This window comes from Streptomyces sp. JN8, assembly GCF_055808075.1.
In genome coordinates this window covers 5280527-5395869 of record NZ_CM147852.1, presented here as the reverse complement: position 1 = coordinate 5395869, position 115343 = coordinate 5280527, and the positions used below count along the sequence as shown (strand labels likewise).

Here is a 115343-nt window from a genome sequence, read left to right as displayed (position 1 = left end):
ACCACTCCGTGGGCCGCTCCGTGAGCAGGACCATGAGGACGCCGAGCACGGCGCAGCCCGCCACGTTGACCGTGAGCGTGGTCCAGGGGAAGGCGCCTTCGGGGGTGGGCGCGAGGAGTTCCGCGCCGTAGCGGGCGGATGCGCCGAGGGCGCCGCCGGCGGCCACCACCCCGACGACCGGCAGTTCCGCGCGCAGGCCCATGGCGGCAAGCCTACGGCGGCGGATCAAGGCGAGGCGCACAGGCACGGCCCCCGGCCTGGGGCATTAACCGGGGTCCGGCCCGTGCAGCCTCGCTCTGCGATGGTCCGGCCACGCCCTGCGACGGGTCAAAGCGGGGCCGGAGAGTCTGTCAGATCCCCCACGGGGTATCCCGGAGGGCCGGCCGAGGGTCCGGTGGAGGCTCGGCGGGGCCCCCGGAGAACCGGCCGGCGGCGCCTCCGACCTGCGACGACACGACGAGGGGTGGTCCGGCCACCATCCGGCGGCCGATTCGGGTGCCGGGTACACCTCGTCGCGGGGGCCGGTCCCGGGCGACGGTGGTGGAGCAGCGGGAGGGAGCTGCGCAACCTTCGGGCAGGAGTGTCGTGAGTACATCCGTCGCAACCAAGCGCAGGGCCGTCACCGGTGCTGTTCCGCCGGCCGTTCCCCTGGACGTCGTCAGGCCCGCCGGCCCGGCCGGCTCGCGCGAGGACGTCTACGCCGAGCTGTGTGCCGCGCTGTTCTCCGGATTCCCGCGCCGGGACCAGCGGCTGAAGGCCGAGCAGTACCTGCACGGTCTGCTCACGGCGCAGGGCCGCAAGTCGATCCGGAACATCGCCGCGCAGATCGGCGGGCCCGCCGCCGAGCAGAGCCTGCACCACTTCGTGTCCAGCTCCACCTGGGACTGGCAGCCGATGCGGGCGGCCCTCGCCCGGCACCTGGAGCGGAACAGCTGCCCGCAGGCCTGGGTGGTGCGGCCGATGCCGATACCGAAGGCCGGGGAGCACTCGGTCGGGGTGGACCGGCGGTTCGACCCGGAGCGCGGGCAGGTCTTCCACGGCCAGCAGGCGTTCGGCGTGTGGTTCGCGAGCGACGAGCTGAGCGTGCCCGTCAACTGGCGTCTGTTCCTGCCGGATCCGTGGGTGAACGACCGGACGCGGCGGGACCGCGCGGAGGTTCCGCAGGAGGCGGGCGAGGAGACCCTGGAGGAGTGCGCCGTCGCGGCCGCGCTCGACACGGCCCGCTGGCCGGACGTGACCCGCAAGCCGGTGCTGCTCGACATCCGGGGCGGCGCGGGGCGGGCGGCCCTCACCCGGCTCGCCGGGGCGGGGGTGCCGGTGGTGGCGCGGATCGGTCCGGGTTCCCGGCTGGCGATCGCCGACCGGGCGCTGCCGGGCTTCGGTGCCGGTCCGCTGTCGGCCCTGCAGATCCTGGAGTCGCTCAAGGGGCTGCGCCGGCCGGTGAGCTGGGTGGACACGGTGGCCGGTGCGCGGACCTCGCGGACCTCGCTGGCCACGGCGGTCCGGGTGGCGCTGCCCGCGCCGGGCGGCGAGCGGATGCGTCCGCTGGTGCTGCTGGGCGAGTGGGACGACCCGCGGCGGCCCCCGGCCCGGGTGTGGATCAGCGATCTGACCGGTTCGCCGGTCGGCTCCCTGCTGCGGCTGACGAAGCTGGCCCGCCGGGTGGAGCGGGACTTCGTGGAGGTCGGCGAGGGGGCCGGACTGCGGGACTTCGTGGGCCGGTCGTTCCGGGGCTGGCACCGGCACATCACGCTGGCGTCGGCGGCCCACGCGGCGACGGTGATGGCGGCCACCGACTGGGAGGGGTCCTACCGCTCCGGCTACGGATCGGGACGTACGGCGCGGACCGCGAGCTGAGCGGCCCGCGGCGGGGCGTCAGCCGGTGCGCTCCGGCGGGCCGGGCTGCCGGGTCGGGTCCGCCGGCCCGCGGCTCTTGGCCAGCACCTCCCGGGTGCGCTGGAGGCGCAGCGCCAGCTGGACCTCCAGGACCTGTCCGGGCTTCTGCCACTCGGGGCCGAGGAGTTCGCCGATCCGCTCCAGCCGGCGCGAGACCGTGTTGGGGTGGACGTGGAGCGCCTCGGCGGCGTTGGTCGGGCTGCCGCCGGAGGCGAAGTACGCCTCCAGGGTGTGGGTGAGGTCGGTGAACCGCTCGGCGTCGTAGTCGAGGACGGGTCCGATCGCCGCCTCGACGAAGCCGTCGACGTCGTTGTCGTCGGAGAGGAGCAGTCCGAGGAAGCCCAGGTCCTGCACGGACGCCGCCGATCCGGTGCCGCCGAGGGCGCTCATCGCGTCCAGGCAGCGGCCGGCCTCCTGGTGCATCCGGGCGACGCCGTCCGGGCTCTCGCCGGGTCCGGCGGCGGCGACGGAGACGGGGTGGCCGAGCAGCGGGGACAGTTCGTCGGCGACGGCCCGGGCGGCGGCGGACGCGTCGATGCCCGGGAGCAGCAGCACGATGCAGCCGCCCTGCACGGTCTTCAGCCCGCTGAGCCGGTACGCGTACGAGGACGCCCACACCACGGCCCTGCCCTGTTCGCCGCCCTCCGGGCGGGCGAGCACGAGGACGTGCGGTCTGCGCAGGTCGACGCCGAGGCGGCGGGCCCGCTGGGCGATCTGCTGGGGGGCGTGCGGCGGGTCGGCGATGAGGTCGTCGAGGAGTTCGTCGCGTACCGGTCCCTCGGCGACGGCGGTGGAGCGGCGCATGAGGAGGAGGAAGGCGACGGACTGGGCGGCGAGTTCGAGGAGCCGCTCGTCCTCTCCGGTGAGGCCGCCGGCGGCGCGGATGACGAGGCCGCCGAGGTCCTCGGAGCCGGCGATGACGGGGGCGACCCAGGTGTCGTCGTCGGCGAGGACCGGGCGGCGGCGGGCGTGCGCGTCGAGGGAGGCCTTGGCGACGGCCTCCTCGACGAGTCCGGGCAGGTCGCCGGCGGTGGCGAGGCAGCGGCCGCCCTGGTCGCGGATCATCACGGTGGCGTCGAGGGCGTCGGCGGCGGCCTTGGCCACGCTGCCCAGGTCGCCGCCGGCGAGGACGAGGTTCATGATCCGGCCGTGGGCCTCGCTGACGTGCCGCATCCGGGTGAGGCTGGTGCGGATCCGGGAGCTGTCCCGTTCGAGTTCGGAGACCTCGGCCCGCGTCCGGTCCAGGAGTCCGGCCTTCTCCACGGCGAGGGCGGCGAGGTCGGCGAGGGCGGTGAGGAGCCCGATCTCCTCGGCGGTGTGCTGACGGACCCGCCGGTCGGCGCCGTGCAGGGCGCCGATCACCGTGTCGCCGCTGCGCAGCGGCGCGGCCATGATCGCGTGCAGGCCCTCGGCGCGGAGGGCCGCTTCGGCGGCCTCGTCGAAGGCGGGGGCGGGGATCCCGGTGTCGAGGAAGCCGGAGAGGGCGAACCGCTCGTCGGCGAGGTAGTCGGCCGTCCAGACGGCCTCGCCGCGGGACTGGACGGCTCCGTCGAGTCCGTGGCCCTCTGCGATCCGCAGTCCGGGGGCGATCCGCGGTCCGCCGGTCTGGCCGGTGCGGGAGCCCTCGGTGGTGTGGACGTAGCAGGATCCGTGCGGGCCGCGGAGGGTGACGTACGCGAGGTCGAGGCCGAGGAGGCGGCGGGCGCGGCGGGTGATCACGCGCAGCAGGCTGTCGAGGTCGTACGAGAGGGTGAGGTCGCGTGCGGTGTCGGTGAGGGTGGCGAGTTCGGCCTCGCGGCGCTCCTCCTGCTCGCGGCCGGTGTCGATCTCGGCGGCGAGGGCGACGGCCCGTTCGAGGCGGTCGAGGTCCGCTCCGGCGAGTCCGGTGAGCCTGGCCTCGTCGAGGAGGCCGGTGAAGCGGGCGGGCGGGGCCTTCAGGGCCAGCAGTTCGAGGACGGAGAGCAGTGCGTCGGCACCGCCGGTTCCGTCCGCGCGGTCCAACGTCATGGCCTCGTCCCCCGTAGTCCAGCGAAATCGGGCACCTGGGAGGAAACCCGCACTGCTCGCCGAAACGTAATTCGGCTCCGGGAAGCGGTCAACGACGGGTTGCCGCGGTTGGTTCCCGGTGAAGGCTCCGGGGAGGCGTCCGGGTGGTCGGGCCGGTCGTCCTCCGGGAGCTGTCGTGTCGGTGGCGCGGCCGCGTCGGGGGCCGCGCCGCGCGGTCAGCCCACGGATCCCGCCGGTACGAGCCGGGGCCGGGCGGGGCCGAACCGGGCCGGGACGCGGGGCGCGTAGAGGGGGCGGACCGCGGTGTCGCGGACGGCGAGGACGGAGCGCTGGAGCCGGCGCAGCCGGGCCGAGGGCTCCATGCCGCTCTCCCCCTTGAGGGCGGCGCGCAGTCGCTCGTACACGGTGAGGGCCTCGTCGTACTGGCCGCAGCGCAGCAGGGCCACCATGTAGTGGGCGTGGAGGGGCTCGTTGGTGCGGTAGCGGGCGACGAGCCCGGAGAGTTCGGAGACGAGTTCGGCGTGCCGGCCGAGTCCCAGCTGGGCCTCCACCCACTGGTCGAGGACGCTGAGGCGGGACGTCTCCAGGCGTTCGATCTCCCGGCGGAGGCGGGGGCCGGCGGCGACGCCCGCGTAGGGTTCGCCGCGCCACAGGGCGAGTGCCTCGCCGAGGCGGAGGGCGGCGCGGGAGAGGTCGCCGGCCTCCATGGCGCGGTATCCGGCGCCGGCCGCGCGCTCGAACTGCCGGACGTCGTTGGTGCCGCCACCGGTGTCGAGCCGGTAGCCGCCGGGCTGGGAGACGAGGATCGCGTCGGCGGTGCGCCGGTCGGACCAGCCGGGGCCGGGCTCCGCCGGGGCGGCCCCGCGCAGCGCGGCCGTGATGAGGGTGCGCAACTCGGCTATGTGGGACTGCAGTTCGGTCCGGGCGCCGCGCGGGGCGCCGGACGGCCACAGTTCCTCGGTGAGCACCGTCACGGGGACGACCTGGTCGGCGCTGGCCGTGAGCAGGGCGAGGAGCTGCCGGGGCGCGGCGGCTGTCGGGGTGATCGACACCCCGTGCTCACGTACCGACAGTCCCCCCAGAATCCGGACGTCCACCTTGCCCCCTCCATGCCTGTGCGGTGTCAGCGCGCGGGATGACTCTCGATGATTAGAAAAGACCCCCGTAGGCATGTCAATAAGAAACCGGAGGGTACGGAAAGCCAACCCGGGATATCGGGGTGATTCACCCCCTTTGGGGTGGTATAAGGCCGTAAGATTTTCGTCACTGGCGCAGACCGACACACCCTCGAAGGCTGTTTCCGGACTCGGGGGTACGCTTTCGCGGGATCCTTGCGGATGTCGAAGAGGCCCACACGCACGAGTTCGCGCCAGAAACCGTCCACCGGGTACGGTTCCGCGGCCGCGCCGTCGCGGGGCGGGCCGCCGGACCCGGCCGTGAGGGCCGCCCGGCGGGCGCGGAAGGGACTCCGAGGGGTCTCCTAGACGACGGCCGCGGCGGTCAGCAGGCCGAACGCGACGGTGATCAGGAGCGTGCGGACGCGGTGGAGGCCGTTCCAGCGCCGCTCGAACGCGGCCCGCACGGCGGACGGTTCGTCGCCCGTCGCCTCCGAGGCGGCCAGCGCGTTGTTCAGCGGGACGTTGCCGCCGACGGTGACCGCGTGGTTGAGGGCCGCGCACACCAGCCCTCCGAGCACCAGCCACCTCTGGGTGTCCGTCCGCCCGTCGACCGGGACGAGGAAGGCGGCGACGGGGAAGGCGAGCACCCCGAGGAAGACGGTCATGAAGACGGCCCGCGGGACGGCTTCGTTGATCCGGCGCATCGCCGTCACGAACTCGGCGTCCGTCAGACGGGCGAGCGCGGGCATGATCCCGGTCTGGAAGATCAGCATGAAACCGGCGTAGAGGCCGGTGCATCCGACGGCGAGGGCGAGCAGCAGGGAGGCCATGCGGCCATTCTCACCCGCCGCCCGCCCCGGGTGTCAGCTGTACGGGTCACCCGCCTTCAACTCTCCCTCGCCGGAAGGCTCTTCGCCCGGTCCGCGCAGGCCGTTCGCCTGTCGGACGGCCGCGGCCAGCTCGCGCACCACCGCCGACCCCGACCTGCCGGCGATCGACTCGGCGCGCTCCGCGAGCGCCGCGAGACCCGGGGCGCCCGGCAGCTCCCCGCCGCGCAGCGCGTCCGCGAAGTAGGCGGTGATCGCCGTCAGTTGCAGGCTGTCGTGGCCGCCTCCCCAGATGTCGCCGGTGAGGGCGGCCGTACCGACCGAGCCGGAGCGCTCGTGGGGCGCGCGCGTGGCCGGGTCGAGCCACCGGACGGTGGCGGTGGCCACCGGGCCGGTCGCCCCGGGCCGCGTCCGCACCGCGTACAGGGCGGTGACCGTGTGCCCGGCGCCGACCTCGCCGCCGTCGACCCGGTCGTCGCGGAAGTCCTCGTCCGCGACCGCCCGGTTCTCGTAGCCGATCAGCCGGAACCGCTCCACGGTCCGCCGGTCGAAGGCGACCTGCGCCTTGGCGTCCCGGGCGCGCAGCTCCACATGGGCGGGCAGCTGGTCGACGAAGACCTTGCGGGCCTGTGCCGTGTCGGAGACGTACGTCGTCTGGCCGTCGCCGCGGTCGGCGAGCTGCTCCATGAACGCGTCGCCGTAGTCGCTGCCCACGCCGACGCCGAAGAGGGTGATCCCGTACCGCTTCCGCTCCGCCTCGATGCGCTCCAGGATCGTGCCGGCCTCGGTGGCCCCGGTGTTGGCGAGGGCGTCGGAGAGCAGCACGACCCGGTTGGTGGCACCCTCGCGGTGACCCGCGACGGCCACGTCGTAGCCGGTGCGGACCCCCGCCTCGACATTGGTGGAGGAGCTCGTCGCGAGGGCGTCCACCGCGTCGCGGATGCGCCCGCGGGCGTCGCCCACCCGGGTCAGCGGCAGCCGGGTCTCGGCCTCGTCGCTGAAGGCGACGAGGCCGATCGAGTCGTCGTCGCGGAGCTCGTCGGCGAGCAGCCCCAGCGACTCCTTGACCAGGTCGAGCCGGCCCGGCTCGGCCATCGAGCCGGAGACGTCGACGACGAAGGTGAGGGCGGCGGGCGGGCGTTCGCCGCGCCGGTCCGCCGCGCGCGTGGCGAGGCCGACCCGGACGAGCGACCAGCCGTCCTGCCCGGCGCGCGCGCCGTCGAGGGTCACGCTGAACCCGTTGTCCTCCGGACGGGGGTAGTCGGGGCGGAAGCTGTTGACGAACTCCTCGGGGCGCACGGTCGCCGGGTCAGGCAGCCGCCCCTCGGCGAGGGTGCGGCGGGCGTAGCCGTACGAGGCGGTGTCCACGTCCAGGGCGAACGTGGACAGGTAGTCGGGGGCGGGCGCGGCGGAGGGGCGTCCGTCCCGCGCGGACCCCTCGGCGCCCTCGGGGTTCGCCGTGCCCGCTCCCCCGCCCGGGGCGGTGGGCGCGGCCGGTGCGGTCCGCGCCTTCTCGCCCGTCGCGTGGTCGGCGCTGCTCCGCTCGCCGCCGGCGCCGCAGCCGCCGGCGGCGAGCCCGGCCGCGAGCAGAGCGGCGACGGTGGCCGAGAACCGGGCCCCGCCGCGGCCGGCCGACGTCTTGCCCTGTCGTTCCATGTCATCTCCCCCTCTTGGTGGACCACTTGTGAATGTGACGAACGCCGGGCCCGCTGGGAGCCGTCGAAGGAGTTGCGGATGTATCTCGATGCGGCAACGGCGTACGCCGGGGCAACCTGTGGCATGGATTCGCCATCCTTCTCAACAGGGGTTGTCACCGTGTGCAGTCACATGCGTACATGGAGTGGACATCGATCGGGCGGGGGTGGTCAGCGGTGGCAGAGAGCAGCGCGGGCTCCGTGATGCTCGCCCGCTCGGCGATGAACCGGGCCGCGACCGAGGGACAGCGGCCCGCGGGGCGCCCGGTCCGGGGTGCGCGGCGCATCAGCGCGGCGCTCGCCGGGCTGGCCGCCTCCACCCGGTACGAGTTGCTCACCTTCGACGACCCGGTCGCCTCCGCGGGCTGCGCGATCCCCGAGCCGTTCCTGGAGCTGGCGGGCGCGTGCATGCGGGCGGCGGCGGAGCGGGCGGCCGAGGTGCGGCGGATCGTGCCGCGGCACGCGCGGCCGTGCATCGAGGGCGAGCTGCGGATCCCCGGGCGGGCCCGCCTCGCGGAGACCATCCCGTTCAAGATGATCGTCGTCGACCGCACGGTGGCCGCGATCCCGCTCGACCTGGAGCTGCTCTACAACGGACTGCTGCTGATCCGCGATCCGGTGGTGGTGCAGGCGCTGGCGCGGGCGCACCACCACTGCTGGAACACGGCCGAGGAGCTGACGTACGCGCCGCCGCCCCCGCGGCGGCCGTGCGGCGACCTGCCCCCTCAGCTGCGGCCGGTCCTGGACGCCCTGCTGTCGGGGGTGACGGACGAGACGGCGGCGACCCGGCTCGGCATGTCCGCGCGGACCTACAGCCGGCGGGTGGGCGAGCTGATGGCGGCCCTGGGCACGACGAGCCGCTTCCGCGCGGGTGCGGAAGCGGCTCGAAGGGGGTGGCTGTGAGGAGACCCCCGGGCCCCGGCCGGGACGACCGGCGGGGGCCTACGACACGATGTCCTTGCGGGCGAAGCCGCGGAAGGCCAGGGCGAAGAGGACGAGGGCGTACGTCAAGGAGATCGCCGTCCCCTTGATCATGCCGCCCCACTCCAGCTGCGGCTGGAGCGCGTCGATCCAGGCGAACTGCCAGTGCGCGGGCAGGTAGTCGCGCCAGTCGCCGAGTGCCGTGACGGCGTCCAGGACGTTGCCGACGATGGTCAGGCCGACGGCTCCGCCGACCGCGCCGAGCGGGGCGTCGGTGCGGGTGGAGAGCCAGAAGGCGAGTCCCGCGGTGACCAGTTGGGAGGCGAAGACGAAGGCGACCGCGATCCCGAGGCGGAGCACCGCGTCCCCGGCGGGCACCGCGCCGCCGGTGGGCAGCTGGAGCGGCCCCCAGCCGTAGGCGACGGTGCCCACGGCCAGGGCGACGAGCGGCAGGAGGACCATCGCGGCCGCGCTGTAGGCGAGGGCGACCGCCAGCTTGGAGGCCAGGAGCCGGGACCGGGGCACCGGCGCGGCCAGCAGGTACCGCAGGGAGGACCAGCTCGCCTCGGAGGCGACGGTGTCCCCGCAGAACAGCGCCACGGGGATGACGAGGAGGAATCCGGCCGAGACGAAGAGGCTGGTCGCCGCGAAGTTGGCGCCGGAGGCGGTCGCCGTGTCCATCAGGGTGATGCGGCCGCTGCCGCCGCGGTCCTGGTCGCCGCCGATCGCGAAGGCGATCAGCAGGACGAACGGCAGGGCGACCAGGATGCCGCCCATGATCATGGTGCGGCGGCGCTTCCACTGGCGCAGGGCCTCGACGCGCAGCGGCAGGGTGCGTCCGGCGCGGTAGCCGGGGGCGGCGGCGTCCACCGGTGCGGCGGGGGCGGCGGGAGCCGTGGTGGTGTCGGGCAGCGGGCTCATGCGGCTCCTCCTCCGATCAGGGTCAGGAACGCGTCCTCGAGGCGCCGGTGCGGTCCGACACCGGTCAGCGGCACGTCCAGGGCGACCAGTTCGCCGATGAGGGCGGTCGGGTCGAGGGTGTCGAGGCGGACCAGGATCCCGCCCTCCGTCCGGGTCGCGGAGGCGACGCCCGCCAGGGCGCCGACCTTCTCGACGAGGGCGTCGGGGACGGACTCCCCGAGGGTCACGAGCAGGGTGTCCCCGGAGCCGGTGATCTCGGCGACCGGACCGGCCTGGACGAGCTGTCCCCGGTCCATGACGACGAGGTGGGTGCAGGACTGCTCGACCTCGGCGAGGAGGTGGCTGGAGACGATGACGGTGCGGCCGCCGGCCGCGTACCGGATCATCACCTCGCGCATCTCGCGGATCTGCGGCGGGTCGAGTCCGTTGGTGGGCTCGTCCAGGATCAGCAGGTCCGGCAGGCCGAGCATGGCCTGGGCGAGGGCGAGGCGCTGCCGCATGCCCTGCGAGTAGGTGCGGACGGCGCGGTCGAGGGCGTTGCCCAGGTTGGCGATGCGCAGGGCCTCGTCGACATGGGCGTCCTCGGCGGGACGGCCGGTGGCCTTCCAGTACAGGTCCAGGTTCTCCCGGCCGTCGAGGTGCGGCAGGAAGCCGGCGCCCTCGACGAACGAGCCGACGCGGGAGAGGACCGGGGCGCCGGGCCGGATGGCCTGGCCGAAGACCCGGATCTCGCCCTCGTCGGGGGTGATCAGGCCCATCAGCATGCGCAGGGTGGTGGTCTTCCCCGCGCCGTTCGGCCCGAGGAGGCCGAGGACCTGCCCCTGCTCGACGCGGAACGTGAGGTCCTTGACGCTGTACCGGTCGCCGCCCCGGTACTTCTTGGACAGCCCGGTGATCTGGAGCGGCACGGCGGCGAGCCCGGAGTCGGGCGCGGGGGCGGCGGTGCGGCGGCGGGCGGTCAGGAGCAGCGCCGCGGCGGCGGCGAGGCCGAGCAGCGGCAGCCCCCAGACCCACCAGGGCAGGGCGGCGGCCTGGGTGTCGAGGCCGGTCGCGACGGGCACGGTGAGCGGGCCCTCGACGGCGACCGTGTAGGCGGCGGGGGCGGCCGGCGAGGCGTAGCCGAGGTCGGTGGCGGCGACGACGAGCCGGAGCCGGTGCCCGGCCTCCACCTCGTGGTCGATCGCGGGCAGGGTGAGCGTCACGCTCCTGCCGGCCCGGGCGCCGTCGACGCGGACGGGGGCGACGAGCTGGGCGGGCAGCACCTGCTGCCGGCCGTCAGGCCCGACGTCGTACACCTTGGCGAAGAGGACGGCGGAACCGTCGGCGGCGGTGGACGCGACCTTGACCCGGACGGTCGGCGTGCCGGTGATGCGGAGGGCCTCGGCCTGCGGCTTCGCGTCGAACCGGGCGTGCTGGCCGGGGAAGTCGAGGGAGAGGCCGACCCCGAGGGAGGAGAGTCCGGCGACCCCGCCGCCGAGGCCGGGGACGGCGGAGACGGCGGGCGGTGCGGCGCCGGGCGGGTTCGCGAAGGTCTGCGCCGCACCGGCGAGCGGGACGCCGGCGGTGCCGGCGGTGAGGCCCGGGTAGCGGTCGGCGGTCGCGGCGCGCAGGGTGGCCCGCCCGTCGGTGGAGTCGACGCCGCCGGTCCGGCTGACGCGGAAGGCCGGGCCGGTGTCGGCGGAGGCGTCCTTCTTCAGCCAGCGGTCGAACCAGGTGCTGATGCGCCGCTCGACGCGGTCGGTCTCCCGGTCGCCGCCGTCGTGGCCGCCGGAGATCCAGTCGACGGCGACGGGTGCGCCGTTGGCGGCGAGGGTCCGGGCCATGGCGTCGGACTGGGCCAGGGTGAAGAGCGAGTCGGACTGTCCCTGGACCAGGAGGGCAGGCACCTTGATCCTCGCGCCGACGGCGGAGGGGCTGCGGGCTTCGAGGAGGGCGCGCGCCGCGGCGTCGGGCTTCCCGGCGACGGCGACCCGCTCGTAGAGGGAGCAGAGCTCGGGGGTGAACCGGCCGCAGGCCCCGGACTTCCCGGGCGCGGCCTTTCCGGCCGCGGTCTCCCCGGAGGCGGACGTCCCGGATCCGGACCGCCCGGTGGCCGGCCGCTCGGCGGGGGGTTCACCGGTGGTGGCGGTCCCCGCCCCGTCCAGGACTCCGGGCCGGTCGCCCGCGGAGAAGAAGATCCCGGCCCATAGCTTCTTGAAGACGCCGTTCGGGAAGAGGGCGTCGGCCAGGTTCCAGTAGGTGATCTGGGGGGCGATGGCGTCGACGCGTCCGTCGTACCCGGCGGCCAGCAGGGAGATCGCCCCGCCGTAGGAGGCGCCGGTGACGCCGACGCGCGGGTCGCCCGGTCCGTCGAGGAGGACCTCGGGCCGGGTGGCGAGCCAGTCGACCAGCTTCCGGGCGTCCTTGACCTCGTGGTCGGGGTCGTTGAGTCCGATCTGCCCGGCGGAGGCGCCGAAGCCGCGTGCGGACCAGGTCAGCACGGCGTAGCCGTCGCGGGCGAGCTGCTCGGCCTGGGCGCGCACGTCGTCCTTGGACCCGCCGAAGCCGTGGCCGAGGAGGACGGCCGGCCGGCGCCCGTCGGCGTCGCCGGTGAAGTACGAGGTGTCGATGCGGGTGCCGTCGAGGTCGAGCATCCGGTCCGCCCGGTGCACGGGCGGCGGATCGTCCGAGGCGACGGCGGTCCAGGTGCCGGCACCCGCGAGGACGGCGAGGACGGCGGTGACCGCGGCCCACCGGGGAAGTCGGAGTCGCATGGTGTCGAGCCTAAGCGGACCGCCTGTGCGGCACGGCTGTCCGGAGGCGGAAACGGCGCACCTCCTCCGGTCGTACGCAGTACGGTCCGCGTACAGCAGGCGCGGTACGCGGCCGCGCGGGCACACGAGCACACGGAGAGCGGCATGGAGATCCGGCGGGCGGCCACGGTGGCGGAGCTGCTGGCGGCGGGGCACCTGTACGACGACCCGCCCCGGGAGGACTGGGCGGCGCGCTTCCTGGCGGCGCCGGGGCATCTGATGCTGATCGCCTACGCCGACGACGGCGCGGACGGCTTCCCGGTCGGCTTCGTCTCCGGGATCGAGATGCTGCACCCGGACAAGGGCGCCGAGATGTGCCTGTACGAGCTCTCCGTGGACGAGGGCCACCGGAGGCGGGGGGTGGGGCGGGCCCTGACGGAGGCGCTGCTGGCGGAGGCGGGAGAGCGGGGCTGCCGGGGGGCGTGGGTGGGCGTGGACACGGACAACGACCCCGCGCTCGCGACGTACCGGGCTGCGGGCGCGGTGGACGAGGGGGTGTTCGCGATGCGCGGCTGGACCTTCCCGGACGCACGCTGAGCCGGGGGCGGGGGAAGGGCGGCGGCCGCGTGGGACCCCGACGGCCCCCGGGGTGTGGTGTCGGCACCCCGGGGGCCGTCGGCGCGGACCGACCGCGTCAGTGGTTGCGCGGGAAGCCCAGGTCCACGCCCGCCGGGGCGTCGGACGGGTCCGGCCAGCGGGTGGTGACGACCTTGCCGCGGGTGTAGAAGTGCACGCCGTCGTTGCCGTAGATGTGGTGGTCGCCGAAGAGCGAGTCCTTCCAGCCGCCGAAGGAGTGGTAGCCCACCGGCACCGGGATCGGCACGTTCACGCCGACCATGCCGGCCTCGACCTCCAGCTGGAAGCGGCGGGCGGCGCCGCCGTCGCGGGTGAAGATCGCGGTGCCGTTGCCGAACGGGGAGGCGTTGATGAGGGCGAGGCCCTCCTCGTACGTGTCGGCGCGCAGCACGCAGAGCACCGGGCCGAAGATCTCGTCCTGGTAGGCCTTGGCCGTGGTGGGCACGCGGTCCAGGAGGGAGAGCCCGATCCAGTGCCCGTCCTCGTGGCCCTCGACGGTGTAGCCGGTGCCGTCGAGGACGACCTCGCAGCCCTCGTCCGCCGCGCCGTGGACGTACGAGGCAACCTTGTCGCGGTGGACGGCCGTGATGAGGGGGCCCATCTCGGACGTGGGGTCGGTGCCGGGGCCGATCTTGATCTTCTCGGCGCGCTCGCGGATCTTCTGGACCAGCTCGTCGCCGATGGAGCCGACGGCCACGACGGCCGAGATGGCCATGCAGCGCTCGCCGGCGGAGCCGTAGGCCGCCGAGACGGCCGCGTCGGCGGCGGCGTCGAGGTCGGCGTCGGGGAGGACCAGCATGTGGTTCTTGGCGCCGCCGAGGGCCTGGACGCGCTTGCCGTTGGCGGAGGCGGTGGTGTGGATGTGCCGGGCGATCGGGGTCGAGCCGACGAAGGAGATCGCGGCGACGTCCGGGTGCTCCAGGAGGCGGTCCACGGCCACCTTGTCGCCGTGCAGGACGTTGAAGACGCCGTCCGGGAGGCCCGCCTCGGCGAGCAGCTCGGCGATCTTGAGGGACGGCGAGGGGTCCTTCTCGCTCGGCTTGAGGATGAAGGTGTTGCCGGTCGCGATGGCGATCGGGAACATCCACATCGGCACCATGGCCGGGAAGTTGAAGGGCGTGATGCCGGCGACGACGCCGACGGGCTGGCGGATGGACGCCACGTCCACCCGGTTCGACACCTGGGTGGAGAGCTCGCCCTTGAGCTGGGTGGTGATGCCGCAGGCGAGGTCGACGATCTCCAGGCCGCGGGCGACCTCGCCGAGCGCGTCGGAGTGGACCTTGCCGTGCTCGGCGACGATCAGCTCGGCGATGGCGTCGCGGTTGGCGTCGAGGAGCGCGCGGAACGCGAAGAGGACGGTGGTGCGCTGGGCGAGCGAGGAGGTGCCCCAGGTCGCCCAGGCGTCCTTGGCGGCGGCGACGGCGGCGTCCACCTCCTCGACGGAGGCGAGCGCGACCTTGGTGGTCACGGCGCCGGTGGCCGGGTCGGTGACCGGGCCCCAGTTGCCCGACGTGCCCTCGACGGTCTTGCCACCGATCCAGTGGTTGACGGTCTTGACGGTGTTCGTCATGACGAAATGCTCCTTCAGAGATGGCGGCGTCGGGCGGTGACGTGCCGGTCGTACTCCTCCCGGGCCTTGACCGCCGACGGGCGGGTCGAGGTCTCGGCCACGGGCACATCCCACCATGCCTGGGCCGGGGGCGGGCCCGACACAGTGTCGGGCGTTTCGGTCTCGGCGTAGACACATGTGGGAACGGTCGAGGTCCGGGCGTCCGCGAGGGCTTCCCGCAGGTCACGGACGGTGCGGGGGCGGAGGACGCGCATGCCGAGGGAGGCGGCGTTGGCGCCGAGGTCGACGGGGAGCGGCGCGCCGGTGAAGCCGCCGAAGCGGTCCCGGTGGCGGTAGTCGGTGCCGAAGCGCTCGGCGCCGACGGCCTCCGACAGGCCGCCGATGGAGGCGTAGCCGTGGTTCTGGAGGATGACCAGCTTGAGGGGCAGTCCCTCCTGGACGGCGGTGACGATCTCGGTGGGATTCATCAGGTACGTCCCGTCGCCGACGAGGGCCCAGACCGGTCGGCCGGGGGCGGCGAGGGCGACGCCGACGGCGGCGGGGATCTCGTAGCCCATGCACGAGTAGCCGTACTCGACGTGGTACTGGTCGACGGACCGGGTCCGCCACAGCTTGTGCAGGTCTCCGGGGAGCGAGCCGGCGGCGTTGATCAGGATGTCGGTGTCGTCGACCAGGGTGTCGAGTGCGCCGAGGACCTGGGCCTGGGTGGGGCGGGCGTGCGGGTCGGGTGCGGCGTAGGCGGTGTCGGTCCGCTCCTGCCAGTCCCGTTTGGCGGCGGCCCATCGCTCCGGGTCGTGTCCGCGGCCCCGCGGGTGGCTCGCCAGCGCCTCGGTGAGGGCCTCGAGGCCGGCCCGGGCGTCGGCGACGAGCGGGAGCCCGGCCTGCTTGTGGGCGTCGAACCCGGTGATGTTGAGGTTGACGAGCCGCGTGTCGGGGCGGAAGAGGGTGCCGGAGGCGGTGGTGAAGTCGGTGTAGCGGGTGCCGACGCCGAGGATCAGGTCGCTGGTGCGGGCGAGGCCGTTGGCGGTCCGGGTGCCGGTGTGGCCGATCCCGCCGACGTCGCGGGGGTCGTCCCAGGGCAGGACGCCCTTGCCGGCCTGGGTGGTGGCGACCGGGAGGCCGGCCTCCCTGGCGAGGGTGCGCAGGGCGTCCTGGGCGGCGCTGTACCGGACCCCGCCGCCCGCGATGATCATGGGGCGGGCGGCCTCCCGCACCGCCCGGACGGCCGCGTCGAGTTCGGCCGGGTCGGGGCGCGGGCGGCGGACGGTCCAGGTCCGTTCGGCGAGGAACTCCTCGGGCCAGTCGTGGGCCTCGGCCTGGACGTCCTGCGGGAGGGCGAGGGTGACGGCGCCGGTCTCGGCGGGGTCGGTGAGGACCCGTACGGCGGCGAGGGCGGCCGGGATGAGCGCCTCGGGCCGGGTGATCCGGTCGAAGTAGCGCGACACGGGGCGCAGGCAGTCGTTGACGGACACCTCGCCCGCGTAGGGGACTTCGAGCTGCTGGAGGACGGGGTCGGCGGGCCGGGTGGCGAAGGTGTCGCCGGGCAGCAGGAGGACGGGCAGCCGGTTGACGGTGGCGAGGGCGGCGCCGGTGACGAGGTTGGTGGCGCCGGGTCCGATGGAGGTGGTGACGGCGTGGACGCGCAGCCGGTTGGACTGCCGGGCGTAGCCGACGGCCGCGTGGACCATGGCCTGTTCGCTGCGTCCCTGGTGGAAGGGCATGAGGTCGGGGTGTTCGACGAGCGCCTGGCCGAGGCCGGCGACGTTGCCGTGGCCGAAGATGCCCCAGGTCGCGGTGACGAGCCGCTGCCGCACGCCGTCGCGTTCGGTGTGCTGGGCGGCGAGGAAGCGCACGAGGGCCTGGGCGACGGTGAGGCGGACGCTCATGCGTATCCCTCCGTGTGGTCGGGGTGGAAGCGGATGCGCCATTCCCGCTCGGGGCCGGGGCCCGCCATGACGTTCAGGTAGTAGAGCGGGTGGTCCGGCTGGGCGATCGACGGGCCGTGCCAGCCGTCGGGGACGAGGACGGCGTCGCCGTTGCGGACTTCGGCGAGGAGGTCGGCGCCGCCGGGCCGGGAGGGGGAGATCCGCTGGTAGCCGAGGGCGCCGGGGGCCTCGATCGCGTAGTAGTAGATCTCCTCCAGGACGGACTCGGCGCCGGGGACGTGCTCGTCGTGCTTGTGCGGCGGGTACGAGGACCAGTTGCCGCCGGGGGTGACGACCTCGACGGCGATGAGCCGGTCGCAGGGGAAGGCGTCGGCGGCGGCGAAGTTCCGCACCTGGCGGGCGCGGTTGCCGCTGCCCCGGGTCTCGACGGGAACCTCCGGCGCGGGGCCGTAGCGGGCGGGGAGTCGTCGCTCGCACTTCGCTCCTGCCAAAGCGAAGCGGCCTCCCGCGCCGGAGGCGATCTGGGCGTGGCTGTCGCGCGGTACGTAGGCGAAGTCGGTCACTCCGTCGAACACGCTCGCGCGGCCCAGGAGTTCGAGGATCTCGCCGTCGACGCGCACGCTACAGGCACCGGAGAGGGGAAGCACGACCCATTCGGATTCCCCGCTCTCGAAGGAGTGGATCGCGCCGGGTCCGAGGGTGAGGACGCGGAGGGAGCAGTACGTCCAGCCGGCCCGCTCGGGGTCGATGTCGAGCGTGTAGGGGCCGCGGGCGGCGGTTCCGGCGGGGAGGTGGAGGGACGGGGGGCGGTGGGTGCTCATGCCTGACCCCTACCCCTTTTCCGCCGGGGTGCCGGAACTTTCCGCCGGGGTGCCGGAACCGGTCGCGAGTGCCTCGGCGATCTCGGCCGCGGTCGGCATGGCGGAGGAGCAGGCGAGGCGGCCGGCGACGATCGCGCCGGCGGCGTTGGCGTGGCGCAGGGCGGTGGTCAGGTCCCGGCCGGCGAGCAGTGCGTGGACGAGTGCTCCGCCGAACGCGTCGCCCGCGCCCAGGCCGTTGACCACCCGGACCGGCAGCGGCGGCACCTCGGCGCCGGTCCCGTCGGCGGCGAGCGCGAGGACGCCGCGAGGGCCCTGCTTGACGACGGCGAGCCGGGGTCCGGCGGCGAGCAGCGCCCGGGCGGCGGCGTGGGGCTCGCGCTCCCCCGTGGCGACCTCGCACTCGTCGAGGTTGCCGACGGCGACGGTGGCGTGCCGCAGGGCCTCGGCGTAGGAGGGGCGGGCGGCCGCCGGGTCGGTCCAGAACATCGGCCGCCAGTCCAGGTCGAGGACGGTGGTCTCCCGTCCGGACCGCGCGCGGAGCGCCTCCAGGGTGGCGGTGCGGCTCGGTTCGGCGCACAGGCCGGTGCCGGTGGTCCAGAGGACGCGGGCGGCGCGGACGGCGTCGAGGTCGAGTTCGTGGGGGTGGATCTCCAGGTCGGGGGCCTTGGGGCGGCGGTAGAAGGTGAGGGGGAAGTCGTCGGGCGGGAAGAGGGCGCAGAAGGTGACCGGGGTGGGGTAGGCGTCGACCTCGGTCACCCAGCGGTCGTCGACCCCGAAGTCCTTGAGCTGCCGGCGGAGGTAGGTGCCGAAGGGGTCGGCGCCGGTGCGGGAGACGAGTGCGGTGCGCAGGCCGAGGCGGGCGGCGGCGACGGCGACGTTCGCCGGGGAGCCGCCGAGGAACTTGGCGAAGGTGTCGACCCGGTCGAGGCCGACGCCGGTCTGGAGCGGGTAGAGGTCCACGCCGAGGCGCCCCATGGTGATCAGGTCGTACGGCTCCGACTCCACCCGCGCCACCTCTCGCGTCCGGCTTCCGCACCCAGGTCTAGCCGTCCGCCCGGAGGCGTGTCAACGATATGTCCGGACATTCTGACGACCGGACGCGTCCGTCCGGGCCGGTGCGGCCTCCTTGACGCTGTTCGCGGGCCCCGGTCAAGGTGGCTGGCATGACGACGCCGTCACCGCAGCCGCCCCCGCCCCCGTCTCCGGCCCCGTCGCGCATCCGGATCGGCTCCGCGCCGGACTCCTGGGGGGTGTGGTTCCCCGACGATCCGCGGCAGGTGCCGTGGCAGCGCTTCCTGGACGAGGTGTCCGGTGCGGGGTACGGGTGGATCGAGCTGGGGCCGTACGGCTATCTGCCCACCGATCCGGCCGTGCTGGCGGAGGAGACCGGGCGGCGCGGGCTGCGGGTCTCGGCGGGGACGGTCTTCACCGGCCTGCACCACGGCCCGGACGTCTGGGACCGGACCTGGGGGCACGTCGCCGAGAACGCGGCCCTGGCGCAGGCGATGGGGGCGGGCCATCTGGTCGTCATCCCGTCGTTCTGGCGGGACGACCGCACGGGCGAGGTCCTGGAGGACCGGACGCTGACCGCGGCGCAGTGGCGGGACCTGACGGGGCTGACCGAGCGGCTCGGCCGGGAGGTGCGCGAGCGGTACGGGCTGCGGATCGTCGTCCATCCGCATGCGGACACCCATCTGGACGACGAGGCGAGCGTGACGCGGTTCCTGGACGCGACCGACCCCGACGCGGTCTCGCTCTGCCTGGACACCGGGCACTACGCGTACGCCGGCGGGGACAGCGTCAAGCTGATCGAGACGTACGGGGAGCGGATCGGCTATCTCCATCTGAAGCAGGTGGACCCGGAGGTCCTGGCGGGGGTGGTGGCCGAGGGGGTGCCGTTCGGTCCGGCGGTGGCGCGCGGCGTGATGTGCGAACCGCCGTCCGGGGTGCCCGCCCTGGAGCCGGTGCTCGCGGCGGCCTCGGCGCTGGACGTGGACCTGTTCGCGATCGTCGAGCAGGACATGTATCCGTGCGAGCCGGACGCCCCGTACCCGATCGCGCTGCGCACCCGGCACTACCTGCGGTCCTGCGGCGTGTGACCGACGGGCGGCCGGTCGCCCTACCGTGCCGGGCGGGGTGACGCACGGGGACACACCGATGTCCCGATGCCTCACTTTCGTCACACACGTCCCGTGATCGTCACGCGCATCTCCGTTACGCGGGCTTTCCGTCACAGGCGCTCGACAGGCGCTCCCCTCCCGACTGGAGGGGTCGTTGCAGGGGGCAATGGCTCAGTGATCGCCAACGCCCGCCCGCAGCGCCCCCGAACGGCACCCCCGCCGCCGCTGCGCGGCGCGCAGGGAGGTACCAGGCATGACGGACAGAACGCTCTGGTCGTACAAGGACATCGCCGCACACATCCGGGTGCAGCCCGACACGGTCCGCTCCTACCGCAAGCACGGGCTGCTGCCGGCCCCCGACCACGTGGAGTCGGGCAAGCCCTACTGGTACGCGGACACGATCCGCGCCTGGGTCGCCAGCCGCCCCGGCAACCGGGGCCGCCGCGACTGACCCGAGGGGACCGCCCCCTCCGCCGTCCCCCCGCGGGGCCGGACCCCGGCCGAGCCCGGGTCCGGCCCCGCGGCGTGTCACCGCCGGAGCGGGGCCGCCTCCCGGCGTCCCTCCGGCGCCGCGGCGTCCTCCCCCTCGGCGGCGGGCGCGGCCTCCCGCTCGGGGGCGGGCGCGTCCGACTCGCTGATGCCGAAGCGGTCGTGGAAGCGCCGCAGCGGGCCGGGGGCCCACCAGGTGAGGCGGCCGGTGAGCTTCATGACGGAGGGGACGAGGAGGCTGCGGACCACCATGGCGTCCATGAGGACGGCGAGGGCGACGCCGAGGCCGAGCATCTTGGTGTTGGTGACGCGGGAGGTGCCGATGGCGACCATGACGACGGCGAGGATCACGGCGGCGGCGGTGATCAGGCCGCCGGTCCGGCTCAGCCCGAAGCGGACGGAGTGCTCGTGGTCGCCGGTGGCGTCGTACTCCTCCTTGATCCGGGAGAGCAGGAACACGCCGTAGTCCATGGAGAGCCCGAAGGCCACGCAGAACATGAGCACGGGCAGGGTGGTCTCGATGTCCCCGGTGGGGGTGAAGCCGAGCAGGTCCGCGAGGTGCCCGTCCTGGAAGACCCAGACCACCGCGCCGAACATCGCGGTGAGGCTGAGGGCGTTGAGGACGACGGCCTGGACGGGGATGAGGACGCTGCCGGTGAGCAGGAAGACCAGGAGCAGGGTGACGACCACGATGATCGCCGCGGCCCAGGGCAGCCGCTCGGCGAGGGCGTCCTTGGAGTCGACGAGGACGGCGGCCTGCCCGGTGACGGAGGTGTCGAACGGGGCGGGTGCGGCGCGCAGCTCGGCCACGGCCCGCTGGGCGCCGGCGCCGACGGTCTCGCCCTCGGGGACGACGGTGAAGTAGGCGTGGCCGCCGGCGGCGGTCACCGGTCCGTCGACGCGGACCACGCCGTCGAGCGCTCCGATCCGCTCGCGGAAGGCCGCGTACTGCGCGGGGGTGGCCTCGCCCTCGGCGAGGACGGTGAGGCCGCCGCCGGGGTCGCCGGGGAACGCGTGGCGCAGCTCGTCCTGGACGACGCGGGAGGAGGCGGTGACGGGGAGCTGGCGGTCGTCCGCGGTGCCGAACTTCACGCCGAGGAAGGGCAGTCCGAGGAGGACGAGTCCGGCGGTGGTGAGGACGGCGAAGACCGGCGCGCGGCGCATCACGAGCGCCGCGGCGCGCGCCCAGCCGGCGCCCCCGCCGCCCTCGGGGCGGTTCCCGGCGGTCGTGCGGCGCCGGAGGAGGCGCCGCAGGTCGAGTGCGTTGACCCGGTCGCCGAGCAGCACGAGGGCCGCGGGGAGGAGGGTGAGGGCGGCGGTCGCGGCGAGCAGGACCACCGCGATCCCGGCGTACGCGAAGGAGCGCAGGAAGTACTGCGGGAAGACCAGCATCGCGGAGAGGGACACGGCGACGGTCAGGGCGGAGAAGAGCACGGTCCGCCCGGCGGTGCGCAGGGTGGTGCGGACGGCGGTGTACGTGTCGGCGCCGGCGGCGAGTTCCTCCCGGTAGCGGCGGACGACGAACAGGGCGTAGTCGATGGCGAGGCCGAGTCCGAGGGCCGTGGTCAGGTTCTGCGCGAAGACGGAGACGTCGGTGAACTCGGTGATGCCGCGCAGGACGGCGTTGGTGCCGAGGATGGCGACGATGCCGACGCCGAGCGGCAGCAGCGCGGCGACGGCGCTGCCGAAGACCATGACGAGCAGGATCAGGGTGAGGGGCAGGGCGATGAGCTCGGCCCGCAGCAGGTCCTCCTGGATGACCGTCTGCATCTCGTGGCGCACGGCGAGCCCGCCGCCGAGGGAGACCTCGACGGGGCCGTGGGTGCCCCGGTACTCGGGGGCGATCCGGTCGAGGACGGCGGCCGCCTCCTTCTCCTCGCCGGCGATGCGGGCGGCGATGACCGCCTTGCGGCCGTCCTCGGAGCGGAGGGCGGGCGACCCGGTGGACCAGTACGAGCCGACTCCGTCGACGCCCGGTTCCGCGTCGAGCCGCTCGGCGAGCCGGCGGGCCTCGGCGGCGACCGCGGGCGCGTCGGCGCCGGCCTCTCCGGCGTCCACGAGCAGCAGCAGGTTGGGCTGGGAGCCGGGGAACCGGCTCCCCAGCGCCTCGGTCGCGTACGTGGACTCGGCGGCCGGGTCCTCCCAGCCGCCGCTGCCCATCCGGTCGGCGACCCCGCCGCCGGCCAGCACCGCGAGGGCGGTGAGGACCAGGGCGACGAGCAGGGTGAGGCGGGGGCGTGCGGTCACGAACCGCGTCCAGCCCCCCGCCCCCTCCCGCTGGGGGGATCCGGTCCCCCCGGGTGCTGTCTTCTTGACTTCGGCCATGACGAGGTGTCCCCTTCACCTGACCCGTGTGCGCGCTTCCCGGCAGGTCACACGGGTCACCCATTGCCATAGACTGGCAAACACGAGTGATCACTCGCGTTTCTCAAGAATGCGAGCGACCTCTCGTGTTTGTCAAACGTACTGAGGAGATCCGGGGACAGGCATGTCCGAAGAAGAGAAGCCGCGCCGCCGCCAGGCGCGGGGCGAGCGCCGCATCGCGCAGTTGCTCCAGGCCGCCGCGAACGTCTTCTGCGCGAACGGCTACACGGCGTCCAGCACCAACGCGATCGCCCGCGAGGCGCACGTCTCCCCCGGCACGCTCTACCAGTACTTCCCGAACAAGGAGGCCATCGCGATCGAGCTGGGCGAGCGCCTGCTGCACGAGATGCGGGAGGCCCACGGCCAGGCCTTCACCCCGGAGAACCTCGCCCTGCCGCTGCCCGAGCTGCTGGACGCGGTCGTCGACCCGCTGATCGAGTTCAACTGCGCCAACCCGGCCTTCCTCGCCCTGATGCACGGCTCCGAGGTCCCCGGCCGGATCGCGGAGGAGCACGACGAGCTGCACTCCACCCTGCTCACCCGGGTGGAGGGGGTCATCGCCCACTACGCGCCCGAGCTGCCCGCCGCGGACCGGGCCCGGACCGCGGGCATGGCCTTCGCCACCTTCAAGGGAGGCCTGGACCTGGTCCTCGCCGCACCCGAGGGCGCCGAGCGGGACGCCACCGTCGCGGAGCTGAAGACGCTCCTGCTGCGCTACCTCTCGCCGCTGGTCGAGGGCGCCGCGGTCACCACGACTCCGAGCCGCTGATCTGCTCGGAGGGCAGCCCCTTCGCGCCCGACCGCGACTTCAGCGCGACCAGCGGGAAGACGAGCACGGAGACCATGGCCGCGCCGACGAGCGCCGCCGCCTCGCCGGCCGTCATCGCCTTGTCGTCCACGCCGATGGTCGTGATGGCGACGACGAGCGGCAGCGCCGTGGAGCCGTAGAGCACGAGCCCGCGCCGGTCCCGGCGGTCGAGGTCCCGGGGGGCGAGGAACCAGATCGGCCCGCCGCGCACCACCAGGAAGAGCAGCAGGAAGACCGGCAGCAGGAGCAGGGAGCGGCCGCCGTCGAGGAGCGAGGCCAGGTCGAACTCGATGCCGGTCACGACGAAGAACACCGGCACGAGGAAGCCGAAGCCGACGCCCTCGATCTTCTCCAGGATCTGCGGCCCCGACTCGGGCGCGGCCCCGGTCAGGACGAGCCGGGTGATCAGCCCGGCCGCGAAGGCCCCGAGCAGGATGTCGAGGCCGAGGGCCTGCGCGGCGCCCAGCATCAGCGCGATCAGCAGGAAGACGAACCGGACCGCGAACTGCCCGCTGGTGTGCAGGGTCTTGGCGATGATCCGGGAGAACCACGGCGGACGCGGCCGCAGCGCCCAGAACAGCGCCCCGGCGGTGAGCGCCGCGAAGAGCGCGAGCAGGACGGTCGACTCGGCCGCGCCGCGCCCGCTGAGCAGCAGCGCCATCGCGATGATCGGGCCGAACTCGCCGACCGCCCCGAAGGCCATGACGACCGTGCCGAACCGGCCCTGGAGGTCGCCCGAGTCCCGGAGCACCGGCAGGACGGTGCCGAGCGCGGTGCTGGTGAGCGCGACGCCGATGAAGACCCCCTTGGTGTATCCGCCGCCGAGCAGGACGCCGACGGCGAGCCCGAGGACGAGCGCGAGCAGCCAGGCCCGCACGGAGCGCCGGAGGGTGTCTCCGCGGACCTTGCCGAACTCGATCTCGTACCCCGCGAGGAAGATCAGCATCGTGAGCCCGAGCTGTGAGAGTCCGTCGATCAGCGCGTCGGTCCGGGCCCAGTCCAGCACGTCGGGGCCGACGAGGATGCCGAGCAGGATCTCGAAGATGACGAGCGGGACGGGGAGCCGGCGGCCGACTCCGTAGGCGAGCAGCGGCGCCAGGACGGCGATCGCCATGATCAGGATGAGCGTGGTCCCCGCTTGCGACATATCGGGTATTTACCATGGGTTCCAGCCGGATCGCCCGCACCGACGGATGGCGCCCGCGCGTGCGTCCCGCCGGAGGGTCCGACTCCGGGCCCCGCGGACCCCCACCGGGACCCGGGACACGCCGGCATCCCCGGCGCGGCGCCGGCGGCCGGGTGGCATTAATACCCCCTAGGGGTATAGGGTGACCGGGTACGGTCCTGAACCCACGAGGAGAGCGCCATGACCGCAGAGACGAAGACCGACCTCACCACCGTCTACCAGGTCAAGGGCATGACCTGCGGCCACTGCGAGGGCGCGGTGTCGAGCGAGATCTCCGAGCTGCCCGGCGTCTCGTCCGTGACGGCCGTCGCCGCGACCGGCCGGGTGACCGTCGTCTCCACCACCCCGCTCGACGAGGAGGCCGTCCGCGCCGCCGTCGACGAGGCCGGCTACGAGCTGGTCTGACCGCCCCGCCGCCGACACCCCGCAGGGCCGTACCGTTACCGGTACGGCCCTGCTCCCGTTTGGAACCGCACATGACCTCCGGCACCACCGCATCCCCCGTCGACACCGCGGTCACCGAACTGACCATCGGCGGCATGACCTGCGCCTCCTGCGCGGCCCGCGTCGAGAAGAAGCTGAACCGCATGGACGGGGTGACGGCGACCGTCAACTACGCGACGGAGAAGGCGCGGATCGAGCACCTCCCGGAGGTCGGGGTCGACGCGCTCATCGCCACCGTCGTCAAAACCGGCTACACCGCGGAGCGGCCCCCGCCGCCCGAGCCGGACCCCGAGCCGGCCGAGGGCACGGAGGAGCGCGAGCCGGCGCACGACCCGGAGCTCGCCGCCCTCCGGCAGCGGCTCCTCGTCTCCGCCCTGCTCGCGACCCCCGTCGTCCTGCTCGCCATGGTCCCGAGCCTCCAGTTCGACAACTGGCAGTGGCTCTCCCTCACCCTCGCCGCCCCCGTCGTCGTCTGGGGCGGACTGCCCTTCCACCGGGCCGCCTGGACCAACCTCCGGCACGGCGCCGCGACCATGGACACCCTCGTCTCGGTCGGCACCCTGGCCGCCTTCGGCTGGTCGCTGTGGGCCCTCTTCCTCGGCGACGCGGGCATGCCGGGCATGCGGCACGGCTTCGACCTGACCGTCGACCGCTCCGAGGCCTCCTCGGCGATCTACCTGGAGGTCGCGGCGGGAGTCGTCACCTTCATCCTCCTCGGCCGCTACCTGGAGGCCCGCGCCAAGCGCACGGCCGGCGCGGCCCTCCGTGCCCTGATGGAACTCGGGGCCAAGGACGTGGCCGTCCTGCGCGGCGGAACGGAGCAGCGCGTCCCGGTCTCCGCGCTGCGGACCGGCGACCTGTTCGTCGTCCGCCCCGGCGAGAAGATCGCCACCGACGGCACGGTCGCCGAGGGCGCCTCCGCCGTCGACACCGCCCTGCTCACCGGCGAGTCCCTGCCCCTGGACGTCACCGCGGGCAGCGACGTCACCGGGGGCTGCGTCAACGTCTCGGGCCGGCTCGTCGTCCGGGCCACCCGGGTCGGCGCCGACACCCGGCTCGCCCGGATGGCCCGGCTCGTCGAGGACGCGCAGAACGGCAAGGCCGAGGTCCAGCGGCTCGCCGACCGCGTCTCCGCCGTCTTCGTCCCCGTCGTCCTGCTGATCGCGCTCGGCACGCTCGTCACCTGGCTGCTGCTGACCGACGACCCGACGGCCTCCTTCACGGCCGCGGTCGCCGTCCTGATCATCGCCTGCCCCTGCGCCCTCGGCCTCGCCACCCCGACCGCCCTCATGGTCGGCACCGGCCGCGGCGCCCAGCTCGGCATCCTCATCAAGGGCCCCGAGGTCCTGGAGTCCACCCGCCGCGTCGACACGGTCGTCCTCGACAAGACCGGCACGGTGACCACCGGCCGGATGCGCCTGGTGGACGTCCACGTGCACGGCGGCACGTACGGCACCGACTCCACCGACGAGACCGAGCTCCTGCGGCTCGCGGGCGGCCTGGAGCACGCCTCCGAGCACCCGGTCGCCCGCGCGATCGCGGCCGGCGCCGCCGACCGCTGCGGCGAACTCCCCGTACCGAAGACCTTCGAGAACGTGCCCGGGCTCGGCGTGCGCGGGTCCGTGGAAGGCCGGCTCGTCCTCGTCGGACGGGCCGCCCTGCTCGCCGCCGAGGGCGTCGAGGCACCCGGGACGACCGCGCCCGGCGCCGTGCACGTCGCCTGGGACGGGGTCGCCCGCGGCACCCTGACCGTCGCCGACACCGTCAAGGACACCAGCGCGGAGGCCGTCGCCCGGCTCCGCGGTCTCGGCCTGCGCCCGGTGCTGCTCACCGGCGACCACCGGGCCGTCGCGGAGGCCGTCGCCGCCGAGGTCGGCATCGACGAGGTGATCGCGGAGGTGCTGCCCGAGGAGAAGGCGGAGGTCGTCCGGCGGCTCCGGTCGGAGGGCCGGACCGTCGCCATGGTCGGCGACGGGGTCAACGACGCCGCCGCGCTCGCCACCGCCGACCTCGGCCTGGCGATGGGGACGGGCACGGACGCGGCGATCGAGGCGAGCGACCTGACCCTGGTCCGCGGCGACCTGCGCGTCGCGGCCGACGCCATCCGGCTGGCCCGCCGGACCCTCGCGACGATCAAGGGCAACCTCGGGTGGGCCTTCGGCTACAACCTCGCCGCGCTCCCGCTCGCCGCGGCCGGCCTCCTGAACCCGATGATCGCTGGTCTGGCGATGGCCTTTTCGTCCGTCTTCGTCGTATCCAACAGCCTTCGTCTGCGCCGCTTCACGTGAATTCACCCACGTGTGACGCACAAGACCTTCACAAAGAGACCTAGATCACAGATATTGGGGGGTAACCATCTGGGCTGTTCGCGAGTCTAAGTGGGCGATGCCGAGAACGTCTTGGGGGACGTTCATGGAATGTCTTGGGGGACGTTCCAGGCAAGCGTTGGCCGGGGCACGTGCACCGGGGAGCTTTGAGCGGCCCTCCCGTACGTACCCCGGCAGACCGCGTCGCGCCGACCCGCGTTGGCTTCTGCCGACACCCGCAGACGCCCGGCCCGGATCCCGTGGGGGGAATCCGCTCCGGGACATGGGAAGCGCCCCGCTCGTCGACCCGTGGGGGGATCGACGGCGGGGCGCTTCCTCTTCTTCAAGGCTCGGTTCGCCTCCGGGGCGCTGGAGCCGGTGCCGGCACCGACGCGCCCCTTCGGCTCACTCGCCACCAGGGCTCGGCCTTGGTCAGCGCGCCTCGACCGGGACGAAGTCGCGAAGGACCTCGCCGGTGTAGATCTGGCGCGGACGGCCGATGCGGGAGCCGGGCTCCTTGATCATCTCGTGCCACTGGGCGATCCAGCCGGGCAGCCGGCCGAGCGCGAAGAGCACGGTGAACATCTCGGTCGGGAAGCCCATCGCGCGGTAGATGAGGCCCGTGTAGAAGTCCACGTTCGGGTAGAGGTTGCGCGAGACGAAGTACTCGTCGGAGAGCGCGTGCTCCTCCAGCTTGAGCGCGATGTCCAGCAGCTCGTCGGACTTGCCGAGCGCCGAGAGGACGTCGTGCGCCGCAGCCTTGATGATCTTGGCGCGCGGGTCGAAGGACTTGTACACCCGGTGGCCGAAGCCCATCAGGCGGACGCCGTCCTCCTTGTTCTTCACCTTGCGGATGAAGGAGTCGACATCGCCGCCGTTGGCCTTGATGCCTTCCAGCATCTCCAGGACCGACTGGTTGGCGCCGCCGTGCAGCGGGCCCCACAGGGCCGAGATGCCGGCGGAGATCGACGCGAACATGTTCGCCTGCGAGGAGCCGACCAGGCGCACGGTGGAGGTCGAGCAGTTCTGCTCGTGGTCCGCGTGCAGGATCAGCAGCTTGTCGAGGGCGTTGACGACGACCGGGTCCAGGTCGTACTCCTGCGCCGGGACCGAGAAGGTCATGCGCAGGAAGTTCTCGACGTACCCGAGGTCGTTCCGCGGGTAGACGAAGGGGTGGCCGATCGACTTCTTGTACGCGTACGCCGCGATCGTCGGGAGCTTCGCGAGCAGCCGGATCGTGGAGAGGTGGCGCTGCTCCTCGTCGAACGGGTTGTGGCTGTCCTGGTAGAAGGTGGACAGCGCGGAGACCACGGAGGACAGCATCGCCATCGGGTGGGCGTCCCGCGGGAAACCGCGGAAGAAGTTCTTGACGTCCTCGTGGACGAGCGTGTGCTGCGTGATCTCGTTCTTGAAGGTCGCCAGCTCGTCGACCTTGGGCAGCTCGCCGTTGATCAGCAGGTACGCCACCTCAAGGAAGGTGGAGCGCTCGGCCAGCTGCTCGATGGGGTAACCGCGGTACCGCAGAATCCCCTGCTCACCGTCCAGGTAGGTGATCGCGGATTTATAGGCGGCGGTGTTGCCGTATCCGCTGTCCAGGGTGACCAGACCGGTCTGGGCTCGGAGTTTCCCGATGTCGAAGCCCTTGTCGCCGACGGTGCTCTCGACCACCGGGTAGGTGTATTCACCGTCCGCGTACCGCAGTACTACAGAGTTGTCGCTCACGTCATCCCTCACCGACGTAGTGCCTCTTCTTCGAGGTGCCCTGACTGTCTCTACCATCCCCCATTTGGCTCAGGAGAGTGCACTCGGGGTCGACCATTGGGCCAATCGGCGGCACTCAGTGCCGCCAACCTTCATATCCTGCCCCCTTCGCCCCGGTTCCGGTAGCCCTCCGTGATCTTTCACACGGGGGCGCTCCCTGTGAGCCGAAACGCGAGTGCGGTAAAGCGGCGGCCCGCGGAGACCGTGCGGACCGCCTGGGCGATGGCCCGCCGGGAGCCAACCAGGACCACGAGCTTCCTGGCCCGCGTGACGGCCGTGTAGAGGAGGTTGCGCTGGAGCATCATCCAGGCACTCATGGTGACCGGGATCACCACGGCCGGGTACTCGCTGCCCTGCGAGCGGTGGATGGTCACCGCGTACGCGTGCGCCAGTTCGTCCAGCTCGTCGAAGTCGTACGGCACCTCCTCGTCCTCGTCCGTCCGCACGGTCAGCTTCTGCTCGACCGTGTCCAGCTGCGTCACGACGCCGACCGTGCCGTTGAAGACCCCGTTGACACCCTTGTCGTAGTTGTTCCTGATCTGGGTGACCTTGTCGCCGACCCGGAAGACCCGGCCGCCGAACCGCTTCTCCGGCACGTCGGGCCGCCCCGGGGTGATGACCTGCTGCAGCAGCCCGTTCAGCGAGCCCGCACCCGCGGGGCCCCGGTGCATGGGGGCGAGGACCTGCACGTCACGGCGGGGGTCGAGGCCGAACTTGGCCGGAATCCGCCGGGCCGCGACGTCCACGGCGACCCGGGCCGCGTCCTCGGTCTCCTCCTCGACGAAGAGGAAGAAGTCCGGCAGCCCCTCGGTCTTCGGCGGGACGCCGGCGTTGATCCGGTGCGCGTTGGTGACGACGCCGGACTCCTGCGCCTGCCGGAAGATGCGGGTCAGCCGGACCGCCGGCACGGGGCTCCCGGGAGCGAGCAGATCGCCGAGGACCTCGCCCGCGCCGACCGACGGCAGCTGGTCCACGTCGCCCACCAGGAGCAGATGGGCCCCCGGTGCCACCGCCTTCACCAGCTTGTTCGCGAGCAGCAGGTCCAGCATGGACGCCTCGTCGACCACGACCAGGTCGGCGTCCAGGGGCCGGTCCCGGTCGTAGGCCGCGTCACCGCCGGGCTTGAGTTCGAGGAGGCGGTGGACCGTCGAGGCCTCGGCGCCGGTCAGCTCGGCGAGCCGCTTCGCCGCCCGCCCGGTCGGGGCGGCGAGGACCACCTTGGCCTTCTTCGCCCGTGCCAGCTCCACCACGGAGCGGACCGTGAACGACTTGCCGCAGCCGGGGCCCCCGGTGAGCACGGCGACCTTCCGGGTCAGCGCGAGCCGCACGGCCTCCTCCTGCTCGGGCGCGAGCGAGGTCCCCGTCCGGTCCGCGAGCCAGGCGAGGGCCTTGTCCCAGGCCACGTCCCGGAAGGCCGGCATCCGGTCCTCCTCGGCCCGCAGCAGGCGCCGCAGCTGCCCGGCGAGCGACAGCTCGGCCCGGTGGAAGGGGATCAGGTACACGGCGGTCACGGGGGTCCCCTCCGGGCCCGGCACGGTCTCCCGCACCACCCCCTCGGGGTCCTCCGCCAGCTCGGCGAGGCACTCGATGACGAGTCCCGTGTCGACCTGAAGGAGCTTCACCGCGTCGGCGATGAGCCGCTCCTCGGGGAGGAAGCAGTGCCCCTGGTCGCTGGACTGCGACAGGGCGTACTGCAGGCCGGCCTTCACCCGGTCGGGGCTGTCGTGGGGTATGCCCACGGCCTGGGCGATCCTGTCGGCGGTGAGGAAGCCGATGCCCCAGACGTCCGCGGCCAGCCGGTAGGGCTGGTTCCGCACGACCGAGATCGAGGCGTCGCCGTACTTCTTGTAGATCCGCACCGCGATGGAGGTGGAGACGCCGACCCCCTGGAGGAAGACCATCACCTCCTTGATCGCCTTCTGCTCCTCCCAGGCGGCCGTGATCTTCGCGGTCCGCTTGGGGCCGAGCCCGGGGACCTCGATCAGGCGGGCGGGCGCCTCTTCGAGGATGTCGAGCGTGTCGAGCCCGAAGTGCTGCGTGATGCGGTCGGCGAAGACGGGCCCGATGCCCTTCACGAGCCCCGAGCCCAGATACCGGCGGATGCCCTGGATCGTGGCGGGCAGCAGCGTCGTGTAGTTCTCGACGGTGAACTGCTTGCCGTACTGCGGGTGCGAGCCCCAACGGCCCTCCATCCGCAGCGACTCCCCCGGCTGCGCGCCGAGCAGCGCGCCGACCACGGTGAGCAGGTCACCGGCCCCGCGGCCGGTGTCGACGCGGGCGACCGTGTACCCGCTCTCCTCGTTGGCGTAGGTGATCCGCTCCAGGACCCCTTCGAGCACGGCCGAGCCCGGCCCGCGACCTTCGTTGGACATGACCCGACGGTAGCGGGCCGGTAGGACAGCGCGGGCGGTCCCTGGACGACCGGGCGGGCGGCCCGCCGCCGGGACGCGGGGAGCGCCCCGTCCGCTCCCGGCGTGCCGACGGAGGGGGCGGGTCGTAGCGTTTCCGGCATGAGCGAATCCTTCGAGGACGACGTCCTGAACGAGCTGGGCGACGACAGGCTCCGGGAGATCGCCGACGTGCTCGGCACCGACCGCACGGGGGCGCAGGAGGTCGTGGGGAGTTCGGTGGCCGAGCTGGCCGACGAGCTGCGCCGGGCGGCGGACGAGCCGGACAGCGCGGACGAGGTCCGGGCCGCGTTCGGCGAGGTGGCGTCGGCCGAGCCCCCGCTCCAGGGCGTCGCCGGCATCGGCGGCCTCGCGGCCGGCGGCCTCATGGCCGGGGTCCTGGGCCGGCTGGCCCGCCCGGCGGCGAACGCGATCGCGAAGCGCACCGGCATCCCGGCGGCCACCGTGACCCGGACGCTCGACCTCGTGCTCCCGGTGGTCCTGGCGGTCCTGACGAAGCGCGCGGCGGCGAAGAAGGGCCCGGGCGACCCCCTGGGCGGCGGCCACCGCTGACGCGGCCGCCCGGGGCCCGTCCGTCGCAGCCGCCGGGCTGCGCGCGCGGCTATGATGTGGGTCATGTGGGCGAATCTCCCACATGACCCACAAGGGGTGATCATGGGTGTGACCAACGTGGACGTGGACGACGACGTGCTCGCCGAGGCCGCGAAGCTGCTCGGTACGACCACGAAGAAGGACACGATCAACACAGCCCTGGAAGAGGTCATACGGCGTCACCACCGCCGCGCCGCGTTCCAGCGCCTCGCGGATCGCGGCGCGCGGGGGGACCTGGAGCGCACCCGCCGGGACTGGGAGGCCCGCAAGTCCGCCCAGCGCGGCGAGGGCGCAGTGTGATCACCTACCTCGTGGACACCAGCGCGTACGTCCACCTCGGCACGGATCCGGCCGCGCAACGACGCTGGGACGCCGAGATCGAGACCGGCGCCCTCGGCATGTGCGAAGCCACCCGCACGGAGCTCCTCTTCAGCGCCCTGAACGCTGACGATCGCGAGGCGATCGAAGAGGACCTCGCGGCCATGTTCGCGCCGGTACGCGTCCCCAAGGACGCCTGGCGCTGGGTGGAGAGCGCCCAGTACAAGCTGACGCGGACGGGGCAGCACCGCGCGGCCGGCGTCATCGACCTCCTCGTCTGCGCCACGGCGGTCCACCACGGGTTGACCGTGCTGCACCGGGACAACGACTTCGCCACGGTCGCCCGGGTGCTCAAGGAGGTCGAGCAGATGGACGTGCGGCACGCCGGCAGGTGAGGAGCCGTGTGCCGCGGGGGTCCGGGGTCAGAGGGTCAGGAAGTCCTCCAGTGTCTCCTCCAGGACCTCCGTGCCGTCCCGCGACCAGAGGTCGTCGTTGAAGATCTCCACCTCCACCGGGCCCGTCCAGCCCGCCTTCTCCGTCAGGTCCGCCCAGGCGCGGAGGTCGATCGCGCCGGTGCCCAGGCGGCCCCGGCCGGTCAGGACGCCGGCCGGGAGCGGGGTGGTCCAGTCGGCCAGCTGGACGGAGTGGATGCGGCCCGCCGCGCCCGCGCGTTCCACCGCCGCCGGGGCCCGGTCGTCCCACCACAGGTGGTACGTGTCGACCACCACGCCCACCTGCTCGGGCGGGAAGTGCTCCGCCACGGCCAGCGCCTGGTCGAGGGTGGAGACCGCGCAGCGGTCGGCGGCGTACATCGGGTGGAGGGGTTCCACGGCCAGGCGGACACCGCGCTCCCCCGCGTACGGCGCGAGGACGCCGATCGCCTCGGTGATCCGGGCCCGGGCCGCGGGCAGGTCCGGGAAGGCCGGGGTGAGGCCGCCGGAGACCAGGACGAGGGTGTCCGTGCCGAGCGCCACCGCCTCGTCGATCGCCGCCCGGTTCTCCGCCTCCCAGCCGTCCGTCGTGAAGAACCCGCCGCGGCAGAGGGTGCTGACCCTCAGGCCCGCGTCCCGCACGAGCGCGGCCGCCGCCTCCACCCCGTACTCCCGCACCGGTTCGCGCCAGAGCCCCACGCCCGTGATCCCGAGCCGGCGGCAGTGGCCGACCAGGTCGGGCAGGGACAGCTGCCTGACCGTCATCTGGTTGATGCTGAAGCGGTCGAGGTTCACCGCAGGCCCCCCTGGACCGCCAGGAGGGAGCGCATCCGCGCCTCGGCGAGCTCCGGGTCCGGGAACAGCCCCAGTTCGTCCGCCAGTTCGTACGCCCGCGCGAGGTGCGGGAGCGAGCGCGCGGACTGCAGGCCGCCGACCATCGTGAAGTGCTCCTGGTGGCCGGCCAGCCAGGCCAGCAGGACGACCCCCGTCTTGTAGAAGCGGGTCGGCGCCCCGAAGAGGTGCCGGGAGAGGGCGACCGTCGGGTCGAGGATCGCGCGGAAGCCGGCCGTGTCGCCCGTGTCCAGGGCCCGTACCGCCTCCGCCGCGAGCGGTGCCAGCGGGTCGAAGACGCCCAGCAGGGCGTGGCTGAAGCCCTGTTCGTCGCCCGCGATCAGCTCCGGGTAGTGGAAGTCGTCGCCCGTGTAGCAGCGCACCCCCTTCGGCAGGCGGCGGCGCAGCGCGACCTCCCGCCCGGCGTCCAGGAGCGAGACCTTGATGCCGTCGACCTTGTCCGGGTGCGCGGCGATCAGCTCCAGGAAGGTGTCGGTCGCCGCGTCGAGGTCGGTCGAGCCCCAGTAGCCGTCGAGCGCCGGGTCGAACATCGGGCCCAGCCAGTGCAGGATCACCGGCTCGCCCGCCTGGCGGAGGAGATGCCCGTACAGGCCGAGGTAGTCCTCGGGCCCCGAGGCCGCCGCCGCGAGGGCGCGGGAGGCCATGAGGACGGCCTGCGATCCCGTCTCCTCGACGAGCGCGAGCTGCTCCTCGTACGCCCCGCGCACCTCCGCGAGGCCCGCGGGGCCGGTGAGCTGGTCCGTGCCGACCCCGCAGGCGATCCGCCCGCCGACGGCCCGCGCCTCCGCCGCGCTGCGGCGGATCAGCTCGGCCGCGCCCGCCCAGTCGAGCCCCATGCCGCGCTGCGCGGTGTCCATGGCATCGGCGACCCCGAGGCCATGGGACCAGAGGTGGCGGCGGAAGGCGAGGGTGGCGTCCCAGTCGACGGCGGCGGGCGCGTCGGGGCCGGTGTCGGCGTACGGGTCGGCGACCACGTGGGCGGCGGAGAAGACGGTCCGGGAGACCGGCGGACCGCCGCGGCCCGGGGTCGCGGGTGCGGCGCGGGGGACGTACTCCCGTACGCCGCCGCCGGGCCGGGGCAGGCGGATCACAGGGCGACCTCCGGGACGTCGAGGCGGCGGCCCTCGGCGGCGGACCGCAGGCCGAGCTCGGCGAGCTGGACTCCACGGGCCCCGGCGAGCAGGTCCCAGCGGTACGGCTCGTCGAGGACGACGTGCCGCAGGAACAGCTCCCACTGGGCCTTGAAGCCGTTGTCGAACACGGCGTTGTCGGGGACCTCCTGCCACTGGTCGCGGAAGTCCTCGGTCGCCGGGACGTCCGGGTCCCAGACGGGCTTGGGGGTGGCCGAGCGGTGCTGGACGCGGCAGTCGCGCAGTCCGGCGACGGCCGAGCCGTGGGTGCCGTCGACCTGGAACTCGACGAGTTCGTCGCGGTGGACGCGGACCGCCCAGGAGGAGTTGATCTGGGCGACGGCGCCGCCCTCCAGCTGGAAGATGCCGTAGGCGGCGTCGTCGGCGGTGGCCTCGTACGGCTTGCCCTGCTCGTCCCAGCGGCGCGGGACGTGGGTGGCGACGTGGGCGGTCACCGAGGTGACGCGGCCGAAGAGCTCGTGGAGGACGTACTCCCAGTGCGGGAACATGTCGACGACGATGCCGCCGCCGTCCTGGGCGCGGTAGTTCCAGCTGGGACGCTGGGCGTCCTGCCAGTCGCCCTCGAAGACCCAGTAGCCGAACTCGCCCCGCACGGACAGGATCTCGCCGAAGAAGCCGCCGTCGATCAGGCGCTTGAGCTTGCGCAGGCCCGGCAGGAAGAGCTTGTCCTGGACGACGCCGTGCTTGACGCCCTTCGCGGTGGCCAGCCGGGCGAGCTCCAGGGCGCCGGCGAGGTCGGCGGCGGTGGGCTTCTCGGTGTAGACGTGCTTGCCGGCGTGGACGGCCCTGGTGATCGCCTCGGCGCGGGCGGAGGTGACCTGGGCGTCGAAGTAGACGTCGATCGTGTCGTCCGCGAGGACGGCGTCGAGGTCGGTGGACCACTCGGTGAGTCCGTGGCGCTCGGCGAGGGCGCGCAGGGCGGGCTCGCGGCGGCCGACGAGGACCGGTTCGGGCCAGAGGGTCTCGCCGTCGCCCAGGTCGAGGCCGCCCTGGTCGCGCAGGGCGAGGATCGAGCGGACGAGGTGCTGGCGGTGGCCCATCCGTCCGGTGACGCCGTTCATGGCGATGCGGACTGTCCTGCGTGTCACGAAAGGTTCCTCTCCCCGGCGTTCCGCGCTTCGATAGAAAGCGCTTTCCATCGGCGGTGACGCTAGCCTGCCGACATCGCCGTCGACAAGGCCCCGGAGGTACGCACACAGTGACCGTCACCCTGGCGGACGTGGCCGCCCGCGCCCGGGTCTCCCCCGCCACCGTCTCCCGCGTCCTCAACGGCAACTACCCGGTCGCCGAGTCGACGCGCGAGCGGGTGCTGCGGGCCGTCGACGAGCTGGACTACGTCCTCAACGGGCCCGCGAGCTCCCTGGCCGCCGCGACGTCCGACCTGGTCGGCGTCCTCGTCCACGACATCGCCGACCCCTTCTTCGGGATCATGGCGAGCGCGGCGCAGGGCGCCATCGGGGAGGGCGGGTCGGGGCGCGGCGGCGGCGAGAAGCTCGCCGTCGTCTGCAACACCGGCGGCTCCCCCGAGCGGGAGCTGACCTACCTCACCCTGCTCCAGCGCCAGCGGGCCGCGGCCGTGATCCTCATGGGCGGTTCCCCGGAGGACCCCGAGCACCTGGCGGCGACCACCGGGAAGCTGGCGAAGCTGGCGGAGGCGGGGACCCGGGTGGTGCTGTGCGGGCGGCCGCCGGTCGCCGGCGACGCGAACGCGGCGGCGCTGGTCTTCGACAACCGGGGCGGCGCGCGGCGCCTCACCGAGCACCTGCTCGGACTCGGGCACCGGCGCATCGGTTACGCGGCCGGCCCGGCCGACCGGACCACCACCCGGCACCGCTTGGAGGGCCACCGGGCCGCGCTCGCGGCGGCGGGGGTCACCGAGGGGCCGACGGTGCACGGCGCGTACGACCGCCGGGCCGGATACGAGGCCACGGCCGAGCTCCTCGCCCGCGATCCGGACCTCACCGCGGTCGTCGCCGCCAACGACACGGTCGCCCTCGGCGTCTGCGCGGCACTGCGGGAACGCGGCCTGTCGGTCCCCGGTGACGTGTCGGTGGCCGGCTTCGACGACCTGCCGTTCTCGGTGGACGCGGTGCCGGCGCTGACGACGGTCCACCTGCCGCTGCACGCGGCGGGCACGCGCGCGGGCCGCCTCGCGATGGGCACGGAGGACGCCCCCCGGGGAGGCCTGGCCCGCGTGGCGGCGGAGCTGGTGGTCCGGGGGTCGACCGGGCGGCCCCGGAAGTAGGGGCGCGGGGTCGAGTACGCCGCGGGCGGGCGGCGGGACGTCACGGGGTCCTCCGGCGAGACGCGACGCCGCCGCCGGACGTGTTCGTGATGGCGGAGGGCGAAGTCGTGTCGCTGCGGGCCGATTTCGGGTTCTCGGTGCCCATATCGCCTCGCGTGAAGGCCGGTTGACCTCACCCGGATCCTCCCGCACCCGCGAGAAGCCGCCGGGCGCGTCGGCGGCCATGGCCGCGGACCGCGGCGGCCGTGCGAGGTGCCGTCGGAATGCAGTGACCTGAACGCGCCCTCGCATCAGGGCAGTCGGCGCCGGACGTCGCGCCCACCTCAGGACGGAGCGACCCCGGGGCGCGCGGGGGCGCGGGGGCGCGCGTTCGACCAGCCCGCGGCCGCGCGCCCCGGGGGCCGCACCCCCGACCCCCACACGCCCGACCCCCGCACGCCCGACCCCCGCACCCCCGAGCGCGCACACCCCGAGCCCGGACGCCGCACCCCGCCCCGCAGTGCGTTCACCTCCACCCCATTGCAACATCCATGCCTCCTCTCGTTGCGTTAGCCGCGAAACCGTTGCAACGAATTACCTCAACTGACCTGCAATGACGGCAACTCTGCGCAACGAGGATGTTGCCAGCACCGTGAACGCAACGTAGCTTTTCCCTCATCGGAAACAGCGCGCCGCAAGCAGGCGGCACACCGGATCGAAGGAGAAGCACCATGCAGACGTTCAACACCACCGCCGCCGTCACCGCCGTCCTCGACATCCCCGCCGGCCGCATCCGGCTCGTCGCCGCCGACCGCGCCGACGCCACCGTCGACGTCCGCCCCGCGAACCCCGCCAAGGGCAACGACGTGAAGGCGGCCGAGGAGGTCTCGGTCGAGTTCGCCCACGGCGTCCTGCGGATCGCCGCCGCCCCGGCCAAGAACCGGATCCTGGGCGACTCCGGCTCCGTCGAGGTCACCGTCCAGCTCCCGGCCGGCTCCGCCGTCGAGGCCAGGACGGCCGCCGCCGACCTCCGCGGCGTCGGACCGCTCGGCGACGTCCGGTTCGAGGGCGCTCAGGGCACGGTCGAGCTCGACGAGGCCGCGAGCGCCCGACTCGCCCTGCTCGCGGGCGACATCACGGTCGGCCGCCTCGGCGGATCCGCCGAGATCAGCACCCAGAAGGGCGACCTGCGCGTCTCCGAGGCCACCCGGGGCTCGGTCGTGCTGCGCACCGAGTCCGGCGCCATCGCGATCGGCGCCGCCCGCGGCGTCTCCACCACCCTGAACGCCGGCACCGCCTACGGCCGCGTCCACAACGCCCTCGTCAACGCCGAGGGCGCCGCCGCCGGACTGACCGTCCACGCCACCACCTCGTACGGCGACATCACCGCCCGCAGCCTCTGAACCGCCGCGCCGGAGCGCCGCCGGAGCACCACCCGGCGGCCACTCGGCCCCCGGCTCCGGCTCCGGCCACCGCCCTGTACGCGAGACCCGAGCGATCCCACCCACCGATCCCACCGACCCCGACCCGCTCGCCATCGACCGACCCCGAGGACGGACACCCCGCATGAGCACCACCGAGAACTACCAGGCCGCCGAGCGGCTCCTCCGCCGCCCCGCCCGCCCGGGCGAGCTCGTCGTCGGCGACAAGGTCCGGCCGCAGTGGATCGACGGCGGCGCCCGCTTCTGGTACGCGGTCGCCGACGGAGCCGGCAAGCGGTTCGTGCTGGTCGACCCCGCGGCGGGCAGCCGGCGCCCCGCCTTCGACCACGCCCGGCTGGCCGCCTCGCTGGCCGCCGCCGCCGGGCAGCCGGTCGACCCCGAGGCCCTGCCGTTCCCCGGCATCGAACTCTCCGACGGCGAGGTCCGGTTCGCGGCGTTCGGCGCCTACTGGCGCTGCGACCTCGACGCGTACACCTGCGGGCCGGCCGAGTTCACCGCCCCGGGCAACCCCCTCGACGTGATCTCGCCCGACGGCAGGTCGGCGGTGTCCCAGCGCGGGCACGACCTGTGGGCCCGGTCGCTGTCCGACGGCCGCGAGTGGCCCCTGACCACGGACGGCGCCCCCGGCCACGCCTATGGCCGGGGTCCCGCCGCGACCGGGAACGCCACCCTGCTCCGCAAGCTCGGCCTGCCCCACCTGCCGCCCGCGGTCGCCTGGTCGCCGGACTCGACCAGGGTCCTCGCGCACCGGACCGACGAGCGCGAGGTCCGCCGGACCCACCTGGTGGAGGCCCGGCCCGCCGACGGCGGCGCCCCGCGCCCGCACACCCAGCCGTACGCGTACGCCGGGGACGAGCACCTGCCGCTGGCCGAGCTGGTCGTGCTCGACGTCGCCGAGGGCACGGTCGTCCGGGCCCGGACCGAGCCCCTGATCATGACCCACGTGTCGCCCGTCACCGTGAAGTGGGCCTGGTGGTCCGCGGACGGCTCGGCCGTCCACTTCCTCGCCCGGTCCCGCGACCACCGCTCCCTCACCCTGAACCGCCTCGACCCGGTCACCGGCGAGGTCGCCACCCTGATCGGCGAGTCCGGCGAGACCCGGGTCGAGCCCAACCAGTGGATGACGGAGCCGCCCCTCGTGCGGGTGCTCGCCGACGAGGTGCTGTGGTTCTCGCAGCGCGACGGCTGGGGCCACCTCTACCGCTACGACCTGCACACCGGCGAACTGCTCGGCCGGGTCACCTCCGGACCGTGGCTGGTCCGGCAGATCCTGCGCGTCGACGAGGCGGAGCGGGTCGTGTACTTCACCGCCTCCGGGCTCGTCGAGGAGGACCCGTACCGCCGCACCGTGTGCCGGGTCGGCCTGGACGGCTCCGGCTTCACCCGGCTCACCGACGACGCGCTCGACCACGTCACCGTCCAGCCGGAGGGCCCGTACGCCCGGGAGTACTTCGTCGACTCGGCGTCCACCGTCGACACCGCCCCCGTGACCACCGTCCGCGACTGGACCGGCCGGGTCCTGGTGGAGCTGGAGCGCGCCGACGTCACCGGGCTCGTCGCCACCGGGTGGACCGCGCCGGAGCGCTTCCGCGTCAAGGCGGCCGACGGCGAGACCGACGTCTACGGGGTGCTGTACCGTCCGCGGGGCTTCGACCCCGCCCGGCGCTACCCGGTGGTGGACACCCTCTACCCCGGGCCGCAGGTCAACCGGGTCGCCCCGTGCTTCGACCCCGGCGGCATGGGCCTGGACGCGGAGCCCCTGGCGGCCCTCGGCTTCGTGGTGATCGCGCTGGACGGCCGGGGCACCCCGGGACGGAGCAAGGCCTTCCACGACGCCTCCTCCGGCCGGCTGGCCGACGCGGGCTCGCTCGCCGACCACGTCGCGGCACTGGGGCAGCTGGCCGGGACCCGGCCGTGGATGGACCTGGACCGGGTCGGCGTCTTCGGCCACTCCGGGGGCGGGTTCGCCGCGGCGCGCGCCCTGCTCGACTTCCCCGAGGTCTACCGGGCCGGGGTGGCGCTCTCCGGCTCGCACGACGCCCCCACCTTCAACGCCGGCTTCGTCGAGGCGTACGACGGCGCCGGCGCCCCCGCGGCCTGGGCCCGGACCTCCAACCTGGACCTGGCCGACCGGCTGGCCGGGAGGCTGCTGCTCGTCCACGGCGAGATGGACGACCAGGTCCACCCGCAGCAGACCCTGCGGCTCGCCGAGCGGCTCCTCGCCGCCGGCAAGGACTTCGAACTGCACGTGGTGCCCGGGGCCGAGCACACCTTCATCGACTGCCTGGCCCATGTCCGCACCCGCTGCTGGGACTTCCTGGTCCGCGAGCTGGCGGGAGCGCAGCCGCCCGCCTACCGCCCGGCGCCCCTCCTGATCGGCCCCGAGCTGCTCGCCGACATGTTCGCCTGACCGTGCCGCTGCCCGAGCGGGAGCGGGCCCGCCGGACCCCGCCCACGGGCGGGGTCCGGCGGGCTACGCCGCCGGGGTCAGGCCGGTCGCGGCGAGGACCGCGTCGACCGTCTCCGCCACCGTGAGGTCCGCGTTGTCGATCCAGACGCCCTCGCCCGACAGTTCCTCGCGCATCGCCTCGTCCAGGAAGGTCCAGTCGGTCGTCAGACGCTTGTCCCGGGCGTTGTTGCGCTCCCAGGCCTTGGCGGGTCCGGGGGCCAGGACCACCAGGTGGAGCGCGGCCACCGTGCTGTGGGCGCGGTAGTGGTCCAGGTGCGAGCGGCGTACGACCACGTCGTCGACGACCGGGAGGAAGCCCGCGGCCGCGAAGCTGCCGGCCAGCAGGCAGGCGTTGCGGGCGCGGAGCAGGATCTGGCGGTCCGCCTCCGGGTCGCCGTCCGGGGTGGGCCAGTGGCCGCCGCTCACGATGAGGGACTGGAGTCCGTCGACCTCGATGTGCGCGGCGCGCGCGAAGCGGGCCGCGAGGGCCGCCGCGACGGTGGACTTCCCGCTGCCGGGGATCCCGGCGAGCAGCACCGCTCCGGGGGCCGGATCGGGGGCGTCGACGGTGATGTCCTCGAAGGTCATACGGGCCTCTCCTCGCTGGTCGCGGGCCGTTCCTCGCCGAGGGGACGGCCGGTCGACGATACGGCCGCGGGCGCGGGCGCCGCCACGGGATTCCCGGCGGCCCGGCGACCGGGCGCGAACGAGGTCAGGGCCCCTCCCCCGACGAGCAGCGCCGCCGCGCACCAGCGCGGAGCTGGGCCGGGCGCCCCCCGAGGTCGACGCCCGGCTCTCGGAGGTGGATCCGCACGTGTCGGTGGACCTGGTGGCCCGCGGGGTGATCGACCTGGCGGTGGCCCACGACTGGGACATCGCCCCGCTGCCGGTGCCGCCGGGGGTCGGGCAGGCGGTGATCGGCGACGACCTGTGCGACATCCTGGTCCACCGGGGGCATCCGCTCGCCTGGCGGGACGCGGTGCGCCGGGAGGAGCCGGCGGCGGAGCGGTGGATCTCGCAGCCGCCGGGGACGGTCTGCCACGACTGGCTGACGCGGACGCTGCGGGAGACCGGCTTCGAGCCACTGATCGTCCATCAGGCGGAGGAGGACCACACGCAGGTCGCCCTGGTGGCCGCCGGTCTGGGCATCGCGCTGGTGCCGCGCCGGGGCGCGGGGCGCTGCCGCCGGAGGTGGGGCCGGTCCGGCTGGACCCGGTGCCGACGCGCCGGCTGCACGCCATGTGGCGGACCGGGGCGGCGCGGCGCCCGGCGATCCGGGAGACGGTCCGTACGCTCCAGGAGCTCTGGCCCGGGATCGCCGCCGTGGGTGATTCGTGCGCAGGTCCTTGACCTGGCAGTTACTTTCGGGCTATCCGTGACTCCTTGGAAGTTTCCTTCACGGGCTTCCGAGGAGTCCGCATCTGGATTCCTTCAACCTCGCACGGCCGGAAGGAGCATCAGTGCACCACCGCGCCCCCGCCCCCTCCCGACGCACCCTCCTCACGGTGACCGCCGCCGCGGCAGCGGCCGCCGTCACCGGGGCGAGCAGCCCCGCCCTCGCCGGACAGGACCGGTACGACGACCGGAGGCTCCGGCGGATCATCGACCGCATGTCCCTGGAGGAGAAGGTCGGCCAGCTCTTCGTGATGCGGGTGTACGGCCACTCGGCCACCGCACCCGACCAGGCGGACATCGACGCCAACCTCCAGGAGATCGGCGTCCGTACGGCCGCCGAGCTCGTCGAGCGGTACCACGTGGGCGGAGTCATCTACTTCTCCTGGGCCCACAACACCCGGGACCCGCAGCAGATCGCCGCGCTGTCCAACGGCATCCAGCAGGCCGCGCTGGCCCAGCCCACGCCCGTCCCCGCGCTCATCTCCACCGACCAGGAGCACGGCATCGTCTGCCGGATGGGCGAGCCGGCCACCCTGGTGCCCGGCGCCATGGCCCTCGGCGCGGGCGGCTCGCACGCCGACGCCCGCCGCGCGGCGCAGATCGCGGGCGCCGAACTGGCGGCCGTCGGCATCCGGCAGAACTACGCCCCGGTCGCCGACGTCAACGTCAACCCGGCCAACCCGGTCATCGGCGTGCGCTCCTTCGGCTCCGACCCGGCGGCGGTCGCCGGCCTGGTCGCCGCGCAGGTCAAGGGATACCAGCGGGCCGGGGTCGCGGCCACCTCCAAGCACTTCCCGGGGCACGGCGACACCGCCGTCGACAGCCACTACGGCCTCCCGACGATCACCCACACCCGGGCCCAGTGGAGCGAGCTCGACGCTCCGCCGTTCCGGTCCGCGATCGCCGCCGGGATCGACTCGATCATGACCGCGCACATCGTGGTGCCCGCCCTCGACCCGAGCGAGGACCCGGCGACGCTCTCCCGGCCGATCCTCACCGGCATCCTCCGCGAGGAGCTCGGCTACGACGGCGTGGTGGTCACCGACGCGCTCGGCATGGAGGGGGTGCGCACCAAGTACGGCGACGAGCGCGTCCCGGTCCTCGCCCTGAAGGCCGGCGTGGACCAGCTGCTCAACCCGCCGAAGCTGGACGTGGCCTGGAACGCGGTCCTGAGGGCCGTCCGGGAGGGCGAACTGACGGAGGCCCGGCTCGACGAATCGATCCTGCGGATCCTGCGGCTCAAGTCGAAGCTCGGCCTGTTCCGGAACGCGTACGTCACCCGGGCCGGTGTCGAGCGGGTGGTCGGCACCGCGGCCCACCTCGCCCAGGCCGACCGGATCGCCGAGGCGACCACGACCCTGCTCGTCAACGAGGGCGGCTTCCTGCCGCTGGACCGGACCCGCCATCGCTCGGTCCTGGTCGTGGGCGCCGACCCGGCCTCCCCGTCGGGCACGACCGGCCCGCCGACCACGACGCTCGCGACCGCGCTGACGGAGCTGGGGTTCACCGCGACCGCGCTCTCCACCGGGACCGCCCCGACCGCCGCGCGGATCGAGGAGGCGGTGGCGGCGGCCGCCGGGAAGGACGTCGTCGTGGTGGGCACGTACAACGTCACCGCGGCCAGTACGCAGCGCACGCTCGTGGCGCGGCTGGCCGCGACCGGGGTGCCCGTCGTGACGATCGCGATCCGCAACCCGTACGACGTCGCCCGGACCTCCGGCCAGCGGGCCGCGCTCGCCACCTACTCCTGGACCGACGTCGAACTCCGCGCCGCCGCGAGGGTCCTGGCGGGCCGGGCGCGGCCCGGGGGCAGGCTGCCGGTCCCGGTGCAGAGCGCCGACGACCCGGCGACGGTGCTCTACCCGGTGGGACACGGCCTGTCGTACCGCCGGAGCGGCTGACACGGCGGGGGCGGGGCGGGCCGCCGGCGCGCCCCGCCCCCGCGCGGGTCACGGCCGCAGGCCGTGCTCCTTCGTCGCGTCCTCGTCGACCTTCCGGTCGAGGCGCGCGTCGAAGCGGGCCAGCGGCTGCGCCGCCTGGACGGCCGGGGCGGGGACGCCGGCCCAGGCGAGGATGCGGGCGGTGGCGTTGTTCCGCTCGGCCTCGACGAGCCCGTCGACGTTCGCGCCGTGGTTGGCGCCCGGCGCCACGTACACGTAGCTGTCGCGGGCGCTCTTGCCCAGGTGGAACTTCTCGGAGCCCCACGGGTCGTTGCCGCCGTACACGAACAGCATCCGGTTCGCGTTCTTGCGGACCCAGTCGTCCACGTCGCGCATGGCGTGCGGCTTGAACTTCATCGGGATCTCGCGCGGCACGAAGTTGCGCGCGGGCTGGTAGCCGTAGCGGCTCAGGCCCTTGAGGTGCGGCTGCTTGATGTCGGGCGAGCCGAGCTCCGTCGCCGCCTGGTAGTAGTACGGCGTGTACGGCTCCAGGCCCTGGTCGGTGTACGCGGACCAGCCGGAGTAGGCGTCGATCGTCTCGTAGACGGTGTCGTCGCTCGCGGTCCGGGCGTCCGGGATCTGGTCGCAGACGTCCTCGCCGTAGTACTGCCAGAAGCCCCACACGAAGTCGAGGACGACGGCTTCGAAGGCCTTGTCCAGGGTGCCGATGGTGTTGAAGGTGGCGCCCTCCGACTCGGCCCACGCCTTGTACTTGGCCTCCAGGGGCCCGCGGCGGAGCAGGGCCTCGCGCTGCATGCCGTTCAGCCGGTCGCGGCACTCCTTGGTGCCGACGGTCGCGAAGAACCGGTCGTAGGCCGAGTCCTCCTTGTTGACCACGTCGTTCGGGGCCACGTAGGCGACGACGCCGTCCATGTCGTTCGGGTAGAAGCGCTCGAAGTACGTGGCGGTCATGCCGCCCTTGGAGGCGCCCGTGGAGAGCCACTTCTGGCCGTAGATCTTCTTCAGTGCGGTGAAGATCCGGTGCTGGTCGCTGGCCGCCTGCCAGATGTCGAGCTTCGACCAGTCGGCGGGCTGCGGGCGGGACGGCGTGAAGAAGCGGTACTCCATGGAGACCTGGTTGCCGTCGACGATCCGCGTCGGCTCGGCGCGGCTCGGGGTGGTGCTCAGCGAGTATCCGCTGGTCCGGAAGACGGTCGGGCGGCTCGTGTCCTTGTGGAGGACGGAGATCCGCTGGTCGAACGTGCCGGCCCACGGGCGGCGGTGGTCGATCGGCTGCTTGTAGTTCAGGACGAAGAAGCGGTAGCCCGCGTACGGCTTCTCCTCGATCAGGCTCATCCCGGGGATCGCCAGGATGCGGTCCTTGATGTCCGTGCTCTGCGAGTCGACGACGGCCGTGCTGTCCGTGTCCGTGTCCGCGGCGGTAGCCACGCCGGTCGGTGCCACGGTGCCTATGAGCACCGAAAGCGACAGCGCCCATCTCAGCGACTTGCGCATTCACCCTCCTTGGTTCACAACGGTGTCGCGAACCTAGCGGGGGCAACGTGCGGACCGCCAGACCCAGTTGATCCTTACCCTTGGACTTTCCTGTACATCAGCACAGGATCCAGCCCACGGACGTACCCCTCCCGGCCACCGAACCGCTCGCCCGGACACAGCGGTTGAGGGCGTGGACGGTGACGGGGCCGGCCTGCCGCGCGAACCGGCCTGCCTGGACGGCGGGCCGGCCGCCGCGCGGCTGCAGCGAGACGGCCATCGGACGGCGGGCGCCGGGGCGCTTGGCGACGGTGACCGCGCAGGCGTAGTGCCGGGTGCGGTAGAGCCGGAGCTCGCCGGTAGCGAAGGTGATCGTGCGGGCGGGGCGGCCCTGGCAGACGGAGACCGCGTCGGCGGTGCCGGCGCCGGCCCCGGGGACGAGGGTGTCCGGGGTCAGGACAAGCACGAGGGCCGCGAGGAGCGGCGCGAGCACCCGGGCGAGCAGCCGCGGGCCACGTCGTGCCTGCTGCGTGTCCGTGGCCATGCGTTCCCCTCCCGAGTGGATCGGCGTACGGGCGTACGACGCACCCCGGCGCGGAATGGTTGCCTCCGCCCCTCGTCCGGCGGGCACACGCGGCCCGGGAGATCCCCGCGGGTGCTCGCCCGCGGGGTCTCCGGGTGCTCAGACCCGCTCCGGCTCCCCCTCGTCGGCGGTCTCGCCGATGAAGGTCCGCCACAGCGTCGCGTAGCGGCCGTCCAGGGCGAGGAGCTCCTCGTGGGTGCCGTCCTCCGCGACCCGGCCGTGGTCCATGACGACGACCCGGTCGGCGCGGGCGGCGGTGGTCAGCCGGTGGGCGACGATCAGGGTGGTGCGCCCGCCGGGGCCCTCGGCGGGCGCGCCGGCCGGGGGCACCCCGCCGGACCGGCGTCCGGAGAGGCGGTCGGTGGCGTGGTTGACCTGGGCCTCGGTGGCCAGGTCGAGGGCCGCGGTGGCCTCGTCGAGGAGCAGGATGTCCGGGTCGACGAGTTCGGCGCGGGCGAGGGCGATGAGCTGGCGCTGGCCCGCGGACAGGTTCCGGCCCCGCTCGGCGACCTCGTGGAGGTAGCCGCCGTCGAGGGTGGCGATCATGTCGTGGGCGCCGACCGCCCGGGCCGCCGCCTCCACCTCCGCGTCCGTCGCCTCGGGACGGCCGTACGCGATGGCGTCGCGGACCGTGCCGGCGAAGAGGTAGGCCTCCTGCGGGACGACGCCGAGGCGGTGCCGGTACGCGGTGAGGTCGAGGTCGCGCAGGTCGGTGCCGTCGGCGGTGACCCGGCCGGCCGTCGGGTCGTAGAACCGGGCGACCAGCTTGACCAGGGTGGACTTCCCGGCGCCGGTCTCGCCGACGAACGCGACGGTCTGACCGGCCGGGATGCGCAGGTCGATGCCGGTGAGGGCGGTCTCCTCCTTCGGGGCGCCGTCCTCGCCGCCGTAGGCGAAGGACACGTCCTCGAAGGCGATCTCGCCGCGCAGCGACAGCACGTCCAGGGGCGCGGGCGCGGCGGCCGTCGACGTCGGCTCCTGGAGGAGCTCCTGCATCCGCTTGAGCGAGACGGCGGCCTGCTGGTAGCCGTCGAAGACCTGCGAGAGCTGCTGCACGGGGGCGAAGAACAGGTCGATGTAGAGGAGGTAGGCGACCAGCGCGCCGGTGGTGAGCGTGCCGCCGTCGATGCGGTTCGCCCCGACGATCATGACGGCCGCGGCGGCCACCGAGGACAGCAGGGTGACGAACGGGAAGTAGACGGAGATCAGCCACTGGCCGCGGACGCGGGCCTCGCGGTAGTGGTCGCTGCGCTCGGCGAACCGGGCCGCTCCGGACTCCTCGCGGCGGAAGGCCTGCACGATCCGGAGGCCGGAGACGGACTCCTGGAGGTCGGCGTTGACGACGCTGATCCGCTCGCGGGCCAGCTCGTACGCCTTCACGCTGGAGCGGCGGAAGAAGTACGTGGCGACCGCGAGGACCGGCAGGGTCGCGAAGACCACCAGGGCGAGCTGGAGGTCGAGCACGAGCAGCGCGACCATGATCCCGAAGAAGGTCACCACGGAGACGAAGGCGGTGACCAGGCCCGTCTGCAGGAACGTCGACAGGGCGTCCACGTCCGTGGTCATCCGGGTCATGATCCGGCCGGTCAGCTCGCGCTCGTAGTAGTCCAGGCCCAGCCGCTGGAGCTGGGCGAAGATCTTCAGGCGCAGCGCGTAGAGGACCCGTTCGCCGGTGCGGCCGGTCATCCGGGTCTCCGCGGTCTGCGCGACCCACTGCACGAGCACGGTGACCAGGGCGAGCGCGGAGGCCGCCCAGACGGCGCCGATCGCGAGCCGGTTCACGCCCTCGTCGATGCCGTGCCGGATGAGGACCGGCAGCAGCAGGCCGGCGCCGGCGTCCACGGCGACCAGGCCGAGGCTGATGAGCAGCGGGACGCCGAACCCGCGGAGCAGCCGGCGCAGGCCGTAGCTGTCCTCGGGCGAGACGGCGCGGGCCTCGTCGATGCCGGGGGTGTCGGTGGCGGGCGGCAGGGCCTCGACGGCCGCGAGCAGCTCGGGGGTGGCTCCGGGGGCGTCGCTCTCCCGCTCGGCCGCCTCGTCGCGCACCCACAGGGTGGGGGTGATGCCGCGCTCGGCGTCGAACTCGGCGTCCAGTTCGGCCCGCAGGGTGCGGTCCTCGGGCGGCTCGACCGGGGTGGGGTGGCCCGGGGAGACGGCGCCCAGCTCGTCCGGGTCGGTGAGCAGGCGGCGGAAGAGCGGGGAGCGCTCCTCCAGCTCGGCGTAGGTGCCGAGGTCGGCGAGCCGGCCGCCCTCCAGGACGGCGATGCGGTCGGCGAGGCCGAGGGTGGAACGGCGGTGGGCGATGAGCAGGGTGGTGCGGCCCGCCATCACCGCCTTCAGGGCCTCGTGGATCTCGTGCTCGACCTTGGCGTCGACGGCGGAGGTGGCGTCGTCGAGGAGGAGGAGCCGCGGGTCGGTGAGGATCGCGCGGGCCAGGGCGACGCGCTGGCGCTGGCCGCCGGAGAGGGTGAGCCCGTGCTCGCCGACCCGGGTGTCGTACCCCTCGGGAAGCTCGGCGATGAAGCGGTCCGCCTGCGCGGCGCGGGCGGCGGCCTCGATCTGCTCCTGCGTGGCGTCCGGCAGGCCGTACGCGATGTTGGCGCGGACCGTGTCGGAGAAGAGGAAGGAGTCCTCGGGGACGAGGCCGATCGCGGCGCGCAGCGAGTCCAGGGTGAGCTCGCGGACGTCGTGGCCGCCGACCAGGACGGCGCCGTGGTCGACGTCGTAGAAGCGCGGGAGGAGGAGGGACAGGGTGGACTTGCCGGAACCGGAGGCTCCGACGACGGCGACGGTCTCGCCGGCCCCGATCTCCAGCGAGAAGCCGTCGAGGACGGGACGGGTCCGGCCGTCGGCGGCCTCGTAGGCGAAGGACACGTCGTCGAACTCGACGGTGGCGGGCGCGTCGGCGGGCAGCTCCTTGCCCCCGTCCGTGACGAGCGGCTCGGTGTCGACGAGGTCGAGGACCCGCTCGACGCCGGCGCGGGCCTGCTGGGCGACGGTGAGGACCATCGCGAGCATGCGGACCGGGCCGACCAGGGAGGCCAGGTAGGCGGAGAAGGCGACGAAGGTGCCGAGGGTGATCTGGCCGCGGTAGGCGAGCCAGCCGCCCAGGGCGAGGACGGCGACCTGGCCGAGGGCGGGGACGGCCTGCAGGGCCGGGGTGTAGCGCGAGTTCAGCCGGACGGTCCGCAGCCGGCCGGCGAACAGCTTCCGTCCGGCCTCGCGGATCTTGCCGGTCTCCTGGTCCTCCTGGCCGAAGCCCTTCACGACCCGGACGCCGCTCACGGCCCCGTCGACGACTCCGGCGACGAGGGCGGCCTGCTGCTGGGCGTGCCAGGTGGCGGGGTGGAGGCGGGTGCGGCTGCGCTTGGCGATGACCCAGAGGGCCGGGGCGACGGCGAGTGCGACGAGGGTCAGCGGCAGGGACAGCCAGGCCATGACGCCCAGCGAGATGAGGAAGAGGAGGACGTTCCCGATGGTCATCGGGAGCATGAACAGCAGGCCCTGGATGAGCTGGAGGTCGCTGGTGGCCCGCCCGATGACCTGCCCCGTGGACAGTTCGTCCTGCCGTCGCCCGTCGAGCCGGGTGATGGTGGCGTACATGTCGGTGCGCAGGTCGTGCTGGACGTCGAGGGCGAGGCGGCCGCCGTAGTACCGGCGGACGTAGGTCAGGGCGTAGACGAGGGCGGCGGCCCCGATGAGGAGGCCGGTCCAGACGGCGAGGTCCCGGGTCTTCGCCCCGATGACGTCGTCGATGATCACCTTGGTGACCAGTGGGACGAGGGCGAGGACGGCCATGCCGGCCAGCGAGGACCCGAGCGCGAGGACGGTGTTCGCCTTGTACCGCCATGCGTACCCGGCGAGCCTGCGCGCCCAGCCCTGTTGTTTCTCCCCGACCGCCGCCACGAGTGGCCTCCCGTTCCGTCCTGCTCTACCGGAAGGCCCAACACGGCTGGACTGCGATTTCATCCCGCCGCAACAAACCGGCGCGCGGATGCGTCCGCGAGCCCCGGGGTGCGGGAAGGGGTGCGGTGGTGGGTAGGGAACCCGGCGGGCCGTCCTCGGGCCGGCCCCGGGTGTCCGGGAGAAGAGGTGGTACGTGGCACGGGTCGAGGACGGGATGCCGTACGCGTGGGGGCAGCTGTACGCGGCGCTGCTCGCGGTCGGGGGGCTGGCCAGGGCCGGGCGGGTGCTGCCCGCGGAGGCCCGGCAGCTGGAGCGGACGGCGGGCAACCCCCGCAACGTCTGCTGGCGGCTGCTGGGCGAGGCCGGGCAGCAGGCGTTCCTGGCGCGTGAGCGCGGCGGGGTCGTCGCCGAGGCGGCGGCGGCCGTGATGGCCGACGCGGTCCGGCTGCTGCCGGCGCGGCGGGTGTCCCGGGACGGCTTGCGGCAGGACGAGGCGGCGGCGTTCCGGCAGGGGTACGAGGAGCGGCTCGCCGCCTACCGGAAGGAGTGGGAGGGGCTCGTCGGGTGAGCGGCTCGCGGCCGAGCGGGTGAGCGGCCGCGGCGGCCCGGCCCGGATCCGGTGGTGGGCCGGGCGGCCCCGCCCGGGTCGGGCGGGGCCGCCGGGGCGGCGCCGTCGGCTCCGTCAGCGCAGTCGGCGCCGTCAGAGGTGCGTCGGTTCGAACATCCTGAGGAGGGCGGGGAGGACGACGACCGAGGGGCCCGGGGCGGCGAGCGCCTTCGCGAGGTCCGCCGCCAGGTTCTCCGGGGTCGTCGAGGTCGCCGGGACGCCGAAGGACTCCGCGAGGGCCACGAAGTCGGGCCGGGACAGCTCCGTGCCCGTCGCCTCGCCGAACGCGCCCGTCATGTACTCGCGCAGGATGCCGTAGCCGCCGTCGTCGACGATCAGCCACGTCACGTCGAGGCCGTACTGCCGCGCCGTCGCCAGCTCGGCGATCGAGTACATCGCGCCGCCGTCGCCGGACACCGCGAGCACCGGCCCGCTCGGGTCGGCCGCCGCCGCGCCGAGCGCCGCGGGGAAGGCGTAGCCGAGGCCGCCCGCGCCCTGCGCGGAGTGCATCGTGTTCGGGTGCCGGGCGTCGAAGGCCGACCACGCCCAGTACGCCAGGATCGTCATGTCCCAGAAGCTCGGGGAGCGAGCGGGGAGCGCCTCCCGCACCGCCGCGACGATCTGCTGCTCCAGGTCCAGGCCCTGCGCCGCGATCCGGTCGCGGACCTTCTTCAGGACGGCCGAGACCCGCTCGGGAGCGGTGGCGTCCCGGCGCTCCTCCACCGTCTCCAGGAGGGCCTGGAGCGCGAGCCGGGCGTCCGCGTGGATGCCGAGCGCGGGGTGGTTGGACTCCAGCTTCCCGGCGTCCGCCTCGATCTGGATCACCCGGCCGCGCGGCGCGAAGGTGTGGTAGTTCGAGGACAGCTCGCCGAGCCCGGAGCCGACGACGAGCAGGACGTCGGCGTCCTCCAGGAAGTCGGTGGTGTGGCGGTCCTCCAGCCAGGACTGGAGCGAGAGCGGGTGCTCCCAGGGGAACGCGCCCTTGCCGCCGAAGGTCGTCACGACGGGGATGTCGAGCCGCTCGGCGAGCGCGAGGAGCTTGCCCGAGGCGTCGGAGCGGACGACTCCGCCGCCCGCGATGATCGCCGGGCGCTCGGCGTTCGCCAGGAGGTGGGCGGCGACCGCGGTCAGCTCGGGACGCGGGGCGATGTCCTCGGGCGTCGCGTCCATGGCCGTCACGACCGGCAGGGTGGTCTCCGCGAGGAGCACGTCCTGCGGGATCTCGACCCAGACGGGGCCGTGCGGGGCGGTGAGCGCCGACTCCCAGGCCGCGGCGATGGCGGACGGGATCTGGGACTGCGTACGGACCGTGTGGACGGACTTCACGACGTCCCGGAAGGAGGCCTGCTGGTCGCGCAGCTCGTGGAGGTAGCCGTGCCGGCCGCCGCCGAGGCCGGCCGCCGGGATCTGGCTGCCGATCGCGAGGACGGGCGCGGAGGCGGCGGCGGCCTCCTGGAGCGCGGCGAGCGACATGAGGGCGCCGGGGCCGGTGGAGAGCAGCAGCGGGGCCGCCTCGCCGGTGATGCGGCCGTAGGCGTCGGCGGCGAAGCCCGCGTTGTTCTCGACGCGGAGGCCCACGTACCGGAGGGAGGAGCGGCGCAGGGCGTCGAACATGCCCAGGGCGTGCTGGCCGGGGAGGCCGAAGACGGTGGTGGCGCCGAGGCCGGTGAGGGTCTCGACGACGAGGTCGCCGCCGTTCCGCCCGGCGGGCGGGTTGAGCGCGGCGGTCGTCTGCGCCTCCGTGGGCCGGAGTACCAGGTCGTGGTCGTGGGTCATGGCGTCCCTCTGGGCGTGGCGTGGTCGGTCGGATGCGGCCCGGCGGGTCGGGGGTGTGCCGTGCGTTCCGCCGGGGAGTGCCCCGGGCGGAAGGTACACGGCACACCCCCGGCGGGTGCTACTGCGCGGCGCGGCTCTCGGCGATCTGGCGGGACATGATCGTCGTCAGCTCGTACGCGGTGTGGGAGGCGGCGACCGCGGTGATCTCGGCGTGGTCGTAGGCCGGGGCGACCTCGACGACGTCCGCCGACACCAGGTTGCAGGAGGAGAGGCCGCGGAGGATCTCCAGGAGCTCGCGGGAGGTCATGCCGCCCGCCTCCGGGGTGCCGGTGCCGGGGGCGTGGGCCGGGTCGAGGCAGTCGATGTCGATGGAGATGTACAGCGGGCGGTCGCCGATGCGCTGGCGGAGCTGGTCGGCGACCTCGTCGGCGCCGCGGCGGTAGATGTCGGCCGAGGTGACGATGCCGAAGCCCATCTTCTCGTCGTCGGTGAGGTCCTGCTTGCCGTACAGCGGGCCGCGGGTGCCGACGTGGGAGAGCGCCTCGGTGTCGAGGATGCCCTCCTCGACGGCGCGGCGGAACGGGGTGCCGTGGGTGTACTCGGCGCCGAAGTACGTGTCCCAGGTGTCGAGGTGCGCGTCGAAGTGGAGCAGGGCGACGGGGCCGTGCTTCTTGGCGACGGAGCGGAGCAGGGGCAGCGCGATGGTGTGGTCGCCGCCGAGGGTCATCATGCGTGCGCCGGAGTTCAGCAGCTCGTCCGCGGCGGCCTCGACGGTCTCGACGGCCTCGTTGATGTTGAACGGGTTGGCGGCGATGTCGCCGGCGTCCGCGACCTGGGCGAGGGCGAACGGGGAGGCGTCCTGCGCCGGGTTGTAGGGGCGCAGCAGGCGGGAGGCCTCGCGGATGGCGTTGCCGCCGAAGCGGGCGCCGGGGCGGTACGAGACGCCGCTGTCGAAGGGGACGCCGACCACGGCGATGTCGGCGGTGCCGACCTCGTCGAGCCGCGGCAGCCGGGCGAACGTCGCGGGACCGGCGTACCGCGGGATGCGGGACGAGTCGATCGGGCCGCGCGGGGTGTTCTGGTCGCTGCTGCTCATGGTCGGGTCCTCCTGGGTGTTTCGGTGGGGTCCGGCCGGGGCCCGGGTCTCGGGGCCCCGGCCGGGGGTCTCGGTGCGTCAGCCGGTCGCGGCGGCCGGCACGGTCTCCGGCGTCGCGTCGGCCTCGGGGGTCTCCCGGCCCGCGAGGCGGGCGCGCCAGTGCGCGAGCACGGCGGCGTCCGTCGGGCGGGTGGCCAGGGAAACGATCACATAAGCGGCAAGGGATGCCAACAAACCATAGTAAACAGGCTCATTTGCAAGGATTCCGTAAGCCCACATCAGGCCGATGACGGCCAGTCCGCCGACGGCGACCGCGGCGAGCGCGCCCTGGACCGTGCCGCGGCGCCAGAGCAGCCCGCCGAGGATCGGCACGAGCAGCCCGCCGACCAGCAGGTTGTAGGCGACGGTGAGGGCCTGGACGACGTCGTTGAGGGCGATGGCGATGAGGATGACGGCGACGCCCATGATCAGGATGAAGGCGCGGTTGCCCTTCACCTCGTCGTGGTCGTCCGCCCCGGTGGCGCCGGATCCGCCCCGCAGCCGCGACCAGATGTCGTTGTTGGCGACGGTGGCGCAGGCGATCAGCGCGCCGGAGGAGGTCGACATCACGGCGGCGAGGGCGGCGGCGAGGACGAGGCCCCGGACGCCCATCGGCAGCTCGTCCTTGACGATGGTGGCGAAGGCGTCGTCCGCGCTCGGCAGCTTCGGGTAGAGCACCTTCGCCGCGGTGCCGATGACGGCGCCGGCGAGGGCGTAGGCGAGGCAGTAGGTGCCGGCGACGGTGCCGCCCCACCGGGCGACCTTGTCGGTGCGCGCGGTGAAGACCCGCTGCCAGATGTCCTGGCCGATGAGCATGCCGAAGGTGTAGATCAGCACGTAGGTGAAGATCGTCTCGCCGCCGATGCCGAGGGGCTCGAAGTACGAGGGGGGCAGCGCCGCCTTCATCTCGGCGAAGCCGCCGGCCTTGACGACGGCGATCGGCAGCAGCAGGAGCAGCACGCCGATGGTCTTCACCACGAACTGCACCATGTCGGTGAGGGTGATCGACCACATGCCGCCGAGCGTCGAGTAGGCGACGACGATGGTGCCGCCGAGGACGATCGCGAGGGTCCTCGGCAGGTCGAAGAGGACGTCGAAGATCGTCGCGTAGGCGATGGTCGAGGTGACCGCGAGCATCAGCGTGTACGCCCACATGACGACGCCCGAGATGACGCCGGCCCGGCCGCCGTAGCGCAGGTCGAGCATCTCGGAGACGGTGTAGACCTTCAGCCGGGCGATCCGGGCGGAGAAGAACACGCTCAGCGCGAGCAGGCCGAGGCCGATGGCGAAGACCATCCAGGCCCCCGAGAGGCCGTACTTGTAGCCGAGGCCGACACCGCCGATGGTCGAGGCGCCGCCGAGGACGATGGCGGCCATCGTGCCGGAGTACATCCAGGGTCCGAGGCGCCGGCCCGCGACCAGGAACTCACTCTTGGACTTGGCGCGGCGCATGCCCCACCAGCCCATCGCGAGCATGCCGGCCAGGTACAGGGCTATCACTGCGTAGTCGACGGCCATGCGGCCTCCTTCGTTCACCTCGGTGGCGTGTCGTGCAGGGGAGAGACCGGAAGCTGGTCGCGGGGACATCCGCCCGTACCCGCGGCCTCCGGATGCCATGACAGTAGGTGGCCGGAAAGCGACGTTGAAGTGTACGTTTCCTCCACCGACCGGGCGGGGGATGTACGAAGGATCCATGGCCATGACCTCCGCCGAGCCCACCCCCACCCCTCCCGCGCCGCCCGTCCCGCTCACCGCGCTGCTCGCCCGGCGGGACCTCGGGCTGCGGCTGCTCGCCGGGCCGGAGGACGTCCCGATCCACTGGGTGCACACCTCGGAGATGGCCGACCCGTACCCGTACCTCCTCGGCGGTGAGCTCCTCATGACGGCGGGGGTCCTGCTCGCCGACCCGGCGCACTACGTGGCGCGGGTGGTGGAGGCGGGGGCGGCGGCGCTCGCCTTCGGCGTGACCCCGGTGTACGACACGGTCCCGGCGGAACTCGTCGAGGCCTGCGCCCGGCACGGGCTGCCGCTGGTCGAGGTGCCGCCGAGGACACCGTTCACCGCGGTGGCGCGGGCGCTGTGGCGGCTGATGGCGGAGGCCCGGCTGCACGAGCTCCGCCGGGTGACGGAGGCGCAGCAGTCCCTGGCGGCGGCCGCGGCCCGGCCGGCCCCCGTCCCGGCGGTGCTCGGCGCGCTCGCCTCCCGGCTCGGCGGGCGGGCGGCGCTCTTCGCGGCGGACGGCACGGAGTCGGCGGCGGCCGGCCGGGAGGTGCCGGCGGAGGCGGCGCGCGCCCTGCGGGACCTCGTGGGCGTCCTGGGGCCGCGTCCCGGCGGACCCGCCTCGGCGAGCGGCGACGGCGGCGGGCTCCAGCTGGCCGCGTACGCGCTCGGCGGCGGGGACGGGCTGACGCTCGGGGTGGCGACGGAGCGGCGCGGCCCCGGGGACCACACGGTCGCGGGGGTCGCGGTCGTCCTGCTGTCCCTGCTGACGGCCCCGCACCGGGGCGCGGAGGCGGCCGTACGGGACGGGGCCCTGGTCCGGCTGCTGCTGGGCGCGGCCCCGCCGGAGATCGCGGAGACGCTGGGCGCGGGTCCGTGGACGGTGGTGCACGCGGCGGGCGGCGACGGCACCCCCTTCGCGGCGGCCTCGCTGGCCGCGGCACTGGGGACCCCGCTGGTGGACGCGGGCGAGGCCGGCGGAGGGACCGGCCGGGCGGACGCCGTGGAGGCGGGCGGCGGCCGGCGTGACGGCACCCCCGTGACCGTCCGCCTGCTGCTGCCCGCCTCCACGCCCGTCACCGAGCAGCCCGGCTGGACCCTCGGGGTCGCCGCGCCCGCCGCGGCCGACGAGCTCGCCGCGGCCGACGCGCAGGCCGCCCGCGCCCTGCGCCGGGCGGAGGCCGTCCGGGCGCCCCTGGTCCGGCACCGCCCGGGCGGACTCGCCGCCCTGGTGGACCCGGACGAGGCCGCCGCCCACGCCCGCGCCCTGCTCGGCCCCCTCACGGAACCGCTCGGGGAGACCCTGCGCACCTGGCTGTCGCTGCACGGCAGCTGGGACCGGACGGCGGTGGCCCTGGAGGTGCACCGCAACACCGTCCGCCAGCGCATCGCCCGCTGCGCGGCGCTCCTCGACCGGGACCTGGACGACCCGGACGTGCGGATGGAGCTGTGGTTCGCGCTCGGGTCCCGCTGAGGCGCGGGGCGGCGCGGGGCCGTGCCGGGCGCTCGGGAGAGCGCCCGGATCAGTGGCCCCCGGATCAGTAGAGCTTGTTCACGGCCGTCTTCGTCGTCGTCTTGAAGGCGGTCAGCGGGGCGTCCTTCAGGTCGCCCATCTGGCCCCAGCGGACGAAGGTGACGGTCCGGCCGTCGCGGCCCACCGAGAAGAGGTGGATGTCGGTGCTGCCGATCTGCGGGTCGGCGGTGTCCAGGCTGTAGACCCAGGCGCCCTCCTCGACGGCGACCTTGCCGTGGGCGGCGCTGACGGCCTTCAGGCCCGGGTTCTGCTGCTGGAGCAGGGGGCCGCAGCCGGCGAGGGACTTGCGCAGGGTGTCGACCAGCTTCACGGCGTCGGCCTCGGTGCGGGCGACGTTGGTGATCTGGACGCCGTTGGTGTCGAGCTCGGTGCTGAACTCGCGGTAGCGGGAGTTCTGCGCCGGGATCTTGTACGGGGCGCAGAGGGCGCCGCCGTTCTCCGGGACGCCGGTGAAGACCTGGGTGGCGGTCCACGGGGTCGCCGACGGCGGCATCTGGGAGGCGGCGAGGAAGGCGGGCTGCGCGGCGGCCTGCGCCGGGCCCGTGGCGAGGGCCGCGAGGCCCAGGGCGGTGGCGGCGGCGGTGGCCAGTGCGGTGCGGAGCTTGTTCATGGTGGTGGATCCCCCGTCGGGTGGTTCGGTCAGTGCTCCACCAGCGTCGGGTCCGGCGCCCGCCGGCCGCAACGGTGGCACGCCCGCCCTCCGTCCCGGAACCATTCCACCCCCGCTGACGTGCAAGGACGTGAAGGGTGGGACGCAGGGTCGAGGGGGATGGAATGCCGAAGGACGCCGCCGTCGAGGAGTTCGCGGGGCTCGTGCGCGCGCTGAAGGCGCGGGACGGGAGGAGTTACGAGGCACTGGGCCGGCGGCTGAGCGTCAGCGCCTCCACCCTCCACCGCTACTGCTCCGGCGCGACCGTCCCGGAGGAGTTCGCCGTGGTCGAGCGCCTCGCCCTGCTGTGCGGCGCGGACGAGGAGGAGCGGCGGGCCCTGGAGGCGGCCTGGACCCGCGCGGACGACGCCCGCCGCCCGCCGGTGCCGGAACCCCGCGGGGAGCCCGCGCCGCAGACGCGCACGGAGCCGACGGCGGCACCGCGCCCCGCGCCCGGCCCGGAGCGCGCACCGAGCCCCGAGCCCGAACCGAGCCAGGAGCCCGGACCCGGCCCCGGGCTCGCGCCCGGGCACGGGCCGGCCCCGGCGCCCGCGGCGGCCCCGGAGGCGGCGCCCGCACCCGAGCTGGACCCCGTGCACGCGCGCGTGCCGGACCTCCCGTCGGAGCGGCGGAGGCGCCGCTGGGGGTGGCCGGGCGTGCTCGGCGGGGCGCTGGCGGTCGCCGGGACGCTGGCGCTCGGAGCCGTACTCCTGCCCGGCAAGGACCCCGGGCGGCCCGCCGCACCGCCGGCGCCGCTCACGTGGACGGTCGCCTCCGACCTCTGGGAGAACGGCTGCGGGCACACCTACCTCGCACGGCGGACGCCCCCTCCCCCGCCGGAGGCCGCCGACGCGCGGAGCTGGGCGGCGGCGCAGGGGGCCGTGGACGGCGGGAGGACGCTCGTGCGGGTGTCGGTGCAGGGGAAGGGCACGGCGGCCGTGGTGCTCCAGGCGCTGCACGTGCGGGTGGTCGAGCGGGGCGCCCCGCTGCCGTGGACGGCGTACCGGATGGACGACGGGTGCGGCGGGGCGGTGACGCCGCGCCGCTTCGAGGTGGACCTGGACCGGCCGCGGCCGGTGGCGCGGGCACGGGACGGGTACGACGCCTCCGGGCAGGAGGGCCGGACGCTCCCCGCGGTCTCCTTCCCGTACGCGGTCAGCGTCGGCGAGCCGGAGGAGCTGCTGGTCTCGGCGGGGACGGCGCGCTGCGACTGCCGCTGGTACCTGGAGCTGGAGTGGAGCTCGGAGGGGCGCCGGGGCACGGTGAGGATCGGGGACGAGGACGGCGCGCCCTTCCGTACGAGCGGGGCGAAGGGCCGGCCCGTGTACGGGTACGACTCCGCGGGGCGGGCCTGGATCACAGGCGAGGACTCTGGACAGGGCGGGTGACTGCTGGGTAACTTCGTTGACGACAGACTGAGCAAGCGCTTAGACAACTGGGCCCGCACACCGGAGGAGCCGCACCGTGCGCCGTACCGTATTCAACGAGGACCACGAGGCGTTCCGGGAGACCATCCGCGCCTTCATCGAGGCCGAGGTCGTGCCGGTCTACGACGAGTGGTTCGCGGCCGGCCAGGCGCCGCGCGAGTTCTACGACAAGCTCGGCGAGCTGGGCGTCTTCGGCATCAACGTGCCCGAGGAGTTCGGCGGCGCGGGCCTGGACACCCACAAGTTCGAGGCCGTCCTCTACGAGGAGACCTCGCGCGCGGGCGTGCAGTTCGGCGGCTCCGGCGTCCACGTGCTGCTCGCCCTGCCGTACATCAAGATGCTCGCCACCGGCGACCAGAAGAAGCGCTACCTGCCGAAGTTCGTCACCGGCGAGGAGATGTGGGCCCTCGCGATGACCGAGCCGGGCACCGGCTCCGACGTCGCGGGCATGAAGACCACCGCCAAGCTCTCCGAGGACGGCACGCACTACGTCCTCAACGGCGCGAAGACCTTCATCACCGGCGGCGTCCACGCCGACCGCGTGATCGTCTGCGCCCGCACCTCCGCCCCGACGGCCGAGGACCGCCGCTTCGGCATCTCCCTCTTCGCCGTGGACACGAAGTCCGAGGGCTACTCCATCGGCCGCAAGCTGGACAAGCTCGGCCTGCGCACCTCGGACACGGCCGAGCTGGCCTTCGTCGACGTCAAGGTGCCCGTCGAGGACCTCCTCGGCGAGGAGGGCAAGGGCTTCTCCTACCTCGGCCACAACCTGGCCTCCGAGCGCTGGGGCATCGCCTTCGGCGCGTACGCCCAGGCCAAGGCCGCCGTCCGGTTCGCCAAGGAGTACGTGCAGGACCGCACCGTCTTCGGCAAGCCGGTCGCCCACTTCCAGAACACCAAGTTCGAGCTGGCCGCCTGCCAGGCCGAGGTCGACGCCGCCGAGGCGGTCGCCGACCGCGCCCTGGAGGCCCTGGACGCGGGCGAGCTGTCCCCGGCCGAGGCCGCGAGCGCCAAGCTCTTCTGCACCGAGGTCGCGCACCGCGTCATCGACCGCTGCCTCCAGCTGCACGGCGGCTACGGCTACATGAACGAGTACCCGATCGCCCGCCTGTACGCCGACAACCGCGTCAACCGCATCTACGGCGGCACCAGCGAGATCATGAAGTCGATCATCGCCAAGTCGATGGGCCTGTAAGTGCCCCACGCCCCCACGGCGCTGGATGGCCTGCTCGATCTGCTCGACCTGGAGCGGATCGAGCGGGACATCTTCCGGGGCGAGTCCCGCTCCGCGCTCGTCCCGCGCGTCTTCGGCGGCCAGGTGGCCGCCCAGGCCCTGGTGGCGGCCGGCCGGACTGTTCCCGACGACCGCCCGGCGCACTCGCTCCACGCGTACTTCCTCCGCCCCGGGGACCCGGGCGCGCCGATCGTCTACACGGTCGACCGGATCCGCGACGGACGCTCCTTCACCACCCGGCGGGTCGTCGCCGTCCAGCACGGGCAGCCGATCTTCCACCTCTCGGCGTCGTTCCAGACGTACGAGGAGGGACTCGACCACCAGGCCGACATGCCGGCCGCGCCGGACCCCGAGTCGCTGCCCACCCCGGCCGAGATGCTGCCCCGCCACCTCCCGCGCGAGGTCGCGGACCGGCTGATCGAGGCCCGCGCGGCCGTCGACCTCCGCTACGCCGAGGTCCCCCCGTGGGGCTCCGTCGGCGAACCGCGCGAGCCGCGCTCCCAGGTCTGGTTCCGCACCAACGGCAAGCTGGCCGACGACCCCCTGCTCCACGTCGTCCTCGCCACGTACGTCTCCGACATGACGCTGCTCGACTCCGTCCTGCTCGCGCACGGGCGGGGCGGCTGGGCCGTCGGGGACGTCGTCGGGGCGTCCCTGGACCACGCGATGTGGTTCCACCGGCCCTTCCGGGCCGACGAATGGCTCCTGTACGACCAGGAGTCGCCCACCGCGTCCGGCGGACGCGGCCTGGGCCAGGCGCGGATCTACACCCAGGACGGCCGGCTCGCCATCTCGGTCATCCAGGAGGGTGTCGTTCGCGTTCCGCGCGGCTGACCGGACATAACGTCCCGTCCATGGCGGAACAGGGCGAGAGCACGTTCACGGTGATCGTGGCGGCGGTGGCGAATCTGGGGATCGCCGCCGCCAAGGCCGTCGCCGGCATCGTCAGCGGGTCCAGCGCGATGCTGTCGGAGGCCGCCCACTCGGTCGCCGACACCGTCACCGAGGTCATGCTGCTCACCGCGCTGAAGCGGAGCGACAAGCCGGCCGACGAGGACCACCCGGTGGGCTACGCGGGCGAACGCTACGTCTGGGCGCTGCTCGCGGCCGTGGCCACGTTCGTGGGCGGCGCGGTCTTCTCGGTCTACGACGGCGTCCACACCCTCACCCACGGCGAGGAGGTGGGCGACCCGCTCCTCTCCTACATCGTGCTCGGCATCGCCTTCGTCCTGGAGGGCTTCTCGCTGCGGACCGGCGTCCGGCAGATGCGGGCCGAGGCCGCGCGGTCCCGGATCCCCTTCGCCCGCTACCTCCGCGTCACCCCCGACACCACGGTGAAGGCGGTGGTCATGGAGGACTCCGCCGCCCTGGCCGGCCTGATGCTGGCGGCCGGCGGTCTCCTCGGCGTGCAGATCACCGGCTCCAGCGTCTGGGACGGCGTCGCGTCGATCCTCATCGGCCTGCTGCTGGTCTACGTCGCCTGGGTGCTGGGCCGCTCCAACGCCGAACTCCTCGTCGGCCGGCCGCTCCCCCGGCACGTGCGGACCGAGATCCGCGAGGAGCTGCTCTCGGTCCCGCACATCGTGTCCGTCCTCGACCTGACGACGCTCATCCAGGGGCCGGGCGAGGTGCTGGTCGCGGCGAAGGTCGACTTCCGCGACGTGGCGTCGGCGGCGCAGGTCGAGTGGGCGTGCGAGGACGCCGAGTCCCAGCTCCGGGAGCGCTTCCCCTCGATCCGCCGGGTGTACCTGGACCCGACGCCGGGCACGGCGCAGCGCCGCGCCGGACGGCCTTCCGATCCGGGCACGGCCTGACCTCGGCGCGGGGCGTTCCCGTCACCGGGGGCGGATGTTCCCGGCCGTCAGAGGAGCCCCGCCGCGTTCAGCGTGTACGCCGTCATCGGCTCGTAGAAGCGCGGGTCGAGGACGTGGTCGTCCAGCGGGATCGTGACCTGCATCGTGCCCTCCGCCTCGCCGATGAAGAGGGCGGGGTCGTTGCAGTCGGCGTAGCCGACGGAGTCGATGCCCCGCTGGCCCGCGCGCCCGGCCCAGCCGTGGTCCGCGACGACCAGGTCGGGGCGGCCGTCCTCGCCGAGCGCGTCGAGGATCGCGTTCATGGGCTCCGGCGAGTGGGTGTGCCAGAGGCTCGCGCCGCGCTCGAAGACGGCGACGTCGGCGAACTGCACGACGTACCCCTCGTCGGCGACGAGCCCGCCGGGGATCTTCACGATGTCGCATCCCCGGGCCCGCAGGGCCGCGGCGACCTTGCCGTGCACGTCGATCAGCGCGCCGGGGTGGCCGGTGGCGAAGAGGACCCGCTCCCGGCCGTCGGCGGCCTTGCGCAGCCGGGCGGCCATCCGCTCCAGGCCGTCGACGGTGAGCTCGGGGTCGATGGTGTCCTGGCCGGTCCGGTGGGCCGGGTCGTCGATCACGCCGCAGCGCTCGGCCATCACGGCGAGCACGTCCTGCTCGTCGGTCCAGCGGTCGCCGAGCTCCAGGCCGAGCCAGTAGTGCCGGTCGCCGTTGGCGAGCTTGCGGTAGTGGGAGAGGTTGTTGTCGCGCGGGGTGGCGACGTCTCCCGCGATCCGGCTGCGGACGAGGTGCTCGACGAGGGCGGGGCGGCTGAGTATCGGCATGGGGTTCATTCTGGACGACGGCCCGTCGTCGTGGGCAATCGTTCCGCCCCGTGGACCCGGCGGAACCGGGGCGCCGCTCAGCCTCCGAGCGCCCCGAAGGCCCCGTGCGCGAGGCGTCTGAGGAGGTCCTCCATGGGCCGGCGGCCCACGGCGTCGAGGTGCGGCGTCGAGTTGAGCAGGCCGAACACCGCGTGGACCGCCGTCCGCGACTCCGACTCCCCCGCGTCCGGGTACAGCTCGCGCACCACCGCCACCCAGAGCTCGACGTACTGGCGCTGGAGCTGCCGGACCCGCTTGCGGTCCTCGTCCTTGAGCCGGTCCAGCTCGCGGTCGTGGAGGGTGATCAGCGGCCGGTCGTCGAGGGCGAAGTCGATGTGGCCGTCGATGAGGGCGCCGAGCAGGGCCTCGGGGTCGCCGGTGGTCTCGCCGACCCGCAGCCGGCCGCCGTCGAGGAGCCGCTCGCTGATGCCGACGAGGAGCTCGGCGAGCATCGCGTCCTTGCCGGGGAAGTGGCGGTAGAGGCCGGGGCCGCTGATGCCGACGGCCGCTCCTATCTCGTCCACGCCCACGCCGTGGAACCCGCGCTCGGCGAAGAGGCGGGCGGCCTCCTTGAGGATCTGCTCGCGCCGCGTCGGGGCATCGGTCCTGCCGGTGGCGGTCCGGGTCGGGGTGGTGGTCATGGATTCGATTCTAGACAACCCGGTTAGCGGTCGTTAACCTGAACGCCATACGTTAACGCTCATTAACCGAGCAAGGGAGCTCGAGGGATGCAGCAGGCACCTGTGCTGGCGAGTGCGGCGGACCCCGCCTCGCCGGCCTGGCAGGCGAACGAGGCGGCGCACCACGAGCTGGCGGCCGTCCTGCGCGCCAAGCTCGCGGAGGCGGCGCTGGGCGGCGGTGAGAGGTCCCGGGCCCGGCACACCGCGCGCGGGAAGCTGCTGCCGAGGGACCGGGTGGACACCCTGCTCGACCCCGGTTCGCCCTTCCTGGAGCTGGCCCCGCTCGCGGCGAACGGGATGTACGGCGACGCCGCCCCGGCGGCCGGCGTCATCGCGGGCATCGGCCGGGTCTCGGGCCGCGAGTGCGTGATCGTCGCCAACGACGCCACGGTCAAGGGCGGCACGTACTACCCGATGACGGTGAAGAAGCACCTGCGGGCCCAGGAGGTGGCGCTGGAGAACCGTCTCCCCTGCCTCTACCTGGTCGACTCGGGCGGCGCGTTCCTGCCGATGCAGGACGAGGTCTTCCCCGACCGGGAGCACTTCGGCCGGATCTTCTACAACCAGGCCCGGATGTCCGGCGCGGGCATCCCGCAGATCGCGGCCGTCCTCGGCTCGTGCACGGCCGGCGGCGCGTACGTGCCGGCGATGAGCGACGAGGCGGTGATCGTGCGGAACCAGGGCACGATCTTCCTCGGCGGTCCGCCGCTGGTGAAGGCGGCGACCGGTGAGGTCGTGACGGCGGAGGAGCTAGGCGGCGGCGAGGTCCACTCGCGGATCTCCGGCGTCACCGACCACCTCGCCGAGGACGACGCCCACGCCCTCCGGATCGTGCGGAACATCGTCGCGACGCTGCCCGGGCGCGGCCCGCTGCCGTGGTCGGTCGAGCCGGTCGAGGAGCCGAAGGTGGACCCGGCCGGGCTGTACGGCGCGGTGCCGGTGGACTCCCGTACCCCGTACGACGTGCGCGAGGTCATCGCCCGGGTCGTGGACGGCTCCCGCTTCCAGGAGTTCAAGTCCGAGTACGGGCAGACGCTGATCACCGGCTTCGCCCGGATCCACGGGCACCCGGTCGGCATCGTCGCCAACAACGGCATCCTGTTCGCCGAGTCCGCCCAGAAGGGCGCCCACTTCATCGAGCTGTGCGACCAGCGCGGCATCCCGCTGGTCTTCCTGCAGAACATCACGGGCTTCATGGTCGGCAAGGCGTACGAGCACGGCGGCATCGCCAAGCACGGCGCGAAGATGGTCACGGCCGTGGCCACCACCCGAGTCCCCAAGCTCACGGTCGTCGTCGGCGGTTCGTACGGCGCGGGCAACTACTCGATGTGCGGCCGGGCGTACTCGCCGCGCTTCCTGTGGATGTGGCCGAACGCCAAGATCTCGGTCATGGGCGGCGAGCAGGCCGCCTCCGTCCTCGCGACCGTCAAGCGCGACCAGCTCGGCGACGGGTGGAGCGCGGAGGACGAGGAGGCCTTCAAGGCCCCGATCCGCGAGCAGTACGAGACCCAGGGCAGCGCCTACTACGCGAGCGCCCGGCTCTGGGACGACGGGGTCATCGACCCGCTGGAGACCCGGCAGGTCCTCGGACTCGCCCTGACCGCCTGTGCCAACGCGCCCCTGGGAGACCCCCAGTTCGGCGTCTTCCGGATGTGAGGGTGTGAGGACGTCCATGTTCGACACAGTGCTCGTCGCGAACCGCGGCGAGATCGCGGTGCGGGTCATCCGCACCCTGCGGGCGCTCGGTGTGCGTTCGGTCGCGGTGTACAGCGACGCGGACGCCGACGCCCGGCACGTGCGGGAGGCGGACACGGCGGTGCGGATCGGCCCGCCGCCGGCCTCGGAGTCGTACCTGTCGGCGGAGGCGCTCGTCGACGCGGCCCGCAGGACGGGCGCGCAGGCGGTGCACCCCGGGTACGGATTCCTCGCGGAGAACGCCGGGTTCGCGCAGGCCTGCGCGGACGCGGGGCTCGTCTTCATCGGCCCGCCCGCCGCGGCCATCTCCCTGATGGGCGACAAGATCACGGCGAAGGAGACGGTGAAGGCGGCGGGCGTCCCCGTCGTCCCCGGCGCGGCCGACCCCGAACTGGAGGCCGCGGCGCGCGAGCTGGGCGCGCCGGTGCTCCTCAAGCCGAGCGCGGGCGGCGGCGGCAAGGGGATGCGGCTGGTCCGCGACCTGTCGGTGCTGACGGAGGAGATCGCCTCCGCGCGCCGCGAGGCCCGCGCGTCCTTCGGGGACGACACCCTCCTGGTGGAGCGGTGGATCGACCGGCCCCGGCACATCGAGATCCAGGTCCTGGCGGACGCCCACGGGAACGTGGTCCACCTGGGCGAGCGCGAGTGCTCGCTCCAGCGCCGGCACCAGAAGATCATCGAGGAGGCGCCGAGCGTCCTGCTCACCCCGGAGATCCGGGCGTCGATGGGCGCGGCGGCGGTCGAGGCGGCGCGGTCCTGCGGGTACGTGGGGGCGGGCACGGTCGAGTTCATCGTCCCGGGCGGCGACCCGTCCTCGTACTACTTCATGGAGATGAACACCCGCCTCCAGGTCGAGCACCCGGTCACCGAGCTGATCACCGGCGTGGACCTGGTGGAGTGGCAGCTGAGGGTGGCGGCGGGCGAGCCGCTCCCCTTCGCGCAGGAGGACGTCACCCTCACCGGCTGGGCGATCGAGGCGCGGATCTGCGCCGAGGACCCGTCCCGGGGCTTCCTGCCCTCGGGCGGTACGGTCCTGGCCCTGAACGAGCCCTCGGGCGACGGGGTCCGCACGGACTCGGGCCTCTCGGAGGGAACGGAGGTCTCGTCCCTGTACGACCCGATGCTCTCGAAGGTGATCGTCCACGCCGAGGACCGTGCGACGGCCCTGCGCCGGCTGCGCGCGGCCCTGGCGGACACGGTGACCCTGGGCGTCCCGACCAACGCGGGCTTCCTGCGTCGTCTGCTCGCGCACCCGGACGTGGTCTCGGGCGCCCTGGACACGGGGCTGGTGGAGCGGGACGCGGAGAGCCTGGTCCCGGCGGGCGTCCCGGCGGAGGTGTACGCGGCGGCGGCCGCCGTGCGCCTCGCCGAGCTGGCCCCGGCGGCGTGGGACGGCTGGACCGACCCGTTCTCGGTGCCGAGCGGCTGGCGTCTGGGCGGCAGCCCGGCCCCGCTCCCCTTCCCCGTGCGGGTGGCGGGCCACGAGCCCGTCCCGGCCGAGGCGCCGGCCGGCGCCCGCGTGACCGCCACCTCGGTGGCGGTCACGGTGGACGGCGTCGTCCACCGCTTCCACCGGACGGGTGACTGGCTCGGGCGGGACGGCGACTCCTGGCACGTCATGGACCACGACCCGGTGGCCGCAGCGCTCTCCGGCGCCCGGCTCGGGGGCGCCGACACGCTCGCCGCCCCGATGCCCGGGACCGTGACCGTGGTCAAGGTGGCCGTCGGCGACGAGGTCGAGGCCGGGCAGAGCCTGCTGGTCGTGGAGGCGATGAAGATGGAGCACGTCATCTCCGCCCCGCACGCCGGCACCGTCACCGAGCTGGACGTCACGCCCGGTTCGACCGTCGCCATGGACCAGGTGCTGGCCGTGGTGACGCCCCGCGAGGAGGAGGACGCGTGAGTCTGCCGATGACCGTGGTGGACCCGTCGCTGCCCGCCCGGGTGCGGATCCACGAGGTGGGGGCCCGGGACGGGCTGCAGAACGAGAAGACGGCCGTCCCGACCGGGGTGAAGGCCGAGTTCGTCCGGCGGCTCGCCGCCGCCGGACTCGGCACGATCGAGGCGACCAGCTTCGTGCACCCCACGTGGGTGCCCCAGCTGGCCGACGCCGAGGATCTGTTCCCGCTGGTCCGCGATCTGCCCGTCCGGCTCCCGGTGCTCGTGCCGAACGAGCGCGGCCTCGACCGCGCCCTGGCCCTCGGGGCCCGCGAGGTGGCGGTGTTCGCCTCGGCGACCGAGTCCTTCGCCAAGGCCAACCTGAACCGGACGGTGGACGAGGCGCTCGCGATGTTCGCGCCGACGGTCACCCGGGCCATAGAGTCCGGCCTCAAGGTCCGCGGCTATCTCTCGATGTGCTTCGGCGACCCCTGGGAGGGCGCCGTCCCGATCGAGCAGGTGGTCCGCGTCACCAAGGCCCTCGCCGAGATGGGCTGCGACGAGCTGAGCCTCGGGGACACCATCGGCGTGGCCACCCCGGGGCACGTCCAGGCGCTGCTGACCGCGCTGTCCGAGGCCGGTGTCCCGGTCTCCCGCCTCGCCGTGCACTTCCACGACACCTACGGCCAGGCCCTGTCGAACACCCTGGCCGCCCTCCGCCACGGAGTGACCACCGTCGACGCCTCCGCCGGCGGCCTGGGCGGCTGCCCGTACGCGAAGAGCGCGACCGGAAATCTCGCCACCGAGGACCTCGTGTGGATGCTCGACGGCCTCGGCATCGAGACCGGGGTCGATCTGGCCGCCCTCACCGCCACGAGCGTGTGGATGGCCGAACAGCTGGGCCGCCCCAGCCCCTCCCGTACCGTCCGCGCCCTCTCCCACAAGGAGTGACGAAAGACATGTCCCTCGACCACCGGCTCTCCGCAGAGCACGAGGAACTCCGCCGTACCGTCGAGGCGTTCGCGCACGACGTCGTGGCGCCGAAGATCGGCGACTACTACGAGCGGCACGAGTTCCCGTACGAGATCGTCCGCGAGATGGGCCGCATGGGCCTGTTCGGGCTGCCGTTCCCCGAGGAGTACGGCGGCATGGGCGGCGACTACCTGGCGCTCGGCATCGCCCTGGAGGAGCTGGCCCGGGTCGACTCCTCCGTGGCCATCACCCTGGAGGCGGGCGTCTCGCTCGGCGCGATGCCGGTGTACCTCTTCGGTACGGACGAGCAGAAGCGGGAGTGGCTGCCGCGGCTCTGCGCGGGCGAGCTGCTGGGCGCCTTCGGCCTCACCGAGCCGGGCGCCGGCTCGGACGCGGGCGGCACCCGGACCACGGCCGTGCGGGACGGCGACCACTGGGTGATCAACGGGTCGAAGTGCTTCATCACCAACTCCGGTACGGACATCACGGGTCTGGTGACGGTGACGGCGGTCACCGGCCGCAAGCCCGACGGCCGTCCGCTGATCTCCTCGATCATCGTCCCGTCCGGCACCCCCGGCTTCACCGTGGCCGCGCCCTACTCGAAGGTCGGCTGGAACGCCTCGGACACCCGGGAGCTGTCCTTCGACGACGTGCGCGTCCCGGTGGAGAACCTGCTGGGCGAGGAGGGCCGCGGGTACGCGCAGTTCCTGCGGATCCTGGACGAGGGCCGGGTCGCGATCGCGGCGCTGGCGACGGGTCTGGCGCAGGGCTGTGTCGACGAGTCGGTGAAGTACGCGAAGGAACGTCACGCCTTCGGCCGCCCGATCGGTGACAACCAGGCCATCCAGTTCAAGATCGCCGACATGGAGATGCGGGCGCACATGGCCCGGATCGGCTGGCGGGACGCGGCCTCGCGGCTGGTCCACGGCCAGACGTTCAAGAAGGAGGCGGCGATCGCGAAGCTGTACTCCTCGACGGTCGCCGTCGACAACGCCCGCGAGGCGACCCAGATCCACGGCGGCTACGGCTTCATGAACGAGTACCCGGTGGCCCGGATGTGGCGCGACTCGAAGATCCTGGAGATCGGCGAGGGCACGAGCGAGGTCCAGCGCATGCTGATCGCCCGGGAGTTGGGCCTCCAGGGCTGATCGGCACCGGCCGGCCGTACGAGGGCGGCCGGGCGTGGACGGAGGGTCCGCCGCCCCGAGGGGGTGGCGGGCCCTCCCCCCTTACCGGCGCTTATGAGGTTAGGCTAACCTATGTTCTCATGACGACGCCTGAGACCGCCCCCTTCCAGTTCTTCCGCCTGCGGGTGGACCGGACCCGGCGGCTCGGCCCCTCCCTGGTCCGCGTCACCTTCACCGGCGACGAGCTGAAGGGCTTCGCCGCCGGCGGCCGCGACCAGTCGCTCTCCCTCTTCCTGCCGCACCCCGGCCAGGACGCCCCGGTCCTGCCGCCGCTGGACGGCGGGGACATGTACGCGATCCTCGGCGCCTGGCGCGCGATGCCCGACGACGTGCGGGCCGTGATGCGCTCGTACACCGTCCGCGAGCAGCGCACCGAACAGGAGCACGGCGAGAACGCCGTCGACATCGACTTCGCGCTCCACGAGGACGGCGGCCCCGCCTGCCGCTGGGCCGGGCGGGCCGCCCCCGGAGACCGGGTGGTCGTCCTGGGCCCGGCGGTCGCCGAGAACACCGCCGTCCGCTTCCGACTGCCCGAGGACGCCGACTCCGTCCTCCTCTGGGCGGACGAGACGGCCCTTCCGGCCGCCTCGGCGATCCTGGAGTGGCTGCCGGCCGGGACCCGCGCGCAGGTGTTCCTGGAGGTGCCCCACTCCGGCGACCGCGCCGAACTCGCCACCCGGGCCGACGCCGCCGTCACCTGGCTCGTGCGCGAGGAGGGCGCGCCGTCCGCCGTGGACGCGGTGCGCGGGGTCGAACTGCCCGGGGCGGCGCCGTACGTGTGGATCGCGGGCGAGTCGGGCGCGGTGAAGGCGCTGCGTCGCCACTTCGTGCGGGACCGCGAACTCGACCGGCGCCGGGTGACGTTCGTCGGCTACTGGCGCAAGGGGCTCTCCGAGGACGCGCTGCGCGAGGTTCCGGACGAGACCCAGGAAGACGTGTAGCCGTTCGCTTTACCGACGTTCCGGACACTCCGGGCGTGACGTACGTCAACTCCTGTGACCCATGAGGGGCGAGGGGCCGTTGCGGTGGAAAGTTAGGTTAGGCTAACCTTGTTTCACCGTGTCGCCCCTCGCCCCTTTCCCCTGTCCGGAGGGCGCGACCCAGCCCCGTGCCTGGAGGCCCCCCACATGCGCTCTCACCTGCTCAACGACGCCACGGCGGAGAGCTACCGGCGCTCCGTCACCGAAGGAGTCGAGCGGGTGGCGGGGAAACTCGCCGCGACGCGGGGCCCGTTCACCGGAGTGACCCCGGCCGAGCTCGCACCCGCCGTCGACGCCGTCGACCTCGACCGGCCGCTGGGCGACTCCTCCGCCGCGCTGGACGAGCTGGAGAACCTCTACCTCCGCGACGCCGTCTACTTCCACCACCCCCGCTACCTGGGCCACCTCAACTGCCCGGTGGTCATCCCGGCCGTCCTCGGCGAGGCCGTCCTCTCGGCGGTCAACTCCTCGCTGGACACCTGGGACCAGAGCGCCGGCGGCACCCTCATCGAGCGCAAGCTCGTCGACTGGACCAACGGCCGCATCGGCTTCGGCCCGGGCGCCGACGGCGTGTTCACCAGCGGCGGTTCGCAGTCCAACCTCCAGGCGCTGCTCCTCGCCCGCGAGGAGGCGAAGAGCACCGACCTGTCGAGGCTGCGGATCTTCTCGTCCGAGTGCAGCCACTTCAGCGTCCAGAAGTCGGCCAAGCTCCTCGGCCTCGGCATGGACGCCGTCGTCTCCATCCCGGTCGACCGGGACAGGCGCATGCAGTCCGTCGTCCTCGCCGCCGAGCTGGAGGCCTGCCGCGCCGAGGGCCTCGTCCCGATGGCGATCGTGGCGACCGCCGGCACCACCGACTTCGGCTCCATCGACCCGCTGCCCGAGATCGCCGCCCTGGCCGAGGAGTACGGCGCCTGGATGCACGTGGACGCCGCCTACGGCTGCGGCCTGCTCGCCTCCCCGACCCGCCGCCGGCTCCTGGACGGCATCGAGCGGGCCGACTCGGTCACCGTCGACTTCCACAAGTCGTTCTTCCAGCCGGTGAGCTCCTCCGCGATCCTGGTCCGCGACGGGGCGACCCTGCGGCACGCGACCTACCACGCCGACTACCTGAACCCGGCCCTCCCGGCCGCCGAGCGGATACCGAACCAGGTCGACAAGTCCCTCCAGACCACCCGCCGCTTCGACGCGCTCAAGCTCTGGATGACCCTGCGCGTGATGGGCGCGGACGGCGTCGGCACGCTCTTCGACGAGGTCTGCGACCTGGCCGCCGAGGGCTTCGCCCTGCTCGCCGCCGACCCGCGCTACGACGTCGTCGTCGAGCCGCAGCTCTCCACCCTCGTCTACCGCTTCATCCCGGCCGCCGCCGCCTCCCCCGAGGAGATCGACCGCGCCAACCTGCACGCCCGCAAGGCCCTGTTCGCCTCCGGCGAGGCCGTCGTCGCGGGCACCAAGGTCGACGGCCGCCAGTACCTCAAGTTCACCCTGCTCAACCCCGAGACCACCGCGGCCGACATCGCCGCCGTCCTCGATCTGATCGCCGGCCACGCCGAGCAGTACCTGGGAGAGACCCTTGTCCACGCCTGAGACGACCGAGATCCACGACTTCATCGGCATCGGACTCGGTCCGTTCAACCTCGGACTCGCCTGCCTGACCGAGCCGATCGACGAGCTGAACGGCCTCTTCCTGGAGTCGAAGCCCGACTTCGAGTGGCACTCCGGGATGTTCCTGGAGGGCGCGCACCTCCAGACCCCGTTCATGTCGGACCTGGTCACGATGGCCGACCCGACCTCGCCGTACTCGTTCCTGAACTACCTCAAGGACAAGGGCCGGCTGTACTCGTTCTACATCCGCGAGAACTTCTACCCGCTGCGCACCGAGTACAACGACTACTGCCGCTGGGCCGCCGCGCGCCTCTCCTCGATCCGCTTCTCGACGACCGTCGCGACCGTGGTGTTCGACGAGGCGGCCGAGGTGTACGCGGTGACCACCGAGGCCGGGGAGACCTTCCGCTCCCGCCGCCTGGTCCTGGGCACCGGCACCCCGCCGTACGTCCCCGAGACCTGCCGGGACCTCGGCGGCGACCTCATCCACAACTCGCGCTACCTCCCGAACAAGGAGGAGCTCCAGAAGAAGAAGTCGATCACCCTGGTCGGCAGCGGCCAGAGCGCCGCCGAGATCTACTACGACCTCCTGAGCGAGATCGACGTCCACGGGTACCGGCTGAACTGGGTGACGCGCTCCCCGCGCTTCTTCCCGCTGGAGTACACCAAGCTCACCCTGGAGATGACCTCCCCGGAGTACGTGGACTACTTCCACGCGCTGCCCGAGCAGACCCGCTACCGCCTGGAGACCCAGCAGAAGGGCCTCTTCAAGGGCATCGACGGCGAGCTGATCGACGCCATCTTCGACCTGCTCTACCAGAAGAACCTGAACGGCCCGGTCCCCACCCGGCTCCTCACCAACTCGGCGCTGCACTCCGCCGCGTACGACGACGGCAGCGGCACGTACACCCTCGGCTTCCGCCAGGAGGAGCAGGAGAAGGACTTCGCCCTGGAGACCGAGGGACTGATCCTCGCCACCGGGTACCGGTACAGCGTCCCCGCCTTCCTGGAGCCGGTCCGCGACCGCCTCGTCTGGGACGGCCAGGGCCGCTTCGACGTGGCCCGCAACTACGCGATCGACACGACGGGCCGCGGGGTGTTCGTGCAGAACTCCTCCGTGCACACCCACTCGATCACCTCGCCCGACCTCGGCATGGGGGCGTACCGCAACGCGTACATCATCGGGGCGATGCTGGGCTACGAGTACTACCCCGTCGAGAAGACCATCGCTTTCCAGGAGTTCGCGGCATGACCGTATCGATACGCCCGTACGACCCGCTGAAGGACGCGGAGCTGATCCATCCCTGGGTCACCCACCCCAAGGCCGCCTTCTGGATGATGCAGGACGCCACGCTCCAGGACGTCGAGCGCGAGTACGCGGCGTTCAGCGCCCACCCGCACCACCACGTCTCCATCGGCCTGGTCGACGGCGAGCCCTCCTTCCTGATGGAGCGGTACGACCCCTCGAAGCTGGAGCTGGTCGGGCTGTACGACCCGCTCCCCGGCGACGTCGGCATGCACTTCCTCGTCGCGCCCACGGACACCCCCGTGCACGGCTTCACCCGGACCGTGATCACCGCCGTGATGACGGAGCTGTTCGCCGATCCGGCCACCGCGCGGGTCGTCGTCGAACCGGACGTGGACAACAAGGCCGTCCACGCCCTCAACGCGACCGTCGGCTTCGTGCCCGAGCGGGAGATCCAGAAGCCCGAGAAGAAGGCCCTGCTGAGCTTCTGCACCCGGGAGCAGTTCGAGGCCGCCGTGGGAGCCGCCGTATGAGCACCGCCGACCTGTCGAACCCCGTCGCGCACCTCACGCCCGAGCTCTGGGCCGAGGCCAACCGCGCGCTGATCCGCAAGGGCCTCGCCGAGTTCGCCCACGAGCGGCTGCTCGACCCGCGGGAGCTCGGCGACAGCCGGTACGTGGTCCTGTCGGACGACGGCGCCACCGAGTACCGCTTCACCGCGGACCGGTTCGCCCTCGACCACTGGCAGGTCTACGCCGAGTCGATCAGCCGCCACCGCGGCGACGAGCAGCTCCCGCTGGACGCCCTCCAGTTCGTCACCGAGCTGCGCGGCGCCCTCGGCCTGAGCGACGAGGTCCTGCCGGTGTACCTGGAGGAGATCTCCTCCACCCTGGCGGGAACGGCCTTCAAGGCCACCAAGGAGCCGGTGACCTCCGCCGAGCTGGCCCACGCGGGCTTCCAGGCGATCGAGACGGGGATGACCGAGGGCCACCCCTGCTTCGTCGCCAACAACGGACGGCTCGGCTTCGGCGTCGACGAGTTCCGCGCGTACGCCCCCGAGGCGGCGAGCGAGATCCGGCTGATCTGGCTGGCGGCGCGGCGTGACCGGACCACCTTCACGGCCGGCGCGGGCATCGACTACGAGGGCTTCGTCCGCGAGGAGCTCGGCGACGCGACGGTGGACGCCTTCGCGGCGACCCTGGCGGCGCGCGGCCTCGACCTGGCCGACTACCTCCTGATGCCGGCCCACCCGTGGCAGTGGTGGAACAAGCTGTCCGTCACGTTCGCCGCCGAGGTCGCGCAGCAGCGCCTGGTGTACCTGGGCGAGGGCGACGACACCTATCTGGCGCAGCAGTCGATCCGTACCTTCTTCAACACCTCGGACCCGGCCAAGCACTATGTGAAGACGGCGCTCTCGGTCCTCAACATGGGCTTCATGCGGGGTCTGTCGGCCGCGTACATGGAGGCCACGCCGGCCATCAACGACTGGCTGCACACCCTGATCGAGTCGGACGAGACGTTCCGCTCGGCACGCTTCTCGATCATCCGGGAGCGGGCGGCCGTGGGCTACCGGCATCTGGAGTACGAGGCGGCGACCGACCGCTACTCGCCGTACCGCAAGATGCTGGCGGCGCTCTGGCGCGAGTCCCCCGTGCCGACCCTCGCCGAGGGCGAGCGCCTGGCGACGATGGCGTCCCTCCTGCACGTGGACCGCGCGGGCGCGTCGTTCGCGGGCGCGCTGATCAAGGAGTCGGGCCAGGAGCCGACCGCGTGGCTCCGTGGGTACCTGGACGCCTACCTGCTCCCGGTCCTGCACAGCTTCTACGCGTACGACCTGGCGTTCATGCCGCACGGCGAGAACGTGATCCTGGTCCTCGACGAGCGCGGAGGGGTGGCGCGGGCGATCTTCAAGGACATCGCCGAGGAGATCGTCGTCATGGACCCGGCGGCGGTCCTGCCGCCGGCGGTGGAGCGGGTCCGTGCGGACATCCCGGAGGACATGAAGCTCCTCTCGGTCTTCACGGACGTCTTCGACTGCTTCTTCCGCTTCCTGGCGTCGACGCTCGCCGCGGAGGGCGTCCTCGGCGAGGACGACTTCTGGCGGACGGTCGCGGAGTGCGTCCGCGGCTACGAGCGGTCGAAGCCGGAGCTGGCGGACCGGTTCGCCCAGTACGACATGTTCGCGGAGACCTTCGCGCTGTCGGCCCTGAACCGCCTCCAGCTCCGCAACAACAAGCAGATGGTCGACCTCTCGGACCCGTCGGCGGCCCTCCAGCTCGTCGGCGACCTGGTGAACCCGATCGCCCGCTTCGCGTGACCCCCTGACCGATGCGAGCCCCGCCGGAGTACGGTCCTCCGGCGGGGCTCGTGTCTTTCCTGATCACCGGACCGCAGCGGAGGAACCGCAGGCACCTGAGGGGACCGGAGCGCCTTCGCTCCCCGACGGCCCGCGACCACGAGCCCGGCCCTTAGTCCGTCAGGTCGATGATCACTTTTGGGACGAGAGTGCAGCCCTGACCAGTACTTTTGAGCCACGCGAGCGGCCAGCAACCCTTCACCCTCACGAGCAAGTGTTCGATATCTCGTGGGCCCTCACAGGGGGACCTGTCGAGCGGACCCTGACCGGATCCGGCCTCCTGCGCATTCCCGGAGGTGCTCGGCATGCCTGAGAAAGAGGAACTTGAAGTGCGATCCAAGAAGCGCGCCGCCGTTATCGCCGCAGCCCTGGCAGCCAGCTCCATTCTCGTCAGCGCACCGACCGCCTCGGCTGCGATCTACTGCAGCTCGTCGGGCTACACCGAGGGAGGCTTCCCCAACCTGCGATGCACGAAGCTGTCGAACGGGGTCGTTTCCCACGGCCAGCGCGACACGTTTCCCACCGTCACTCTCTCGACGTCCTACTACAAGTCCGGTGGATCCACCGTGTCGGTACGCCTGGGCTACAACCAGGCCGGCAGCACGGTCTACTCCTCCTATTTCAACATCAGCTCGGGCCAGACCGTGACGAAGTCCTGGACCAGGAATCACAAGGACTACTGGTGCTACAACAGCGTCGGCATCCTCCAGCAGTCCGGAGGTAGCTCCTACCAGACGCCTGCCGCGCACTGCTGAATCCAACACCAGTAACAGCAAGGGCCCCGCTCGAGCGGGGCCCTTCATCTCTCATGCCCTGATCTCGGCAAGGAACTCCCGTGTTTACCGCGATCTTTCAGAATCACCTCGGATACCTGACTGCCTGGGTGCTGGCCGCTCTGGCCGTGGGGGCCGCAACCTGGCTCCTCGTCCGTCGGCTGGGCAAGCCGTACGGGTTCTGGTGGGCCGGGGCGACCAGCGCACTTGCCGGTGTCATCGGCGTCACCTTCATGGACGCCGGTGCGGCCACGGGGCAGTGCGTGGTCAACCATGACTTGACTCAGCCTTTTCAGACGACCCAGGGGTTGTGGAACCTCGCCCTGACGGTGCCCCTCGGTTTCTTCGCCACCTTGGCTGTTCGACGGCAACTTCCTGTACTCGTCGGACTGGTCACGCTGCCGCTGGCCATCGAGTTCACGCAGGCCACGGTGAACGGCCTCGGCCGTGTGTGTGACAGCTCGGACGCCGAGATGAACGTTGTCGGCGGCTTGGTGGGCTTCTCGGCCGCCGTCACAGCCCTTGCCGTGCGGCGCCGGCCTCTCGGCTGGCAGCGTGGTGTCAAGCCCTCGCTGTTCACCGCCGTCGCGATCCTGGTTCTGGTCTCAGGCGTAGCCCTTCCCTCATTGAGCCTCACTCACGCAGACAGTACCGGCCTCTCCGCTGCGGACTCGCAGCAGCGAGAGGCCGCGGAGAAAGCCGTGAACGAAGCGTTCGGCGACCGCTACGAAATCGGGCACGTCTACGACCAGCCATGTGCGGGGGCCGGATGCACGAACGTGGTATTCGCCCTGACCAGCCGGGACAAGAACCACCCGGCGGCATCCGGCAACGGCACGCTCTCGTGGCCGGACAGGAAGCACCTCAACGTGCTGCTGGAAGACAGCAGCCAGCCAACGGCGATGGGATATCCCGTTCAGGGCACTGTGGCGCCGAAGAGCGAGCAGGACGCATACCGGATCGCCACGTTGTACATGAGCCAGCGCTACCCCTGGGCCAAGGATGCTGTGGCTCACAAGACGTACCCCGTGGGCGAGAAAGCCGAGTTCGGCTGGATCACCAGCTGGAGATGGCGCCAGGGGGAGGTGCTGATGCCCAGAATGCTTGATGTTCAGGTAAGCAAGGCAGGGCGCGTCTCCCAGGTCGACGTGACCCTCGGACCCAAGGAACTGGAGCTCGAGAAGCCGAGGGTGCGCGCAGAGGAAGCCCAGTCAGCCGTACACGAAGCTATGGCGGACGAGTTTCGAGCACGCGGCCAGCAGGTCCCGGACAACCTGCTGGCCGAGGCTTTCACTCTCAAAGCCACGGAACGAGAAGGCACTTGGCGAGCCGAGTGGCTGGTCAGCGTCTCCATGAGCGGGAGCGGACAACAGCCCGACCCGCAGGCGACCACGACGGACCTGTGGCGAGTGGACTCCGTGAGCGGCCAGATGTACAACGGCCTCGACATGCCGGTCGAGACAGACTGACGACTTCCCTGGGCCTCGCGACCAGCCCTCGCCGTCTCCAAGAAAGCGGACCCTTCCCACGACTGGGGCACGCGGTAACGGAAGGGCCCGACAGCGCACGGCCACCGCACCCACGCGTCGAACGCCCGGCCGGGAATCCCCGGCCGGGCGTTCTCTGTGCGCGGGGCTACTCCGCCGGCCAGGGCACCTCGGGCGAGCGGTAGTAGTCGATGCCGAGGGCGTCGAACCGGGGGGCCTGTTCCGCCAGGCGGACCTTGTAGGTGTCCCAGTCGTGGGTGGCCGCCGGCGACCAGCCCAGTTCCGCCAGGCCCGGGAGGCGCGGGAAGGCCATGACGTCCAGGTCGTCCGTGGTGGCCAGGGTCTCCGTCCACAGCGGGGCCTCGATGCCCCGGACGGAGTCTGCGGGGGCGCCCGCGAGGTAGCCGGCCGGGTTCCAGTCGTAGGACCTGCGGACCTCCACGTAGCCCGCCCAGGCGAGGCCGAGCTTGGTGTCCTTGGTGTACTTCATGTCGAGGTAGGAGCGGTCGGCCGGGGAGAGGATCAGGCCGGCGCCGTTCCGCGCGGCGGCCGCCACCCGCTCCTTCTCCGCGGCGGGGGTGCGGTCGAGGCCCCAGTACTGGACGAGGGCGCCCTCCGCCGGGGTGGTGCCGGTCAGCTGGTGCCAGCCGACGACCTTCTTGCCGTACTTGGCCACGACCGGCTGCACCTTGTCCATGAAGGTCACGTAGTCCGCGTGGCTGGTGGAGTGCGCCTCGTCGCCGCCGATGTGGATGTACCGGCCGGGGGTGAGGGCGGCGATCTCTCGGATCACGTCGTCGACGAAGTCGTACGTGACGGGCTTGGGCACGCACAGGGAGCTGAAGCCGACCTTGATGCCGGTGTAGAGCTCCGGGGCGACGCCGTCGCAGTTGAGCTCGGCGTAGGAGGCGAGGGCGGCGTTGGTGTGGCCGGGGAGGTCGATCTCGGGGATCACCTCCTGGTAGCGGGAGGCCGCGTACTCGACGATCTCCCGGTACTGCGCCTTGGTGTAGAAGCCGCCCGGGCCGCCGCCGACCTCGGTGGAGCCGCCGTGAGTGGTGAGGCGGGGCCAGGAGTCGACGGCGATGCGCCAGCCCTGGTCGTCGGAGAGGTGCAGGTGGAGGGTGTTGACCTTGTAGAGCGCGAGCTGGTCGATGTACCGCTTCACCTCGTCGACGGTGAAGAAGTGCCGGGAGACGTCGAGCATGGCGCCCCGGTAGGCGTAGCGCGGGGTGTCGGTGATCGTGCCGCCGGCGATCTTCCAGGGCCCGTTCTGGACGCTCTTGCGCTCGACGGCGGAGGGCAGCTGCTGGCGCAGGGTCTGGACGCCGCGGAAGAGCCCGGCGGGTGCGCGGGCGGTGAGGGTGACGCCGTCGGGGGCGGAGTGGAGCCGGTAGCCCTCGTCGCCGAGCTCGGTGTCGCCCGGGCTGAGGCGGAGCCGGATGCCTCCGCGGGCGGCCTGGTCGTCGACGACGGGCAGCGGGAAGCCGGTGGCGGGGCGGAGCAGCCCGGCGAGGTAGCGGGCGAGGTCGCGGGTCTCGCGGTGGGTGCCGTCGGCGCCGATGCGGGTGGTCCGGGAGAGGGCGAAGGGCTCGCCCTCGGGGGCGACGGAGGCGGGTACGGGCACGATCCGGCCGAGTGGGCGGACCTCGGGCTCGGCGGCCGCGGCGTTCTTTCCGTCCGCCCTGGCGTCGGCGGCGGCCTCCCCGCAGCCGACGCCGGCGGCGGCGACCAGGAGCAGGGATCCGATCAGGCGCGGAATCCTTCGGCGCTGTGTCAAGGCTGGTCCCCTTCGGGCGTTGGATCGGTCGTCGGACGCGTCTGTCGAGTTCTATATCCGCACCGCCCCCTTGCGTACCGTCGGCGCCCCCCACCGTCAAGGTCTGGACCAAGGGCCCCGAAGAAGGGGTGGATCATGAAGGTCCTGCCCGATATCGGGCAGGATTCTTGCGGATGCCGTCGCCACACCTCAGTATTCATGGGTGCTCGAACGCCGCCCGTCGCACGACGACCTCATCGACCACCTGGTCCGCAGCACCGCGCTCCAGCGCGGTGAGGCCGCCCGGGTGATCCTCGACGTGCTGGCGTACTTCGACGAGACGACCGAGGAGTTCGTCCGCCGCCGACACCGCGAACTGCAGTCCGGCGGGGCCGTGAACACCGAGATCTTCGAACGGATCTCGGCGGAACTGCCCCACCGGGCCGTGGCGCCGCCGGAGCTCTCGCTGCGCCAGCTGCGCCGCATCGTCTACGGCTGACCCGCGAGCGGGCACGCGGACACACTCACCAACCTGGAGGGGTTTCACCTTTATGTGCGGAATTGTCGGTTACATCGGAAAGCGCGACGTCGCCCCCCTGCTCCTTGAGGGCCTGGCGCGTCTGGAGTACCGGGGATACGACTCGGCCGGCATGGTCGTCACCAGCCCGAAGGCCTCCGGCCTGAAGATGGTGAAGGCCAAGGGCCGCGTCCGCGACCTGGAGGCCCGGGTCCCCAAGCGCTTCACCGGTACCACCGGCATCGCCCACACCCGCTGGGCGACCCACGGCGCGCCGAGCGACATCAACTCGCACCCGCACATGGACCCCGAGAACAAGGTCGCGGTCGTCCACAACGGCATCGTCGACAACGCCCAGGAGCTCCGCGCCAAGCTGGAGGCCGACGGCGTCGTCTTCGCCTCCGAGACGGACACCGAGGTCATCACCCACCTCATCGCCCGCTCCCAGGCCACCACCCTGGAGGAGAAGGTCCGCGAGGCGCTCAAGGTCATCGAGGGCACCTACGGCATCGCCGTGATGCACGCCGACTTCAACGACCGCATCGTCGTGGCCCGCAACGGCTCGCCGGTCATCCTCGGCATCGGCGAGAAGGAGATGCTCGTCGCCTCCGACGTCGCCGCGCTGATCGCCCACACCCGCCAGGTCGTCACCCTCGACGACGGCGAGATGGCCACCCTCAAGGCCGACGACTTCCGCACCTACACGACCTCGGGCGCGACCACCACCGCCACCCCGGAGACCGTGGAGTGGGAGGCCGCCTCGTACGACATGGGCGGCCACGACACCTTCATGCACAAGGAGATCTCCGAGCAGCCCGACGCGGTCGACCGCGTGCTGCGCGGCCGGATCGACGACCGCTTCTCCACCGTGCACCTGGGCGGCCTGAACCTGGACCCGCGCGAGGCCCGCACCATCCGCCGCATCAAGATCCTCGGCTGCGGCACCTCGTACCACGCCGGTCTCATCGGCGCCGGACTCATCGAGTCCATGGCCCGCATCCCCGCGGACGCCGAGCCGGCCTCGGAGTTCCGCTACCGCAACCCGGTCGTGGACCCCGACACCCTCTACATCGCCGTCTCCCAGTCCGGCGAGACCTACGACGTGCTCGCCGCCGTCCAGGAGCTGAAGCGCAAGGGCGCCCGCGTCCTCGGCGTGGTCAACGTGGTGGGCTCCGCCATCGCCCGCGAGGCCGACGGCGGCGTGTACGTGCACGCCGGCCCCGAGGTCTGCGTCGTCTCCACCAAGTGCTTCACCAACACGGTCACCGCCTTCGCGCTGCTCGCCCTGCACCTGGGCCGCATCCGCGACCTGTCCGTCACCGACGGCAAGCGGATCATCGAGGGCCTGCGCAAGCTGCCCGCGCAGATCCAGGAGATCCTGGAGACCGAGGACGAGATCAAGAAGATCGCCGCGGAGTACGCCGGCGCCCAGTCGATGATGTTCATCGGCCGCGTCCGGGGCTACCCGGTGGCCCTGGAGGCCTCCCTCAAGCTGAAGGAGATCTCCTACATCCACGCCGAGGCCTACCCGGCCTCCGAGCTCAAGCACGGCCCGCTCGCCCTCATCGAGCCGGCCCTGCCGACGGTCGCGATCGTCCCCGACGACGACCTGCTGGAGAAGAACCGCGCCGCCCTGGAGGAGATCAAGGCCCGCAGCGGCCGCATCCTCGCGGTCGCTCACCAGCCGCAGGCCAAGGCCGACCACACCATCGTCGTGCCGAAGAACGAGGACGAGCTGGACCCGATCCTGATGGGCATCCCGCTCCAGCTCCTCGCCTACCACACGGCGCTCGCCATGGGCCGCGACATCGACAAGCCGCGCAACCTGGCCAAGTCCGTCACGGTCGAGTAGCAGCGTCTCGGGGCCTGTCCCCCCCGAGCCTCGCCGCCGGGCCTGTCCCCCGGCGGTTCGACCGGACACGAAGCGGTCCCCCGTGCATCCCAGGTGCACGGGGGACCGCTTCTCTTCGTCCCGCTGCCGTACGTCCCGCCGTCAGCTCGCCGTGGCCGCGCCGCGGTTCGCCCGGCCGAGCGCGGTCGGCCAGCCGGCCACCGTCGCCGTGGCGCCGTACCAGGCCGCCAGACCGGCGACCGCCGCCACCCAGCCGCCGGCCTTCGCGAGCCCGCCGTTGTCGGCGAGCGCCCCGATGCCGAGCAGCAGGAGCGCGACGAAGAGCAGCCCGTAGACGCCCTGCCCGAACAGCCCGCCGCCCGAGGCGGCCAGCGTCAGCGTGAGCGCCAGGAGCGCCCACAGGAGCAGGAAGACGCCCGCCGCGTCGGCGGACGCGCCGCCGCCGGCCGCGGTGCCCCAGGTGAACCAGAAGGCGCCGAGCGCCGCGAACGCCGTGCCGTCGCCCTTGTCGCCCGCGCGGAGGGCGAGCAGACCGACGAGGAAGAGCGTCACCCCGCCGACCCAGGTGGCGAGGCCCGCGGCATCCGTTGCCGCGACGTTGTCGATGATCCCCGTCCCGCCCAGGCCGAAGGCCAGCAGGGTCAGTCCGAGTGCGAGGTGGCCGAGAGTGGAGGTGGTGTTTCCCGCGGCGACGTCGTTGTCCACGGCGGGCTCCCTTCAGATGCGCAGGTGTCCTGCGTGAGCTGCTGTGTTCCGGTGACGCTTATGTACCCTTCACAAGCACACAATTCACCTGAGGAAGGCCGAATTTATGGCGCGATGACGTCAGTTGGGAAAGTGATCCCACGGGTCGCGCGGAACGGGCGGGAGAACAGGGGCGGTTGTGGCAGCGGACCGGACCGCGGCGGCGCTCGTCCGCCCTACGGGATGACGATGACGGGCCGCTGGGCGCGGCGGGCGAGCCGGCCGGCCACCGAGCCGAAGATCCGGCCGACGATCCCGTGCGTGGAGCCGACCACGATCGCGTCGGCGGAGTACTCCCGGCCGACCTCCTCCAGCTCGTGGCAGATGTCGCCACCGCGCTCGACGAGGATCCAGGGCACCTCGGAGAGGTGCTCGGCGCAGGCCAGCTCCAGGCCGAGGACCTCGGTCCGGTGGTCGGGCACGTCGACGAAGACGGGGGGCTCGCAGCCGGCCCACACCGTGGTGGGCAGCCGGTTGGCCACGTGCACGATGATCAGGCCCGAGCCGGAGCGGCGGGCCATGCCGATGGCGTACGCGAGGGCGCGCTCACTGGACATGGAGCCGTCGAAGCCGACGACGACGCCGTGCCGGAAGGCCGGGTCGCAGGCGTGACGTGGCTGTTCGACCGCGAGGGGGTCGACCGTGGAGTCGGCGACGCGCTTGCGGTCCGCGGGTTCGGGGAATTCGTGACCGGCCATCGGTGTCTCGGCGAAGAGGGTCCTCGTGGGAAGGGACGGGAAACGGAGGGGCGGAACAACGGGTGGCGGCGGAGCTGTGTCCGGGAATCATCTTCCCAAGCCCATACCCCCAAGGGTACGGCGACACTCCTCTCCTGCCCAGAGCCCGCCGCGTCGCTCCCCGGCGTGACCCCGCTCGCGCGCGGCGTCCCAGGGAGCATGCACGAGGGTCTCGGGATCTGGCAATGCCGGTTGTGCCCTACAGGTGTCCGTACGGGGGCCAAACGGACGTCGCCGAGAGTGACCGTAACGTTCCGCTTCTCGTTGCCACAGGTCCAGCCCACCGTCGCAGGGAGACCGCCCGTGCACGCACCATCGACCGCCGCCGGCCAGACCTCCACCGCCCCCGCCACCCGCACCGCCGCCGTCTCGGGGCCCCGCGGCCGCCGTCGGGCACCCGTCCTCGGCCCGGCCGCCGGCCATCCGGATCCGGGCGCCGCGGCGCGGGCGGCGTCGCGGGCGGGAGGCGGCGGCGGGCCGGCGGACGGAGCGGACACGGGGCCGTACGGGGGGACGGGGGCGACCACGGGGAGCGACGAGGGGACGGCCGCTGGGGCGGCCGGGGCGGACCAGTCCGGCGACGTCGTCCGCTGGGCGGTCTTCTGCTGCGTCCTGGTCCCGGTGGTCCTGCTGGTCTACGGCAGCTCGCTCGGCGGCGCCACCGGCACCGCGCTGGGTCTCGTCTCGGTGACGGCGGCCTGCCGGGCCCTGCTGCGCCGCTCGGAGCGGGGCCTGCGGAGCGAGGGTGTGCGCGGCCGGCGGCGGGGGCAGGACACCCCCTAGGTTTTCGGGGGTGCAAACCCTCCCGAACCGGGGCGCCGATCGGGCCCGCCGCCCGTGGAGTTGACAGGTTCGTACAGGCGAACCCATATGTTTTCAGCCAACTTCCAGCCACCGGCGAGTCCTTGGCGAAACGGTTGCCCAACCCCGGCCCCGACACCCGCGCGAGCCCTGTCCCCACGGCCCGCACCCCCCGCGTACGGGGGCGTTCGCCACCCCGCCCCTTCCGCCGGACGGCTCCCGACGGAAGACTTCGCGATCGATCGCTTCACGCCAAGTGGCCTTGTCGACAATCCACCGGATGAAGAACTTGTCACGCCGGCGCCACAGGACACAGTAGATTCGATCATGGGTACCGAAGACTGGGGTCTCGTGCAAAACCGAGGGGAAACGTGCAGGAGCGACACGACCAGGGAGACGCGAACACCGAGGGGGGCTTAGCGTCATGAGCCAGGACTCCACCGCACCGGAGGCCGCACGGAAGCTGACCGGGCGCCGCCGTCGCGAAGTCGTCGCGGTGCTGCTGTTCAGCGGCGGCCCCATCTTCGAGAGCTCCATCCCGCTCTCCGTGTTCGGCATCGACCGGCAGGACGCCGGAGTGCCCCGCTACCGACTGCTCGTCTGTGCGGGCGAGGACGGACCGCTGCGGACCACCGGTGGCCTCGAACTGACCGCGCCGTACGGCCTGGAGGCCATCAGCCGGGCGGGCACCGTCGTCGTCCCGGCCTGGCGGTCGATCACCTCGCCGCCGCCGCCGGAGGCGCTCGAAGCGCTGCGCCGCGCCCACGAGGAGGGCGCGCGGATCGTCGGCCTGTGCACCGGGGCGTTCGTCCTGGCCGCGGCCGGCCTGCTCGACGGCCGCCCGGCGACGACGCACTGGATGTACGCGCCGACGCTCGCCAAGCGCTACCCGTCGGTCCACGTGGACCCCCGGGAGCTCTTCGTCGACGACGGGGACGTGCTCACCTCCGCGGGCACGGCGGCCGGAATCGATCTGTGTCTGCACATCGTGCGGACCGACCACGGCACGGAGGCCGCGGGCGCCCTGGCGCGTCGGCTGGTCGTCCCGCCGCGGCGCAGCGGCGGTCAGGAGCGCTACCTCGACAGGTCTTTACCCGAGGAGATCGGCGCCGACCCGCTGGCCGAGGTCGTCGCCTGGGCGCTGGAGCACCTCCACGAGCAGTTCGACGTGGAGACCCTGGCCGCCCGCGCGTACATGTCACGGCGGACCTTCGACCGCCGGTTCCGCTCGCTGACGGGTTCGGCCCCCCTCCAGTGGCTGATCACCCAGCGGGTGCTCCAGGCGCAGCGGCTCCTGGAGACCTCCGACTACTCGGTGGACGAGGTCGCGGGCCGCTGCGGCTTCCGCTCGCCGGTGGCACTGCGCGGCCACTTCCGGCGGCAGCTCGGCTCCTCGCCGGCGGCCTACCGGGCGGCGTACCGTGCGCGGCGGCCGCAGGGCGAGGCCGCCACGGCCGTGCTCGACCCGGTCGTGCCCGCACAGGTGGTGGCCGGAATCAGGCGCCCGGTGTCCCCGCTGGACCAGGGGAAGCCGCAGTCGGACGCCTACGCTCCGGGGCGCCCCGCGCTCCCGGGCCAGCGGAGCGCGCCGTGAGCGGCGCTCCGTAAGAAGGAGACCGCCGCCGCCACAAGCGGCGCGACGCAGGAACGACGGGCCCCCGGGGACATCCCCCCGGGGGCCCGTCGGCGTCCCGTCCCCGCCGCGGGGCGGCCCCGTCGCCCGGGAACGGGCCGGCGCCGGGGCGGCTCGGCCCGCTCCGACCCGGGGAAGAGCCCCTAAGGTGGACGCATGAACGATCGCATGGTGTGGATCGACTGCGAGATGACCGGGCTCTCGCTGACGGACGACGCACTCATCGAGGTGGCCGCACTGGTCACCGACTCGGAACTGAACGTGCTCGGCGACGGGGTGGAGATCGTGATCCGCCCGCCGGACGCGTCCCTGGAGACCATGCCCGAGATCGTGCGCCAGATGCACACGGCCTCGGGGCTGCTCGACGCGCTCGCCGGCGGCACGACGCTCGCCGACGCGGAGGCCCAGGTCCTCGCGTACATCCGCGAGCACGTCAAGGAGCCCGGCAAGGCGCCCCTGTGCGGGAACTCGGTCTCCACGGACCGCGGCTTCCTCGCCCGGGACATGCCCGCCCTGGAGGGCCACCTGCACTACCGGATCGTCGATGTCTCCTCGGTCAAGGAGCTGGCCCGCCGCTGGTACCCGAGGGCGTACTTCAACAGTCCGGAGAAGAACGGCAACCACCGGGCGCTCGCCGACATCCGGGAGTCCATCGCGGAGCTGCGCTACTACCGCGAGGCGGTCTTCGTCCCGCAGCCCGGTCCCGACTCGGAGACCGCGAAGCGGATCGCGGCGCGCCACGTCGTCCCGGCCGAATAACCCCCTCCGCGCAGGGCCGCTCGTGCCCGCAGATCAATGCGGGCGCGAGCACCCTCCAGGACCCTGTAGACTTCTTCTCGGCCGGTCGGGGAAACCCTCGGGAAACCGCCGGTCATGGTGGGTATAGCTCAGATGGTAGAGCACCTGGTTGTGGTCCAGGATGTCGCGGGTTCGAGTCCCGTTACTCACCCTTTCGGGTCAGGCCCCGGTTCCTCGCGAACCGGGGCCTGAGTCATGTCACGGCCCTCACGGCCACCGGACCCCGGGCCGGCGCGCCCGCCTCCGCGGGGCCCGGCGTCCGCGCGGGTCGAACACCTCTCACTAGCTCACTCGTTCGGGTGAGGCGTTGACCACGTTCCGCCGTCACCCTGTTAGCGTCCCTTTATGTCCAATATCCTCACGATTCGCCCTGCTTGGGCGGGGTGAGGGCGGATGGGAGTCCTGCGCGACAACCCCGAACTCGCCCTCTTCCTCTGTCTCTCCGCCGGCTACCTCGTCGGCAAGCTCCGGGTCGGTCCCATCACCCTCGGCGGCATCTGCGGAACCCTGATCGTCTCGCTGCTGCTCGGCGCCTGGACCAAGCTCACGATCTCCGACGACGTGAAGACGATCTTCTTCGCGCTCTTCATCTTCTCGCTCGGCTACATGGCCGGACCCCAGTTCTTCGCGAACCTCAACAAGAAGAGCCTGCGGTTCTTCGCCCTCTGCCTGATCGAGGTCGTCTGCGTCGTCGGCATCGCCCTCGGACTCGCCGAGGCCTTCGACCTGGACGTGGGCACCGCCGCCGGCATCCTCGCCGGGGCCGCCACCGAGTCCGCCGTCGTCGGCACGGCCACCGAGGCCATCGGCAACCTGTCCGACCTGACCCAGGAGCAGATCACCCAGTACCAGGGCCATGTGGCCACCGCGTACACCGTCTGCTACCTCTTCGGCCTGATCACCATCGTCATCTACACCAGCCAGATCATGCCGATGATGATGCGGATCAACCTCCGCGACGCCTGCCGCGAGCTGTGGGAGAGGATGCGCGGCTCCGGTGGCGGCCTGGAGGACGACGAGCGCGAGGCGCTGCCGGGCATGGTCGGCCGGACGTTCCTGGTCACCCAGGCCGACGGCACCCGGGTCGCCGACCTGGAGCACGCGCTCGGCGGCCGGGTCACCGTGGAGGCGGTGAAGCGGGGCAGCAAGGTCCTCACCCCTCCCCCGCCCGACTTCGAGCTGACGCTCTCCGACCTGGTCCTCACCGTCGGACGCCGGGCCAACATCATCGAGGCGGGCCGGGTCATCGGCCCCGAGACCCCGGCCGTCCCGGGCCTGGACACGCCGCTCGCCACCACCCAGGTCTCGCTGACCGACCGCAACGCGGCGGGCAAGTCCCTGGACGCCCTCTCCCGGGAGCACCCGGAGTTCTCCTCCGGCGGGGTGTACGTGACGGACGTGCTCCGCAACGACCAGCACCTGCCCGCGACCCCGGAGACCGTCGTGGCCCGGGGCGACGTCCTCACCCTGGTCGGCGCCCGCGCGGGCCTCGGCAAACTGGCGTCCAAGGTCGGCGCCGTCGTCAGGAACGACGCCACCGACTTCATCTACCTGGGCCTCGGCATCGTCTGCGGCTCGCTCCTCGGGCAGGTCGTCGTCGAGTTCGGCGACGTCCCCATGTCCCTCGGCACCGGCGGCGGCTGTCTGATCTCCGGCCTGCTCTTCGGCTGGTTCCGCTCCCGGACGCAGACCTTCGGCGCCTTCCCGCCGCAGGCCGCCGCCACCCTCAAGGACATGGGCCTGGCGATCTTCATCGCCTGCACGGGCCTGGTCTCGGGCCCGCAGGCCTGGCCGCTGCTCAAGGAGTACGGGGCGCTGCTGCCGTTCGCCGGGATCGCGATGGTCCTGGTCCCCGCGACGATCTCGCTCTTCGTCGGCCGCAAGCTCCTGAACATCGAGAAACCGCTGCTCATCGGCGCGATCGCCGGCCAGCAGTGCTCGACCCCGGCCATCACCTCGGTGACCCAGGTCGCCCAGAGCTCCGTACCGATGCTCGGCTACACGATCACGTACACGCTCTCGAACTTCCTCCTGCCCCTGACCGGACCGCTGCTCGTCGGCATTCTCGGAGCGTGAGGGACGCCATGATCGACTTTCTCAACCGGAACATCTTCCAGCCCCACCCCGAGCTCCTCGTCTTCCTGACCGTCGCACTCGGCTTCCTCTTCGGCAAGCTCCGCTACAAGGCGATCGCGCTCGGCGCCGTCACCGGCTGCCTGGTGGCCGGCCTGCTCCTCGGCGCCCAGTTCAAGGTCACCATCGACGGCACGGTGAAGAACCTCTTCTTCACGATGTTCCTCTTCGCCCTCGGCTACAAGGTCGGCCCCCAGTTCTTCCGCGGCCTGAAGAAGGACGGCATCCCGCAGGTCGTCAACGCCGTCGTCGTCTGCGTGACCGGGCTCCTCGTGTCCTGGGGCTTCGCCGTGATGCTCGGCTACGGCCCCGGCCTCTCCGCCGGCCTCCTCGGCGGCGCGCTCACCCAGTCCGCGGTCATCGGTGTCGCCCAGGACGCCATCGGCACCCTGCCGGGGCTCTCCGCCGAGCAGGTGAAGACCGAGGAGAACCTCGTCGCGATCGGCTACGCCGTCACCTACCCGCTCGGCACCATCCTCTGCGCGATGCTGCTCGCCAACGTCCTGCCCAAGCTGTACAAGCGGGATCTGGCCGAGGAGTCCGCACGGATGGCGAAGGAGCTCGACGCCCCCGCCGACGACCCCGACCTGGCCGAGGGCTACTACGAGGTCGTCCTGCGCGCGTACCGGATGGACCGCTCGCCGCTGGTCGGCCGGACCATCGACGACTTCGAGAGCCAGCAGAAGGAGCTCGGGCACCGCATCTACATCACCCGGGTCCGGCGCGAGGGCCTGATCCTCGACCACGACCAGCAGACGGTGCTGCGCTCCGGCGACGTGGTCGCCGTCAGCGCCCTGCGCGGCTCGCTCGTCGACTTCGACGCCCGCGCCCACATCGGTCCGGAGACCGACGACGTGGAGCTGCTCGGGTACCAGACGGAGACCCTGCACGTCGTCGCTTCGGAGAAGGCCCAGCTCGGCAAGTCGATCGCCGACCTGCGCCGCGAGCCGTTCATGGTCGGCGTGTACGTCGACAAGGTCTACCGTTCGGGCGCGGAGTTCCCGTACCGGCTGTCCACGACCCTGGAGCGCGGCGACACGGTGGTCCTCACCGGGCCGAAGCGCCTGGTGGACCCGGCAGGCCGGGCGATCGGGAAGCCCGTGCCGACCTCCTTCGCCACCGACATGCTCTGGGTGGGCCTCGGCATCTTCCTGGGCGGCTGCATCGGCATCCCGGCGCTGACCGTGTCGGGGGTGCCGATCTCACTGTCGACCTCGGGCGGCGCGCTGATCATGGGTCTGGTCTTCGGCTGGATCCGCGGCAAGTACCCGACGTACGGCAACGTGCCGCCGGGCGCCCAGTGGTTCATGGACACCCTCGGTCTCTGCCTCTTCGTCGCGGTCGTCGGCATCAACGCCGGCCCCAGCTTCACCAGCGGCCTCTCGACGGCCGGCTGGGGGCTGCTCGTCTGGGGCGCGGTGGCGACGGTGCTGCCGCTGCTGGTGGGCTTCGGCGTCGGCCACTACATCCAGAAGATCCGCTTCCCGATCCTGATGGGCGTCCTGGCCGGCGGCCAGACGACGACCGCGGCGATCGGCGCGATCAACGAGCAGTCCCGGTCCCAGATCCCCACGCTCGGCTACACGATCCCCTACGCGGTGGGCAACGTCCTGCTGACCATCTGGGGTGCCGTGATCGTCATCCTCAACCACTGAGCCGACCTCCCGCCCCCCTCTCGCACCTAAGGAAGTCACCGTGCCCAGGACCACCTTCACCCGCGAGGAGATCCAGTCCTTCGCGCAGCTCTCGCCGTTCGAGCTGAAGGACAAGTTCATCAGGCTCGCGCAGGCCGCCCAGGCCGACCAGCCCGGTCAGAAGGACAAGTCGCAGACCCAGATGCTCAACGCGGGCCGCGGCAACCCGAACTGGGTCGCCACCGGCCCCCGCGAGGCCTTCCTCGCCCTCGGCCACTTCGCGCTCTCCGAGTCGCGCCGCGTCTGGACCGCCGACGACCTGGGCGGCATGCCGGAGCTCCCGGGGTCCGGCGACCGTTTCGACGCCTTCGTGCGGCGGCACCCGGACCTGCCCGGGATCGAGCTGCTGCAGAGCTGCGTGGAGTACGCGATCGAGCGCTTCGGCTTCGGCAAGGACGCGTTCGTGCACGAGCTGACCGACAGCTCCATCGGCGACAACTACCCGGTGCCGGACCGGATGCTGCCGCACGCCGAGCAGATCGTCCGCGGCTACCTCGACGACGAGATGTTCGGCAAGCGGCCGCCCGCCGGGACCATGTCGCTGTTCGCGACCGAGGGCGGCACCGCCGCCATGTGCTACATCTTCGACTCCCTGATGAAGAACGGGATCCTGCGGAAGGGCGACCGGATCGCCCTGATGGTGCCGGTCTTCACCCCGTACATCGAGATCCCCGAGCTCGACACGTACGACTTCGACGTCGTGACGGTCAACGCGAGCCTGTTCACCGAGACGGGCGTCCGCGAGTGGCGCTACCCGGCCGAGGAGGTCGCCAAGCTCGCCGACCCCTCGGTGAAGATGGTCTGCCTGGTGAACCCCTCGAACCCGCCGTCGCTCGCGCTGAGCGACCGGGTCGCGAGCCAGATCCAGGAGATCGTCGCCACCAGCAACCCGAACCTGCTGGTGGTCACGGACGACGTGTACGGCACCTTCGTCGAGGGCTTCCGCTCGATCGCCGCGGACCTGCCCCGCAACACGCTGCTCGTCTACTCGTACTCCAAGCACTACGGCTGCACCGGCCACCGGCTCGGCGTCATCGGCCTCCACGACGACAACGTCCTCGACGAGATGCTGGCGAACCTGCCGGCGGCGGAGAAGGAGCTCCTGAACAAGCGGTACGGGACGCTGTCCCTGGAGCCGGAGCGGATCCGGTTCATCGACCGCCTGGTCGCCGACTCCCGCCAGGTCGCCCTCAACCACACGGCGGGCCTCTCGCTCCCCCAGCAGGTCATGATGGTGCTGTTCTCGCTGTTCGACCTGCTGCCCGAGGGCCAGGCCTACAAGGAGAGGATCCGCGGCATCGTCCGGCAGCGCCTCGACCTGCTCCTCGAAGGCGCCCAGATGAAGATCGCCGAGGACGTGAAGCGGGCCGGCTACTACGTGGAGCTCGACCTGCTCGCCGAGGCCGAGCGGGTGCACGGGAAGAAGTTCGCGGACTTCCTGGAGAAGAACTACGAGCCGGTCGACCCGCTGTTCCGGCTCGCCGAGCAGACCGGCGTCGTCCTCCTCAACGGCGGCGGCTTCGACGGCCCCGAGTGGTCGGTCCGGGTGTCGCTCGCCAACCTCGACGACCTGGACTACCTGAAGATCGGCCATCACCTGCGGGCGATCTTCAACGACTACGCGGAGGAGTGGCGGGCCGCCGGGGCCTGACGGCGGCGGACACGGGGGTGCGCGCCCCGGCCGGGAGGTGGGGTGTCTCCGGCCGGGGCGCGCGGTGTGGGGGGCGCAGTGGTTCCTGGGGGCGGACCGACGGGTCCGGGGGCTACTTGTAGGCGGCGAAGGCCTTCGTGAAGGCCAGCGGCTGCTGGAGGATCGAGGAGCAGGTGGCGTCGGCGCGGTTCACGGCGCCGTCCGGGCACTGCTTGTCACGGGTCGAGGACCACATCGAGAGCCAGCCGATGCCCTTGGACTTCGCGAAGTCGACGAGCTGGGTGGCGTCGTCGACCCTGAAGACCTCGCTCACGACGTCGTTGACGCCGATCATCGGGGTGACGGCGACGGCCTTCCAGGCGGCCGCGTCGGAGAGCCCGAGGACGCCCTTGATCTGCGCCTGGGTCGCGGTCGCGGCCTGGACGGCGTACGTGCCCATGTCGGCGCTGTAGGCCGGTCCGTAGTCCATCGCCATGATGTTGACGGCGTCGATGCGGACGCCGTTGCGCCGGGCGTCGGCGAGCAGGTCCACGCCCGGCTGGGTCAGGCCCTCGGGCATGACGGGCAGGGTGAAGGACACGTTCAGGCCGGGGTGGGACTTCTGGAGCTGGGCGATGGCCTGCGCGCGGCGGGTGTTGGCGGCGGTGTCCGGGAGCGCGGCGCCCTCGACGTCGAAGTCGACCTTGGTCAGCCGGTACTGGTCGACGACCTTGCCGTAGGCGGCGGCCAGCGCCGAGGCGGAGGAGCAGTTCAGGGCCAGTTCGTGGCCCGCGGCGCCGCCGAAGGAGACCCGGACGTCGCCGCCCTTGGCGCGCAGGGCGCCGATCTGGGCGGCGACCCGGTCGTTGGCCAGGTCGGTGACGCCGCCCCACAGCGGGGCGCAGGAGCCGCCGGAGGTGATGAAGGCGAGGTTGAACTCCTTCACGCCGGTGGCGTCGGCGGTGGCGAGCAGGTCGTACGCCGGGTAGAGCGAGGTGTCGACGTAGGGCGCGTAGCGGGCGGCGGTGGCGGGCGCCCCGGTCGCGGTCGCGGTGGGGGTCGGGGTGGGGGTCGCCGTGGGCTTGGGGGGCGCCGTGGTCGCGGTGGCCGTGGGCCGGGGGCTCGTGGTGGCCGTGGCGGTCGGCTTCGGCGTCGCCGTGGGCGTGGGGGCGGTCGTGGTGGGGCGGCCGCTGGGGGTGGGGGCGGGGCCTCCGGCGGAGCAGGCCGCCCGGTTGATGAGGCAGCCGGCGGGGTCGCCGGCCTGTCCGGCGGAGCCGGTGGTGAAGCCGACGGTGACGGACGCGCCGGGCGCCAGCCGCTTGTTCCAGTCGGCGGGCTTCACGGTGACGTGGCGCCCGGAGACGGTGTGCTCGCCGTTCCAGAGGGAGCCGAGGGTGGTCCCGGCGGGGAGGTCGAACTCCAGGGTCCAGTCGGTCTGGACGGCGGAGGTCTCGTTGGTGACGACGTACTGGCCGGTGTAGCCGCCGGTCCAGGAGCTGGTCCTGGTGTAGGCGGCGCCGACGGAGGCGGCCTGGGCCGTGCCGGTGAGCGCGAAGGCGGCCCCGCCGACGACGGCCGCGGCGACGACCGCTCCGACGGCCTTGGTCCTGGCGCTCGCCCTGCGCCGGTGCGAACTGGTGCCCATCGCGTGCCTGCCTCTGTGTGCCGGGGGTGGTGAGGGGGTGCGGCAGCACGCTAGCGACCGGGAAAGGGACAAACCGGCGTCCGAGGGCACGGGTGGGGATCCTTAGGATCCCTTTAAGGAAGGCATCGGGACCACGAAAGGTTGGCGGGCGGGCCGGGCGGTCAGCCTTCGGCGGCCCGCCGCGAGCCACCGCCGCCGCGTCGGCGGCGGGCGGGCCGGTGGCCGCGGCGGCCGGTCGTGCCGCCCGTGCCGCGGCCGTCGAGGCCGATCCAGATCCGGACCTCCGTGCCGCCGAGGACCGAGTGGCCGAGGCGGACGTCGCCGCCGGTGGTCTCCGCCATCCGCCGCACGATGTCCAGGCCGAGGCCGGTGGAGCCGTCCCTGGAGCCGCTGTTGCCCCGGGCGAGCGCGGCGGCCGGGTCGGCGATGCCGGGGCCCGCGTCGGAGACGAGGACGATGACGGCGTCCTCGCCGTTGTGGACGTCGAGGGAGAAGGCCGTGCCCTCGGGGGTGTGCCGGAAGACGTTGCCGAGGAGCGCGTCGAGCGCGGCGACCAGTTCGGGGCGGGCGACGGGGATGCGGACCGGTCGGTCGACGCCGGCGACGCGGACCAGGCGTCCCTCGTCCTCGGCGAGCGCCGACCAGAACTCCATGCGCTCGCGGACCACTTCGGCGGCGTCGCAGCCGGCGCCGGGACCGGTGGCCTGGGTCTGCGGCTTCGCGTCCCGGGCGGTCCGGATGATGGTGTCGACCTCGCGCTCCAGCTGCTCGACGGCGGCGCGGGTCTGTTCGGCGGCCGGGCCGGAGCCGAGCGAGGCGGCGTTGAGCCGGAGGACGGTGAGCGGGGTGCGCAGCCGGTGGGAGAGGTCGGCGGCCAGTTCCCTTTCGTTGGCCAGGAGTTGGACGACCTGGTCGGCCATCGAGTTGAACGCGACGGCGGCCGACTTGAGTTCGGGCGGCCCCTCCTCGGGGACGCGGGCGCCGAGTCTGCCCTCGCCGAGGTCGTGGGCGGCACCCGCGAGCCGCTGGGCGGGCTGGACCATCCGGACGCCGAGGCGGTCGGCCACGGCGACGGAGCCGACGATCAGGGCGATGCCGACGCCGGCCAGGACGAGCCAGGCGGTGGCGACGCCGTTGGACACCTCGCCCTCGGGGACGAAGAGTTCGACGACGGCGACCTGGCCGCTGCTGAGCGCGGTGGGCTGGAGCAGCGCGAATCCCCCGGGGACCTCGGCGATGGACGCCCGGCCGAGCCGGCGGGTGGCGGCGAGCTCGGCCGCGCCGGCCCGCCGGGTGCCGATCTCCAGCCCCGGGTCGCCGGGTTCGACGGCCGGGACGTGGACGGCGAGCCGTCCGGCGGCCCCGTCCTCGGTGGTGGCGACGGCCTTGTCGAGTTCCTCGCGGTCGGTGGTGATGGCGAGGACGGGGGCGAGGCCGGCGGCCCGCCGTTCGGCGTTGGAGAAGGCCCGGTCGCGGGCCATCTCCTTGACGACGAGCCCGAGGGGTACGGCGAAGGCGACGACGACCATGGCGGTGACGGCGAGCGACACCTTGACGAGCGCCCATCTCACGGCTGCGTCTCCCGGGGCGGTTCCAGCTTCACGCCGACCCCGCGCAGGGTGTGCAGATAGCGGGGCCGGGCGGCTGTTTCGCCCAGTTTCCGCCGCAGCCATGACAAATGTACGTCGATGGTCTGGTCGTCGCCGTACGACTGCTGCCACACCTCGGCGAGCAGTTCCTTGCGCGGAACGACGACACCGGGCCGTCCGGCGAGGAAGGCCAGCAGGTCGAACTCGCGGCGGGTGAGGTCCAGCGGGCTCCCGTCCAGCTCCGCCTGACGGCGCAGCGGATCGACGGTGAGCCCGCCGACCCGGATCACCCGGGGCGGCGGCGCCTCGCCCGCGGCGGACCGGGCCCGGCGCAGGACGGCCGCCATCCGGGCCGAGAGGTGGTCGACCGAGAAGGGCTTCACGAGGTAGTCGTCGGCGCCCGCGTGGAGGAGCCGGACGATCTCCGCCTCGTCGTCCCGGGCGGTCGCGATGATCACCGGTACGTCGGTGATCCCGCGCAGCATCTTGAGCGCCTCCGACCCGTCCAGATCGGGCAGTCCGAGGTCCAGGATGACCACGTCGAACCGGAAATGGGCGACCTCGCGCAGCGCCTCCAGAGCCGTACCGACGCTCCGTACCGTGTGGGAGGCCTCGGAGAGCCGGCGGATGAGGGCGGAGCGCACGAACTGGTCGTCCTCGACCACGAGCACACTTGCCATGGGCCGCACCGTACGCCATTCGGGCGAACGCGCGGCACGGCGCACCCTGCGGCGGGGACCCCGGCGGCGTGGTGCAGTATGGCCCCGATGCGAAGAGGACTCGTTCACGCCCTGGCCTGGTCGCTCGCCACCGGCGCGGCGGTCACGCTCTCCTGGTGGGGAGTGCACACGGTCCTGTCCGGAACGGTGTACGACCCCCCGCGCGCGCTGCCCCTCCCGGCCGGCGGCGCGGACGAACCGGCCCCGGTCGGCGGCGATCCGCTGGCCTCCTCGACCCGGCGGCCCGAGACCGTCGAACCCACCGCGGCCGTCACGAGGAGGCCGACTCCCGACGGCACGGGCGCGACCGCGGCGACGCCGTCGGCGACCCCCTCCCGGACACCGCGGCCCACGACGGAGCCGCCCCCCGCGACGACCGCGCCCTCGACCGGCTCGAACGTGAAGACCTACACGGTGGACGGCGGCCGGGTCACCTTCGACATGGGCGCGGACTCGGCCGAACTGGTCTCGGCGACCCCCGCGTCGGGCTGGCAGATGCAGGTGTGGAAGCAGACGACCTGGATCCGGGTGACGTTCACCGGGGAGGGCCGCGAACTCTCCGTCTTCTGCGTCTGGCACGACACGGCGCCCCGCGTGGAGATCGACGACCGAAGGCTCTGAACACGCCCCCGCGGTCAGCGGAAGGCGGACGCGGGCGGTACGGGCGAGGGCTTGGCGCTCGCGTCGGTGACCGGCGCCGCTCCCCCGGCGAAGTCGGCGAGCGCCCTTCCGTGTTCGACCCGGCCCGGGTGCGGGTCGGTGGCCACCCGGCGGGTCAGCTCGGCCACCGGGAGCTCCCGGTCGGAGGCGAGCAGCACCGCGTTGCCGAAGCGCCTGCCGCGGAGCACCGTCGGATCGGCGGCCAGGGCCAGTTCGGGGAAGACGGACGCGGCCGTGGCGATCTGGCCGCGCAGGTGCGTCAGCGGCGGACCGTCGGCCAGGTTCGCGGCGTAGAAGCCGCCGGGCCGCAGCACCCGGCGCACCTCGCCGAGGAACTCGGTGCTGGTCAGGTGGGCGGGGGTGCGGGCGCCGCTGAACACGTCGGCGATGACCAGGTCGGCCCAGCCGTCCTGGACCTTGGCGAGCCCGGCGCGGGCGTCGGTGGAGCGGACCCGGATGCGGGCCCCGGCGTCGAGGGGCAGTTCGCGGCGGACGAGCTGGACGAGGAGGCCGTCGAGTTCGACGATCTGCTGCGTGGAGCGGGGCCGGGTCGCGGCGACGTACCGGGCGAGGGTGAAGGCGCCGCCGCCGAGGTGGAGGGCCTGGAGCGGCCGCTGCGGCGGGGCGACGAGGTCGGCGATGTGGCCGAGGCGACGCTGGTACTCGAAGGTCAGGTGGGCCGGGTCGTCCAGGTCCACGTGGGACTGCGGGGCGCCGTCGATGAGCAGCGTCCACGCGCGGGGGCGCTCCCGGTCGGGTATGAGTTCGGCGAGCCCGCCGTCGACGGTCTCGACGACGGAGGCGGCGGACGCCCGGTCGCGCTGTCTGTTCCTGGCCACAGGGCCATTATCGGGGCATTCGCCCCTGCCCCGCCGCGCGGCCCCCGGGCCCGGCGGCGGCGTCCGCGGGGGCTCAGTGGCAGCCGTCCGCCGCCTCGATGAGCCGGGCCGCCTCGCCGAGCGCCTCGCGCAGCACGACGGGGTCGGTGACGGGGTCGGCGTCACCCGGAGGCAGCAGCCAGCCGGCCGGGCGGGGCGCGTCCCCGGCGGGTTCCGGGAGCTCGGGTAGGCGCAGGCCGCGGCCCGAGGTCCTGGTACAGGCGCTGCCGGGCATGTCCCAGCCGGCGGCCGTGCCGGGCGGGACGAGGAAGCCGAGGGTGTCGCAGGTGCCGTCGTGGACGACGGGGCCGACGGCCGGGGCGGCCCCGCGGCGCAGGATGTCGACGGCCTCCAGGCCCTGCCGGACGGGCACGGTGACCAGGTCCCAGGGCTCCGCGGACTGCGGTGCGCCGGCCTGGAGGGGGGCCCTGTCCTGGGGGGCGGTCCGGGACGCGCGGGCGTCCGGGGCGGGCGCGTGCCGCGTGGCCGACTGGGAACCGATCTCCGACATGGGACCCCTCCTCGCTCCTGAGGAGACACGTTCCGTCTCTCCCATACGGTTCAACGCCCGTGCGCGTCAACGGCTACGGCGCCATGCCGCCGCAAAGGATGGCAGTTCATGGCAGATCGCAGGCGAGATATCCGATTTGTAGCCAAACTCTGTGTGTCCATCCGGTCACAGCAGGTACGTTCTTGCCGCCGGACCACCCGGCAGCACAGGAGAGGGCTCGGCCATGGCGACGTCACGGGCAGTTCCCAATCTCGCCTTCCGCAGGCTCCGCGGACAGCATTCGCCGGCGGAGTTCGCCGCGGCTGTCCGGCGGGCGGCGCGGGAGATCGGCGAACAGGTCGCGTGCGACGCCCGCTACATCGGGCGCGTGGAGGCGGGCGAGATCCGTTGCCCCAACTACGCGTACGAACGGGTCTTCCTGCACATGTTCCCCGGTCTGGGTCTGTCGGACCTGGGCTTCTCCGCGCGGGAGACGGTGCGCGGCCGGCGGCAGCCGGTCGCGGCCGGGGCTCCGGCTCCCGCGGCACTCCCGACCCGGAACGATGAGGAGAGCGACGTGCTGCGTCGCGCATTCATGACGAGCGGCTCCGCCACCCTGGCGGCCGCCTCGCTGGGACTCGGCGGCCCCGCCGTAGCGATCCCCTCCCCCCGCGGCACCCACCGGATCGGCGACGCCGAGGTGCGGGCCGTCGAGGACGCCGTACGGCAGATCCGCCTGCTCGACGACCGGCACGGCGCCGACGGGCTCTACAAGGTCGCCGCCCACCCGCTCCGCGCCGCCTACGCGCTGCTCGACACGGGCACCATGACCCGCCGCTCCACCGAGGACCGGCTGCACGCCGGCGCCGGCGAGCTCTCCCTCTCGGTGGGCTGGCTGGCCCACGACTCGGGCCGGCACGAGGACGCCCGCTCGCACTACGCCGAGGCGCTGGCCACCGCGCGGGTGTCGGGGAACTCCGCCCTGGAGGCGCACGCCTTCTGCAACACCTCCTTCCTCGCCCGGGACACCGGCCGGTTCCGCGAGGCGGTCCGGGCCGCGCAGGCCGGCCTGCGGGCCGCGCAGACACTGGACTCGGACCGGCTGCGGTCGCTGCTCTCGCTGCGGGAGGCCGCCGCCTGGGCCGGACTCGGCGACCGGTCGGCCTGCGAGCAGGCCCTCGGCCGCGCCCACGGCTTCTTCGACCGCGGCACGGCCGACGACGACCCCGAGTGGATGTCGTTCTTCGGGGAGCCGGAGCGGGAGGCCCTGGAGGCCCAGTGCTGGTCGGCCCTCGGCGACTGGGGCCGGGCGGCCCGGCACTCCCACCGGGCCGCGGTCCTGCAGAACCCGCACTTCGCGCGGAACCTGGCGCTCTACCGCGCCCACCTCGCCAAGAACCTGGCGCACGCGGGCCGCCCGGACGAGGCGGAGGCGGAGGCGAAGCGGGTGGTGGACTCCCTGGAGGGCATCGCCTCGGCGCGGATCCGCGGGATGCTCGTCGACACCCGCCGGGCCCTCGCCGCGTACTGACCGCGGACCGGCCGCCGGCCCCGGCGGCCGGGGCGCCTACTCCAGGTGCCCGGTGTCGTTCCAGCGCTCCACCGCCGGCGCCCCGTACGCCCAGCCGAGGACGGACAGGCTCGTCGGGTCCAGGCGGATGCGGGAGGCGAAGGAGACGTCCTCGCCGAGCCAGCGGGCGCCGATCGACCGCAGGATGTGGCCGTGCGCGAAGACCAGGACGTCGCGATCGGCCGAGCGGGCCCAGTGCACGATCTCGTCGGCGCGGTCCGACAACTGCGCCAGGGTCTCGCCGTCCGGCACCGCGTCGCGCCAGATGAACCAGCCCGGCCGGATGTCCTGGATCTGCGGCGGGGTCAGCCCCTCGTACGCCCCGTAGTCCCACTCCATCAGCGCGTCCCACGGCTCGGCCCGGTCGCCGAAGCCGGCGAGTTCGCAGGTCTCGCTCGCCCGGACCAGGGGGCTGGTGCGCACCTCCACGCCGGGCAGCCCCTGCCAGGGGCCCCGGTGGAGGCGCTCGCCCAGGAGCTTCGCGCCGCGCCGCCCCTCGTCGAGCAGCGGGATGTCGGTCCTGCCGGTGTGCCGGCCGAGGAGCGACCACTCGGTCTGGCCGTGCCGGGCGAGCAGGATGCGCGGTGCCATGGGAAGGGATCTCCAGAGGTTCACGGTGCGGACGTGCCTCTCCCCATCATCGCCCACGTGGATTCGCGGTGACGTGGGGGCAACCCGCGGGCGGCGTCCGGCGTCCCCTCCCCGGGGGCGGTCACCGGTCGGGGGGAACTCTTCACATGCGCAAGCCACGCTGGTGGGCGGAACTGGCACTGATCGCGGTCGTGTACGCGGCCTACTCGGGCGGGCGGCTGCTCGTCCGCGGCGACGAGGCCTCGGCCGTCGAGCACGGGCTGGCGATCCTGCGCCTGGAGCGGCTGCTCGGCATCGACGCCGAGCACCCGCTGAACCGGCTGTTCACGGACGTGCCCGCCCTCGGGATCCCGGCGGACTTCGCGTACGCCTCGCTGCACTACCTCGTCACCCCGGCGATCCTGCTGTGGCTCTTCCGCCGCCGCCCCGCCCACTACCGGGCCGCCCGGACCTGGCTGATGCTCTCCACCCTGCTCGGCCTGGTCGGCTTCACCCTGCTGCCCACCTGCCCGCCCCGGCTGCTCGACCCGGTGCACGGCTTCACCGACACGATGGCGCACTTCAGCGCGTACGGCTGGTGGGGCGGCGAGGCCAGCGCGCCGCGCGGGCTCGGCGGTCTCACGAACCAGTACGCGGCCATGCCCAGCCTGCACGTCGGCTGGGCGCTGTGGTGCGGGGTGATGCTCTGGCGGTACGGGCGGACCCCGGTCGCGAAGGCGCTCGGAGTCGCGTATCCGCTGCTCACGACGGTGGTCGTGATGGGGACCGCCAACCACTATCTGCTGGACGCGGTCGCCGGCGCGGCCGTCATGGGGGCCGGTCTGCTCCTCACCCCGCACGTGCTGCGGCTCGCCCGGCGACTGCGCGGGACGGCCGAAGAGCCCCCGGTTGTCAGTGGCGGATGGGAGACTTCCGCGGGTGAGCGCATCCCCGGACAGCGGACCGTCCCGACCTCCGCAGACGACACGTCGACCAGGGGTCTCCCCTGCTCCAGCGAAGCCGAGAGCGTGGGAGAGGCTCGCTGAGCTGCGCGGACCGGCCACCCCGCCGCGTCCGCTCGACGCGCGGGCCCTGGCGGCGCTGGCCGCCAACCCCGGCTGCCGGCGCCGCGCCCTGCTCGACGGCGCGGGCGTCGACAAGTCCGCCCTGGCCGAGAAGCTCGGCTCGCCCGCCCCCTTCGGGCAGTCCCAGTTCGCGATCGTCCGGGGGAACTCCTTCGAGGCCAAGGTCAAGGCCGACGGCGGCCGCGAACTGCTGCGCCTGATCGGAGTCGAGGAGCCGGGCGCGGTCTCCGTGCCCGAGCTGGCGGCCGCCGGACCCGAGGGGCGGGTGGCCCGCACGGCCCTCGCCCTGCGGGAGGCGACCGCGGCCGGGGCGTGGACTCTCCTCGACCATCCCCTGCTCGCCCTGGAGGTGGCCGGTTCGCCGGTCTACCTGGAACCGGACGCCGTGGTGGTCCGCCCCGACGGCGGGTGGACGGTCGTCGAGATCAAGTCCTTCCCGATGGTCGACGGCGCGGCGGACGCCTCGAAGGTGGGTGCGGCGGCCCGGCAGGCCGCCGTGTACGTGCTCGCGCTCGAACGGGTGGCGGCGGTGACCGAGGGCGCCCGGGTGGCCCAGTCGGTGCTCCTGGTCTGCCCGAAGGACTTCTCCAACCTGCCGACGGCCTCGGTGGTCGACGTCCGCAAGCAGCGGTCGGTGACCCGCCGCCAGCTCGACCGGCTGACCCGCATCGACGAGATCGCCGCCGCCCTGCCCGACGGCGTCTGCTTCGACGTGGCGGAGAGCTCGGCGGAGGAGCTGACGGCGGCGGTGGAGTGCGTGCCCCACCAGTACGCGCCGGAGTGCCTGGCCGCCTGCGAGCTGGCCTTCCACTGCCGCTCGCGGGCCCGGGAGGCGGAGGCGGTGGAGACCCTGGGCCGCTCGGTACGGGGCGAGCTGGGCGGGCTGACCACCGTCGGCGCGGTCCTCCGGGCGGCCCGGGGCGAGGAGGGGGACCCGGACGACCCCGCGGTGGCGGCGCTGCGCCGGGCACGGGCCCTGCGCGAGGAGGCCCTGGCGGGGACGGAGGCGCGGACATGTCGCTGATCTCCACCCTCGCCCGGATGGAGGCCGTCGAGTCCGGCCGTGCCCAGCCGCTCGCCACCGTCCGGCACCGGCGGGTCTCCGCGCGGCCGCTGGTGCTCGTCCCGCTGACCACGGCCGGTGAGGCGGGTGCCCCGCTGGGGGCGCTCGTCGGCACCGACCCGGAGGAGCCGCGGCTCCTGGTGGTGGCCCAGCCCCGGGACCGGGAGCTGCGGTTCGCCTTCCTCGCCGATCTGGCCGAGGAGGTCCTGCCGTACGTCGACTCGTTCGCCGAGGCCGTCGAGGCGGCGGAGAAGAGCGAGGTCGACCCCGAGACCGGCAAGAAGGTGAAGGTCGAGGTCGAGCTGTGCGCGGACGCGCCGCAGCTGATCGTGCCGAGCCGGGCGGGCATCGAGTACGTACGGCTGCTGGGGCGGTCCACGCGGTTCCGGCGGACGGCCGAGCAGGACCCCGAGACGCCGTTCCCCGCGCCGCCCCGCGTCCCGCTGCTCGGGCGCTGGCTGACGCACTTCGGCGACCGGGCCCGGGTGCCCGGTTCCTCGCTGCTGCTCAGCGCGACCGACCTGCTCAACCGGCACTGGGCGACCGGCCAGTCCTCGCTGGAGGACCAGCACCTGGGGGCGCTGCTCGCGTGGATCGACCCGTACGACGGGGAGCCGGGCGCCGAGGCGGCGCTGCGGGCCGAGACGGGCCGGGATCCGCGGGGGCAGCTGTTCTGCCCGCCCGCCGGGCCCGCCACCGACCCCGCCTTCGACAACGGGCTGCTCGCGCCCGCGATCGAGCGGTACGACCGGGCGCGGCAGGCGGTCGGCGCGGCCGAGGACGGCGAGGCGGCGGAGCGCGGTCTCGGTGAGCTGCACCGGGCGGAGCGGGAGGTGCGGCGGCTGGTCGTCTCCCAGCTGCGGCCGACCTGGGACGCGGTCTGGCGGTCGGTCGGTCTGCTGCGGGAGCTGCCGGAGGGGGCCAGGGTCGAGGACCGCTGGACCCGCGACCGCTGGTCGTTCACCGCCCACCGGGACCGGGTCACCGCGGGCGAGCCGCCGCAGCCGCGCCGGGACGACGCCGTGACGGCGGCCCGGAAGCTCGCCGCGCGGGAGCAGGCGCAGGGCCAGCTGGAGGCGCAGGAGGCCCTGGACGATCCGCTGGTGCTCGCCGGACGGCGGCTGTCGGGCGAGGCGTTCGCGGCCGAGGTGGTCGAGGTGACGATGGCGTGGACGGAGTCCAAGCGGCCCGCCCCGCGGCCGCTCCTCACGGTCCGCACCGAGGACCGGCCGCATCTGGGCGAGAAGGTGAAGGTGTACCGCTCGCTCGACGGGAAGCCGCAGTCGGCGGAGTTCGTCCGCCACGAGGAGGACGGGGCGCTGGTGCTGCGGCTCCTCGACCGGATGGGCCGCTCGAAGGAGCCCGTGGAGGGCTCGGTGCCGGAGAAGGGCGAGCGGATCGCCTTCACCCTGTTCGAGCACGACCAGCGGGTCGGGCCGCAGCTGCCGGAGGCGGAGGAGACGCCCTGGACGCACGGCGGTCCGCCGCGGGCCGACGCCGTGGAACTGCCCGACGCCGTGACCTCGGAGGACGTGCTGTGACCGTGTTCGACCTGTCGAAGCCGCCCGTCGGCGACGCGGCGCCGTTCGATCCCTCGGCCGCCGCGGGCCGGGCGACGGCGGACATCCTCGCGGCGACCCTGCACGGCACCGCGCGCGGTGTGGTGGTGGACTCCCCGCCCGGTGCCGGGAAGTCGACGCTCGTGGTGCGGGCGGCGCTCGAACTGGCCGCGGTGGGACGCCCCCTGATGGTGGTGGCCCAGACGAACGCGCAGGTGGACGACCTGGTGCTGCGGCTCGCCGAGAAGGAGCCGGACCTGGAGGTCGGCCGGCTGCACTCGAACGACAGCGACCCGTACGACCGGGCGCTGAACGACCTGGAGAACGTACGGAAGTCGGCGAAGGCGGGGGAGCTCGCGGGGCTGCCGGTCGTCCTCTCCACGGCCGCCAAGTGGGCGCACGTGAAGAACGTCGAGCCCTGGGCGCACGCGATCGTCGACGAGGCGTACCAGATGCGCTCGGACGCGCTGCTGGCGGTGGCGGGGCTCTTCGAGCGGGCGCTGTTCGTGGGCGACCCCGGGCAGTTGGACCCGTTCTCGGTGGTGGGCGCCGAGCAGTGGGCGGGGCTCTCGTACGACCCGTCGGCGAGCGCGGTCTCCACCCTGCTCGCGCACAACCCCGACCTGCCGCAGCACCGGCTTCCGGTGTCCTGGCGGCTGCCGGCCTCGGCGGCGCCGCTGGTCTCGGACGCGTTCTACCCGTTCACGCCGTTCCGCAGCGGCACCGGGCCCGGCGACCGGAGGCTCTCCTTCGCGGTCGCCTCGGACGGCTCGGGGCCCGACCGGGTGCTCGACGAGGCGGCGGAGTCGGGCTGGGGCCTGCTCGAACTGCCCGCCCGGCACACCCCCCGCACCGACCCCGAGGCGGTGGGCGCGGTCGCCGTCGTGGTGCGCCGGCTCCTCGACCGGGGCGGGGCCGCGGTCTCCGAGCGCTCGGAGACTCCCGCGCCGCTGACGCCCGACCGGGTCGCGGTCGGCACCGCCCACCGCGACCAGGCGGCGGCGGTCCGCGCCGCCCTCGCCGGGCTGGGCGTCACGGGCGTGACGGTGGACACCGCGAACCGGCTCCAGGGCCGCGAGTACGACGTGACGGTGGTCCTCCACCCGCTGTCCGGCCGGCCCGACGCGACGGCCTTCCACCTGGAGACGGGCCGGCTGTGCGTGCTCGCCTCCCGGCACCGGCACGCGTGCATCGTGGTCTGCCGGGCGGGCGTCGCGGACCTGCTCGACGCCCACCCGTCGACCGAGCCGGTGCAGTTGGGCGCGGCCGTGTCGTTCCCGGACGGCTGGGAGGCGAACCACGCGGTCCTCTCCCACCTGGAGGAGCACCGCGTCACCTGGACCCCCTGACTCGGGCAGGCGGCGGGACTCTCCGGGCCCGACGGGCCTAGGGGGTGTCCTGTCGATCAGGCCGGTCGGGTCGCCAGGGCGAGGAGTTCGTCGACCGACCACTGGTCGTAGACGTGCTCGCCGTACTTCACCGCGGCGACCCGGCCCTCGGGCGTGATCAGGAAGTCCGCGGGCAGGCCCAGCCGGCCGGCGGGCTGCTCCCCGGACGGCAGCCTGCCCCGGCCCCGGAGCAGCTCCCAGGCGTCGCGGAACACGCCGCCGGCGATCGCGGGCCAGCCGCGCGGGTCGAGCAGGGCCCGGCGGTGGGCCTCCACGCCGAACTCGGCGTAGAACACCTTCCCGGGGTCCGCGACGACGGCGAACGGCAGATGGGCGACGTGCTCGCGGAGTTCCTCGGCGGGCGAGTGGAAGAAGACGACCTCCCGGATCCCGGCCCGCTCGATCTCCTCGTGGCGCAGGGCCACCGAGCGCAGGTGGAGATTGCAGACGGGGCAGCCGGCGAAGCGCCGGAACTGCACGTGGGTGGGCCGTCCGGGGTCCGGGAGGGTCAGCGCGGGGCCGGTCACCGGGGTGAGGACGCGGCTCGGCACGAGGTCTCCGGGAGCCGTCCGACGGGCGCGGGGCGGGGCGGCGGGGGTCGCGGGCGGGTTCTGGGGCGTGCGCATGGGACACCATCCTCGTAGGCGTACGGCGTACTCCTAACAGCGTAGGCGTAGGGCGTACGCTGTCAACCGTCATGCCACGACCCCGCTCCCTCACCCCCGACCGGCTGGCCGCCGCCGCCCTCGCCGTCATCGACCGCGACGGACTCGCCGGCCTCTCGATGCGCACCGTCGCACGGGAGCTCGGCGCGAGCCCGATGGGGCTCTACCGCTACGTCGCCGACCGCGAGGAGCTGGAGGGGCTCGTGGTCGACCGCGTCCTGGACGGCCTCGACACCGACCCGCCCCCCGCGGACGCCCCCTGGCGGGACCGGATCGAGACCATGGCGGGACGGCTGCGCGACGCGGTCGTCCGCCACCCGGAGGCCCTCCCGCTGACCCTCGCCCACCGGCACCGCGCCCCCGGCGGCCTGCTCTGGTCGGAGACCGTGCTCGGCATCCTGACCGAGGCCGGGGTGGACGGCGCCCAGCGGGTCGTCGCCCTGCGCGCGATCCACGGGTACGTCACCGGGGCCATCCAGCTCGCCCACCTCGGCCCGCTGGCCGGCCCGGGCACCTCGGCCATCGCAGCCCTGCCCGAGGACCGGTTCCCGCACCTCGCCCGGACCGCGCGGACGGCCGGCGAGGTCGACCCGGACCAGGAGTTCTTCGGCGGTCTGCGGCTGCTCCTGCGCGGCCTCGACGGCTGACGGCGCACCGCGCGCCGACGCCCTCTTGCGGGGCGCGGGACAATGGAGAGCGGCCCGGGGTTCCGGGCCGCCCGTATGCGGAGGGCCGGTGCGCGACGCGCCGGCGCGTACCTCGTGAACGTGAACGCGAAGAGGAGAACGACGATGGCGGAACCCGCGGAGCGGAGCGGACAGCGGCGGCTCAGGCCGGCACCGCTGGTCTTCGAGCCTGCCGAGGCGACCGCCGACCCGGAGCACTTCTTCGACCTGGAGTCGATAGACGATCCGCGGGAGCTGCTGTCCCGCGCGACGGAGCTGACGCTGGCGTTCCGCGCGGCGACGGACCGGGCGACCGAGTTCCAGGCGATCGCGGCGGCGCAGCTGGCGGACCCGCGCCGGTTCGACCGGCTGACGCCCGCGGACGTCGCCGAGCGGGCGCAGTGGACCGAGGACTACGCCCGGAAGATGATCGAGTTCGGCCGCGATCTGATCAGGACGAACGGGCGGCCGGCGGAGGACTGAGCCGCCCCGGGCCCGGCCCCCCGGACAGGCTTCACGGAGCCTGCCCGGGGGCTACGTCGCGCATGGCGCGGGCTTCGCCTCGCCTGCCCGGGTCTCCGCCGTACGCGCCGGGGAGTTCGCCGCACAGGCCGAGGGCTTCGCCATACGCGCCGAGGGCTTCGCCATACGCGCCGGGGGGGCTTCGCCGCACATGCCGGGGCTTCGCCGTACGCGCCGGGGCTTAGCCGCACGCGCCGGGGGCTTCGCCGCGCGTCGCCTGGGGGGCTTCGTCGCGCATGGCCGGAAAACCACCCATGGCATATGCCGGGAGGGCACGATACTCCTCGCCCTCCCCGCCTGTCCGGGATTCCGTGAACTCTCGGCGACCGTTCCGTGACGCCCGGTAGATCTGGAGCATGACGACGTGGACGCGCGACGAGGCCCCGCACGACATCACCCGGACTCCCTGGGTGCCCCGGATCCTCCGGTTCCCCGGGGAGGGCGACGAGGGACGGCACCAGACCGCCCGGGTGACCGCCGACGGCGCCTCCTGGCTCACCTCCGCCACCGGGAGCCGTGAGGCCGCGCTGACCCGCTGGGAGTCGCGGCCGTCCTCCCCGGCGGCGCTGCCCTGCGGAACGGTCTTCGACGTCGTCAACGTGGACCCGGTCTTCGGCCGCCGGATGCTGGACCGGCTCTGGGAGGAGGGCCCGGGGTCCGGGCCCGTCGCGGTGCACCGGGGCCGGATGATGCTGTTCGCCGCGCCGGGCACGGCCCAGCGGCTGCCGGCCCTGCTCGACTGGGAGGACTGGGGCGACAGCGTCCCCCGGCCGCTCTGCCACGGGGTCGGGGACGCGGTGACCGTGCCGCCGCTGGTGCCGTCCGGCGGCGAGGGACCCCGCTGGCTCGTGGCGCCCGACACGCGCAGTCCGTGGCTGCCCGGTCCCGAGGTCCTGCTCTGGGCCTGCGTGCGGGCCGCCCGGGCGGCATCCGCCGCCGACGTGCGGGTATCGATTTTTCCTCCCGCCGATCCGGATGCTAATGTCTACGACGTCAGCAGGCGCCGCTAGCTCAGTTGGTTAGAGCAGCTGACTCTTAATCAGCGGGTCCGGGGTTCGAGTCCCTGGCGGCGCACCGACAGAAGAAGCCCCTCGCGGAAGCGAGGGGCTTCTTCGTGTTCCCGGGCCGCCGCGGAGGCTCCGCCGGTCAGCCGACGGCGGGCGGGGTGATCCTGACCGTCCAGGCGCCCGCCGGGGTGCGTTCCGCGACCTCCACCCGCACCCCCGTACCGGGCACCGTGAGCGTCTCGCCCTCCTCCAGCGGGGCGTCCGCGAGCGGCGGGTAGACGGAGCGGTCCCAGCAGGCCTCGGTGCGCGGATGGGCGTCGACGACCTCGACGGGGCCGTCGCCGGAGGCGGCGGTGCCGCGGATCCGGTAGACGAGGACGCCCTCGGTGCAGGTGTCGGCGTTGCTCCCGGCCCGGCCCCGCGCCTCGATCGCGAGGACGCTGTCGGGGCCGGTGCGGACCACGGCCAGCCGGGTGCCGAGCGTGGTCCCGGCCGCCGGCTGGGCGTCGGTGGCCTCCAGGGTCACCATCCGGGGGCCGGTTCCCTGGACGCAGGCGATCTGGGCGCCGGAGAGCCAGCCGAGCTTCCACTTGTGCCAGCCGAAGAGGTCCGGGGACAGCCCGAACTGGCTGCCCATGACGTCCCAGTCGCCCACATGGGTGTCCCAGTCGCCCTTGCCGTCCGCCGGACGGCGGTAGAGGTCGGGGAGGTCGAAGACGTGGCCGGTCTCGTGCGCCAGCACGTTCCGGTCGGGCGGGTGCCGCTCGAAGACGGTGACCACCCGCCTGATCTCGGTGCCGTCGACCTCCATCGGCTTGTCCAGGTTGACCACCTTGGTCGCGTCGGAGTCCACACCGGGGGCGTCCGGGTCGGCGACCAGGTAGACGATGTCGTACCGGGAGAAGTCGACGCTCGCGTCGGCGGCGCCGATCGCGTCCCGGAGGTAGGCGGCGCGCTGGCCGGCGTCCCAGTCGCGCCGTATGTCGTACGCGCTCGACTCCTTCGGCATGGGGGTCCAGACGCGCTGGGTGTGCGTGCGCAGGGTGAACCGCCCGTAGGAGGCGCGGGAGAAGAACTCGCTGGTGGCGGGGAAGTGGTCGGCGGCCAGTTCGGCCGGGTCGTTGAGCGGCTCGGAGTCCGGGAACGACAGGAAGACCATGACCGCGTCGAGGGGGCGGTCGGGGCGCGGGTACGACCTGTTCCAGGTGTCGAGGCCGAGCGAGTGATGGGCCGCGGTGCGGGGCAGGACGCAGGGGCCGGCCGCCGGCGCTCCGGCGGCGGGCCCGGCGACGAGCCCGGTGGCGGCGAGCGCGGCGAACGAGGTGAGGGCCGCCGCGCCGGCACGCAGCCGTGAGCGTTCCACTCCCCCGAGTGGCTGCTGACCCCTCACGTGGACCTCCGGTTCGGGAATGCGGGACACCTCAACCACCTTGTGACGGTTTGCGACGTTTCGCATGTTTCCGCTGCCCCGGTCGGGTGAGGGCGCGCCCTGGCGTCGACGCGACACGGACGCTCTTCAGCTCACGGAAAGTCACATTCGGTCACGTCGCCATCGACCCGTGTCAGACCCGAGCAGAAACGATCGGGCGGGGTGTTCCGGTGGCCGGCCTCACAGGGCCGGCCGTCCCCCGGAGGCCCCGTGGAGCTGGAACGCTCCCCCGTACGGGCTCTATGATCGGCACACTCTTCCTCGGCCGACCGTTCCGACCCCATGCGACCGGCCCGACTGCACTACGGGAGCGAGCGTGAGCGGAACCCCCGAAGGACCGGTGCACCCAGAGCCGCCGGAGACGCGTGCGGCGGAGTCCGCACTCACGGAGCGTCACCCCCCGTACGGCGCCGAGCACCGCGTCGGCTGTTCCCCCTCGGAACTCCGGGACTACCGCGCCGCGTTCCGCGTCTCCCAGCTCGCGATGGCCGTCGTCGACCAGAACGGCGTCGTCGTCACGGCCAACGACTCCTTCGGCGCCCTCCTCGGCGCCGAGCCGGAGGCGCTGCGGGACCAGGCCGCCGCCGACCTGGTCGACCTCGCGTCCGACGGGCGCACCTGGCACGCGTACCGCGAGGTGCTGCGCGGCCGGCGCTCCCGCTTCCGCTGCACCCGCCGCCTCAAGCACTCCGACGGCCGCTCGCTGTGGGTCGAGGTCACGGTGGCCCCGGTGCCCGACAGCCCGCGCGTCCTGGTGTCGATCGCGGACATCAGCGACCGGCGCGAGCTCCAGGCGCGGCTGCGGCACCTCCAGATGCACGACCCGGTGACCCGGCTCCCCAACCGCGCCCTGTTCTTCGAGCGGCTCTCGGCCGCCCTGGAGTCCTCGGCGCAGGACGCGGCCGACATGGCGAGCGCGGCGTCCATCGCGGGCACCGCGAGCACCCCGTCCACCGCGGGCACCGCGGACGGCACGGCGGGAACGGCGGCCCGCCGCAGGGCGATCAGCTCTTCCTACGAGTCGTACGGGTATGGCAGAACAGGGCGGATCGGCCTCTGCTACCTGGACCTCGACGGCTTCAAGGCGGTCAACGACACCCTCGGCCACCGGATCGGCGACCGGCTCCTCGCCGCCGCCGCCGCCCGGCTGACGGAGTGCGCGGACAGCGACGGCTACACCCGCAGCGGCGGTCATCTGGTGGCCCGGCTCGGCGGGGACGAGTTCGCCATCCTGGTCGAGGACTCCACCGGCACCGAGCAACTGGCCGACCTGGCCCGTTCGGTGCTCTGCGCCCTCCAGGAGCCCTTCGACCTGGGCGGCCGGCGGCTCTCGGTCTCCGCGTCGATCGGCGTGGTCGAGCGCTCGGGGGCCGGCACGACGGCGACGGCCCTGATGCAGGACGCCGACACCACGCTGTACTGGGCGAAGGCGGACGGCAAGGCCCGCTGGACCTTCTTCGACCCGGAGCGCAACGCGCACCGGATGACCCGGCAGTCGCTCTCCTCCACGCTCCGGCCGGCCGTGGACCGCGGGGAGTTCGCCCTGGAGTACCAGCCGCTGGTGGATCTGACGGACGGCGCGGTGCGCGGGGTGGAGGCGCTGGTGCGCTGGCACCACCCCCAGTTCGGCACCCTGCCGCCGAATCGGTTCGTCGGGATCGCCGAGGAGGACGGCTCCATCGTGGAGCTCGGCCGCTGGGTGCTGCGCACGGCCTGCCGGCAGGCCCGGCAGTGGCAGAAGGACCGTCCGGACGAGCGCCCGATCTTCGTCAGCGTCAACGTGGCGGTCCGCCAGGTCTGGGACTCCGACCTGGTCGCCGACGTGGCCGGGATCCTCGCGGAGACCGGCCTCGCCCCGCATCTGCTCCAGCTGGAGCTGACCGAGTCCGCGGTGATGGGATCCGCCGGGCGGCCGCTCCAGGCGCTCCAGGCGCTGAGCGACATGGGGGTGCGGATCGCGATCGACGACTTCGGCACCGGCTACTCGAACCTGGCCTATCTGAGCCGGCTGCCGGTCTCCGTGCTCAAGCTGGACGGCTCGTTCGTCCGGGGCTTCCAGGACGAGGAACACGCCAACCCGGCCGACGAGCTGATCGTCGAGGCGCTGGTGCAGCTGGCGCACCGGCTGGGGCTGACGGTCACCGCCGAGTGCGTCGAGACCTCGGGGCAGGCGAGCCGGCTGCGCAGGATCGGCTGCGACACCGGGCAGGGCTGGCTGTACTCGCGGGCCGTGGCGCCGGACCGCATCGCGGAGCTGATCGGCTCGGAGCCGCTGCCGGCCTGAGCGCCGTACGCGCCGCCCGGACCGGTGCCGTCCCGGGCGGTCGCCTCCGGGTGCGCGTCCGGGTCCCGTTCCCGTTCCCGGGCATGGAACTGCCCCCGGCCGGAGGGACATTCCGGGCGGGGGCAGCGGTTCATGCGGGGTTCAGCGGAGGGTGCCTACGGGACGGGGCGTCAGCAGGCGCCCTGGTCCTTCCAGACGCCCCACTCGCCGGTGGTGCCGGGGGTCTCGTTCTGGGTCCACCACTGGGCGAGCCACTTGCGGCCGTTGTGCGAGACGACCGTGCCGCCGTTGTAGACCGTGCCGGCCACGTACGCCGGGACCGAGCCGCAGCCCGTGGGCGGGGTGGTCGGAGGCGTGGTCGGGGGCGTGGTGGGCGGGGTGGTCGGAGGCGTCGTCGGCGGCGTGGTGGGCGGGGTGGTGGGCGGGGTGGTGGTGCTGCCGAGCGCGGTGTTGATCTGCTTCAGCAGGGTGGCGTTCTCGTCCAGGCCGAGGAGCGAGTACATCATCGCGCCGCCGAGGCCGCGCTGCTTCGCGTAGTCCACGCGGGCCTGGATGGAGCGCTGGTTGAGCCCGGTGAAGAACTCGCCGTCCTTGTAGAAGTACGAGGCCTTCGCCTGGTCGTCCCAGAAGGTCGTCGACGCGTTGTCGACGATGCCGCCGAGCTCCTTGTAGTGCGCGATGCCGGCCTGCTGGCTCAGCGGGCGGACGTTGGAGCCGCCGGTCGCGGTGCCACCGAGGCCGTTGGCGGAGCCGGCGGGCACGCCCTTCCAGCCGCGGTAGTAGAACTCGTAGCCCAGGGTCAGCTTGTTGGCGGGGAAGCCGCCGGCGATGCCGTAGGCGGGCTTGCCGTCGATCCAGGAGTCGATCGCGTTGTCGATCGAGTACTTCTCGGTGCCCGGGGCGATCGGGTCGGTCGGGTCGTTCGCTCCGGAGTAGAGCGGCGACTGGTGGTACGTCGGCCCGTCGCCGTCCCAGGCGCCGTGCATGTCGTACGTCATGATGTTGGCGTAGTCCAAGTACTGGCCGATCTTGTCGGTCTCGATGTACTTGATCTTGTCCTGGCCGGCCGGCATGGCGGCGGTCAGCATGTACTTCTTGCCGCCGTTGGCCGCGCCGTACTCGTCGAGCTGCTTGCGGAACTCGGCGAGGAGCAGCGTGAAGTTCTGCTTGTCCTCGGGGGCGTAGTGGTTGCCCAGGTGGCCGCCGGAGGAGCCGGGGTACTCCCAGTCGATGTCGATGCCGTCGAAGATGCCGGCCGCCGTGCCCGCGCCGCCGTAGCCGCCCTCGACGGGCAGGTTGCCCTTGAGGTACTGGTCGATGCAGGAGGAGACGAGCTTCTTGCGGCTCGCGTCCGTCTTGGCCGCGTCGCTGAAGTACTTGGAGTAGGTCCAGCCGCCGAGCGAGATGTTGATCTTCAGGTGGGGGTATTTCGCCTTCAGTTCCTTGAACTGGTTGAAGACGCCCACGATCGGCTGGTCCCACTTGTCGGCGACGCCGTCGACGCTGTCCGCCGCGCTGAAGGACTTCTGGTAGTCGGCGTACGAGTCGCCCGCACCGTCACCCGCGTTGGGGTTGTTGTCGTCACCGGCGGCCTTGTTGGCCATGAAACAGGTGAGGTTGGTGGGGTGGATGTTCCCGAACGAGTAGTTGATGACGTCCAGCTGGCCCGCGATGCCCCGGGTGTCGAGGTGCTTGGGGTAGAACGCGTTGCCGTACACGCTCCACTGGTCGTAGTACGCGATGCGCACACCGCCCGCAGCGGCAGTGGTCGATGTGTCGGCCGCCTGGGCGGATCCGAGGCCGACGGTCGCCGCGAGGGCGCCGGCGGCGAGGGCCGTGCTGAGCAGCGCGGCGATCAGGGGCTTACGGGGGTGCACGTGCGGCCTCCATCGGGGGGAGTGCGGGGGTGGTGCCGTACAGGAGCTGGAGCAGTGATAACCGGCACGTGAACAGTGCGTCAATGGTCTGAACCAGATTGAGGACTAGACCAATTGCCGAGAGAAAGGCCTCGTCAGAGCCCCGCAGCACAAAACGGAACCGCCCGCCACCATCGGTGACGAGCGGTTTAAGGTTCACTTAGGGGTGGCGCGGGGTCGGATCCGTGCAGGAACCAACCGCCTTCGGGGACCGGGGTTTTTACCCGGCCGACCCCCGACCGGAACAGCCTCCGGGCCCGGGGAACGCCGTCCCGGTCGCGCCGGGCCGGCGGGGGCCGACCGGGAGAACACCCCCTACTCCGCCGACACCTCGGGGAGTTCGTAGGCGTCCGCGATGAGTTCGTAGCTCCGCAGCCGCGCCTCGCCGCCGTGCGCGTTGGCCGTGATCATCAGCTCGTCCGCGCCCGTCCGCTTGCGCAGGTCGTCCAGGCCCGTGCGGACCTCGTCGGAGGTGCCGTACACGATGTTCGCCAGCCAGTCGTTCACGAACTCCCGCTCGGCGGCGCTGAACGCGTACGCCTCCGCCTCCTCCGGCGTCGGGACGAGGCCGGGGCGGCCGGTGCGGAGCCGGAGCATCGCGAGGGCCCCCGAGAGCACCTGGCGGTGGGCCTGCGCGGCCTCGTCGGCGGCGAGCGCCGAGACGCCGATCATCGCGTACGGCGCGTCGAGGACGCCGGAGGGCCGGAAGGACTCCCGGTAGAGGTCGAGCGCCGGGATCGTGTTCCTGGCCGAGAAGTGGTGGGCGAAGGCGAAGGGCAGCCCGAGCAGGCCGGCGAGGCGGGCGCTGAAGCCGGACGAGCCGAGCAGCCAGATCGGCGGCCGGCCCTCCGGGCCCTGCACCGGGCCGGGCACGGCGTGGATCCGGGCGTAGCGGTGGCCGTCCGGGAAGTCGTCGTCGAGGAACCGGGTCAGCTCGGCGAGCTGCTCCGGGAAGTCGTCCGCCCCCTCGTTCAGGGCGGCGGTCCTGCGCAGGGCGGCGGCGGTGGCGCCGTCGGTGCCGGGCGCGCGCCCGAGGCCGAGGTCGATCCGGCCCGGGGCGAAGGCCTCCAGGGTGCCGAACTGCTCGGCGACGACCAGCGGGGCGTGGTTGGGCAGCATGACGCCGCCCGAGCCGAGGCGGATGCGCCGGGTGTGGGCGGCGAGGTGGGCGAGGATCACCGCCGGGGACGAGGAGGCGACGCCGGGCATGGAGTGGTGCTCGGCCACCCAGTGCCGGTGGAAGCCGCGCCGCTCGGCGAGCCTGCTCAGCTCGACGCTGGTGGCGAGCGCCTGGGTGGCGGTCCTGCCGCTGCCGACGGTGACCAGGTCCAGCACGGACAGCGGCACGGGCGCGGAGCCCCGCGCCTCTCCTCGAATGGCGTCGGTCACCTTCAGGACCCTCCTCGGCACCCGCACGGCATCGCACGGGTTGATGGACGACTCACCGCCGGCCCCGGAGGACCCGTGGACCGGCTCGGACCTCCGCACAACAGGAGGGTGTCTCCGTTTATTCCGGGGAACCGCCGACGGTTATCGGCCACCGAACGGGGCCGGAAGGTGCCCGGAAGGGCCGCCACCGCGTCCGTTTCCCCCGGAGAAATCTCGGGACGCCCCCGGGCCGAACGTACACGCGACCCCCCGTGCGCACCGCCCTGACCTGAGACTCTGCGAGGCACCCGTGACGGGGGCATATGCCAGCGGGAGGCACCCCAGTCCAGGGGCGGGACGCTCCGCATCATTCTCGCCAACAGCCGCCCCGCAAACGGCGCTTGGCGGCTATCGTGGTACGAAAGCTTGCGGTCACAACCTGGTAGGGGGAAACCGTGGCGCTGAAGCCCGAGCCCACCGCGCCGTTCCACTCGGTGCAATACGCCCTGCGCGTGCTCGAGACGATCTCACGGCACGGTGGCGGTGTGACGGACGTCCAGATCGCGCGCGAGTCCGGCCTGCCCGTCGCCCACCTGACCTCACTGCTCCTCATGCTCCGCCGCGAGGGGTACGTCGAGCAGGTCGCCGACGGCGCGTACGTGATCGGGGACTCCCTCGTCCTCCTCGGCTCCGGCCTGACCCGCCGCGAGGCGCTGGAGGCGAAGCTC

At 73.2% G+C, this 115343-nt stretch carries 92 protein-coding genes, 2 tRNA genes and 1 pseudogene (2 of these 95 running past the window's edge); 54 read left to right on the top strand and 41 right to left on the bottom strand.

What is annotated here, in order from left to right; translation table 11 throughout:
* Window positions 1–202, bottom strand: the beginning of a protein-coding gene (gene crcB, locus ACY0MR_RS23785; RefSeq protein ID WP_388798630.1) for a fluoride efflux transporter CrcB. 230 nt of this gene lie to the left of the window's left edge; only the first 202 of its 432 coding nucleotides appear in the window; its start codon is at window positions 200–202; its stop codon lies beyond the left edge, outside the window.
* Between the two features lie 383 nt (window positions 203–585).
* On the opposite strand from crcB, the gene ACY0MR_RS23780 reads away from it, so the two are divergent.
* Window positions 586–1857, top strand: coding sequence for an IS701 family transposase (locus tag ACY0MR_RS23780; protein ID WP_388798627.1), 1272 nt, complete (start codon window positions 586–588; stop codon window positions 1855–1857).
* An 18-nt stretch (window positions 1858–1875) separates the two neighbouring features.
* On the opposite strand, the gene ACY0MR_RS23775 is transcribed toward ACY0MR_RS23780, so the two are convergent.
* From ACY0MR_RS23775 to ACY0MR_RS23760, 4 genes are all read right to left on the bottom strand, one after another.
* Window positions 1876–3903 (bottom strand): helix-turn-helix domain-containing protein, encoded by a 2028-nt coding sequence (locus ACY0MR_RS23775; RefSeq protein ID WP_388798624.1) that lies wholly within the window; start codon window positions 3901–3903, stop codon window positions 1876–1878.
* A gap of 215 nt (window positions 3904–4118) precedes the next feature.
* Window positions 4119–5000, bottom strand: a complete 882-nt coding sequence (locus tag ACY0MR_RS23770; protein ID WP_361850709.1) for an AfsR/SARP family transcriptional regulator — start codon at window positions 4998–5000, stop codon at window positions 4119–4121.
* Between the two features lie 383 nt (window positions 5001–5383).
* Window positions 5384–5851: an anthrone oxygenase family protein gene (locus ACY0MR_RS23765; protein ID WP_388798621.1), complete on the bottom strand. Its 468-nt coding sequence runs from the start codon at window positions 5849–5851 to the stop codon at window positions 5384–5386.
* A 33-nt stretch (window positions 5852–5884) separates the two neighbouring features.
* Window positions 5885–7504, bottom strand: coding sequence for a vWA domain-containing protein (locus tag ACY0MR_RS23760; RefSeq protein ID WP_473555208.1), 1620 nt, complete (start codon window positions 7502–7504; stop codon window positions 5885–5887).
* 215 nt (window positions 7505–7719) lie between these two features.
* Between ACY0MR_RS23760 and ACY0MR_RS23755 the strand changes: the two genes are divergently transcribed.
* Window positions 7720–8445, top strand: a complete 726-nt coding sequence (locus ACY0MR_RS23755) for a helix-turn-helix transcriptional regulator (protein WP_388798615.1) — start codon at window positions 7720–7722, stop codon at window positions 8443–8445.
* A 39-nt stretch (window positions 8446–8484) separates the two neighbouring features.
* Here ACY0MR_RS23755 and ACY0MR_RS23750 read toward each other — a convergent pair whose 3' ends face one another.
* A complete protein-coding gene (locus ACY0MR_RS23750) occupies window positions 8485–9384 on the bottom strand; it encodes an ABC transporter permease (protein ID WP_388798612.1) in 900 nt (299 codons plus the stop codon).
* Complete coding sequence (locus ACY0MR_RS23745) at window positions 9381–12137, bottom strand: alpha/beta fold hydrolase (protein ID WP_473555205.1); 2757 nt, start codon at window positions 12135–12137, stop codon at window positions 9381–9383. Before ACY0MR_RS23745 ends, ACY0MR_RS23750 begins: the two co-directional genes overlap by 4 nt.
* 144 nt (window positions 12138–12281) lie before the next feature.
* On the opposite strand from ACY0MR_RS23745, the gene ACY0MR_RS23740 reads away from it, so the two are divergent.
* Window positions 12282–12713 (top strand): GNAT family N-acetyltransferase, encoded by a 432-nt coding sequence (locus tag ACY0MR_RS23740; protein WP_404082600.1) that lies wholly within the window; start codon window positions 12282–12284, stop codon window positions 12711–12713.
* Between the two features lie 97 nt (window positions 12714–12810).
* Here ACY0MR_RS23740 and mmsA read toward each other — a convergent pair whose 3' ends face one another.
* From mmsA to iolC, 4 genes are read right to left on the bottom strand one after another with little or no spacing between them, the layout of a single operon-like run.
* Window positions 12811–14322 carry a CoA-acylating methylmalonate-semialdehyde dehydrogenase gene (mmsA, locus tag ACY0MR_RS23735; RefSeq protein WP_388798603.1) on the bottom strand — a complete coding sequence of 504 codons (1512 nt, stop codon included), beginning with the start codon at window positions 14320–14322 and terminating at the stop codon, window positions 12811–12813.
* A gap of 14 nt (window positions 14323–14336) precedes the next feature.
* The gene (iolD, locus tag ACY0MR_RS23730) at window positions 14337–16208 is read right to left on the bottom strand and encodes a 3D-(3,5/4)-trihydroxycyclohexane-1,2-dione acylhydrolase (decyclizing) (RefSeq protein ID WP_473555202.1); all 1872 of its coding nucleotides are present in this window, start codon (window positions 16206–16208) and stop codon (window positions 14337–14339) included.
* Window positions 16205–17029 (bottom strand): 5-deoxy-glucuronate isomerase, encoded by an 825-nt coding sequence (gene iolB, locus ACY0MR_RS23725; RefSeq protein WP_473555200.1) that lies wholly within the window; start codon window positions 17027–17029, stop codon window positions 16205–16207. The genes iolD and iolB overlap by 4 nt, the downstream gene beginning before the upstream one ends.
* Before the next feature lie 9 nt (window positions 17030–17038).
* Window positions 17039–18004 (bottom strand): 5-dehydro-2-deoxygluconokinase, encoded by a 966-nt coding sequence (gene iolC / locus ACY0MR_RS23720; protein WP_361850731.1) that lies wholly within the window; start codon window positions 18002–18004, stop codon window positions 17039–17041.
* A gap of 188 nt (window positions 18005–18192) precedes the next feature.
* Between iolC and ACY0MR_RS23715 the strand changes: the two genes are divergently transcribed.
* Entirely contained in the window at window positions 18193–19128 is a 936-nt protein-coding gene (locus ACY0MR_RS23715) for a sugar phosphate isomerase/epimerase family protein (RefSeq protein WP_361850728.1), read from the top strand.
* 274 nt (window positions 19129–19402) lie between these two features.
* Complete coding sequence (locus ACY0MR_RS23710) at window positions 19403–19600, top strand: helix-turn-helix transcriptional regulator (protein ID WP_341624349.1); 198 nt, start codon at window positions 19403–19405, stop codon at window positions 19598–19600.
* A gap of 77 nt (window positions 19601–19677) precedes the next feature.
* On the opposite strand, the gene ACY0MR_RS23705 is transcribed toward ACY0MR_RS23710, so the two are convergent.
* Window positions 19678–21963: an MMPL family transporter gene (locus tag ACY0MR_RS23705; RefSeq protein WP_388798591.1), complete on the bottom strand. Its 2286-nt coding sequence runs from the start codon at window positions 21961–21963 to the stop codon at window positions 19678–19680.
* 163 nt (window positions 21964–22126) lie between these two features.
* On the opposite strand from ACY0MR_RS23705, the gene ACY0MR_RS23700 reads away from it, so the two are divergent.
* Window positions 22127–22771 carry a TetR/AcrR family transcriptional regulator gene (locus tag ACY0MR_RS23700; protein ID WP_361853367.1) on the top strand — a complete coding sequence of 215 codons (645 nt, stop codon included), beginning with the start codon at window positions 22127–22129 and terminating at the stop codon, window positions 22769–22771.
* Here the strand turns inward: ACY0MR_RS23700 and ACY0MR_RS23695 are convergent.
* On the bottom strand, window positions 22749–23957 hold the full coding sequence (locus ACY0MR_RS23695; RefSeq protein ID WP_361853370.1) for a cation:proton antiporter: 1209 nt from the start codon (window positions 23955–23957) through the stop codon (window positions 22749–22751). The genes ACY0MR_RS23700 and ACY0MR_RS23695 overlap by 23 nt on opposite strands.
* Before the next feature lie 219 nt (window positions 23958–24176).
* Between ACY0MR_RS23695 and ACY0MR_RS23690 the strand changes: the two genes are divergently transcribed.
* Complete coding sequence (locus tag ACY0MR_RS23690; RefSeq protein ID WP_473555196.1) at window positions 24177–24401, top strand: heavy-metal-associated domain-containing protein; 225 nt, start codon at window positions 24177–24179, stop codon at window positions 24399–24401.
* 71 nt (window positions 24402–24472) lie between these two features.
* Entirely contained in the window at window positions 24473–26728 is a 2256-nt protein-coding gene (locus tag ACY0MR_RS23685) for a heavy metal translocating P-type ATPase (protein ID WP_473555194.1), read from the top strand.
* A gap of 450 nt (window positions 26729–27178) precedes the next feature.
* Here ACY0MR_RS23685 and ACY0MR_RS23680 read toward each other — a convergent pair whose 3' ends face one another.
* Together ACY0MR_RS23680 and recD2 are read right to left on the bottom strand one after the other, a co-directional pair.
* Window positions 27179–28468, bottom strand: coding sequence for a citrate synthase (locus ACY0MR_RS23680; protein ID WP_026057844.1), 1290 nt, complete (start codon window positions 28466–28468; stop codon window positions 27179–27181).
* 179 nt (window positions 28469–28647) lie between these two features.
* Window positions 28648–30879, bottom strand: coding sequence for an SF1B family DNA helicase RecD2 (recD2, locus tag ACY0MR_RS23675; RefSeq protein ID WP_473555191.1), 2232 nt, complete (start codon window positions 30877–30879; stop codon window positions 28648–28650).
* Window positions 30880–31017: 138 nt separating this feature from the next.
* Here recD2 and ACY0MR_RS23670 point away from each other — a divergent pair, with 138 nt between their 5' ends.
* The 3 genes from ACY0MR_RS23670 to ACY0MR_RS23660 all read left to right on the top strand — a co-directional run bounded on the left by ACY0MR_RS23670 (window position 31018) and on the right by ACY0MR_RS23660 (window position 32219).
* Window positions 31018–31467 carry a DUF937 domain-containing protein gene (locus ACY0MR_RS23670; RefSeq protein WP_404082616.1) on the top strand — a complete coding sequence of 150 codons (450 nt, stop codon included), beginning with the start codon at window positions 31018–31020 and terminating at the stop codon, window positions 31465–31467.
* Window positions 31468–31569: 102 nt separating this feature from the next.
* Window positions 31570–31806, top strand: a complete 237-nt coding sequence (locus ACY0MR_RS23665; protein ID WP_473555188.1) for a type II toxin-antitoxin system VapB family antitoxin — start codon at window positions 31570–31572, stop codon at window positions 31804–31806.
* A complete protein-coding gene (locus ACY0MR_RS23660; protein WP_473555186.1) occupies window positions 31803–32219 on the top strand; it encodes a PIN domain-containing protein in 417 nt (138 codons plus the stop codon). Before ACY0MR_RS23665 ends, ACY0MR_RS23660 begins: the two co-directional genes overlap by 4 nt.
* 27 nt (window positions 32220–32246) lie before the next feature.
* Here the strand turns inward: ACY0MR_RS23660 and ACY0MR_RS23655 are convergent, their stop codons facing one another.
* From ACY0MR_RS23655 to ACY0MR_RS23645, 3 genes are read right to left on the bottom strand one after another with little or no spacing between them, the layout of a single operon-like run.
* A complete protein-coding gene (locus ACY0MR_RS23655) occupies window positions 32247–33050 on the bottom strand; it encodes a sugar phosphate isomerase/epimerase family protein (protein WP_473555184.1) in 804 nt (267 codons plus the stop codon).
* Entirely contained in the window at window positions 33047–34198 is a 1152-nt protein-coding gene (locus tag ACY0MR_RS23650; protein WP_473555181.1) for a dihydrodipicolinate synthase family protein, read from the bottom strand. The genes ACY0MR_RS23655 and ACY0MR_RS23650 overlap by 4 nt, the downstream gene beginning before the upstream one ends.
* On the bottom strand, window positions 34195–35346 hold the full coding sequence (locus ACY0MR_RS23645; protein ID WP_473555179.1) for a Gfo/Idh/MocA family protein: 1152 nt from the start codon (window positions 35344–35346) through the stop codon (window positions 34195–34197). Before ACY0MR_RS23645 ends, ACY0MR_RS23650 begins: the two co-directional genes overlap by 4 nt.
* 110 nt (window positions 35347–35456) lie before the next feature.
* On the opposite strand from ACY0MR_RS23645, the gene ACY0MR_RS23640 reads away from it, so the two are divergent.
* The 3 genes from ACY0MR_RS23640 to ACY0MR_RS23630 all read left to right on the top strand — a co-directional run bounded on the left by ACY0MR_RS23640 (window position 35457) and on the right by ACY0MR_RS23630 (window position 40334).
* On the top strand, window positions 35457–36503 hold the full coding sequence (locus ACY0MR_RS23640; protein ID WP_473555177.1) for a LacI family DNA-binding transcriptional regulator: 1047 nt from the start codon (window positions 35457–35459) through the stop codon (window positions 36501–36503).
* Window positions 36504–37213: 710 nt separating this feature from the next.
* A complete protein-coding gene (locus tag ACY0MR_RS23635) occupies window positions 37214–37885 on the top strand; it encodes a DUF4097 family beta strand repeat-containing protein (RefSeq protein WP_404082626.1) in 672 nt (223 codons plus the stop codon).
* 163 nt (window positions 37886–38048) lie between these two features.
* Entirely contained in the window at window positions 38049–40334 is a 2286-nt protein-coding gene (locus ACY0MR_RS23630) for a S9 family peptidase (protein WP_404082628.1), read from the top strand.
* 63 nt (window positions 40335–40397) lie between these two features.
* Here ACY0MR_RS23630 and ACY0MR_RS23625 read toward each other — a convergent pair whose 3' ends face one another.
* On the bottom strand, window positions 40398–40961 hold the full coding sequence (locus tag ACY0MR_RS23625) for an AAA family ATPase (RefSeq protein ID WP_388798560.1): 564 nt from the start codon (window positions 40959–40961) through the stop codon (window positions 40398–40400).
* Window positions 40962–41103: 142 nt separating this feature from the next.
* On the opposite strand from ACY0MR_RS23625, the pseudogene ACY0MR_RS23620 reads away from it, so the two are divergent.
* Window positions 41104–41723 (top strand): annotated as a pseudogene (locus tag ACY0MR_RS23620) (LysR substrate-binding domain-containing protein); the annotation flags it as partial.
* Window positions 41724–41833: 110 nt separating this feature from the next.
* The gene (locus ACY0MR_RS23615) at window positions 41834–43669 is read left to right on the top strand and encodes a glycoside hydrolase family 3 protein (protein ID WP_361853405.1); all 1836 of its coding nucleotides are present in this window, start codon (window positions 41834–41836) and stop codon (window positions 43667–43669) included.
* Window positions 43670–43717: 48 nt separating this feature from the next.
* On the opposite strand, the gene ACY0MR_RS23610 is transcribed toward ACY0MR_RS23615, so the two are convergent.
* The 3 genes from ACY0MR_RS23610 to ACY0MR_RS23600 all read right to left on the bottom strand — a co-directional run bounded on the left by ACY0MR_RS23610 (window position 43718) and on the right by ACY0MR_RS23600 (window position 49631).
* Window positions 43718–45163: an aminopeptidase gene (locus tag ACY0MR_RS23610; protein WP_404082635.1), complete on the bottom strand. Its 1446-nt coding sequence runs from the start codon at window positions 45161–45163 to the stop codon at window positions 43718–43720.
* A 97-nt stretch (window positions 45164–45260) separates the two neighbouring features.
* Window positions 45261–45686 (bottom strand): hypothetical protein, encoded by a 426-nt coding sequence (locus ACY0MR_RS23605; protein WP_404082638.1) that lies wholly within the window; start codon window positions 45684–45686, stop codon window positions 45261–45263.
* A 138-nt stretch (window positions 45687–45824) separates the two neighbouring features.
* Window positions 45825–49631 carry an ABC transporter ATP-binding protein gene (locus ACY0MR_RS23600; protein ID WP_473555173.1) on the bottom strand — a complete coding sequence of 1269 codons (3807 nt, stop codon included), beginning with the start codon at window positions 49629–49631 and terminating at the stop codon, window positions 45825–45827.
* A gap of 193 nt (window positions 49632–49824) precedes the next feature.
* On the opposite strand from ACY0MR_RS23600, the gene ACY0MR_RS23595 reads away from it, so the two are divergent.
* Complete coding sequence (locus ACY0MR_RS23595) at window positions 49825–50199, top strand: hypothetical protein (protein ID WP_388798543.1); 375 nt, start codon at window positions 49825–49827, stop codon at window positions 50197–50199.
* Between the two features lie 132 nt (window positions 50200–50331).
* Here the strand turns inward: ACY0MR_RS23595 and ACY0MR_RS23590 are convergent, their stop codons facing one another.
* From ACY0MR_RS23590 to ACY0MR_RS23580, 3 genes are all read right to left on the bottom strand, one after another.
* Window positions 50332–52014 carry a thiamine pyrophosphate-binding protein gene (locus ACY0MR_RS23590; RefSeq protein WP_403313412.1) on the bottom strand — a complete coding sequence of 561 codons (1683 nt, stop codon included), beginning with the start codon at window positions 52012–52014 and terminating at the stop codon, window positions 50332–50334.
* Window positions 52015–52132: 118 nt separating this feature from the next.
* Complete coding sequence (speB, locus tag ACY0MR_RS23585) at window positions 52133–53110, bottom strand: agmatinase (protein ID WP_361862199.1); 978 nt, start codon at window positions 53108–53110, stop codon at window positions 52133–52135.
* Between the two features lie 78 nt (window positions 53111–53188).
* Window positions 53189–54667 carry a sodium:solute symporter family protein gene (locus ACY0MR_RS23580; RefSeq protein WP_392863605.1) on the bottom strand — a complete coding sequence of 493 codons (1479 nt, stop codon included), beginning with the start codon at window positions 54665–54667 and terminating at the stop codon, window positions 53189–53191.
* 160 nt (window positions 54668–54827) lie between these two features.
* Between ACY0MR_RS23580 and ACY0MR_RS23575 the strand changes: the two genes are divergently transcribed.
* Window positions 54828–56342 (top strand): PucR family transcriptional regulator ligand-binding domain-containing protein, encoded by a 1515-nt coding sequence (locus ACY0MR_RS23575; protein ID WP_473555170.1) that lies wholly within the window; start codon window positions 54828–54830, stop codon window positions 56340–56342.
* Between the two features lie 64 nt (window positions 56343–56406).
* Here ACY0MR_RS23575 and ACY0MR_RS23570 read toward each other — a convergent pair whose 3' ends face one another.
* Entirely contained in the window at window positions 56407–57012 is a 606-nt protein-coding gene (locus tag ACY0MR_RS23570; protein WP_388798533.1) for a hypothetical protein, read from the bottom strand.
* A 164-nt stretch (window positions 57013–57176) separates the two neighbouring features.
* On the opposite strand from ACY0MR_RS23570, the gene ACY0MR_RS23565 reads away from it, so the two are divergent.
* The 4 genes from ACY0MR_RS23565 to ACY0MR_RS23550 all read left to right on the top strand — a co-directional run bounded on the left by ACY0MR_RS23565 (window position 57177) and on the right by ACY0MR_RS23550 (window position 61526).
* On the top strand, window positions 57177–58439 hold the full coding sequence (locus ACY0MR_RS23565) for a helix-turn-helix domain-containing protein (RefSeq protein WP_473555168.1): 1263 nt from the start codon (window positions 57177–57179) through the stop codon (window positions 58437–58439).
* Window positions 58440–58515: 76 nt separating this feature from the next.
* Window positions 58516–59673: an acyl-CoA dehydrogenase family protein gene (locus tag ACY0MR_RS23560; protein WP_361852018.1), complete on the top strand. Its 1158-nt coding sequence runs from the start codon at window positions 58516–58518 to the stop codon at window positions 59671–59673.
* On the top strand, window positions 59674–60546 hold the full coding sequence (locus ACY0MR_RS23555) for an acyl-CoA thioesterase (RefSeq protein ID WP_392863608.1): 873 nt from the start codon (window positions 59674–59676) through the stop codon (window positions 60544–60546).
* Window positions 60547–60566: 20 nt separating this feature from the next.
* Window positions 60567–61526 carry a cation diffusion facilitator family transporter gene (locus tag ACY0MR_RS23550; RefSeq protein WP_473555165.1) on the top strand — a complete coding sequence of 320 codons (960 nt, stop codon included), beginning with the start codon at window positions 60567–60569 and terminating at the stop codon, window positions 61524–61526.
* A gap of 47 nt (window positions 61527–61573) precedes the next feature.
* Here the strand turns inward: ACY0MR_RS23550 and ACY0MR_RS23545 are convergent, their stop codons facing one another.
* Window positions 61574–62347 carry a phosphatase gene (locus tag ACY0MR_RS23545; protein ID WP_392204288.1) on the bottom strand — a complete coding sequence of 258 codons (774 nt, stop codon included), beginning with the start codon at window positions 62345–62347 and terminating at the stop codon, window positions 61574–61576.
* A gap of 77 nt (window positions 62348–62424) precedes the next feature.
* On the bottom strand, window positions 62425–63027 hold the full coding sequence (locus ACY0MR_RS23540) for an SACE_7040 family transcriptional regulator (RefSeq protein ID WP_388798520.1): 603 nt from the start codon (window positions 63025–63027) through the stop codon (window positions 62425–62427).
* An 87-nt stretch (window positions 63028–63114) separates the two neighbouring features.
* On the opposite strand from ACY0MR_RS23540, the gene ACY0MR_RS23535 reads away from it, so the two are divergent.
* The 11 genes from ACY0MR_RS23535 (at window position 63115) to ACY0MR_RS23485 (ending at window position 77227) form a co-directional block, all read left to right on the top strand.
* Window positions 63115–64722, top strand: coding sequence for a carboxyl transferase domain-containing protein (locus ACY0MR_RS23535; RefSeq protein WP_388798518.1), 1608 nt, complete (start codon window positions 63115–63117; stop codon window positions 64720–64722).
* A gap of 16 nt (window positions 64723–64738) precedes the next feature.
* Window positions 64739–66664 carry an ATP-binding protein gene (locus ACY0MR_RS23530; protein ID WP_473555162.1) on the top strand — a complete coding sequence of 642 codons (1926 nt, stop codon included), beginning with the start codon at window positions 64739–64741 and terminating at the stop codon, window positions 66662–66664.
* Window positions 66661–67590, top strand: a complete 930-nt coding sequence (locus ACY0MR_RS23525) for a hydroxymethylglutaryl-CoA lyase (protein ID WP_388798513.1) — start codon at window positions 66661–66663, stop codon at window positions 67588–67590. The genes ACY0MR_RS23530 and ACY0MR_RS23525 overlap by 4 nt, the downstream gene beginning before the upstream one ends.
* A gap of 8 nt (window positions 67591–67598) precedes the next feature.
* Window positions 67599–68759: an acyl-CoA dehydrogenase family protein gene (locus ACY0MR_RS23520; protein ID WP_388798510.1), complete on the top strand. Its 1161-nt coding sequence runs from the start codon at window positions 67599–67601 to the stop codon at window positions 68757–68759.
* Window positions 68760–68878: 119 nt separating this feature from the next.
* Window positions 68879–69739, top strand: a complete 861-nt coding sequence (locus ACY0MR_RS23515) for a siderophore-interacting protein (protein ID WP_388798507.1) — start codon at window positions 68879–68881, stop codon at window positions 69737–69739.
* Between the two features lie 186 nt (window positions 69740–69925).
* Window positions 69926–71365 carry a pyridoxal phosphate-dependent decarboxylase family protein gene (locus ACY0MR_RS23510; RefSeq protein WP_473555159.1) on the top strand — a complete coding sequence of 480 codons (1440 nt, stop codon included), beginning with the start codon at window positions 69926–69928 and terminating at the stop codon, window positions 71363–71365.
* Window positions 71352–72635 (top strand): lysine N(6)-hydroxylase/L-ornithine N(5)-oxygenase family protein, encoded by a 1284-nt coding sequence (locus ACY0MR_RS23505; RefSeq protein ID WP_361852053.1) that lies wholly within the window; start codon window positions 71352–71354, stop codon window positions 72633–72635. The genes ACY0MR_RS23510 and ACY0MR_RS23505 overlap by 14 nt, the downstream gene beginning before the upstream one ends.
* On the top strand, window positions 72632–73162 hold the full coding sequence (locus ACY0MR_RS23500; RefSeq protein WP_473555157.1) for a GNAT family N-acetyltransferase: 531 nt from the start codon (window positions 72632–72634) through the stop codon (window positions 73160–73162). The genes ACY0MR_RS23505 and ACY0MR_RS23500 overlap by 4 nt, the downstream gene beginning before the upstream one ends.
* Window positions 73159–74946, top strand: coding sequence for an IucA/IucC family protein (locus tag ACY0MR_RS23495; RefSeq protein ID WP_403313427.1), 1788 nt, complete (start codon window positions 73159–73161; stop codon window positions 74944–74946). The genes ACY0MR_RS23500 and ACY0MR_RS23495 overlap by 4 nt, the downstream gene beginning before the upstream one ends.
* 344 nt (window positions 74947–75290) lie before the next feature.
* Complete coding sequence (locus ACY0MR_RS23490; protein WP_473555154.1) at window positions 75291–75740, top strand: hypothetical protein; 450 nt, start codon at window positions 75291–75293, stop codon at window positions 75738–75740.
* An 80-nt stretch (window positions 75741–75820) separates the two neighbouring features.
* Window positions 75821–77227: a VanZ family protein gene (locus tag ACY0MR_RS23485; RefSeq protein WP_473555152.1), complete on the top strand. Its 1407-nt coding sequence runs from the start codon at window positions 75821–75823 to the stop codon at window positions 77225–77227.
* A gap of 166 nt (window positions 77228–77393) precedes the next feature.
* On the opposite strand, the gene ACY0MR_RS23480 is transcribed toward ACY0MR_RS23485, so the two are convergent.
* The gene (locus ACY0MR_RS23480; protein ID WP_473555149.1) at window positions 77394–79025 is read right to left on the bottom strand and encodes a beta-N-acetylhexosaminidase; all 1632 of its coding nucleotides are present in this window, start codon (window positions 79023–79025) and stop codon (window positions 77394–77396) included.
* Between the two features lie 202 nt (window positions 79026–79227).
* Here ACY0MR_RS23480 and ACY0MR_RS23475 point away from each other — a divergent pair, with 202 nt between their 5' ends.
* The gene (locus tag ACY0MR_RS23475) at window positions 79228–79503 is read left to right on the top strand and encodes a hypothetical protein (RefSeq protein WP_361852065.1); all 276 of its coding nucleotides are present in this window, start codon (window positions 79228–79230) and stop codon (window positions 79501–79503) included.
* Between the two features lie 52 nt (window positions 79504–79555).
* Window positions 79556–81373, top strand: a complete 1818-nt coding sequence (glmS, locus tag ACY0MR_RS23470) for a glutamine--fructose-6-phosphate transaminase (isomerizing) (RefSeq protein ID WP_229313884.1) — start codon at window positions 79556–79558, stop codon at window positions 81371–81373.
* 141 nt (window positions 81374–81514) lie between these two features.
* On the opposite strand, the gene ACY0MR_RS23465 is transcribed toward glmS, so the two are convergent.
* The gene (locus tag ACY0MR_RS23465) at window positions 81515–82078 is read right to left on the bottom strand and encodes a GPR1/FUN34/YaaH family transporter (protein ID WP_473555146.1); all 564 of its coding nucleotides are present in this window, start codon (window positions 82076–82078) and stop codon (window positions 81515–81517) included.
* A gap of 215 nt (window positions 82079–82293) precedes the next feature.
* Window positions 82294–82815 carry a universal stress protein gene (locus tag ACY0MR_RS23460; RefSeq protein WP_055643330.1) on the bottom strand — a complete coding sequence of 174 codons (522 nt, stop codon included), beginning with the start codon at window positions 82813–82815 and terminating at the stop codon, window positions 82294–82296.
* A 342-nt stretch (window positions 82816–83157) separates the two neighbouring features.
* Here ACY0MR_RS23460 and ACY0MR_RS23455 point away from each other — a divergent pair, with 342 nt between their 5' ends.
* From ACY0MR_RS23455 to ACY0MR_RS23425, 7 genes are all read left to right on the top strand, one after another.
* Window positions 83158–83637: a hypothetical protein gene (locus ACY0MR_RS23455; protein ID WP_473555143.1), complete on the top strand. Its 480-nt coding sequence runs from the start codon at window positions 83158–83160 to the stop codon at window positions 83635–83637.
* A 442-nt stretch (window positions 83638–84079) separates the two neighbouring features.
* Window positions 84080–85249 (top strand): helix-turn-helix domain-containing protein, encoded by a 1170-nt coding sequence (locus ACY0MR_RS23450; protein ID WP_361862801.1) that lies wholly within the window; start codon window positions 84080–84082, stop codon window positions 85247–85249.
* Window positions 85250–85444: 195 nt separating this feature from the next.
* Complete coding sequence (orn, locus tag ACY0MR_RS23445) at window positions 85445–86047, top strand: oligoribonuclease (RefSeq protein ID WP_361860367.1); 603 nt, start codon at window positions 85445–85447, stop codon at window positions 86045–86047.
* 117 nt (window positions 86048–86164) lie between these two features.
* Window positions 86165–86237, top strand: a tRNA-His gene (locus ACY0MR_RS23440).
* A 242-nt stretch (window positions 86238–86479) separates the two neighbouring features.
* Window positions 86480–88162, top strand: coding sequence for an aspartate-alanine antiporter (gene aspT, locus ACY0MR_RS23435; protein ID WP_473555140.1), 1683 nt, complete (start codon window positions 86480–86482; stop codon window positions 88160–88162).
* A gap of 8 nt (window positions 88163–88170) precedes the next feature.
* Window positions 88171–89874, top strand: coding sequence for an aspartate-alanine antiporter (gene aspT, locus ACY0MR_RS23430; RefSeq protein ID WP_473561871.1), 1704 nt, complete (start codon window positions 88171–88173; stop codon window positions 89872–89874).
* A 40-nt stretch (window positions 89875–89914) separates the two neighbouring features.
* Complete coding sequence (locus ACY0MR_RS23425; protein ID WP_361860361.1) at window positions 89915–91564, top strand: bifunctional aspartate transaminase/aspartate 4-decarboxylase; 1650 nt, start codon at window positions 89915–89917, stop codon at window positions 91562–91564.
* Window positions 91565–91676: 112 nt separating this feature from the next.
* Here ACY0MR_RS23425 and ACY0MR_RS23420 read toward each other — a convergent pair whose 3' ends face one another.
* The 3 genes from ACY0MR_RS23420 to ACY0MR_RS23410 form a co-directional block, all read right to left on the bottom strand.
* The gene (locus tag ACY0MR_RS23420) at window positions 91677–93188 is read right to left on the bottom strand and encodes a glycoside hydrolase family 18 protein (RefSeq protein WP_404082691.1); all 1512 of its coding nucleotides are present in this window, start codon (window positions 93186–93188) and stop codon (window positions 91677–91679) included.
* A 161-nt stretch (window positions 93189–93349) separates the two neighbouring features.
* Window positions 93350–94759 (bottom strand): sensor histidine kinase, encoded by a 1410-nt coding sequence (locus ACY0MR_RS23415; RefSeq protein ID WP_388798474.1) that lies wholly within the window; start codon window positions 94757–94759, stop codon window positions 93350–93352.
* On the bottom strand, window positions 94756–95457 hold the full coding sequence (locus ACY0MR_RS23410) for a response regulator transcription factor (protein WP_361853081.1): 702 nt from the start codon (window positions 95455–95457) through the stop codon (window positions 94756–94758). Before ACY0MR_RS23410 ends, ACY0MR_RS23415 begins: the two co-directional genes overlap by 4 nt.
* A 78-nt stretch (window positions 95458–95535) precedes the next feature.
* Here ACY0MR_RS23410 and ACY0MR_RS23405 point away from each other — a divergent pair, with 78 nt between their 5' ends.
* Window positions 95536–96117 (top strand): hypothetical protein, encoded by a 582-nt coding sequence (locus ACY0MR_RS23405; RefSeq protein ID WP_388798469.1) that lies wholly within the window; start codon window positions 95536–95538, stop codon window positions 96115–96117.
* Between the two features lie 14 nt (window positions 96118–96131).
* On the opposite strand, the gene ACY0MR_RS23400 is transcribed toward ACY0MR_RS23405, so the two are convergent.
* Both ACY0MR_RS23400 and ACY0MR_RS23395 read right to left on the bottom strand, forming a co-directional pair.
* Entirely contained in the window at window positions 96132–96995 is an 864-nt protein-coding gene (locus ACY0MR_RS23400) for a spermidine synthase (RefSeq protein ID WP_388798467.1), read from the bottom strand.
* A gap of 73 nt (window positions 96996–97068) precedes the next feature.
* Window positions 97069–97545: a hypothetical protein gene (locus tag ACY0MR_RS23395; protein ID WP_473555135.1), complete on the bottom strand. Its 477-nt coding sequence runs from the start codon at window positions 97543–97545 to the stop codon at window positions 97069–97071.
* A gap of 223 nt (window positions 97546–97768) precedes the next feature.
* On the opposite strand from ACY0MR_RS23395, the gene ACY0MR_RS23390 reads away from it, so the two are divergent.
* Window positions 97769–99055 (top strand): tetratricopeptide repeat protein, encoded by a 1287-nt coding sequence (locus ACY0MR_RS23390; protein WP_388798461.1) that lies wholly within the window; start codon window positions 97769–97771, stop codon window positions 99053–99055.
* Between the two features lie 36 nt (window positions 99056–99091).
* Here the strand turns inward: ACY0MR_RS23390 and ACY0MR_RS23385 are convergent, their stop codons facing one another.
* Window positions 99092–99685 (bottom strand): histidine phosphatase family protein, encoded by a 594-nt coding sequence (locus ACY0MR_RS23385; protein ID WP_361853066.1) that lies wholly within the window; start codon window positions 99683–99685, stop codon window positions 99092–99094.
* A 146-nt stretch (window positions 99686–99831) separates the two neighbouring features.
* Here ACY0MR_RS23385 and ACY0MR_RS23380 point away from each other — a divergent pair, with 146 nt between their 5' ends.
* Genes ACY0MR_RS23380 through ACY0MR_RS23365 form a run of 4 tightly spaced genes read left to right on the top strand, consistent with a single transcriptional unit; the run spans window position 99832 to window position 104720 of the window.
* The gene (locus tag ACY0MR_RS23380) at window positions 99832–100710 is read left to right on the top strand and encodes a phosphatase PAP2 family protein (protein ID WP_473555133.1); all 879 of its coding nucleotides are present in this window, start codon (window positions 99832–99834) and stop codon (window positions 100708–100710) included.
* The gene (locus ACY0MR_RS23375) at window positions 100604–101773 is read left to right on the top strand and encodes a hypothetical protein (protein ID WP_388798456.1); all 1170 of its coding nucleotides are present in this window, start codon (window positions 100604–100606) and stop codon (window positions 101771–101773) included. Before ACY0MR_RS23380 ends, ACY0MR_RS23375 begins: the two co-directional genes overlap by 107 nt.
* On the top strand, window positions 101764–103353 hold the full coding sequence (locus ACY0MR_RS23370; protein WP_388798453.1) for a hypothetical protein: 1590 nt from the start codon (window positions 101764–101766) through the stop codon (window positions 103351–103353). The genes ACY0MR_RS23375 and ACY0MR_RS23370 overlap by 10 nt, the downstream gene beginning before the upstream one ends.
* Window positions 103350–104720 carry an AAA domain-containing protein gene (locus ACY0MR_RS23365; RefSeq protein WP_361853054.1) on the top strand — a complete coding sequence of 457 codons (1371 nt, stop codon included), beginning with the start codon at window positions 103350–103352 and terminating at the stop codon, window positions 104718–104720. Before ACY0MR_RS23370 ends, ACY0MR_RS23365 begins: the two co-directional genes overlap by 4 nt.
* Window positions 104721–104776: 56 nt before the next feature.
* On the opposite strand, the gene ACY0MR_RS23360 is transcribed toward ACY0MR_RS23365, so the two are convergent.
* Window positions 104777–105385: a peroxiredoxin-like family protein gene (locus tag ACY0MR_RS23360; protein ID WP_473555129.1), complete on the bottom strand. Its 609-nt coding sequence runs from the start codon at window positions 105383–105385 to the stop codon at window positions 104777–104779.
* 71 nt (window positions 105386–105456) lie between these two features.
* Between ACY0MR_RS23360 and ACY0MR_RS23355 the strand changes: the two genes are divergently transcribed.
* The 4 genes from ACY0MR_RS23355 (at window position 105457) to ACY0MR_RS23340 (ending at window position 107685) form a co-directional block, all read left to right on the top strand.
* Window positions 105457–106071: a TetR/AcrR family transcriptional regulator gene (locus ACY0MR_RS23355; protein ID WP_361853048.1), complete on the top strand. Its 615-nt coding sequence runs from the start codon at window positions 105457–105459 to the stop codon at window positions 106069–106071.
* 144 nt (window positions 106072–106215) lie between these two features.
* Window positions 106216–106572: a hypothetical protein gene (locus tag ACY0MR_RS23350; protein ID WP_361853045.1), complete on the top strand. Its 357-nt coding sequence runs from the start codon at window positions 106216–106218 to the stop codon at window positions 106570–106572.
* 395 nt (window positions 106573–106967) lie between these two features.
* Window positions 106968–107621: a bifunctional DNA primase/polymerase gene (locus ACY0MR_RS23345; protein WP_392043277.1), complete on the top strand. Its 654-nt coding sequence runs from the start codon at window positions 106968–106970 to the stop codon at window positions 107619–107621.
* Window positions 107612–107685, top strand: a tRNA-Lys gene (locus tag ACY0MR_RS23340). The genes ACY0MR_RS23345 and ACY0MR_RS23340 overlap by 10 nt, the downstream gene beginning before the upstream one ends.
* A gap of 72 nt (window positions 107686–107757) precedes the next feature.
* On the opposite strand, the gene ACY0MR_RS23335 is transcribed toward ACY0MR_RS23340, so the two are convergent.
* A complete protein-coding gene (locus ACY0MR_RS23335) occupies window positions 107758–109008 on the bottom strand; it encodes a M6 family metalloprotease domain-containing protein (RefSeq protein ID WP_388799678.1) in 1251 nt (416 codons plus the stop codon).
* A 355-nt stretch (window positions 109009–109363) separates the two neighbouring features.
* On the opposite strand from ACY0MR_RS23335, the gene ACY0MR_RS23330 reads away from it, so the two are divergent.
* The gene (locus ACY0MR_RS23330) at window positions 109364–111331 is read left to right on the top strand and encodes a putative bifunctional diguanylate cyclase/phosphodiesterase (RefSeq protein ID WP_388798443.1); all 1968 of its coding nucleotides are present in this window, start codon (window positions 109364–109366) and stop codon (window positions 111329–111331) included.
* Between the two features lie 170 nt (window positions 111332–111501).
* Here the strand turns inward: ACY0MR_RS23330 and ACY0MR_RS23325 are convergent, their stop codons facing one another.
* The gene (locus ACY0MR_RS23325; protein WP_361853037.1) at window positions 111502–113208 is read right to left on the bottom strand and encodes a glycosyl hydrolase family 18 protein; all 1707 of its coding nucleotides are present in this window, start codon (window positions 113206–113208) and stop codon (window positions 111502–111504) included.
* 354 nt (window positions 113209–113562) lie between these two features.
* Window positions 113563–114636, bottom strand: coding sequence for an LLM class flavin-dependent oxidoreductase (locus ACY0MR_RS23320; RefSeq protein WP_473555124.1), 1074 nt, complete (start codon window positions 114634–114636; stop codon window positions 113563–113565).
* 434 nt (window positions 114637–115070) lie between these two features.
* Between ACY0MR_RS23320 and ACY0MR_RS23315 the strand changes: the two genes are divergently transcribed.
* A protein-coding gene (locus ACY0MR_RS23315) for an IclR family transcriptional regulator (protein WP_361853031.1) crosses the window boundary here: on the top strand, window positions 115071–115343 show its start. Its footprint extends 486 nt past the window's final position; only the first 273 of its 759 coding nucleotides appear in the window; it begins with the start codon at window positions 115071–115073; the stop codon falls past the right edge of the window.

Coding starts and splice junctions, on each gene's coding strand:
- ACY0MR_RS23775 (WP_388798624.1), bottom strand. CDS start 3,903: ATGACGTTGGACCGCGCGGACGGAACCGGCGGTGCCGACGCACTGCTC.
- ACY0MR_RS23765 (WP_388798621.1), bottom strand. CDS start 5,851: ATGGCCTCCCTGCTGCTCGCCCTCGCCGTCGGATGCACCGGCCTCTAC.
- ACY0MR_RS23760 (WP_473555208.1), bottom strand. CDS start 7,504: ATGGAACGACAGGGCAAGACGTCGGCCGGCCGCGGCGGGGCCCGGTTC.
- ACY0MR_RS23750 (WP_388798612.1), bottom strand. CDS start 9,384: ATGAGCCCGCTGCCCGACACCACCACGGCTCCCGCCGCCCCCGCCGCA.
- ACY0MR_RS23745 (WP_473555205.1), bottom strand. CDS start 12,137: ATGCGACTCCGACTTCCCCGGTGGGCCGCGGTCACCGCCGTCCTCGCC.
- ACY0MR_RS23740 (WP_404082600.1), top strand. CDS start 12,282: ATGGAGATCCGGCGGGCGGCCACGGTGGCGGAGCTGCTGGCGGCGGGG.
- mmsA (WP_388798603.1), bottom strand. CDS start 14,322: ATGACGAACACCGTCAAGACCGTCAACCACTGGATCGGTGGCAAGACC.
- iolD (WP_473555202.1), bottom strand. CDS start 16,208: ATGAGCGTCCGCCTCACCGTCGCCCAGGCCCTCGTGCGCTTCCTCGCC.
- iolB (WP_473555200.1), bottom strand. CDS start 17,029: ATGAGCACCCACCGCCCCCCGTCCCTCCACCTCCCCGCCGGAACCGCC.
- iolC (WP_361850731.1), bottom strand. CDS start 18,004: ATGGGGCGCCTCGGCGTGGACCTCTACCCGCTCCAGACCGGCGTCGGC.
- ACY0MR_RS23715 (WP_361850728.1), top strand. CDS start 18,193: ATGACGACGCCGTCACCGCAGCCGCCCCCGCCCCCGTCTCCGGCCCCG.
- ACY0MR_RS23710 (WP_341624349.1), top strand. CDS start 19,403: ATGACGGACAGAACGCTCTGGTCGTACAAGGACATCGCCGCACACATC.
- ACY0MR_RS23705 (WP_388798591.1), bottom strand. CDS start 21,963: ATGGCCGAAGTCAAGAAGACAGCACCCGGGGGGACCGGATCCCCCCAG.
- ACY0MR_RS23700 (WP_361853367.1), top strand. CDS start 22,127: ATGTCCGAAGAAGAGAAGCCGCGCCGCCGCCAGGCGCGGGGCGAGCGC.
- ACY0MR_RS23695 (WP_361853370.1), bottom strand. CDS start 23,957: ATGTCGCAAGCGGGGACCACGCTCATCCTGATCATGGCGATCGCCGTC.
- ACY0MR_RS23690 (WP_473555196.1), top strand. CDS start 24,177: ATGACCGCAGAGACGAAGACCGACCTCACCACCGTCTACCAGGTCAAG.
- ACY0MR_RS23685 (WP_473555194.1), top strand. CDS start 24,473: ATGACCTCCGGCACCACCGCATCCCCCGTCGACACCGCGGTCACCGAA.
- recD2 (WP_473555191.1), bottom strand. CDS start 30,879: ATGTCCAACGAAGGTCGCGGGCCGGGCTCGGCCGTGCTCGAAGGGGTC.
- ACY0MR_RS23670 (WP_404082616.1), top strand. CDS start 31,018: ATGAGCGAATCCTTCGAGGACGACGTCCTGAACGAGCTGGGCGACGAC.
- ACY0MR_RS23665 (WP_473555188.1), top strand. CDS start 31,570: ATGGGTGTGACCAACGTGGACGTGGACGACGACGTGCTCGCCGAGGCC.
- ACY0MR_RS23635 (WP_404082626.1), top strand. CDS start 37,214: ATGCAGACGTTCAACACCACCGCCGCCGTCACCGCCGTCCTCGACATC.
- ACY0MR_RS23630 (WP_404082628.1), top strand. CDS start 38,049: ATGAGCACCACCGAGAACTACCAGGCCGCCGAGCGGCTCCTCCGCCGC.
- ACY0MR_RS23625 (WP_388798560.1), bottom strand. CDS start 40,961: ATGACCTTCGAGGACATCACCGTCGACGCCCCCGATCCGGCCCCCGGA.
- ACY0MR_RS23610 (WP_404082635.1), bottom strand. CDS start 45,163: ATGCGCAAGTCGCTGAGATGGGCGCTGTCGCTTTCGGTGCTCATAGGC.
- ACY0MR_RS23605 (WP_404082638.1), bottom strand. CDS start 45,686: ATGGCCACGGACACGCAGCAGGCACGACGTGGCCCGCGGCTGCTCGCC.
- ACY0MR_RS23590 (WP_403313412.1), bottom strand. CDS start 52,014: ATGACCCACGACCACGACCTGGTACTCCGGCCCACGGAGGCGCAGACG.
- speB (WP_361862199.1), bottom strand. CDS start 53,110: ATGAGCAGCAGCGACCAGAACACCCCGCGCGGCCCGATCGACTCGTCC.
- ACY0MR_RS23580 (WP_392863605.1), bottom strand. CDS start 54,667: ATGGCCGTCGACTACGCAGTGATAGCCCTGTACCTGGCCGGCATGCTC.
- ACY0MR_RS23575 (WP_473555170.1), top strand. CDS start 54,828: ATGTACGAAGGATCCATGGCCATGACCTCCGCCGAGCCCACCCCCACC.
- ACY0MR_RS23570 (WP_388798533.1), bottom strand. CDS start 57,012: ATGAACAAGCTCCGCACCGCACTGGCCACCGCCGCCGCCACCGCCCTG.
- ACY0MR_RS23565 (WP_473555168.1), top strand. CDS start 57,177: ATGCCGAAGGACGCCGCCGTCGAGGAGTTCGCGGGGCTCGTGCGCGCG.
- ACY0MR_RS23550 (WP_473555165.1), top strand. CDS start 60,567: ATGGCGGAACAGGGCGAGAGCACGTTCACGGTGATCGTGGCGGCGGTG.
- ACY0MR_RS23545 (WP_392204288.1), bottom strand. CDS start 62,347: ATGCCGATACTCAGCCGCCCCGCCCTCGTCGAGCACCTCGTCCGCAGC.
- ACY0MR_RS23540 (WP_388798520.1), bottom strand. CDS start 63,027: ATGACCACCACCCCGACCCGGACCGCCACCGGCAGGACCGATGCCCCG.
- ACY0MR_RS23535 (WP_388798518.1), top strand. CDS start 63,115: ATGCAGCAGGCACCTGTGCTGGCGAGTGCGGCGGACCCCGCCTCGCCG.
- ACY0MR_RS23530 (WP_473555162.1), top strand. CDS start 64,739: ATGTTCGACACAGTGCTCGTCGCGAACCGCGGCGAGATCGCGGTGCGG.
- ACY0MR_RS23520 (WP_388798510.1), top strand. CDS start 67,599: ATGTCCCTCGACCACCGGCTCTCCGCAGAGCACGAGGAACTCCGCCGT.
- ACY0MR_RS23515 (WP_388798507.1), top strand. CDS start 68,879: ATGACGACGCCTGAGACCGCCCCCTTCCAGTTCTTCCGCCTGCGGGTG.
- ACY0MR_RS23510 (WP_473555159.1), top strand. CDS start 69,926: ATGCGCTCTCACCTGCTCAACGACGCCACGGCGGAGAGCTACCGGCGC.
- ACY0MR_RS23500 (WP_473555157.1), top strand. CDS start 72,632: ATGACCGTATCGATACGCCCGTACGACCCGCTGAAGGACGCGGAGCTG.
- ACY0MR_RS23495 (WP_403313427.1), top strand. CDS start 73,159: ATGAGCACCGCCGACCTGTCGAACCCCGTCGCGCACCTCACGCCCGAG.
- ACY0MR_RS23490 (WP_473555154.1), top strand. CDS start 75,291: ATGCCTGAGAAAGAGGAACTTGAAGTGCGATCCAAGAAGCGCGCCGCC.
- glmS (WP_229313884.1), top strand. CDS start 79,556: ATGTGCGGAATTGTCGGTTACATCGGAAAGCGCGACGTCGCCCCCCTG.
- ACY0MR_RS23460 (WP_055643330.1), bottom strand. CDS start 82,815: ATGGCCGGTCACGAATTCCCCGAACCCGCGGACCGCAAGCGCGTCGCC.
- ACY0MR_RS23450 (WP_361862801.1), top strand. CDS start 84,080: ATGAGCCAGGACTCCACCGCACCGGAGGCCGCACGGAAGCTGACCGGG.
- orn (WP_361860367.1), top strand. CDS start 85,445: ATGAACGATCGCATGGTGTGGATCGACTGCGAGATGACCGGGCTCTCG.
- aspT (WP_473555140.1), top strand. CDS start 86,480: ATGGGAGTCCTGCGCGACAACCCCGAACTCGCCCTCTTCCTCTGTCTC.
- aspT (WP_473561871.1), top strand. CDS start 88,171: ATGATCGACTTTCTCAACCGGAACATCTTCCAGCCCCACCCCGAGCTC.
- ACY0MR_RS23420 (WP_404082691.1), bottom strand. CDS start 93,188: ATGGGCACCAGTTCGCACCGGCGCAGGGCGAGCGCCAGGACCAAGGCC.
- ACY0MR_RS23410 (WP_361853081.1), bottom strand. CDS start 95,457: ATGGCAAGTGTGCTCGTGGTCGAGGACGACCAGTTCGTGCGCTCCGCC.
- ACY0MR_RS23405 (WP_388798469.1), top strand. CDS start 95,536: ATGGCCCCGATGCGAAGAGGACTCGTTCACGCCCTGGCCTGGTCGCTC.
- ACY0MR_RS23395 (WP_473555135.1), bottom strand. CDS start 97,545: ATGTCGGAGATCGGTTCCCAGTCGGCCACGCGGCACGCGCCCGCCCCG.
- ACY0MR_RS23390 (WP_388798461.1), top strand. CDS start 97,769: ATGGCGACGTCACGGGCAGTTCCCAATCTCGCCTTCCGCAGGCTCCGC.
- ACY0MR_RS23385 (WP_361853066.1), bottom strand. CDS start 99,685: ATGGCACCGCGCATCCTGCTCGCCCGGCACGGCCAGACCGAGTGGTCG.
- ACY0MR_RS23380 (WP_473555133.1), top strand. CDS start 99,832: ATGCGCAAGCCACGCTGGTGGGCGGAACTGGCACTGATCGCGGTCGTG.
- ACY0MR_RS23370 (WP_388798453.1), top strand. CDS start 101,764: ATGTCGCTGATCTCCACCCTCGCCCGGATGGAGGCCGTCGAGTCCGGC.
- ACY0MR_RS23360 (WP_473555129.1), bottom strand. CDS start 105,385: ATGCGCACGCCCCAGAACCCGCCCGCGACCCCCGCCGCCCCGCCCCGC.
- ACY0MR_RS23355 (WP_361853048.1), top strand. CDS start 105,457: ATGCCACGACCCCGCTCCCTCACCCCCGACCGGCTGGCCGCCGCCGCC.
- ACY0MR_RS23350 (WP_361853045.1), top strand. CDS start 106,216: ATGGCGGAACCCGCGGAGCGGAGCGGACAGCGGCGGCTCAGGCCGGCA.
- ACY0MR_RS23345 (WP_392043277.1), top strand. CDS start 106,968: ATGACGACGTGGACGCGCGACGAGGCCCCGCACGACATCACCCGGACT.